The organism is Pseudomonas sp. F01002 (assembly GCF_004402115.1).
GTDB classification, from domain to species: domain Bacteria; phylum Pseudomonadota; class Gammaproteobacteria; order Pseudomonadales; family Pseudomonadaceae; genus Aquipseudomonas; species Aquipseudomonas frigoris.
In genome coordinates, this window is the sequence record NZ_SOPU01000024.1 from 186,718 (window position 1) to 270,567 (window position 83,850).

General features: G+C 58.3%; 75 protein-coding genes, 1 tRNA gene and 4 pseudogenes. 30 read left to right on the forward strand and 50 right to left on the reverse strand.

The window, feature by feature from the left end; genetic code table 11:
* A partial coding sequence (locus E3W21_RS21720; RefSeq protein WP_134421846.1) for a PLP-dependent aminotransferase family protein occupies positions 1-1,308 on the reverse strand: 1,308 nt, incomplete at its 3' end.
* A gap of 92 nt (positions 1,309-1,400) precedes the next feature.
* On the opposite strand from E3W21_RS21720, the gene E3W21_RS21725 reads away from it, so the two are divergent.
* Positions 1,401-2,333, forward strand: coding sequence for a DMT family transporter (locus E3W21_RS21725; RefSeq protein WP_134421792.1), 933 nt, complete (start codon positions 1,401-1,403; stop codon positions 2,331-2,333).
* Positions 2,334-2,450: 117 nt separating this feature from the next.
* Here the strand turns inward: E3W21_RS21725 and prpD are convergent, their stop codons facing one another.
* The 6 genes from prpD to E3W21_RS21760 all read right to left on the reverse strand — a co-directional run bounded on the left by prpD (position 2,451) and on the right by E3W21_RS21760 (position 11,088).
* Positions 2,451-3,935: a 2-methylcitrate dehydratase gene (gene prpD, locus E3W21_RS21730; RefSeq protein WP_134421793.1), complete on the reverse strand. Its 1,485-nt coding sequence runs from the start codon at positions 3,933-3,935 to the stop codon at positions 2,451-2,453.
* 194 nt (positions 3,936-4,129) lie between these two features.
* Positions 4,130-5,332, reverse strand: coding sequence for a 2-methylaconitate cis-trans isomerase PrpF (gene prpF / locus E3W21_RS21735; protein ID WP_134421794.1), 1,203 nt, complete (start codon positions 5,330-5,332; stop codon positions 4,130-4,132).
* Between the two features lie 53 nt (positions 5,333-5,385).
* Entirely contained in the window at positions 5,386-7,980 is a 2,595-nt protein-coding gene (gene acnD / locus E3W21_RS21740) for a Fe/S-dependent 2-methylisocitrate dehydratase AcnD (RefSeq protein ID WP_134421795.1), read from the reverse strand.
* A gap of 206 nt (positions 7,981-8,186) precedes the next feature.
* Positions 8,187-9,314, reverse strand: coding sequence for a 2-methylcitrate synthase (gene prpC, locus E3W21_RS21750; RefSeq protein WP_134421796.1), 1,128 nt, complete (start codon positions 9,312-9,314; stop codon positions 8,187-8,189).
* Between the two features lie 167 nt (positions 9,315-9,481).
* A complete protein-coding gene (gene prpB, locus E3W21_RS21755) occupies positions 9,482-10,372 on the reverse strand; it encodes a methylisocitrate lyase (protein WP_008146328.1) in 891 nt (296 codons plus the stop codon).
* The gene (locus E3W21_RS21760; RefSeq protein WP_177327884.1) at positions 10,369-11,088 is read right to left on the reverse strand and encodes a GntR family transcriptional regulator; all 720 of its coding nucleotides are present in this window, start codon (positions 11,086-11,088) and stop codon (positions 10,369-10,371) included. The genes prpB and E3W21_RS21760 overlap by 4 nt, the downstream gene beginning before the upstream one ends.
* Positions 11,089-11,390: 302 nt before the next feature.
* Here E3W21_RS21760 and E3W21_RS21765 point away from each other — a divergent pair, with 302 nt between their 5' ends.
* From E3W21_RS21765 to pabB, 4 genes are all read left to right on the forward strand, one after another.
* Positions 11,391-11,927, forward strand: coding sequence for an ATP-dependent zinc protease (locus E3W21_RS21765; RefSeq protein ID WP_134421797.1), 537 nt, complete (start codon positions 11,391-11,393; stop codon positions 11,925-11,927).
* Between the two features lie 5 nt (positions 11,928-11,932).
* On the forward strand, positions 11,933-13,468 hold the full coding sequence (locus E3W21_RS21770) for an inactive transglutaminase family protein (protein ID WP_134421798.1): 1,536 nt from the start codon (positions 11,933-11,935) through the stop codon (positions 13,466-13,468).
* Positions 13,468-14,454 carry an alpha-L-glutamate ligase-like protein gene (locus E3W21_RS21775; RefSeq protein WP_129442764.1) on the forward strand — a complete coding sequence of 329 codons (987 nt, stop codon included), beginning with the start codon at positions 13,468-13,470 and terminating at the stop codon, positions 14,452-14,454. The genes E3W21_RS21770 and E3W21_RS21775 overlap by 1 nt, the downstream gene beginning before the upstream one ends.
* Before the next feature lie 113 nt (positions 14,455-14,567).
* Positions 14,568-15,905: an aminodeoxychorismate synthase component I gene (gene pabB, locus E3W21_RS21780; RefSeq protein WP_134421799.1), complete on the forward strand. Its 1,338-nt coding sequence runs from the start codon at positions 14,568-14,570 to the stop codon at positions 15,903-15,905.
* Positions 15,906-16,004: 99 nt separating this feature from the next.
* Here the strand turns inward: pabB and thrH are convergent, their stop codons facing one another.
* Complete coding sequence (thrH, locus tag E3W21_RS21785) at positions 16,005-16,622, reverse strand: bifunctional phosphoserine phosphatase/homoserine phosphotransferase ThrH (protein WP_056744191.1); 618 nt, start codon at positions 16,620-16,622, stop codon at positions 16,005-16,007.
* A gap of 174 nt (positions 16,623-16,796) precedes the next feature.
* Between thrH and E3W21_RS21790 the strand changes: the two genes are divergently transcribed.
* From E3W21_RS21790 to E3W21_RS21805, 3 genes are all read left to right on the forward strand, one after another.
* A complete protein-coding gene (locus E3W21_RS21790; protein ID WP_008042297.1) occupies positions 16,797-17,537 on the forward strand; it encodes a phosphoadenylyl-sulfate reductase in 741 nt (246 codons plus the stop codon).
* Between the two features lie 571 nt (positions 17,538-18,108).
* Positions 18,109-19,650, forward strand: a complete 1,542-nt coding sequence (locus E3W21_RS21800; RefSeq protein ID WP_134421800.1) for an NCS1 family nucleobase:cation symporter-1 — start codon at positions 18,109-18,111, stop codon at positions 19,648-19,650.
* A gap of 56 nt (positions 19,651-19,706) precedes the next feature.
* The gene (locus E3W21_RS21805) at positions 19,707-20,435 is read left to right on the forward strand and encodes an aspartate/glutamate racemase family protein (RefSeq protein WP_134421801.1); all 729 of its coding nucleotides are present in this window, start codon (positions 19,707-19,709) and stop codon (positions 20,433-20,435) included.
* Between the two features lie 119 nt (positions 20,436-20,554).
* Here E3W21_RS21805 and E3W21_RS21810 read toward each other — a convergent pair whose 3' ends face one another.
* The gene (locus tag E3W21_RS21810; protein WP_134421802.1) at positions 20,555-21,478 is read right to left on the reverse strand and encodes a LysR family transcriptional regulator; all 924 of its coding nucleotides are present in this window, start codon (positions 21,476-21,478) and stop codon (positions 20,555-20,557) included.
* Positions 21,479-21,603: 125 nt separating this feature from the next.
* Between E3W21_RS21810 and E3W21_RS21815 the strand changes: the two genes are divergently transcribed.
* Positions 21,604-22,350: a 3-oxoacyl-ACP reductase family protein gene (locus E3W21_RS21815; protein WP_008146002.1), complete on the forward strand. Its 747-nt coding sequence runs from the start codon at positions 21,604-21,606 to the stop codon at positions 22,348-22,350.
* A 125-nt stretch (positions 22,351-22,475) separates the two neighbouring features.
* Here the strand turns inward: E3W21_RS21815 and E3W21_RS21825 are convergent, their stop codons facing one another.
* On the reverse strand, positions 22,476-23,171 hold the full coding sequence (locus E3W21_RS21825; protein WP_134421804.1) for an HAD-IA family hydrolase: 696 nt from the start codon (positions 23,169-23,171) through the stop codon (positions 22,476-22,478).
* A 263-nt stretch (positions 23,172-23,434) separates the two neighbouring features.
* Here E3W21_RS21825 and E3W21_RS21830 point away from each other — a divergent pair, with 263 nt between their 5' ends.
* Together E3W21_RS21830 and E3W21_RS21835 are read left to right on the forward strand one after the other, a co-directional pair.
* Complete coding sequence (locus E3W21_RS21830) at positions 23,435-28,300, forward strand: RHS repeat-associated core domain-containing protein (RefSeq protein ID WP_134421805.1); 4,866 nt, start codon at positions 23,435-23,437, stop codon at positions 28,298-28,300.
* Between the two features lie 3 nt (positions 28,301-28,303).
* Positions 28,304-28,702 carry a hypothetical protein gene (locus E3W21_RS21835; protein ID WP_134421806.1) on the forward strand — a complete coding sequence of 133 codons (399 nt, stop codon included), beginning with the start codon at positions 28,304-28,306 and terminating at the stop codon, positions 28,700-28,702.
* A 534-nt stretch (positions 28,703-29,236) separates the two neighbouring features.
* Here the strand turns inward: E3W21_RS21835 and E3W21_RS21845 are convergent.
* From E3W21_RS21845 to E3W21_RS31225, 9 genes and pseudogenes are all read right to left on the reverse strand, one after another.
* Entirely contained in the window at positions 29,237-29,449 is a 213-nt protein-coding gene (locus E3W21_RS21845) for a hypothetical protein (RefSeq protein ID WP_134421808.1), read from the reverse strand.
* A 108-nt stretch (positions 29,450-29,557) separates the two neighbouring features.
* Positions 29,558-29,746, reverse strand: coding sequence for a hypothetical protein (locus E3W21_RS21850; RefSeq protein WP_129442602.1), 189 nt, complete (start codon positions 29,744-29,746; stop codon positions 29,558-29,560).
* A gap of 128 nt (positions 29,747-29,874) precedes the next feature.
* A complete protein-coding gene (locus E3W21_RS21855; RefSeq protein WP_129442599.1) occupies positions 29,875-30,303 on the reverse strand; it encodes a glycine zipper domain-containing protein in 429 nt (142 codons plus the stop codon).
* A gap of 183 nt (positions 30,304-30,486) precedes the next feature.
* Positions 30,487-30,858, reverse strand: a complete 372-nt coding sequence (locus E3W21_RS21860) for a hypothetical protein (protein ID WP_033055724.1) — start codon at positions 30,856-30,858, stop codon at positions 30,487-30,489.
* 664 nt (positions 30,859-31,522) lie between these two features.
* A complete protein-coding gene (locus E3W21_RS21870; protein ID WP_134421809.1) occupies positions 31,523-31,843 on the reverse strand; it encodes a YbjQ family protein in 321 nt (106 codons plus the stop codon).
* Between the two features lie 34 nt (positions 31,844-31,877).
* Positions 31,878-33,159, reverse strand: a pseudogene (locus E3W21_RS21875) (serine hydrolase domain-containing protein).
* 98 nt (positions 33,160-33,257) lie between these two features.
* Positions 33,258-33,434, reverse strand: coding sequence for a hypothetical protein (locus E3W21_RS31220; protein WP_166793857.1), 177 nt, complete (start codon positions 33,432-33,434; stop codon positions 33,258-33,260).
* A 310-nt stretch (positions 33,435-33,744) separates the two neighbouring features.
* Positions 33,745-33,834, reverse strand: a tRNA-Ser gene (locus tag E3W21_RS21880).
* 93 nt (positions 33,835-33,927) lie between these two features.
* On the reverse strand, positions 33,928-34,077 hold the full coding sequence (locus tag E3W21_RS31225) for a hypothetical protein (protein WP_166793858.1): 150 nt from the start codon (positions 34,075-34,077) through the stop codon (positions 33,928-33,930).
* Positions 34,078-34,141: 64 nt separating this feature from the next.
* On the opposite strand from E3W21_RS31225, the gene E3W21_RS21885 reads away from it, so the two are divergent.
* From E3W21_RS21885 to E3W21_RS21895, 3 genes are all read left to right on the forward strand, one after another.
* Positions 34,142-34,831 (forward strand): crotonase/enoyl-CoA hydratase family protein, encoded by a 690-nt coding sequence (locus tag E3W21_RS21885; RefSeq protein WP_129442561.1) that lies wholly within the window; start codon positions 34,142-34,144, stop codon positions 34,829-34,831.
* A gap of 214 nt (positions 34,832-35,045) precedes the next feature.
* Entirely contained in the window at positions 35,046-35,768 is a 723-nt protein-coding gene (locus E3W21_RS21890) for a 1-acylglycerol-3-phosphate O-acyltransferase (RefSeq protein WP_134421810.1), read from the forward strand.
* Positions 35,769-35,930: 162 nt separating this feature from the next.
* Complete coding sequence (locus tag E3W21_RS21895) at positions 35,931-36,902, forward strand: magnesium and cobalt transport protein CorA (protein WP_134421811.1); 972 nt, start codon at positions 35,931-35,933, stop codon at positions 36,900-36,902.
* A 109-nt stretch (positions 36,903-37,011) separates the two neighbouring features.
* On the opposite strand, the gene E3W21_RS21900 is transcribed toward E3W21_RS21895, so the two are convergent.
* The 3 genes from E3W21_RS21900 to E3W21_RS21910 form a co-directional block, all read right to left on the reverse strand.
* Complete coding sequence (locus E3W21_RS21900; protein WP_134421812.1) at positions 37,012-37,740, reverse strand: amidotransferase; 729 nt, start codon at positions 37,738-37,740, stop codon at positions 37,012-37,014.
* 95 nt (positions 37,741-37,835) lie between these two features.
* Entirely contained in the window at positions 37,836-39,980 is a 2,145-nt protein-coding gene (locus E3W21_RS21905; protein ID WP_134421813.1) for a 3-hydroxyacyl-CoA dehydrogenase NAD-binding domain-containing protein, read from the reverse strand.
* 32 nt (positions 39,981-40,012) lie between these two features.
* Complete coding sequence (locus tag E3W21_RS21910) at positions 40,013-41,218, reverse strand: acetyl-CoA C-acetyltransferase (RefSeq protein ID WP_134421814.1); 1,206 nt, start codon at positions 41,216-41,218, stop codon at positions 40,013-40,015.
* Positions 41,219-41,815: 597 nt separating this feature from the next.
* On the opposite strand from E3W21_RS21910, the gene E3W21_RS21915 reads away from it, so the two are divergent.
* A complete protein-coding gene (locus E3W21_RS21915) occupies positions 41,816-42,637 on the forward strand; it encodes a cytochrome c (protein ID WP_134421815.1) in 822 nt (273 codons plus the stop codon).
* Positions 42,638-42,767: 130 nt separating this feature from the next.
* On the opposite strand, the gene E3W21_RS21920 is transcribed toward E3W21_RS21915, so the two are convergent.
* From E3W21_RS21920 to E3W21_RS21955, 8 genes are all read right to left on the reverse strand, one after another.
* Positions 42,768-43,577, reverse strand: coding sequence for a transglutaminase family protein (locus E3W21_RS21920; RefSeq protein WP_134421816.1), 810 nt, complete (start codon positions 43,575-43,577; stop codon positions 42,768-42,770).
* On the reverse strand, positions 43,574-44,524 hold the full coding sequence (locus E3W21_RS21925; protein WP_008148807.1) for an alpha-E domain-containing protein: 951 nt from the start codon (positions 44,522-44,524) through the stop codon (positions 43,574-43,576). Before E3W21_RS21925 ends, E3W21_RS21920 begins: the two co-directional genes overlap by 4 nt.
* Positions 44,525-44,536: 12 nt before the next feature.
* Entirely contained in the window at positions 44,537-45,946 is a 1,410-nt protein-coding gene (locus E3W21_RS21930) for a circularly permuted type 2 ATP-grasp protein (protein WP_134421817.1), read from the reverse strand.
* Positions 45,947-46,406: 460 nt separating this feature from the next.
* Positions 46,407-46,748: a ribonuclease E inhibitor RraB gene (locus E3W21_RS21935; protein ID WP_008148805.1), complete on the reverse strand. Its 342-nt coding sequence runs from the start codon at positions 46,746-46,748 to the stop codon at positions 46,407-46,409.
* Positions 46,749-46,961: 213 nt separating this feature from the next.
* Entirely contained in the window at positions 46,962-47,195 is a 234-nt protein-coding gene (locus tag E3W21_RS21940) for a hypothetical protein (RefSeq protein ID WP_129442539.1), read from the reverse strand.
* Between the two features lie 164 nt (positions 47,196-47,359).
* Positions 47,360-48,235, reverse strand: a complete 876-nt coding sequence (gene speE / locus E3W21_RS21945; protein WP_129442537.1) for a polyamine aminopropyltransferase — start codon at positions 48,233-48,235, stop codon at positions 47,360-47,362.
* Positions 48,236-48,487: 252 nt separating this feature from the next.
* The gene (locus E3W21_RS21950; RefSeq protein ID WP_134421818.1) at positions 48,488-48,679 is read right to left on the reverse strand and encodes a PLDc N-terminal domain-containing protein; all 192 of its coding nucleotides are present in this window, start codon (positions 48,677-48,679) and stop codon (positions 48,488-48,490) included.
* Between the two features lie 64 nt (positions 48,680-48,743).
* Positions 48,744-49,274 (reverse strand): hypothetical protein, encoded by a 531-nt coding sequence (locus tag E3W21_RS21955; RefSeq protein ID WP_134421819.1) that lies wholly within the window; start codon positions 49,272-49,274, stop codon positions 48,744-48,746.
* Between the two features lie 177 nt (positions 49,275-49,451).
* Between E3W21_RS21955 and E3W21_RS21960 the strand changes: the two genes are divergently transcribed.
* Together E3W21_RS21960 and E3W21_RS21965 are read left to right on the forward strand one after the other, a co-directional pair.
* The gene (locus tag E3W21_RS21960; protein ID WP_134421820.1) at positions 49,452-50,933 is read left to right on the forward strand and encodes a methyl-accepting chemotaxis protein; all 1,482 of its coding nucleotides are present in this window, start codon (positions 49,452-49,454) and stop codon (positions 50,931-50,933) included.
* Between the two features lie 200 nt (positions 50,934-51,133).
* Complete coding sequence (locus E3W21_RS21965) at positions 51,134-51,499, forward strand: Mpo1-like protein (protein ID WP_129442530.1); 366 nt, start codon at positions 51,134-51,136, stop codon at positions 51,497-51,499.
* Here E3W21_RS21965 and E3W21_RS21970 read toward each other — a convergent pair whose 3' ends face one another.
* The 3 genes from E3W21_RS21970 to E3W21_RS21980 all read right to left on the reverse strand — a co-directional run bounded on the left by E3W21_RS21970 (position 51,500) and on the right by E3W21_RS21980 (position 53,663).
* On the reverse strand, positions 51,500-52,297 hold the full coding sequence (locus E3W21_RS21970; RefSeq protein WP_129442528.1) for an acyl-CoA thioesterase II: 798 nt from the start codon (positions 52,295-52,297) through the stop codon (positions 51,500-51,502).
* Positions 52,298-52,571: 274 nt separating this feature from the next.
* Complete coding sequence (locus tag E3W21_RS21975; RefSeq protein ID WP_134421821.1) at positions 52,572-53,339, reverse strand: CHAD domain-containing protein; 768 nt, start codon at positions 53,337-53,339, stop codon at positions 52,572-52,574.
* A gap of 45 nt (positions 53,340-53,384) precedes the next feature.
* Positions 53,385-53,663 carry a hypothetical protein gene (locus E3W21_RS21980; protein WP_129442522.1) on the reverse strand — a complete coding sequence of 93 codons (279 nt, stop codon included), beginning with the start codon at positions 53,661-53,663 and terminating at the stop codon, positions 53,385-53,387.
* Positions 53,664-53,885: 222 nt separating this feature from the next.
* Between E3W21_RS21980 and E3W21_RS21985 the strand changes: the two genes are divergently transcribed.
* Positions 53,886-54,926, forward strand: a complete 1,041-nt coding sequence (locus tag E3W21_RS21985; RefSeq protein WP_129442519.1) for a patatin-like phospholipase family protein — start codon at positions 53,886-53,888, stop codon at positions 54,924-54,926.
* A gap of 114 nt (positions 54,927-55,040) precedes the next feature.
* Here the strand turns inward: E3W21_RS21985 and E3W21_RS21990 are convergent, their stop codons facing one another.
* The 6 genes from E3W21_RS21990 to kdpF form a co-directional block, all read right to left on the reverse strand.
* On the reverse strand, positions 55,041-55,739 hold the full coding sequence (locus E3W21_RS21990; protein ID WP_134421822.1) for a response regulator: 699 nt from the start codon (positions 55,737-55,739) through the stop codon (positions 55,041-55,043).
* Between the two features lie 68 nt (positions 55,740-55,807).
* Complete coding sequence (locus tag E3W21_RS21995) at positions 55,808-58,453, reverse strand: sensor histidine kinase KdpD (protein ID WP_134421823.1); 2,646 nt, start codon at positions 58,451-58,453, stop codon at positions 55,808-55,810.
* 142 nt (positions 58,454-58,595) lie between these two features.
* A complete protein-coding gene (kdpC, locus tag E3W21_RS22000; protein WP_129442509.1) occupies positions 58,596-59,141 on the reverse strand; it encodes a potassium-transporting ATPase subunit KdpC in 546 nt (181 codons plus the stop codon).
* Positions 59,142-59,297: 156 nt separating this feature from the next.
* The gene (gene kdpB / locus E3W21_RS22005) at positions 59,298-61,355 is read right to left on the reverse strand and encodes a potassium-transporting ATPase subunit KdpB (RefSeq protein WP_134421824.1); all 2,058 of its coding nucleotides are present in this window, start codon (positions 61,353-61,355) and stop codon (positions 59,298-59,300) included.
* A 23-nt stretch (positions 61,356-61,378) separates the two neighbouring features.
* On the reverse strand, positions 61,379-63,073 hold the full coding sequence (gene kdpA / locus E3W21_RS22010) for a potassium-transporting ATPase subunit KdpA (protein WP_134421825.1): 1,695 nt from the start codon (positions 63,071-63,073) through the stop codon (positions 61,379-61,381).
* 8 nt (positions 63,074-63,081) lie between these two features.
* A complete protein-coding gene (gene kdpF, locus E3W21_RS22015; RefSeq protein WP_007899818.1) occupies positions 63,082-63,171 on the reverse strand; it encodes a K(+)-transporting ATPase subunit F in 90 nt (29 codons plus the stop codon).
* Between the two features lie 308 nt (positions 63,172-63,479).
* On the opposite strand from kdpF, the gene rfbB reads away from it, so the two are divergent.
* The 5 genes from rfbB to E3W21_RS22040 all read left to right on the forward strand — a co-directional run bounded on the left by rfbB (position 63,480) and on the right by E3W21_RS22040 (position 68,228).
* Positions 63,480-64,562: a dTDP-glucose 4,6-dehydratase gene (gene rfbB / locus E3W21_RS22020; RefSeq protein WP_134421826.1), complete on the forward strand. Its 1,083-nt coding sequence runs from the start codon at positions 63,480-63,482 to the stop codon at positions 64,560-64,562.
* Positions 64,559-65,440 (forward strand): glucose-1-phosphate thymidylyltransferase RfbA, encoded by an 882-nt coding sequence (gene rfbA / locus E3W21_RS22025; RefSeq protein ID WP_134421827.1) that lies wholly within the window; start codon positions 64,559-64,561, stop codon positions 65,438-65,440. Before rfbB ends, rfbA begins: the two co-directional genes overlap by 4 nt.
* Before the next feature lie 64 nt (positions 65,441-65,504).
* A complete protein-coding gene (gene rfbD, locus E3W21_RS22030; RefSeq protein WP_134421828.1) occupies positions 65,505-66,374 on the forward strand; it encodes a dTDP-4-dehydrorhamnose reductase in 870 nt (289 codons plus the stop codon).
* Positions 66,375-66,571: 197 nt separating this feature from the next.
* Entirely contained in the window at positions 66,572-67,936 is a 1,365-nt protein-coding gene (eat, locus tag E3W21_RS22035) for an ethanolamine permease (RefSeq protein ID WP_134421829.1), read from the forward strand.
* A gap of 124 nt (positions 67,937-68,060) precedes the next feature.
* Positions 68,061-68,228 (forward strand): DUF2897 family protein, encoded by a 168-nt coding sequence (locus E3W21_RS22040; protein ID WP_008006000.1) that lies wholly within the window; start codon positions 68,061-68,063, stop codon positions 68,226-68,228.
* Between the two features lie 44 nt (positions 68,229-68,272).
* Here E3W21_RS22040 and E3W21_RS22045 read toward each other — a convergent pair whose 3' ends face one another.
* Together E3W21_RS22045 and E3W21_RS22050 are read right to left on the reverse strand one after the other, a co-directional pair.
* Positions 68,273-69,124 (reverse strand): DUF1989 domain-containing protein, encoded by an 852-nt coding sequence (locus E3W21_RS22045; protein ID WP_134421830.1) that lies wholly within the window; start codon positions 69,122-69,124, stop codon positions 68,273-68,275.
* 15 nt (positions 69,125-69,139) lie between these two features.
* Complete coding sequence (locus E3W21_RS22050) at positions 69,140-69,793, reverse strand: GntR family transcriptional regulator (protein ID WP_134421831.1); 654 nt, start codon at positions 69,791-69,793, stop codon at positions 69,140-69,142.
* Between the two features lie 176 nt (positions 69,794-69,969).
* On the opposite strand from E3W21_RS22050, the gene E3W21_RS22055 reads away from it, so the two are divergent.
* On the forward strand, positions 69,970-70,527 hold the full coding sequence (locus E3W21_RS22055; RefSeq protein ID WP_134421832.1) for a TetR/AcrR family transcriptional regulator: 558 nt from the start codon (positions 69,970-69,972) through the stop codon (positions 70,525-70,527).
* Here E3W21_RS22055 and fabF read toward each other — a convergent pair.
* Entirely contained in the window at positions 70,524-71,798 is a 1,275-nt protein-coding gene (gene fabF, locus E3W21_RS22060) for a beta-ketoacyl-ACP synthase II (protein ID WP_134421833.1), read from the reverse strand. The genes E3W21_RS22055 and fabF overlap by 4 nt on opposite strands.
* 32 nt (positions 71,799-71,830) lie before the next feature.
* Complete coding sequence (locus tag E3W21_RS22065; protein ID WP_134421834.1) at positions 71,831-72,625, reverse strand: SDR family oxidoreductase; 795 nt, start codon at positions 72,623-72,625, stop codon at positions 71,831-71,833.
* A 238-nt stretch (positions 72,626-72,863) separates the two neighbouring features.
* On the opposite strand from E3W21_RS22065, the pseudogene E3W21_RS22070 reads away from it, so the two are divergent.
* Positions 72,864-74,284 (forward strand): annotated as a pseudogene (locus tag E3W21_RS22070) (IS1182 family transposase).
* Positions 74,285-74,464: 180 nt separating this feature from the next.
* Here E3W21_RS22070 and E3W21_RS22075 read toward each other — a convergent pair.
* Positions 74,465-74,800, reverse strand: a complete 336-nt coding sequence (locus E3W21_RS22075; protein ID WP_134421835.1) for a helix-hairpin-helix domain-containing protein — start codon at positions 74,798-74,800, stop codon at positions 74,465-74,467.
* Between the two features lie 351 nt (positions 74,801-75,151).
* Here E3W21_RS22075 and E3W21_RS22080 point away from each other — a divergent pair, with 351 nt between their 5' ends.
* Complete coding sequence (locus tag E3W21_RS22080; RefSeq protein WP_134421836.1) at positions 75,152-76,084, forward strand: NAD-dependent epimerase/dehydratase family protein; 933 nt, start codon at positions 75,152-75,154, stop codon at positions 76,082-76,084.
* A gap of 73 nt (positions 76,085-76,157) precedes the next feature.
* Here the strand turns inward: E3W21_RS22080 and E3W21_RS22085 are convergent, their stop codons facing one another.
* From E3W21_RS22085 to E3W21_RS32420, 4 genes and pseudogenes are all read right to left on the reverse strand, one after another.
* Positions 76,158-76,388 carry a hypothetical protein gene (locus tag E3W21_RS22085; RefSeq protein WP_134421837.1) on the reverse strand — a complete coding sequence of 77 codons (231 nt, stop codon included), beginning with the start codon at positions 76,386-76,388 and terminating at the stop codon, positions 76,158-76,160.
* Between the two features lie 42 nt (positions 76,389-76,430).
* Entirely contained in the window at positions 76,431-76,784 is a 354-nt protein-coding gene (locus tag E3W21_RS22090) for a hypothetical protein (protein WP_218570176.1), read from the reverse strand.
* Positions 76,769-77,020, reverse strand: coding sequence for a transposase domain-containing protein (locus E3W21_RS32415; RefSeq protein WP_371927136.1), 252 nt, complete (start codon positions 77,018-77,020; stop codon positions 76,769-76,771). The genes E3W21_RS22090 and E3W21_RS32415 overlap by 16 nt, the downstream gene beginning before the upstream one ends.
* A 100-nt stretch (positions 77,021-77,120) precedes the next feature.
* A pseudogene (locus tag E3W21_RS32420) lies at positions 77,121-77,755 on the reverse strand (IS66 family transposase).
* Positions 77,756-77,931: 176 nt separating this feature from the next.
* On the opposite strand from E3W21_RS32420, the gene tnpB (E3W21_RS22100) reads away from it, so the two are divergent.
* Both tnpB (E3W21_RS22100) and E3W21_RS22105 read left to right on the forward strand, forming a co-directional pair.
* Complete coding sequence (gene tnpB, locus E3W21_RS22100) at positions 77,932-78,255, forward strand: IS66 family insertion sequence element accessory protein TnpB (RefSeq protein ID WP_256661615.1); 324 nt, start codon at positions 77,932-77,934, stop codon at positions 78,253-78,255.
* A gap of 17 nt (positions 78,256-78,272) precedes the next feature.
* Positions 78,273-79,826, forward strand: coding sequence for an IS66 family transposase (locus E3W21_RS22105; RefSeq protein ID WP_134421838.1), 1,554 nt, complete (start codon positions 78,273-78,275; stop codon positions 79,824-79,826).
* A gap of 99 nt (positions 79,827-79,925) precedes the next feature.
* Here the strand turns inward: E3W21_RS22105 and E3W21_RS22110 are convergent.
* Together E3W21_RS22110 and E3W21_RS22115 are read right to left on the reverse strand one after the other, a co-directional pair.
* Positions 79,926-80,093: pseudogene (locus E3W21_RS22110) on the reverse strand (transposase domain-containing protein); the annotation flags it as partial.
* Between the two features lie 369 nt (positions 80,094-80,462).
* Positions 80,463-81,656, reverse strand: a complete 1,194-nt coding sequence (locus tag E3W21_RS22115) for an acyltransferase (protein WP_134421839.1) — start codon at positions 81,654-81,656, stop codon at positions 80,463-80,465.
* A gap of 163 nt (positions 81,657-81,819) precedes the next feature.
* Here E3W21_RS22115 and tnpB (E3W21_RS22120) point away from each other — a divergent pair, with 163 nt between their 5' ends.
* Together tnpB (E3W21_RS22120) and ltrA are read left to right on the forward strand one after the other, a co-directional pair.
* Positions 81,820-82,125, forward strand: a complete 306-nt coding sequence (gene tnpB, locus E3W21_RS22120; RefSeq protein ID WP_134421840.1) for an IS66 family insertion sequence element accessory protein TnpB — start codon at positions 81,820-81,822, stop codon at positions 82,123-82,125.
* Positions 82,126-82,531: 406 nt separating this feature from the next.
* Positions 82,532-83,737, forward strand: coding sequence for a group II intron reverse transcriptase/maturase (gene ltrA / locus E3W21_RS22125; RefSeq protein ID WP_134421841.1), 1,206 nt, complete (start codon positions 82,532-82,534; stop codon positions 83,735-83,737).
* Positions 83,738-83,850: the final 113 nt, after the last annotated feature.

Genomic DNA, 83,850 nt, shown 5'->3' on the forward strand with positions numbered 1-83,850 from the left:
CACCGCCCCATGCCCGACCGCAAACATCTCGGCAGTAGCCACCAGATAATTTTTTTCCTTAAGCTCCTCAGAAATCTGCGAGGCCCGCCACGGCTCGGGCACTTCGATCCAGAAGTGCGGGCTATGGGAATGAGTTTTGTACACCAAGCCCTCCAGCACACCACTTACCAACGCCTTGCGCCGACCGATCTCGGCAATCTGCTGGCCCAGCAACTGCTCGGCAATGCCGTTTTCTATCCACAGACTCGCCACCTCCAGCGACAACGGGCTGGCCATCCAGCACGTCCCGCGCACTGCTGCGCTCAAGCGTCCGATCAACGGTTGCGGCGCATGCAGGTAACCGACTCGCAAACCCGCCGAAACCGCCTTGCTCAGGCTGCCGATCAGCACTGAGCGCTCCGGGGCGAAATGGCTCAAGGGTAACGGCCGCTGTTGAGCCAATACCGCGTGGGCTTCGTCTTCAAAGATCAACAGATTGTGCTGCCGACAGACCTCTGCAATCGCCTCGCGCCGTGCGACGGACATCACTGCAGCCGTAGGATTCTGGATCGTCGGTGTGCAATACAGCGCCGACACTCGATGGTTGCGGCAAACCTCCGCCAGGGCATCGGGCATCAGTCCTTCATCATCCATCCCGACGCCGATCAGTTTTATCCCGAGCTGGCGTGCGACGCTGATCAACCCCGGGTAGGTCATGTGCTCCGTCACCAACATATCGCCCGCCTTGAGCAATCCCATCAAGGCACACAACAGACCGTGCTGGCCGCCGTTCACGCAAACGATATGCTCGGCGCTCGGGACAAACTCTTTATGCTTGAGCCAGTGCGCGCCCGCCGCACGGTAGCGTACCAATCCAGCCTCGGCGCTGTAGCCCCCGAGGTGTTGCAAGGCCTCAGGATCAAGGGACAACGCTTGCAGGCTCTGACTCAAAAAAAGCGCTTCCTGCCCCGGAATCGGTTGATTGCGGCTCATGTCAAAAAACGCCCGCGGTTCATCGCTGACATTGCGAAAGCCACCATCCCGCGGTCGTTCCATTCCGCGCTGACGTACATACGTGCCGTCGCCCACCCGCGCGATCACCAATCCCACACGTTCGAGTTCACCGTAAGCGCGACTGATGGTGCCGATGGTCACGCCGAGGCTATCCGCCAACAACCGATGAGGCGGCAATTTGCAGCCTGGCTCGATCAGCCCTTCAGCGATGCCTTTTTCAATCGCGTCGGCGAGGCGTTTGTATTTCACCCCCAGACCGTTCGCCAGGCCGTCGCGCAGGATTGACACCATGGCAATACTAGTTTTGACAGTCATTCCAGCCCCGAATAGCGTGCTTTAAACAGGTTCAATCAGGGATAGACCTTTTGCAGATGAAGGTCAACTCCGAACATAAAAGGAGCTCGCTCATGTCCATTGCCGTCAATGCACCTTCATGTACCGCAAAACCCTGGCTCGCCGCCTTGGTCACCAGCGTGCTGTTCCTGATCGTGTGCCTGAGCTGGGGCACCACGTGGCTGGGGATCAAGATTGCCGTTGAAAGCGTGCCGCCACTGACCGCCGCCGGCCTGCGGTTCCTCATCGCCTTCCCGCTATTTCTCGGCTTCGCCCTGATCCGTCGTGAACCGCTGCTGTTTCCCAGAGAAAGTCGCTGGTTCTTTGTCTTCGTCACGTTGACGTATTTCAGCCTGCCGTATTACTTGCTCAACTACGGCGAGATGCACGCTTCGTCCGGCCTGACCGCGCTGCTGTTCAGCTGCATGCCGGTGTTCATCCTGCTGTTTTCCGCGCTGTTTTTGCGGGAGAGAGTCTACCCCTCGCAAATGCTAGGCATCGCCATCGGTTTCGGCAGCCTGTTCATGATCATCCGCAGCCAAGGGCTGCATCTGGACCATGCCGAAATGTTTGGGGTATTGGCGATCCTCTGCGCCGCGGTGATGCATGCGCTGTGTTACGTGGTGACGAAAAAACACGGCACGGCGATCAGCGTGATTACCTACAACACGCTGCCGATTGGCATTGCCGGGGTGATGCTGTTTGTCGCCGGATTGAATGTCGAAGCACCGGTGTTCGATGCCATCACCGCGCGTTCGTGGAGCGCCCTGCTCTATCTGGGGCTGGTGGCGTCGGTGGGCGGGTTTATCGTTTACTTCGTGCTGCTCAAGCGGCTGAGCCCGATCATCCTGTCGTTTGTGTTCATCATTTTTCCAGTGTTCGCGGTGATCATCGGTGCCTGGTACGAGGGGCAAACCTTGTCCCGGGAACTGATGATGTACTCGGCGATTTTGCTGACGGGGTTTGCGATCACCAAATTGCCCATCGAAAAATGGCTCAACGGATAAACACGGGCACGCGTAGGAGCTGCCGAAGGCTGCGATCTCTTGATTCTGCTTTTAAAAGCGAAGATCAAAAGATCGCAGCCTTCGGCAGCTCCTACGGGGGGATTGGTGTTTATCCGATCAAATGACGAACAGGTCGACAAACCGGTTCACCGGTGTCGCCTCAAGCGCAGCCTGATCCTTGCACAACGCAAAAATCTCGGCGCTGCGTTGGGCGTTGAAGCGGGTCGCCAGGTTGGCCTTGAACTTGTCTTCCAGCAACGGAATGCCGTCGGTGCGACGACGGCGATGGCCGATCGGGTACTCCACCAACACGTTCTCGGTGCTGGAGCCGTCCTTGAAGAACACCTGTATCGCATTGGCGATGGAGCGTTTGTCGGCCTCCAGGTACTCGCGGGTGTAGCGTGGGTCTTCGACGATGACCATTTTTTCGCGCAGCACATCGATGATCGGGTGCGCCGCGTGGAAGTCGTCCTCGTACTGTTCGGCCACCAGATTGCCGAACGCCAGCGGCACGGCTGTCATGTACTGAATGCAATGGTCACGGTCCGCAGCGTTGGCCAGCGGGCCGACCTTGGAGATGATACGGATCGCCGATTCGTGGGTGGTGATGACGATTTTGTCGATTTCGTGCAGGCGATTTCTGACTTGCGGATGCAACGTCACGGCCGCTTCGCAGGCCGTTTGCGCGTGGAATTCGGCAGGGAAGCTGATTTTGAACAGCACGTTTTCCATCACGTAGCTGCCGTATGGTCGGGAGAAGCTGAACGCGCGCTTGTCTTCGGGCTTGAGCGCCAGGTCGTTGTTGGTGTGGCTGAACAACACGTCGTAGAAGCCCCACTGTTTGGCGGTCAGTACGCCGGGGATGCCCATCTCGCCACGCATTGCGATGTCCGCCAGACGCACGCCACGGCTGGACGCATCGCCTGCGGCCCAGGATTTTCGTGACCCGGCATTGGGTGCATGACGGTAAGTGCGCAGCGCCTGTCCGTCGGCGAAGGCGTGAGACAACGCGGACAACAGTTGCTCTCGATTGGCGCCCATCAGCTTGGCGGTGACAGCAGTCGAGGCGACTTTCACCAGGATGACGTGATCAAGGCCTACGCGATTGAATGAGTTTTCCAGCGCGATCACGCCCTGGATTTCGTGAGCCATGATCATGGCTTCGAGTACCACGCGAACGGTCAGCGGCGCGTCGCCATTGGCCACGCGTTTTTGCGAAAGATGATCGGCCACCGCGAGAATGCCGCCGAGGTTATCGGACGGATGGCCCCATTCGGCGGCGAGCCAGGTGTCGTTGTAATCGAGCCAGCGAACGATGCAGCCAATGTCCCACGCTGCCTTGACCGGGTCGAGGCGATAACTGGTGCCGGGGACGCGAGCGCCGAACGGGACGACGGTGCCTTCCACCATGGGGCCAAGGTGTTTGGTGCATTCGGGAAAGCGCAGGGCCAGCAGGCCACAGCCCAACGTGTCCATCAGGCAGTTGCGCGCGGTGTCGAGGGCTTCGGCGGATTGGATCTTGAAGTTGAGGACGTAGTCGGCGATGTCCTGCAGGACCGTGTCGTAGTCGGGGCGGTTGTTCAGGTCGACGTTGGCGCTCATGTTCGATTCACTCTTGAAGTGGTTCGTTAATGGGACCTCGGTTCAGGGGGCAATCTCAGTCAGTTACTACTTTCTTATTTTGGCAACGGGATCAAATGTAGGAGCTGCCGAAGGCTGCGATCTTTTGATTTTGCTTTTAATAGGCAAGATCAAAAGATCGCAGCCTTCGGCAGCTCCTACAAGGTATGCATCGGTTAGAAAGAGTCGCCCGGAATACGGACAAAGCCTTCCATCAACACCCGCGCACTGCGGCTCATGATGGCTTTGTTCACGGTCCACTCGCCGTTCACCTGGCTGGCTTCAGCACCCACGCGCAAGGTGCCGGACGGATGCCCAAAGCGCACGGCATTGCGTTCGATACCGCCCGCTGCAAGATTCACCAACGTGCCGGAAATCGCCGCCGCCGTACCGATAGCCACCGCCGCCGTGCCCATCATCGCGTGGTGCAATTTGCCCATGGACAGCGCCCGCACCAGCAGATCGACATCACCCGCCGCAATCGCTTTACCACTCGAAGCAACGTAGTCCGCAGGCTTGGCCACAAAGGCAACCTTAGGCGTGTGCTGACGCTTGGCCGCTTCGTCCAGATCCTTGATAAGGCCCATGCGCAATGCGCCGTAAGCCCGAATGGTTTCAAACATCAGCAGCGCTTTCGGATCACTGTTGATCGCGCCTTGCAGCTCAGTGCCGGTGTAACCGATGTCTTCGGCGCTGACGAAAATCGTCGGAATACCGGCATTGATCATGGTCGCCTTGAAGGTTCCGACGCCGGGCACTTCGAGGTCATCCACCAGGTTGCCGGTAGGGAACATCGAACCACCGCCGCCCTCTTCTTCCGCCGCCGGGTCCATGAATTCGACCTGCACTTCAGCGGCCGGAAAGGTCACGCCGTCGAGTTCGAAATCACCGGTTTCCTGCACTTCACCATTGGTGATCGGCACGTGGGCGATGATGGTCTTGCCGATGTTGGCCTGCCACACGCGAACCACAGCAACGCCGTTGTGCGGGATGCGGCTGGCGTCCACCAAACCATTGCTGATGGCGAACGAACCGACCGCCGCCGACAGGTTGCCGCAGTTGCCGCTCCAGTCGACGAAAGGCTTGTCGATGGACACCTGACCGAACAGGTAATCGACGTCGTGATCGGCCTTGATGCTTTTGGACAGGATCACGGTTTTGCTGGTGCTGGAGGTCGCGCCGCCCATGCCGTCGATTTGCTTGTCATACGGGTCGGGGCTGCCGATCACGCGCAGCAACAAGGCATCGCGAGCAGGCCCTGGAATCTGTGCCGCTTCGGGCAGGTCTTTCAGGCTGAAGAACACGCCTTTACTGGTGCCGCCGCGCATGTAGGTGGCGGCGATTTTAATTTGAGGGGCGATTTGAGGTGCGTGAGCCATGTCATTCCTCTATTGGCCAACAGGGGATTCGAAACCCCCTGTGGCTCTAAGTTTTAAACGGCGACGGCCGATTCCAGGAAGTCCTGAGCGAAGCGTTGCAGCACGCCGCCGGCCTCATAGATCGACACTTCTTCGGCGGTGTCGAGGCGGCAGGTCACCGGCACTTCGATGCGTTCGCCGTTCTTGCGGTTGATCACCAGCGTCAGCTCGGCACGCGGGGTGCGCTCACCGATCACGTCGTAGGTTTCGCTGCCATCGATGCCCAAGGTTTTGCGGTCGGTGCCCGGTTTGAACTCCAGCGGCAGCACACCCATGCCCACCAGGTTGGTGCGGTGAATGCGCTCGAAGCCTTCGGCTGCAATCGCTTCCACACCCGCCAGACGCACACCTTTGGCCGCCCAGTCGCGGGACGAACCCTGACCGTAGTCGGCGCCGGCGATGATGATCAGCGGCTGCTTGCGTTCCATGTAGGTTTCGATGGCTTCCCACATGCGCATAACCTGCCCTTCCGGCTCGACGCGAGCCAGCGAACCCTGTTTGACCTTGCCGTTTTCCTGAACCATTTCGTTGAACAGTTTCGGGTTGGCGAAGGTGGCGCGCTGCGCAGTCAAATGGTCGCCCCTATGAGTTGCGTAAGAGTTGAAGTCCTCTTCCGGCAGGCCCATTTTCGCCAGGTATTCGCCGGCGGCGCTGTCGAGCATGATCGCGTTCGACGGCGACAGGTGATCGGTGGTGATATTGTCCGGCAGCACTGCCAGCGGGCGCATGCCCTTGAGCGGACGTGCACCGGCCAGCGCGCCTTCCCAGTACGGCGGACGGCGGATGTAGGTGCTCATCTCGCGCCAGTCGTACAGCGGCGTCACTTTCGGGCCGGTGTCTTCGTGGATGGCGAACATCGGGATGTAGACCTGACGGAACTGCTCCGGCTTGACCGACGCTTTCACCACCGCGTCGATCTCTTCGTCGCTCGGCCAGATGTCTTTCAGGCGGATTTCTTTGCCGTTTGCATCCAGGCCCAGCACATCTTTTTCGATGTCGAAACGGATGGTGCCGGCGATGGCGTAAGCCACAACCAACGGCGGCGACGCGAGGAACGCGTTCTTGGCGTACGGGTGGATCCGGCCGTCGAAGTTGCGGTTACCGGACAACACGGCAGTGGCGTACAGGTCGCGGTCAATGATCTCTTGCTGAATCATCGGATCCAGCGCGCCGGACATGCCGTTGCAGGTAGTGCAGGCGAAGGCGACGATGCCGAAACCGAGTTGTTCCAGCTCACTGGTCAGGCCGGCTTCGTCCAGGTACAGCGCGACGGTTTTCGAACCCGGCGCCAGGGACGATTTGACCCACGGCTTGCGGGTCAGCCCGAGCTTGTTGGCATTGCGCGCCAGCAGGCCGGCGGCGATGACGTTGCGCGGGTTGCTGGTGTTGGTGCAACTGGTGATGGCGGCGATGATCACTGCGCCGTCCGGCATCTGGCCGGGCACTTCGGTCCACTGACCGGAGATGCCTTGAGCCGCGAGATCCGAGGTGGCAACGCGTGCGTGCGGGTTGCTCGGGCCAGCCATGTTGCGCACCACCGAGGACAGGTTGAAGGTCAACCCGCGCTCGTATTGCGCATTCTTCAAGCTGTCAGCCCAGAGGCCGGTTTGCTTGGCATAGTTCTCGACCAACTGCACCTGTTCGTCTTCACGGCCAGTAAGTTTGAGGTAGTCGATGGTCTGCTGGTCGATGTAGAACATCGCTGCGGTGGCGCCGTATTCCGGGGCCATGTTGGAGATGGTCGCACGGTCGCCGAGGGTCAGCGCGGCTGCGCCTTCGCCGAAGAACTCCAGCCACGCACCGACGACTTTTTGTTGACGCAGGAACTCGGTCAGCGCCAGCACCATGTCGGTGGCGGTGATGCCCGGTTGCAGCTTGCCCGTCAATTCGACGCCGACGCTTTCCGGCAGACGCATCCACGACGCGCGGCCAAGCATCACGCTTTCAGCTTCCAGGCCACCGACGCCGATGGCGATCACGCCCAGCGCATCGACGTGCGGGGTGTGGCTGTCGGTGCCGACGCAGGTGTCGGGGAACGCCACACCGTCACGCACCTGGATCACCGGAGACATTTTCTCCAGGTTGATCTGGTGCATGATCCCGTTGCCCGGCGGGATCACATCAACGTTCTTGAAGGCTTTTTTGGTCCAGTTGATGAAGTGGAAACGGTCTTCGTTGCGACGGTCTTCGATGGCGCGGTTCTTCTCGAACGCCTCCGGATCGAAGCCACCGCGCTCGACGGCCAGGGAGTGATCGACGATCAATTGTGTTGGTACCACCGGGTTCACTTGCGCCGGGTCGCCACCTTGCAGGGCGATGGCGTCACGCAGGCCGGCGAGGTCGACCAGCGCGGTCTGGCCGAGAATGTCGTGGCACACCACGCGGGCCGGGAACCATGGGAAGTCGAGGTCGCGTTTGCGCTCGATGAATTGCTTCAGGGATTCGGTGAGCGTGGCCGGGTCGCAGCGACGCACCAGGTTTTCCGCCAGCACGCGGGAGGTGTACGGCAGGGTGTCGTAGGCGCCGGGCTGGATGGCTTCGACAGCCGCACGGACGTCGAAGTAATCCAGATGGCTGCCGGGCAGCGGTTTACGGAATTCAGTGTTCATCGTCAGGACTCGGTCACGGTAGTTTCAAAAGGTGGGGCCTTTCGCCGACGCTGAAATGAACTCGGTCAAATGTGGGAGCGGGCTTGCTCGCGAATGCGGTGTATCAGTCGACATCAATGTTGAATGTCAGTCCGTCTTCGCGAGCAAGCCCGCTCCCACAATGGTTCCCGGTTCATTCAGCAACCTGCGTGGTCAGCCCCCACCATTCAGCGTTGTTCGATTGGCACGAACTTGCGCTGTTCGACGCCGACGTACTCGGCGCTCGGGCGGATGATGCGGTTGTTGGCGCGTTGTTCGAACACGTGCGCCGCCCAGCCGGTCAGGCGCGAGCAAACGAAAATCGGTGTGAACAACTTGGTCGGGATGCCCATGAAGTGGTACGTCGACGCATGGTAGAAGTCGGCGTTCGGGAACAGCTTCTTCTGTTCCCACATGGTCTTGTCGATGGCTTCGGAAACCGGGAACAACACGGTGTCGCCCACTTCGTCAGCGAGTTTTTTCGACCAGCCCTTGATCACCTCGTTGCGCGGATCGTTGTCCTTATAGATCGCGTGACCGAAGCCCATGATCTTGTCCTTGCGCTCGAGCATGCCGAGGGTGCCTTTGATCGCCTCTTCCGGCGAGCTGAAGCGCTCGATCATTTCCATCGCCGCTTCGTTGGCGCCACCATGCAGCGGACCGCGCAGCGAGCCAATAGCCGCCGTGACGCAGGAATACATGTCCGACAGGGTCGAGGCGCAAACCCGTGCGGTGAACGTCGAGGCGTTGAACTCGTGTTCCGCGTAGAGGATCAGCGAAACGTTCATCACTTTGACGTGCAACTCGCTCGGCTTCTTGTCGTGCAGCAGGTGCAGGAAGTGGCCGCCGATGGATTGTTCGTCGCTCACGCAGCTGATGCGTTTGCCGTCATGGCTGAAGCGATACCAGTAGCACATGATCGCCGGGAACGCGGCCAGCAAACGGTCAGTCACGTCGTGTTGTTCGCAGAAGTCTTGCTCCGGCTCGATGTTGCCCAGGAACGAGCAACCGGTGCGCATCACGTCCATCGGGTGGGCGTCGACGGGGATGCGCTCCAGCACTTCTTTGAGCGCTTGCGGCAGGTCGCGCAGCTTGCTCAGTTTGCTGATGTAAGCGGCGAGTTGTGTTTTGGTCGGCAGTTCGCCGTACAGCAGCAGGTAGGCCACTTCTTCGAATTGTGCGTCAGCCGCCAGTTCGCGAACGTCGTAGCCACGATAGGTCAGGCCTGCGCCCGACTGGCCCACGGTGGACAGTGCGGTTTGCCCGGCAACCTGGCCACGGAGCCCGGCGCCACTGAGTACTTTTGCTTCGGCCATTGCTGTCTCCAATCTTGAATTTGTTAGGGAATCGGCAAGTTGTGATTCATCAGGTCTTTTGGGTGTTGCCGAAAAGATCGCAGCCTTCGGCAGCTCCTACATCGACCGCGTTCGACAACAACCCTGTAGGAGCTGTCGAGTGAAACGAGGCTGCGATCTTTTGATCTTTATTTCTTCGCCGCAAACAACGCATCGAGCTTCTGCTCGAAGGTGTGGTAGTCGATGCGATCGTAAAGCTCCATGCGGGTCTGCATGGTGTCGATGACGTTCTGTTGCGTGCCGTCACGACGGATTGCGGTGTAGACGTTTTCTGCGGCTTTGTTCATCGCGCGGAACGCCGACAGCGGGTACAGCACCAGCGACACATCAGCAGCGGCGAGTTGCTCGGTGGTGTACAGCGGCGTCGCGCCGAATTCGGTGATGTTGGCCAGGATTGGCGCTTTCACGCGGCTGGCGAACAGCTTGTACATGTCCAGTTCGGTGATGGCTTCCGGGAAGATCATGTCGGCGCCAGCCTCGATACACGCGGCGGCGCGATCCAGCGCAGATTCCAGACCTTCCACCGCCAGGGCGTCGGTACGGGCCATGATCACGAAGCTGTCATCGGTGCGCGCATCGACGGCTGCCTTGATCCGATCGACCATTTCCTGCAGGGACACGATCTCTTTATTAGGACGGTGACCGCAGCGCTTGGCGCCGACCTGGTCTTCGATGTGAATCGCCGCCGCGCCGAACTTGATCATCGACTTGACGGTACGCGCGACGTTGAACGCCGAAGAACCGAAACCGGTGTCCACGTCCACCAACAGCGGCAGGTCGCAGACGTCAGTGATGCGGCGCACGTCGGTCAGCACGTCGTCCAGGCCGGTGATGCCCAGGTCCGGCACGCCGAGGGAGCCGGCAGCCACCCCGCCACCCGACAGATAAATAGCCTTGAAACCGGCGCGCTTGGCCAGCAGCGCGTGATTGGCGTTGATCGCGCCGACCACTTGCAGCGGATGTTCGCTGGCGACCGCATCGCGGAATCGCTGGCCTGGAGTGCTCTTGTTGGAACTCATGACTCACCTCGTTCAGTGGCTGTCTGGTTTGCGCCGTCCTGGTAGTGACGAGCGATATTGCGTTTGGAGGCGCCGATGTGGCGGCGCATCAACAACTCGGCCAGTTCACCGTCACGGTCGGCGATGGCGTCGAGAATTCGGTGGTGCTCGGCAAAGGCCTGACGCGGGCGATTGGGCGTGGTGGAAAACTGGATGCGGTACATGCGCACCAGTTGATAGAGCTCGCCGCAGAGCATCTGAGTCAGGGTGCGGTTGCCGCTGCCCTGGATGATTCGGTAATGGAAGTCGAAATCGCCTTCCTGCTGGTAGTAGCCGACTCCGGCCTGAAACGCCGCATCGCGCTCATGGGTTTCGAGAACCCGGCGCAGTTCGTCGATTTCTTCGAGGGTCATGCGCTCGGCCGCCAGACGGCAGGCCATACCTTCGAGAGATTCGCGGATTTCGTAGAGTTCCAGCAGCTCGGCATGGCTCAACGAAACCACCCGCGCGCCGACGTGCGGCACGCGAACCAGCAGGCGCTGGCCTTCCAGACGGTGGATCGCCTCACGCAACGGCCCGCGGCTGATGCCATAGGTGCGCGCCAGTTCCGGCTCGGAGATCTTGCTGCCCGGGGCGATCTCGCCCTTGACGATGGCCGCCTGAATGCGCCGGAAGACGTTCTCGGAAAGTGTCTCTGAATCGTCTTGGGCAATGACCGGGGGATCGAGTTGATCCAACATATTGTCGACACCTTGAAAGCTGATGCCGCAAAAACTAGCGAATACAGACCTTTTAGTCAAAGGATAAATAGGTATTGTCGACAATCGTCTAATAACCGACTGCACCATAACGACGCACCCCCCCTGTTTATAGCCGCCCCCCGGCGCTGGCGCCATAAAACCACCGTGCTAGAATGCCGCCCGCATTTGTTTGTGACATCTGCACTGCTTGTCATAAACAGCTGATAGGCATACGAGGGAGCTTGCGCAGCGATGCCAGGGCCTTGAATCGAAGTACGGACCGCTGCGCACCAGGATTTATGAGACTCAAGCCCTTCCCGACGTTCCTTTACCTTATTTGCCTGCCCGGTTTCGCCGCGGCGGGGGAAAAGACCGTGTACGGCCTCAATGAGTACGCCTCCCTGGACGGTATCAACCTGGAGGTCGCCGCCAAACTCGACACCGGGGCGAAAACCGCGTCCCTGAGCGCCCGAGACATCAAACGCTTCAAACGCAATGGCGAGTCCTGGGTGCGTTTTTACCTGGCCATCGACACCGCTCACTCGCACCCGATCGAACGGCCACTGGCCCGCGTCAGCAAGATCAAGCGCCGGGCCGGCGACTACGACCCGGAAGAAGGCAAGAAATACACCGCCCGTCCGGTGATCGAGCTGAATATCTGCATGGGTTCGGCTTTACGTAGCATCGAAGTGAACTTGACCGACCGCAGCGCCTTCCAATACCCGCTCCTGATCGGCTCCGAAGCGCTGAAACGCTTCGATGCGCTGGTCGACCCCAGTCTTAAATACGCTGCTGGCAAACCCGCCTGCGCCACCGACGCTCATACCGCAGAGTAATTCCAATGCGCTCTCTTACCCTTCACCTGAAATTCCTGATCGCCATCCTGGTGGTGCTGGGTATTTCAGTCACGGCCTATCAGATCTTCGTGCTCGGCATCCCCGTGACCGAAGACGCCACCGACGACTTGTGGAACATCGACGCCAAAGTCGAGTTCGTCGCCAGTGCCAAGGACCCGGTCAAGATCCAGATGTTCGTGCCGCCGCTGAGCCGCGATTACGTCAGCCTCAACGAGAGCTTCATTTCCAATAACTACGGCGTGGCCGTGAACCGTGCCGACGGCAACCGCAAAGTCACCTGGTCGGCGCGTCGGGCCAAGGGCAACCAGACCCTTTATTACCGCCTGGTGCTGACCAAGCGCTACACCGGTGAAAAATCCAAGATCAAAGGGCCAACCTTCCGCGACAGCATCGCCGTCGAAGGCGCGGAAAAAATCGCCGCCGAAGCCCTGCTCGCACCGATCCGCCAGCACTCGGCCGACGTTGAAACCTTCATCGGCGAAGCCATCAAGCGCGTCAACAACCTTAGCGACGACAATGTGAAACTGCTGCTGGGTGGCGATCCATCCGCCGCGAACAAAGCCAAAATCGTCGAGCTGGTACTGTCCATCGCCCACGTGCCGATAGAAAAGGTCCACACCATTCGCCTGGTGGCCGACCAACCGCAAATACCTGAACTCTGGCTGCGCAGCTTCAACGGCACCGACTGGCTGTACTTCAACCCGGAAACCGGTGAACAGGGCCTGCCGACCGACCGCCTGCTGTGGTGGACCGGCGACGAAAACCTGATCACCGTCGATGGTGGCAAGAAGGCCAACGTGACATTTAGCCTGAACAACAGCGAAATGAACGCGATTCGCCTGGCCAAGCTGACCGACGAAAACACCGACGCCAACTTCCTCGAATACTCGCTGTACGGCCTGCCGCTGCAAACCCAGCAGACCTTCATGATCATGGTGATGATCCCGATCGGTGTGCTGGTGATCCTGATCCTGCGCAACCTGATCGGCATTCAGACCCTCGGCACCTTTACTCCGGTGCTGATCGCCCTGGCGTTCCGGGAAACCCAGCTCGGCTTCGGTATCGCGCTGTTTACGATCATCACTGCGTTGGGCCTGTCGCTGCGCTCCTACCTTGAACACTTGAAGCTGCAAATGCTGCCGAGACTGTCGGTGGTACTGACCTTCGTGGTGGTGCTGATCGCGACGATCAGCCTGCTCAGCCATAAACTCGGCCTGGAACGCGGGTTGTCGGTAGCGCTGTTCCCGATGGTAATTCTGACGATGACCATCGAACGCCTGTCGATTACCTGGGAAGAACGCGGTTCCGGCCATGCCATGAAAGTGGCGATCGGTACGCTGTCCGCTGCGTCTCTGGCGCACCTGATCATGACCGTGCCAGAGCTAATTTACTTCGTGTTCACCTTCCCGGCGATCCTGCTGATTCTGGTGGGCTTCATGCTGGCCATGGGTCGCTATCGCGGCTACCGCCTGACCGAACTGGTGCGTTTCAAGGCTTTCCTGAAGAAGGCTGACGCCTGATGTTCGGCTTCTGGAAAACCTGGAAGGCCCTGGAAGCCCGGGGCATCATGGGAATCAATCGGCGTAACGCAGACTACGTGCTCAAGTACAACAAGCGCAGTCTGTACCCGATCGTCGATGACAAGATCATCACCAAGGAACGCGCGATCGCCGCCGGCATTCATGTGCCGGAACTGTATGGCGTGATCTCCACCGAGAAAGAAATCGACAACCTCGACGACATCATCGGCGGGCGCAACGACTTCGTGATCAAACCGGCCCAGGGCGCGGGCGGTGACGGCATCATTGTGGTGGCCGACCGGTTCGAGGGGCGCTATCGCACAGTGTCCGGCAAGATCATCGACCATGAGGAGCTCGAGCACCATATCTCGAGCATCCTCACCGGCCTGTATTCCCTGGGCGGGCACCGCGACCGCGCGCTGATCGAATACCGGGTGATCCCGGACCAGATTTTCAAAAGCATCAGCTATGAAGGCGTGCCGGACATCCGCATCATCGTGCTGTTGGGTTACCCGGTGATGGCCATGCTGCGCTTGCCGACGCGCCAGTCCGGCGGCAAGGCCAACCTGCACCAGGGCGCCATCGGCGTCGGTGTTGACCTCGCGACCGGGCAGACGTTGCGCGGCACCTGGCTGAACAACATCATCAACAAACACCCGGACACCACCAACGCGGTGGACGGCGTGCAACTGCCCTACTGGGACGGTTTCATGAAGCTCGCCGCCGGCTGCTACGAGCTGTGCGGGCTGGGTTATATCGGTGTCGACATGGTGTTGGACCAGGAGAAAGGGCCGCTGATTCTTGAGCTCAACGCCCGGCCTGGGCTGAACATTCAGATTGCCAATGATTGCGGGCTGACGTTGCGCACCCATGCGGTCGAAGCGCGCCTGGAGGAGATGAAGGCTCGCGGGATTACTGAGACGGTGAGGGAGCGAGTGGAGTTTGTTCAGGAGATGTTTGGGCATATTCCGGCCGTTGAGGGCTGACCTGTCTCTCACCCATTGCCCCCAATCTACCAATCCCCGACATCCCCTCTAGGAGCAATTCCCCGAGGGGACTACAATCGCCACCCCGCCTCGATGGCTGATCTGCCCCGCCCATGTTGACCTGTTCCGTACACCCGCTTCCCTATCGCGCCAACCCCGCCGAGTACTTCGCGGCGACTCGTCATGCCCCCGGTGCCGTGCTGCTCGACAGTGGTCGACCAACCGCCGATCGCGGCCGCTACGACTTGCTCAGTGCCTGGCCACTGGAGCAAATAGCGGTACTGCCTGACGAAAGTGGCGGCGATTTCCTGCAACGCCTTCGCGACAATCTGACACGACTCGGTGAAGCGGCTGTTCCTTGCGACTTGCCCTTCGCTGGCGGCCTCATCGGTTACCTGAGCTACGACTTCGGTCGGCATCTGGAGAATCTTCCGAGTCAGGCGCAGGACGATCTGCAATTGCCCGACGCACATTTCGGGCTGTATGACTGGGCGCTGATCAGCGATCACCAACTGAGTACAAGTCAGTTGGTCTTCCACCCGTCGCTGATCGACAGCGAACGTCAGCGTCTGATCACGCTATTCAGTGAGCCGAAGGCTGAAGCAGTCGAGTCTTTCAAGTTGAAAGCCCCGATGAAGGCAGACCTTAGCGCTGACGAGTATCGCCACGCGCTAGAACGCATTCAGCATTACATCCAGGCCGGCGACTGTTACCAGGTCAACTTCGCCCAGCGTTTCCGCGCGCAGTGCCAGGGCGATCCATGGGCCGCGTATTGCGCGCTGCGGGCGGCGTGCCCGACGCCGTTTTCCGGTTTTCAAAGCTTGCCCGACGGCGGTGCGGTGTTGAGCCTGTCGCCAGAACGCTTCGTCAAAGTCAGCGAACGCCATGTGGAAACCCGCCCGATCAAAGGCACCCGCCCTCGCGGACTGACCGCTGCCGAAGATGCGGCAAACGCCGCCGAACTGCTGGCCAGCCCCAAGGACCGCGCGGAAAACCTGATGATCGTTGACCTGCTGCGCAACGACCTCGGCCGTACGTGCCGTATCGGTTCGGTGCGGGTGCCGGAGTTGTTCAGCCTGGAAAGCTACCCGAACGTGCATCACTTGGTGAGCAGTGTCACCGGAGAACTGGCGGATGACCGGGACGCGCTGGACCTGATCGCTGGCAGCTTCCCTGGCGGCTCGATTACCGGCGCACCGAAAATTCGCGCGATGCAGATCATCGACGAGCTGGAGCCGACGCGTCGCGGGTTGTACTGCGGGTCTTTGCTGTATCTGGACGTGCGCGGCGAGATGGACAGCTCCATCGCGATTCGCAGTTTGCTGGTCAAGGATGGGCAGGTGTGTTGCTGGGGCGGTGGCGGGATCGTCGCGGATTCCGAGTGGCAGGCCGAGTATCAGGAATCGATTACCAAGGTAAAAGTACTGCTCGATACCTTGCAGAGCCTTTAAAAGCATCGTCGGAACGCCGCCCGGAGCAAGCTCGCTCCCACAGGTGATCACCGATCCCTGTGGGAGCGAGCTTGCTCGCGATGACGTCCTCCCAGACGACTACAAACTCAACGCCCGATTCGAAGCCTTGATGAATTCCTGCTTCAGCTCTTCAAAACTATGCACCGCCGGGAACTGCGGAAACTCGCGAATCACATTGTCCGGCGCATGGAACAGAATCCCCGCATCTGCCTCACCCAACATCGTGGTGTCGTTGTAGGAATCCCCCGCCGCGATCACCCGGTAGTAAAGGCTCTTGAAGGCCAAAACCGACTGGCGCTTGGGATCTTTCTGACGCAACTGATAGCTCGTCACCCGACCGGAATCGTCAGTAATCAGACGATGGCAGAGCAAGGTCGGGAAGCCCAGTTGACGCATCAACGGCTGGGAGAACTCATAGAATGTGTCCGACAGAATCACCACCTGAAAGCGCTCACGCAGCCAGTTGACGAACTCGATGGCGCCATCCAGCGGCTTGAGCGTGGCGATCACTTCCTGGATGTCGGTGAGTTTCAAGCCGTGCTCGTCGAGAATCCGCAGACGCTGCTTCATTAGCACGTCGTAGTCGGGGATGTCCCGGGTGGTAGCCCTGAGGGACTCGATCCCGGTTTTTTCGGCGAATGCGATCCAGATTTCCGGGACCAGTACACCTTCAAGATCCAGACAGGCAATTTCCACAAGACACTCCCATTTGTATTGATTATTGAGTCGAGCGAGCCAAAAAGACTGCCGAACTCTAGCGACTCAGGCTGACCGGTGCAACGCATAGGGCGCGCCAGTCGCTGCAGGATTTTGTTACCATCAGCCACATATAGAGCGCCCAGCGCCACCGACCTGTAGGAAGCCGCCCTGATGAGCCCATCGTTCGATGTCGTGGAACTCGCCACGACCTATGCCAACAAATCCGCCCAGGACATCCTGAAACTCGCGTTCGCCGAGTTTGGCGATGACCTGTGGATATCTTTCAGCGGCGCCGAAGACGTGGTGCTGGTAGACATGGCCTGGAAGCTGAACAAGAACGTCAAAGTGTTCAGCCTCGATACCGGCCGTTTGCACCCCGAGACCTATCGCTTCATCGATCAGGTGCGTGAGCACTACAAGATCGACATCGAACTGGTGTCGCCGGACTACACCAAGCTCGAACCTTTCGTGAAGGAAAAAGGCCTGTTCAGTTTCTACAAGGACGGCCATGGCGAATGCTGCGGCATCCGCAAGATCGAGCCACTACGTCGCAAGCTCTCGGGTGTGACGGCCTGGGCCACCGGTCAGCGTCGGGATCAGAGTCCTGGAACTCGCAGCGCCGTCGCAGTGCTGGAAATCGACACCGCGTTCTCCACCCCGGAACGCACCCTGTACAAATTCAACCCACTGGCGCAAATGACCAGTGAAGAGATCTGGGGCTACATCCGCATGCTCGAGCTGCCGTACAACAGCCTGCATGAGCGCGGGTTCATCAGCATCGGCTGCGAACCCTGCACCCGTCCGGTGTTGCCGAACCAGCACGAGCGCGAAGGTCGTTGGTGGTGGGAAGAAGCGACGCAGAAAGAATGCGGGCTGCATGCGGGCAACATCATCAGCAAATCCAAGGCGTAATCTTGAGCCTTGTGAGATCCAATGTGGGAGCGGGCTTGCTCGCGAAAGCGGACTGACATCCAACATTGATGTCGACTGACACAACGCTTTCGCGAGCAAGCCCGCTCCCACAGGTTCTATGATCGGCTCCAAAAATGTGTACACACGAATGTCACCATAGGTGCCATTTGTGTGTGCACTTTTAATTTAAGCGCCCCAAAAAGTTACACGCCCCTGCCCTGACTCCCTCAGTCGACCTTTCATACACATCCCTCTGAAAAATAAATACCTGTTCAAACAGTCAATTTATATCGTTTTTATTTCAGTCATTTATCGCGAACAAATAACAAAACGAAATTGGCGGCAGAATTCATAGATCGCTGACTGGCATGGATCTGGCTTAAGTGCATACATGTTTTGTATACAATCACATCAAAACATACACACACTTTAGATCCGCAAGCCTGAAGCGCCCTATCCCGTACAGGCTGCAGATGCCCCGTAACCAATGATGCTGACTGCCCGCGACGAAGATTTGTCGAGCCAACGCTCATGCACAGTCATCGCGACGCCAAGCTCGGAGCCTGCCGGAATGCGTACTAGCCTCTCCAATAACAACATCGCGCTGGATCTGCCCTCCTTCCCACCCACTTCACCCCCTCACGACCAAACGTTTCAAGAACCCGTCGTACTCAGCCCTCGCCTGCACAACAAGGACCTGGCGCCGACCAAGGCCGAAGGTCGACGCTGGGGCCGCTACAGCATCTTCGCCCTGTGGACCAACGACGTTCACAACATCGCCAATTACTCATTCGCCATCGGGCTGTATGCCCTCGGACTGGGCGGCTGGCAAATCCTGCTGTCCCTGGGGATCGGCGCGGCGTTGGTATATTGCTTCATGAACCTCTCCGGCTACATGGGGCAAAAGACCGGCGTGCCGTTTCCTGTCATCAGCCGGATCAGTTTCGGCATTCACGGGGCGCAAATTCCTGCATTGATCCGCGCCGTTATCGCCATCGCCTGGTTCGGAATTCAAACCTACCTGGCCTCGGTGGTCTTTCGCGTATTGCTGACAGCGGTGCATCCCGGCTTCGCCGACTACGACCACAATTCGATCCTCGGTCTATCGAGTCTGGGCTGGGTGTGCTTCGTGGCGATCTGGTTCGTGCAACTGGCGATTCTCGCCTATGGCATGGAAATGGTGCGGCGCTACGAGGCGTTCGCCGGGCCAGTGATTCTGCTGACCGTCGCCGCCCTCGCCGGGTGGATGTACTTTCAGGCCAACGCGACCATCGCCTGGTCGATCCGCGAACCGCTGACCGGCGGCGAGATGTGGCGCAACATCTTTGCCGGTGGTGCGTTGTGGCTGTCGATCTACGGCACGCTGATCCTCAACTTCTGCGACTTCGCCCGTTCTTCGCCGTGCCGCAAGACCATCAAGGTCGGCAATTTCTGGGGCCTGCCGGTGAATATTCTGGTGTTCGCCAGCATCACCGTCCTGCTCTGTGGCGCGCAATTTCAGATCAATGGCCGGATTATCGAAAGCCCGACCGAGATCATCGCCTCGATTCCCAACACCTTCTTTCTGGTGCTCGGTTGCCTGGCGTTCCTGATAGTCACCGTGGCGGTGAACATCATGGCCAACTTCGTCGCCCCGGCCTTCGTGCTGAGCAACCTGGCGCCCAAATACCTGACATTCCGCCGCGCCGGCCTGATCAGCGCGACCATCGCGGTGCTGATCCTGCCGTGGAACCTCTACAACAGCCCGCTGGTGATCGTGTATTTCCTGTCCGGCCTTGGCGCGCTGCTCGGCCCGTTGTACGGGGTGATCATGGTCGACTACTGGCTCGTACGAAAAGGTCAGGTCAACGTGCCGCAGTTGTACAGCGAAGACCCCAGCGGCGCTTATTACTACAGCCGCGGAGTAAATTTACGCGCCGTCGCGGCGTTCATTCCTGCCGCGCTGATCGCCATCGTCCTGGCGCTGGTACCGGGTTTCGACAGCATATCGCCCTTCTCCTGGCTGATTGGTGCCGGGATTGCCGGGATGCTCTACCTGATCATCGCCAAACGGCAGCCTTATTACGCAGACGTCAGCGGTGAAGCTATCGCCGTCGATAACGTCAGCCATTAATCCCCTGGTGGCCCGGCACCGTCGGGCCGCAGAACCACCCGCTATAAGGACTTCCCATGCGAATTCTCGTGGTCAACGTCAACACCACCGAGTCCATCACCCAGGCCATCGCCCGTTCGGCTCAGTCCGTGGCCGCGCCAGGCACGGAAATCATCGGCCTGACGCCCTACTTCGGTGCTGACTCCATCGAAGGCAATTTCGAAAGTTACCTGGCCGCTATCGCGGTGATGGACCGGGTGATGTCCTACGACCAACCCTTCGATGCCGTGATCCAGGCCGGTTACGGTGAACACGGCCGCGAGGGTTTGCAGGAGTTGCTCAACGTGCCGGTGGTGGACATCACCGATGCGGCGGCCAGCACGGCAATGTTCCTCGGCCATGCCTACTCGGTGGTCACCACGCTGGACCGCACCGTCCCACTGATCGAGGATCGCCTCAAACTGTCCGGACTCTGGGACCGTTGCGCGTCTGTGCGGTCCAGTGGCTTGGCGGTGCTGGAACTGGAATCCGATCCTGAGCGTGCGTTGGAGGCAATTATTCGTCAGGCGGAATTGGCCGTGCTTGAAGACAAGGCCGAGGTGATTTGCCTGGGCTGCGGCGGCATGGCCGGGCTGGATGAACAGATTCGTCAGCGCACCGGCGTGCCGGTGGTGGATGGTGTGACGGCGGCGGTGACGATTGCCGAGTCGTTGGTGCGATTGGGCTTGTCGACTTCCAAGGTGCGGACTTATGCGACGCCGCGGCCGAAGAAAATTATCGGCTGGCCGGGGCGGTTTGGGCGATGAGTTCGCACTGAACCGAGTCGCCGCCATCGCGAGCAAGCTCGCTCCCACATTGTTTTGCGTCGTTCACAAATCCCCTGTGGGAGCGAGCTTGCTCGCGATGGCCGCGCCTCGGTTTTGAATCAGAGCGCACTAAACCGCTGCCCCAGCCCCTGCTCCGCAAACTGCTCAATGATGAAATCCACAAACGCCCGGGTCTTGCCGGGCAGCAGTTTGTGCTCCGCGTAATAGATCGAAATGTTGCCATCGTCGACATACCAGTCCGGCAGTACCCGCTGCAAGGTCCCGGCCTCCAGATAGCCCACGGCAAACGGCATGCTCACCAGCGCAATGCCCAATCCTTGGGCGGCCGTGGCGCAGGCCGCCTCCGAATCACTCATGGTCATCCGCGCCTTGAGCGTCAGCGGGCTGTGTTGCTGGGTGCGACTGGTCAATTGCCAGGAACGCACACGACCTGTCTGTGGCGATCGAATCAGGATGCCATCATGATGTTTGAGATCATCGGGCTCGGCAATCACCTCACGCCCTGCAAGATAGTCGGCTGACGCGACCAACACCCGATGCGCCGGCGTCAGCTTGCGCGCCACCACCCCCTGCGGCAGCTCGAATCCCCCACCAATCGCCGCATCGAAACCCTGAGCGATGAGATCGACCTGACGATTATCGAAATGCCAGTCCGGGTTGATCGCCGGAAATCGCCGCAGAAACTCCCCGAGCAACGGTACGACATACAAACGCCCGAACACCGTGCCCATGCTGACCTTCAACGTCCCCGCCGGTCGCCCTTCGGCGCTGGCCAGATTGGCCACGGCATTCTGGATCGTGTGAAGACTGGAACTCACTTCGCCGAGAAACAGATGACCCGCTTCTGTGAGCGTCAAGCTGCGAGTGCTGCGCTGAAACAGCCGCACACCCAGGCGCGCCTCAAGTTTGGCGATGCTCTTGCCCACCGCCGCCGGGGTCAGGCTCAGGCGGCGCGCGGCTTCGGCGAAGCTGCCGACCTCTGCACTGCGCACGAAGCATTCGATACTGCTGAAGGTTTCCATAAGCGCCACTATAAAATTTTGGTTTACACAGACTATCGCAATTACCGTCTACACAGCCGGTAATCCTGAATCGATACTAGGCTCCATCAACCGAGACATCTCGCCTCGGGACTTTGGAGATCGATATGACTACTCAGAACCTCAGCGGCAAAGTGGCTTTGATTCAAGGCGGATCCCGCGGCATCGGTGCCGCCATTGTCAAACGCCTGGCTGCTGAAGGCGCGACAGTCGCCTTCACCTACGTCAGCTCCACGGCCAAAGCCGAAGAATTGCAAAACAGCATCACCGGTAACGGCGGCAAAGCCCTCGCCATCAAGGCTGACAGCGCCGACGCCGAGGCCATCCGCAACGCCGTGACCGCCACCGTAAAAGCCTTTGGTCGTTTGGACATTCTGGTCAACAACGCTGGCGTGCTGGCCGTTGCACCGCTGGAAGATTTCAAACTCGAAGACTTCGACCAGACCCTCGCGATCAACGTGCGCAGCGTATTCATCGCCACTCAGGCCGCCGCCAAACACATGACAGAAGGCGGTCGCATTATCAACATCGGCAGCACCAACGCCGACCGCATGCCCTTTGCCGGTGGTGGCCCCTACGCCATGAGCAAGTCGGCGCTAGTCGGCCTGACCAAAGGCCTGGCGCGCGACCTCGGCCCGCGTGGCATCACCATCAACAACGTGCAGCCGGGCCCGGTCGACACTGACATGAACCCGGCCAGTGGCGACTTCGCCGAAAGCCTGATCCCGTTGATGGCGGTGGGTCGTTACGGCAAAGCGGAAGAAATCGCCAGTTTCGTCGCCTACCTCGTGGGGCCGGAAGCCGGCTACATCACCGGTGCCAGCCTGACCATCGACGGTGGTTTCGGCGCCTGATACGGGTCAGCCAAACGCAAATCAAATGTGGGAGCGGGCTTGCTCGCGAAGAGGGAATATCAGCCAACATTAATGTCGACTGACACAACGCTTTCGCGAGCAAGCCCGCTCCCACATGTCTGTCGTCAAGCCCATTCAAGCGTCGGCAGGCCGAATGCGCTCGGTCTGAACGCCGTCAGCGTACGAAGAATGCCATCGGCGTGTGCGTATTTTTCGTCAGCCATCGCCGCATCCGGGATCGCAATCGCGGTCATTCCTGCCGCTTTCGCCGCCGTGACACCGAACGGCGAATCCTCGAACACCAGGCAATCCTCGGGCGCGACACCCAGGCGCCGCGCCTCCGTGAGGAAAATGTCCGGCGCCGGTTTGGCCGCGCCGACTTCCGGATCATCGGCCGTCACGATGAAATCGAACAGCGCGAACCAGTCGCGGTGCAAGGTGGTTTTCTGACCGAACGACTGACGCGAAGAACTGGTGCCCACCGCGATCGGAATGTTGTTCGCCTTCAGATGCCGAACCAGCTCCTGTGCGCCAGGCATCGCCAGCGCTGTAGGAAAACGCTCGCGCATCAGCGGTTCGCGGATCACCAGGAACTCTTCGGCGGTGATCGGCAGGTCCAGCGCCTCGACCACATAACGCGCCAGATCACCCGCGCCACGGCCGATGATGTTCTGTTTGACGCTCCAGTCGAAGACACGACCGTAACGCGCGGCAATCATCGACGTGACTTCGGTGTAAATGCCCTCGGTGTCCAGCAACAAGCCGTCCATATCGAAAATCACGGCCTTGATCGGGCCGAATTCATTCAGTGGTGCATTCATCGCATCTGATCCGTTTTCTAATGACATCCCAGAGGCGGCTCAGGTACGGCCGGGTCCGCGATCGATTAAAGGATTCAGCAGCATAGCGAGCGCGGCGGGCATAGGGCAACGGGCAATGCCTGAGCGGTGCTAAAACCTGCGCCGAAGTGCTCTCCGTCATTTAGCGATTTCCCCTACACCAAACACTTACTTTCCCGACTTCTTTCCCCGCCGATCCCCCGCAAAGTCTCGCGCTCTGAATTGATCCGCGCGAGGGACTGCGAATGTTCATACCTGACAACCTCCTGGCCTTGAACAACACCATCGGGCTGTTGGTGCTCGCCGCCATGGACCCTGACCAGCCGAATGTCGAAGCGCTGCTGGGTGATTTTCGACTGTGCCTGAACGACTACGACGCCTGGGCTGAAAGTTTCTGGACCGGCAAGGCCCTGGATGTCGAGCAAGTTTTCAAGGTCGGCAACGAAGTCCGTCTAAGCGCGCCGAAGAATTCGACTACGCCTGTCAGTGCGACAGTCGCCGCGTGCCCGGCCAGCGGTCCGTTGACTCTGGTGCATATGTTTGAGGCAGCGCGTTTCGTGCCGATCGGCAATACGCCGGTGATGCTTGAACCTTTGATTTCCGACGTGGCAGGCAAGCAGACATTTGGCAAACCGATCTACGACGAGATCGGCCCCAGCGGCATCCTGGAAATCCCCGATTGCCAGCGCGGCCAGCGTTATCGCATCACCTTTTTTCCCGATGTATCCGCTGATCACGTCAAAGCACTTTACGCCTCCTATCAGGACGTCATCGGCGAGCTGGAAGGTTGGCTGCGCAACGAGTGGACGACCGAGTTCGAACCAGCGTGGGCGGGGTTCTCCCAGGCCGGTTTCATCAAGCGCTACGGCATGCTGCAACAGGCTGACTGGCGCGGCTTCGAGAACTCGCTGAACGGTTTGTGGGATGACGTGAAGCAGATTTACGCCCTGATCGCGGACCTGCAGGCCAACAGCGAAAAACTCCTGGAATACCTGACCCGATCCGAGCTTGAAACACTGCTGAACGCTTCGGCGGAGTCCATCGCGAAGGTGTTGCTGATGCTGAGCGACGAGCCGTTGATGTTCATTCATCTCGCGGCCCTCACCAGTTGGCTGAGGATGCTGCCGCCGCAGTACATCGCCGAGGTCGTGGCGGAAATTCGTACGGAGATGTTGATCAGTTTCTTACTCATGTGCCTTACCGGTCCTGCGGGACTGGAATTGCGTCTGAGTGAGAAGGTGCTGTCCAGGATCAAGTCCCCGCAGTCCCGGCAATGGCTGGCGGCCGCCAGTTTGCGATTGGCTAAGCTCACCGCCAGGTCCGACCTGACAGCCCACGCTGGCGCGCTCAAACCGCTGATGGTCAATGCCCGGAATGCACCGATCAAACCTGCGCCCGCCGTGTCGTTGCAAATCACCGCTGGGGTTGCGCCGCTTCTGTTGGTGAAAAATCCGGTGGCCATTGCTCGCGACAAGTCTGAAGCCATGACCAGGATTGGCAGGCAGGAACATCGCGACGATGCCCCGGATCAGGCGAAAAACCCCAACGGCGACAGCGCCGATTGCGGACCGTTGACCTGTACCAATGGCTGTCCGGTATCGATGGTCACGGGCGAGGAACTGCTCACGCTGACCGACGGTGCGCTGGACGGGATTTTGCCGTTCGACTTCACCCGGCTCTATCGCACCAGTGCGGTGGAGATCGATTGCGGGCTCGGATTCGGCTGGAGTCACTCCCTCGCGCATCACCTGGAAATCGATGGCGACACCGTCATCTGGATCGACCACGAAAACCGTCGTACGACCTTTCCGCTACCGAGTAGCGAGCGCCCGACGATTCACAACAGCCTATCGCGGGCGGCGATTTATCTCGGCGATGAACCCGAAGAATTGATCCTCGCCCTGGCTGGCGAAAAAGCGCGTTTTTTCCACTTTTGTGCTGGACGTCTGACGGCCATTAGCGATGCCTACGGCAATCGGCTGACGGTGCAGCGGGACTTTTCTGACAGGATCAAGCGCCTCGATAACGGCGCAGGGCGCTCCCTTCTGTTGCGCTATGAGCGCCGGCACATGGTCGCCGTCGAGTATCAGCGTTTTCATCCGGCCGACACCCTGGAAGACGCCTGGCGTACTGAGCAAACACTGGTTGCCTACCGCTACGACGCTCGTCATCGCTTGATCGAAGCGACCAATGCCGCCGGCGAAAGCGAACGCTACGACTACGACGATCAGCACGTGATTCTGCAGCGGCAGTTAGCCGGGGGGGCGAGTTTCTACTGGGAGTGGGAGCGTGCCGGCAAAGCGGCCCGGTGCGTGCGGCATTGGGCGACTTTTTCGCAGATGGACACGCGATATGTCTGGGACAACAACGGCAATGTGCTGGTTAAGAACGCCGACGGTAGCGAAGAGATTTACGAGCACGACGACCGGGCGCGGCTGGTGCGCAAGGTCGAGCTGGACGGCGGCGAACACCTCAAGGTCTACGACGATCAAGGCCGGCTGATTGCCGAGCAGGATCCGCTCGGCGCCGTCACCGAATACCGTTACGACGAGGTCGGACGCCTGGTTGCGCTGATTCCGCCGGAAGACGAACCGACGACCTACGAGTATCGCAACGGTTTCCTGCACGCGCGGTACCGCGGCAAAGTCGTGTGGAAGTATCAGCGCAATGCCCATGGTGACATCACCGAAGCGACCGATCCTGACGGTCATGTCACCCACTATCACTACGACGAAAAAGGTCAGCTGCTGTCGATCCGTTACCCGGACACCAGCCGGCATGTGTTCGTCTGGAACGCCTTGGGGCAATTGCTCGAAGAGACCTTGCCGGACGGTGGTCAACGGCGGTTTTCCTACGATGCGTTGGGGCGGCAGATTACCCGTCAGGACGAACACGGCGCCGTTGCCCAGTACCAATGGGATGGCGTTGGCCGACTGATCCAGACGACGCTTCCCACAGGCGCCAGCCGCGCGTTCAGCTACAACGCCTACGGCAAAATCACCGCCGAACGCGATGAACTGGGCCGCGTCACCCGTTACGAATACGTCGACGACCTGCACCTGGTCAGCCGCAGCCTCAATGCCGACGGCACCCAGCTGAAGTACCGCTACGACAACGCCCAGCTGTTGCTCACCGAGATCGAAAACGAATCCGGCGAAAAATATCTCCTGGACTACACGCCCAATGGCTTGATCCGACAGGAAACCGGATTCGACGGCCAACGCACGGCGTACGCCTACGACCTCAACGGCCAGTTACTGGAGAAAACCGAGTTCGGCGAGGATGGCTCGCAGTTGGTGACGGCTTATCAGCGGGATTCGGCCGGACGCCTGCTGGTCAAAACCCTGCCCGACGGCATCAAAGTTGAATACCGCTACGACAGCCTCGGCCGCCTGGTCAGCGTCGACGACGGCCACGATCATCCGCTGGAGTTCGAGTACGACCAGCAGGACCGGCTGATCTGCGAACACCAAGGCTGGGGCACGTTACGTTATGGCTACGACGCCTGCGGTCAGCTGAATCGCCTGCGCCTGCCGGACAACAGCAAGCTCGATTACCACCACGCCAAGGGCGGTGCGCTGACGGCCATCGACCTCAACGGCACCCGATTGACGTCGCATACATTCTTCGCCGGGCGCGAACAAAACCGCCAACAAGGCCTGTTGCTCAGTGACTATCAATATGACGACCGAGGCCGTCTGAAAGCCCACGCCGTCAGCCAACACCTCCAACCGCTGTATCGCCGCGACTATGCCTACAGCGCCAACGACAACCTCGACTACATTGCCGACACGCGACACGGCCAACGCAGCTACCAATACGATCCACTCGACCGTCTGATTCGCGTCCGACACTCCCGCGATCAACAACCGGAAAGCTTCGCCCACGATCCGGCGGGCAACCTGCTGATGCAGGATCGTCCTGGCCCGGCCACCGTCAAAGGCAACCGCCTGCTCATGCAAGGCGACCGCCATTACGACTACGACGCCTTTGGCAACCTGATTCGCGAGCGCCGCGGCACCGGGCAAAAACTGATCACCGAGTACCGCTACGACTGCCAACATCGGCTGATCGGAGCCACCCTGCCCAACGGCAGCCAGGCGACCTACCGCTACGACGCCTTCGGCCGCCGCATCAGCAAAACCGTCGACGGCAAAACCATCGAGTTCTTCTGGCAGGGCGACCACCTCATCGCCGAAAGCAACCGCGAGCATTACCGCAGCTACGTCTACGAACCGGGCAGCTTCCGCCCGCTGGCCATGCTCGACGGCAAAGGCCCACACCAGGCCTGCCCGTTCTACTACCAACTCGACCACCTCGGCACACCGCAAGAACTCACCGACTACAGCGGCGACATCATCTGGGCCGCCCGATACACAGCCTATGGCCGCCTGACTCGCCTCAACCGTGACACCCACCAGGTACTTGATCAACCGTTAAGGTTTCAGGGGCAGTATTTCGATGCGGAAACGGGCCTGCATTACAACCGGCATCGTTACTACAATCCGGATGTTGGACGGTATTTGACGCCGGATCCGAGCAAGTTGGCGGGCGGGTTAAACGGGTATCAGTACACGCGGAATCCGACGGGGTGGGTTGATCCGTTGGGGTTGAGTGAGTGTCCTGGGGGGGACGGGTGTAAGCGGCCGGCGTTTGGGGATGAGGATCCGACTGAGAAGATTAAGGTTGATGAGGGGGAAGCTCAACTCCCATCATATCCAGAGGAATTGTATTTATATCGTGGAGACGGTCGTCACCCAGATGAGATATTTGAACAAGGATTTAAAACCAAGGGCGACAGCAATGACTTGCTGCTCCATTCCCTAGATAGCAACAAGCCTCCGAGCAATTTTGTAAGCACTACCCCAGTTAGAGAGGTTGGCATCGATTTCGCGACAAAATTCAACATGAGAAGCGGTTTTTTGTACACCATACGGATGATCCCTGGGCGAGATCTGACTTCGGAACTTGGGAAAAAATATAAGTTTGGTAGCGAGCGAGAGTTAGCAATTCAAGGCGGAGTCAAAAGAGAAGATATTTTAGGCGTAACCCCTATTGGTGCTAATGGTCGCCCATCTGGTCACACCACCTTAAATCCGAACAGGAAATAGAACGTGGACAGCGTAAAGATTTTCATAATCAAAAATGGCAAGCGTCAATCCGCTGAGCTTCTCTGTGACTCCGAAAATCTAAGCATTACTTTTGTTATGGAAGATGGTTATCGAAATTCATACTCTGGCGACGACTTTTACAAATGCCTGGGTCATGCCAGGGAAGACCATCGTGACGTAACTTTTTTGTGTAAAGGAGCAAAAATAAACGTACACCCCTCTAGTATGTCCTCACAGATGTCGTTAGGCGTAAAAGCATATGAACTGACACTGGGAAAACAAGCATTAAGAAGTGATTTAGTGAGTATCTTTGATTACGAGGAAAACAATCTGACAAACGATTCTGAGGTTCAGGAAGAGTTTTTCATGCGATGGGTTGAGTCTGACATCTCCGACGAGTAGCTAGCGCAAAGATACCGTATCCGGAAAAAGCCCAGTTAAAACTGGGCTCATCTTCCGGTAAGAACTCGGACTTAACCACCCGAACCACTCGTACCACCACCAGCACCACCCGTTCCTCCTCCAGCGCGCCCCGAACTACCGGATCCTCCAGACCCACTCCCAGAACCACTCCCCATCGAACCGCCACCACTCATCGCCCCACTTCCCGTCTCCGGGCTGGTGCTACTTCCGTTTGCATCACCACCATTCCCACCCTTAATAGTGCCAGGCGGCAACGCCTTCTCGTCCGCTGAGCCCGCATTCATTTCAGAATATGGCGGCATCCCGCCCTTATCCACAGGTGCATCGTTGCCGGAGGACTGAGCAAACGCCGACATTGAGCCGGCCAACAACACGCCGATCACCGTCAGGGTCGTCAATTTGGACCTGATCATGGTGTATCTCCTTTAACAAGGTGCGTACCTGAATTCTGGCAGCGATCGCTTTTTAAAGGTGCCTCACAATCGACGAGCGACGCTGCGCCACAGCGTATGTTCAGCTCGGTTCGTTTGAGCCGTCTTCACCGGCAATGTCCGGGTCGTCAGGGTGAGCTTCAACATCCCCGCGCTTCACTTCATCAGACGGCAACTGTTCTACAGCGGTGTCGTCATCAGGCGGACGTTGATCGCGACTCAGGGAATCGGTCGGTGAAGGCAATGGATATTCAGGGGTATCGTCGATGTCGGCGTCTTTCGGATCAGCGTTCATAAAGCACCTCTCGAGAGGCCTGAAAAGCAGGCCCTGAAATTTCGAGGATTGCGCCCTGCATTGCGTTCGATCAGAAAGACGATCGGTCGAGTCCGTCGCACAGCAGGGTCAATCTTCTTCGTCCTCTTCCTCCTCGTCTTCGAACTCAATATTTCCGACATCGCCCGCATCATCAGAATCATTGAGCGGCACCGTTGCGTCATCCATCAACGAGCCTGGGTCTTCGTTTCCTGGATCGTTAATGAACGGAAGCCCGCTCGGGCCTTTTTCTTCCTTGCCTTCGGTTTCAGGAGTCATGGCATGCCTCACAACATTCTGGGGTGTATGAAGTTCGAGGCGGCCCACGACCAAACGTTCCAGAGTCCTACTCCAGAAACGAAAAAACCCGGCGCTGGGCCGGGTTTCTGCTGTGACTCAATGACGAATCAGTGATGTTTGTTCCTGTGCTTGTTTTTATGCTTATGATTGTGGCCGCTACCGGAGTGCGAACTGCCGCTGTCGCTGCCCAGGTTGTTGCCTACCGCCCCACCCGCCGCGCCGCCCAGGCCTGCGCCAATGGTCGAACCGGTAGAACCGCCGAGGCTATTGCCGATCACCGAGCCACCAGCCGACCCCAAACCACCACCAATCGCCGCTTCTGTGCGACTGCCTTTCTTCGCGCCGACCGCGCTACCTGCCGCGCCGCCTACACCGGCGCCAATCGCGGCTCCCGTGCTGCCGCCCATTTGCTGGCCGACCACGTTACCTAGCGCACCGCCAATACCACCGCCAACTGCAGCGGTGCCGTCACCGGCTGCCATTGCACCTTGAGCGACCAAAAGTCCCAGAACCAACGTGGACAATGTCAAACGCATGATATGAACCTCTAAATTCCGTATCGGGGGTAAGAGAACGCGTTACGGATGGCGTGAGTCTAGCTTTTTCATCACGCCAGCGCTGATCGTTGGACAGCTGTAAATTCGAAGAGCGTGAAGAAGAAATTTCCAGATACAAAAAGCCCGGCATCAAGCCGGGCTTTTTGAGCTGATCGATCAGGATCAGTGACGCTTGTGACCTTTGGCCAGGTTGCTGCCCACGCCGCCGCCCAATGCGCCGCCCAAGCCTGCGCCGATGGTGGAACCGGTCCTGCCGCCCAAGCTGTTGCCGATGATCGAACCGCCGGCCGCGCCGACACCACCACCAATGGCTGCTTTAGTGCGGCTGCCTTTGCGTGCGGCAACAGCACTGCCGGCCGCGCCCGCTACACCAGCACCAATCGCTGCACCGGTGCTGCCGCCCATGCTCTGGCCGACCACATTACCCAGCGCGCCACCCAAACCACCACCGATCGCGGCAGTGCCATCACCCGCAGCCATCGCACCTTGAGCAACCAAAAGCCCCAGAACCAAAGCAGGCAGTGTTAAACGCATGACAAGAACCTCAAAAAAAGGGGTAACGAAAGGGGCGAGATTGAATGCTTTTGAGGAGACAAAGTCCAGACACGCACGGGTACAACCTCGCAATAGGCGACGGTTGGACAGCGTTTTTAGAAAAGGTTTTATGACAGGCAAAAAAAAGCCCGCTGGGGAACGGGCCAGGTACTGCTTTCTAACGGATGAGTTGAGCCTACGTAGGTGGGTGTGAAAAGTTTGTGAAAGAAATCGCTAACAGCGGGCTGTGTATCTGTAGTCCAAATCCCGACAGCCGACCTTGTGAAAATGAAAACCCCGCTCAATGGCGGGGGCTGTCCGGTTGACGGTTACTTCCTGGAAGGCGGCATCCTCTTGGGCAAGAAATTCGCCTTTTCGGTCCGGGGCAACTTGGATTTCAATTTGGCGACCTGGACCCGGTTTTCACCAAAGCCCGGCATATACTCCGCTTGACCACACTGCACGCAATTGTTGATCGAAAACTCAGATCCGTCGTCTTCGATATACGAATCAGCCATACCTTTCCCCTCTCAAAAAAGGGTCGACACCGGCAAGCCCTATTTGCCTGAAAAATATCGACCTTCAACGCTTTTGAGACTAGTCAGTCATTACCGGACTTGTAGTTCAGATTATTGCGTCCCCGACGAACGGCCTCGTAACACATTCACCTCAACTTGACCGCCGTCCCGGTCACAAACACCACCACCATCCCGCCCTTCCCGGCCGGCATACTGATCTCATAATCAAGCCCCACCACCGCATCAGCTTGAAGTGCCCGCGCCCGTGATTTCAACTCGTCGGTTGCCTGAATCCGTGCTTCCTTCAACGCCCGCTCCAATGTCTGAGAGCGCCCACCGAAAAAATCCCGCATCCCGGCGAACATATCGCGGATCACGTTGACACCCTGCACCGACTCGGCACTGACGATGTCCAGATAGGCGGTGATTTGTCGGCCTTCGATCGTGTGGGTTGTGGTGGTGATCATTAAATTTCCTTCTGCATGGCCCGGGGATAATTACTCAAGGCAACCTGGACAGATGTTGAGCCAACGCATCAAACGCCGGCAAGGTGACCGGATCATTAGCCGAGTTACTGGCGACCGGATGGGAGGCGTAGCGAACAATCACCATCTCGGCTTTCGGGTCGACATAGATGCGTTGCCCATGGACCCCGCGCGCCATGAAGTCTCCGCCCTCTTTGTTGGTCACCCACCACATTGAACGGTACTCCAACCCTTCAACAAATCGTAACCCGCCTGGGCGAATGCCTGCTTGTCGCCGCCGCGACGGAGGTCGTCAACCACCGCTTTGGGCACGATTTGCTGACCGTTGAACTGACCGTCATTACGCAACATCTCGCCAAATCGTGCCAGGTCACGCAAACCGGTGTTCAAGTCGCCGCCAGCAAACGGGGTGCCAATGGAGTCCACCGTGAAATAGGCGTCCTGTTCAGCCCCCAAACGGCTCCAGATCCGCTCCGACAACAACTGTGCGACGTTGCGACCGGTCGCTCGAGCGATGATCCAACCCAGTACATCGGTATTGACGGTCTTGTAGCCGAACGCGCTACCGTGTTCGCCTTGCGGTTGAACCGTCTGCAAAAACTCGTAGTAACTTCGCGGACCGCTGTAGTCCCTTGGCTTGGGCAGAGGGCTGCCAGCTTTTGCATGAGCCCAGACCTCGGCGTTCGGGTCGGTGTAGTCCTCGCTGTATTTGAGGCCGGTCGTCATATCGAGGACCTGACGCACCGTAGCGCCGCCAAACGCCGAAGCCGCCAGTTCGGGGACGTATTCGGCGACGTGCTTGTTCGCATCGATTCGCCCTTCTGCCACCAACATCGCCCCTTAATGTGCCGACCACAGACTTGGTCACCGACATTGCCGCGTGCTGGCCTTCAGGCTTCAGCACGCCAAAGTAACGCTCGTAGACAACTTTCCCGCGATGCATCACCACAATCCCGTCGGTGTAGGTGGCCGCGAGGGATTGCTCCCAGGTCATCGGAGCCTTCGCGCCCAGCGGGACGAAGCTGATCGCATCAATGTCTTTGCGCAGCGCAGATACCAATGGAACCGGCGCACTGAGCCCCCCGTGAAACGTTGATCGTAGGCATCAGTTGACGGAAGTTCGAGACACTCCAGCGCATCGCCGGGAACTGGAAATAGCTGCCGTCTTCGAAGCGCACGGTGCGATCTGCAGGTGGTGGTGAGCCGACCATCCAGCCTAGTTTTGCGGGGTCGCTGGCTATGGCGTCGGGGAAAGTCTTAGTCGTGGACGCAGTGGCGAATAAGGAGACGGTACTCATCAACACGGCGGAGAGGGAAATAGCTATGCGGCGGGAAGCGGCGCGAGGGTGAGACATAGTGTCGATTCCATTCGAGGGGCCTAGGGCAGTCCAACAGGTTAGAGCAGCTTGACCAACACAGTTGTGACAGTGGCCACCGTGCCAATCAACCCTGTCGCTACAGCCACCGGATACCAAAAAGTTTCACGGGTCATCTTTCCGGCCTCGGCGTTCAGCTTGCGCTGCTCAGCCATCAGCTTGACGATCTCCACGTGGACCTTTTCCAGTTCCTGCATAACGTGCGTGCGTCCAGATAATGGGCCGCGTCATGTGCCTTGCCCGTTGATTAATTTTGCCCCCTAAAGGCGCAAAGCGAATACCCCTCACGAAACGGCTCGTGTCAGGTGCTGAAACCTATGAAAGCACCCAACTACCTGGCTTCCCAGCATTACTTCCCACATGCCTATCAGCCGTCCTACATGAATTTCGGAAGCGTCTTCGCCGATGGGCTTGGGTCAATAACCTTGCCATCCACAAAATCCAGACGCCAGAAACCACAAAACCCCTGACTTCTCTCGAAATCAGGGGTTTTGGTTACATCGAATTTGGCGGTGAAGGAGAGATTCGAACTCTCGATACAATTTCTTGTATACACACTTTCCAGGCGTGCTCCTTAAGCCACTCGGACACTTCACCGTATCTCGTCAAACATGTTCTGTCTGTCGAGGCGCGCTAATGTAGTCGAAAGCTTTTCCGATGGCAAATTTTTTTTTCAGAATTTTCATGCGCTTAGCGTTTTAGTCGTTCGAGCAGGTTCCAGTCCATGGCAAACCCGCCAATCTCCGGCTTCGCGCCCTCTTCTATATAGAGGGGAGTGCGCGGTTGGCGTGGCGGGCGACGCTTGCCGGGCGGGGAAAGGGTGACTGGGCGGTCAGTCACGGCGCTTTACCTGGCCTGCGGCGGTGAGTAACGTCTGCCCTACTTTATTGAAAGGAATAGCGTCATGAGTGAGTTGATTTCCTACCATCTCGAAGACGGTATCGCGACCCTGACCTTGAGCAATGGCAAGGTCAATGCCATCTCTCCGGACGTGATTGCTGCGTTTAACGCCGCGCTGGATCAGGCGGTGACTGATCGTGCGGTGGTGATCATTACCGGTACGCCTGGGATTCTGTCAGGCGGTTATGACTTGAAGGTGATGACCTCAGGTCCTAAAGAAGCCGTGGCGCTGGTGACTGCCGGTTCGACCCTGGCTCGTCGTCTGTTGGCGCACCCGTTCCCGGTGATCGTGGCATGCCCTGGGCATGCGGTGGCCAAGGGCGCGTTCCTGCTGTTGTCGGTGGATTACCGAATTGGTGTCGACGGCCCGTTCAGCATTGGTTTGAACGAGGTGCAGATCGGCATGACCATGCACCACGCCGGTATCGAACTGGCCCGTGATCGTCTGCGCAAGTCGGCGTTCCACCGCTCTGTGATCAACGCTGAGATGTTTAATCCGCAGAGCGCCATGGATGCCGGGTTCCTCGACCTGGTGGTGTCGGCCGAAGAGCTGCAAGGCGCGGCGCTGGCGGCGGCTCGTCAGTTGAAGAAGATCAACATGACCGCTCACAAGAACACCAAGCTCAAAGTGCGCAAAGCGCTGCTGGAGAGGCTGGACAACGCGATCATCGAGGATCAGGATTTTTTGGTTTAAACCCAAACGTGCCACACCGAAAAGCCCGACCGTCGTGTCGGGCTTTTTCTTACACGCTCCGTTGAATAGCCTACAACCGCTCTAGATCGCATCTGACCCATAAGTCGGAAACATGCGCTCAAACATCGCCTATCTCCCACCTCTATAGCGGCAATTGCCGAAAACAGTGCACATCCGTACACTGCGCCACCTTTTGTCCCGGTGGGGCCTGTAAATGCTGTTTGTGTTTCGTATGTTATTGATGGGCCTGCACTTTATTCTGGCCGGTGTGCTCGGGGTGATTCTCGGCCTGTGCCGACCGTTCAATCCGGACAACAGCCGTTTGTGCGCGCGTCTTTATGCATGGCCGGCGATGTGCATTTTGCGTCTGCGGGTGAAGGCTGACGTCGGACCGCTGATGGATAAACCCGACAGCTGCGTGATCATCGCCAACCACCAGTCCAACTACGATCTGTTTGTGTTCGGTAACGTGGTGCCCCGCCGTACTGTGTGTATCGGCAAGAAGAGTCTGAAGTGGGTGCCGCTGTTTGGTCAGTTGTTCTGGTTGGCGGGCAATGTGCTGATCGATCGCGGCAATGCGCAGAAAGCGCGTCAGTCGATGCTGACCACTACCCACACGCTGCAGAATGAAGACACTTCGATCTGGGTCTTCCCGGAAGGCACACGCAACCTGGGCGAAGAGTTGCTGCCGTTCAAGAAAGGCGCCTTTCAAATGGCCATTTCCGCCGGGGTGCCGATTGTTCCAGTGTGTGTCAGCAGTTACGTTAAACACATGCGATTGAACCGTTGGGGCAGTGGGAAGATTCTGATCCGCTCGTTACCGGCGATTCCTACGGCTGGATTGAGCCTGGATGACATGCCGCTGCTGATTGCCCAGTGCCGCGAGCAGATGCGCGAGTGCATCGCTTCGATGGATCGGCAACTGCAAGCCGCGTAAAAGAAACCCGCCTTGTGCGGGTTTTCTTTTGCCTGCGAGCTTTTGCCTACGAACTCAACAGATTTCACTGACTCTCAAGCAGCAGACAGGGCTAAGCTGGAGACTGCCTGCCACTGCCATCTTTGCTAATAGAAAGCTGCCAATAAGAAGTGAATCACTATCATGGGTAGAGTTGTTGCTGCTGCGGTTTATAGCGCCGGTAAGAAAGTCACCAATATCACTCTCGACGAAGGCGCTGCCTGGGCTGCAAAGCCTGACCACTTTGTCTGGATCGGCCTCGAAGAGCCGAACGCACAGGAGCTGGCCAACCTGCAACGCCAGTTCAATCTGCACGAACTGGCGATCGAAGACGCCCTGGAAAAGCATAGCCGACCGAAGCTCGAAACCTTCGGCGACGCACTGTTCATCGTCACGTATTCGCCGATCCGGAATGAAGGCAAACTGGAGTTCATCGAGACTCACATCTTTGCCGGCAACGGCTACATCATTACCGCACGCAATGGTCATTCAGCGTCCTACGCCTATGTCCGACAGCGTTGTGAGGCGCGTCCGCTGTTGCTGGAGCACGGGGAAGATTTCGTACTCTATGCCATCCTCGATTTCGTGATTGAAAACTACCAGCCCGTGGGTGAAGCGATCCATGCCGAGATCGATGAGCTGGAGAGCAACGTAATGTGTGGGCACCTAAATGAACACGACATCCAGAAGCTCCACAGCCTGCGCCGCGATGTATTGCGCTTGCGTCGGTATGCGGCGCCGATGGTGGAGATCGGTGAGGAATTGCAGAAGCTGAGTTTTCCGTTCATCGACAAGAACATGCGCCCGTACTTTCGCGATGTGCAGATTCATGTGACACGGCAGATGGAAGACCTGACGACCCTGGCGGACATTGCCAGTCAGACCATTGAGGTTGGGGTGTTGCTGGAGGCGTCACGCCAAAGCGTGGTGCAGCGCAAGTTTGCAGCGTGGGCGGCGATTCTGGCGTTCCCGACGGCGGTGGCGGGGATTTACGGGATGAACTTCCAGAACATGCCGGAGTTGTCGTGGCATTACGGGTATTTCGGGGTGTTGGGGTTTATTGCGGTTGGTTGCGTCGGTTTGTGGGCGAGTTTCAAGAAGTCTGGGTGGTTGTAGCCATTACCGCGGCGTCTGTGAGATTCGCGAGCAAGCCCGCTCCCACAATGATCTCTGCAACACCGGAGATCCACTGTGGGAGCGGGCTTGCTCGCGAAGCTTTTATCTTTTAAACCGCCCCAGATTCTGGTTTGTGCGCCACAAACCGCATCATCCACTCCGCGACGGTAGTGCCGTGATGCTCGTGCTCAAGGCTCGCCATACCTTTCGAATAAATCTGCTCGCCCAGCGCTTCCTGACGAATATCCAACAACGCCCGCGAGTAATCGTGAATGAATTCCGGATGCCCCTGGAAGCACAGCACCTGATCGTTGATGTGGTACGCGGCGAACGGGCAGAAATCGCTGGAAGCGATGACCGTGGCGTTTTCCGGGAGCGCGGTGACCTGATCCTGGTGGCTGATCAGCAAGGTCAGCTCTTCCCTCACCGGGCTCATCCACGGCGCCTTGGCGGCGAGTTTGTACTTGTGGGTGCCGACGCCCCAGCCTTGGGTCGCACGTTCGCTCTTGCCGCCCAGCAGCAGCGCCAACAGTTGATGGCCGAAGCACACGCCCAGCAGTTTGGCGCCACGCTCGTAGCGGGTCAGCAGGTAAGCCCTGAGGGTTTCAATCCACGGGTCGGTGCCGAAGGAATCGGCCTTGCTGCCAGTGACCAGATAGGCGTCGAAGGTCAGCTCATCGCCGGGATATTCGCCCTGCATCACGTTGTACACGGTGAACTCGGCAGCGATGGGTTGCTGCGAAAACAGACGCTGGAACATCTGCCCGTAACCCTGATATTGATCGACCAGTTCCGGACGCAGGATGTCGGTTTCCAGAATGCAGATGCGTAACGACATAAAAAATACCTGACACGTGATGGGAATAATGTACACCTCAGAGCCTGCCTTGAAACACAGTGGCAAGGCAAGCCCCGGAATGCGTCATCCGTCCCCTAGAACGCCTCCCCTTTAGCCGCTTTCTCCAGCAATAGCGCAGGGGGTGCGAATCGCTCGCCATACTGCTCCGCCAGGTACTGGGCGCGGGCGACGAAATCTTTCACGCCGTACTGATTGATGAATTGCAGCGCGCCACCGGTCCAGGCGGCGAAGCCGATGCCGAAGATCGAGCCGACGTTGGCGTCCGCCGTCGAGGTCAACACCCCCTCCTCCACACAGCGCACCGTTTCGATGGCTTGCACGAACAACAGTCGATCACGCACGTCCTTCGGCGAAATCTGCCCGTCAGCCTTCTCGAAACGGCTTTTCAGCTCTGGCCACAGATGCTTCTGCCCACGGGCCGGATAATCGTAGAAACCACCCCCTCCAGCCTTGCCCGGACGCTTGTATTCGTTGAGCAACAAGTCAATCACGGCGAACGCCGGGTGCTCAATCAGCGGTTTCCCTTCTGCTTGCAGGTCTTTGGCGGTCTGCTGGCGGATATGGCTCATCAGGCTGAGGGAAACTTCGTCGGAGATCGCCAGAGGTCCGATCGGCATGCCGGCCTTGCGCGCTTCAGTCTCGATCATCGGCGCGCTCACGCCTTCGCCCAGCATGGCAATGCCTTCGTTGGTGAACGTGCCGAACACCCGCGAGGTGAAGAAACCGCGACTGTCGTTGACCACAATCGGCGTTTTCTTGATTTGCAGGACGAAATCAAACCCGCGAGCCAGGGTTTCGTTGCTGGTGTGGGCGCCTTTGATGATTTCCACCAAGGGCATTTTCTCCACGGGGCTGAAGAAATGCAGACCGATGAACTTGCTCTGATCCGGCACGGCGGTCGCGAGGCCGCTGATTGGCAAGGTCGACGTATTGGAAGCAATCACGGCATCCGGGCCAACGACTTTTTGCGCCGCCGAAGAGACCTTGGCTTTCAGATCGCGATCTTCAAACACCGCTTCAATGATCAGATCACAACCGGCCAGATCGGCGTCGCTTTCAGTGGGGTGAATTCGCGCCAGCGTTGCATCGCGCTGATCGACACTCAATTGGCCACGCGCAACCTTCTTGTCCAGCAGCACCGCCGAATGAGCCTTGCCCTTCTGCGCGGCCGCAAGATTGATGTCCTTGAGCACCACGTCGATGCCGGCCGACGCGCTGACAAAGGCGATTCCGGCGCCCATCATGCCTGCGCCCAGCACGCCCACGCGACGCGTCACGTAAGGTGCAAAGCCCTGGGGCCGCGAGCTGCCGGCATTGATTTCGTTGAGCTGGAACCAGAACGTACCAATCAGGTTTTTCGACACCTGGCCGGTGGTCAATTCGGTGAAGTAGCGGGTTTCGATCAAGTGCGCGGTGTCAAAATCCACCTGAGCACCTTCCACCGCGGCGCAGAGGATTTTCTCTGGCGCGGGCAGGCAGCCCTGGGTTTTGCTGCGCAGGATAGACGGCGCGATGGCCAGCATTTGCGCGACTTTCGGGTTCGACGGCGTACCACCGGGAATTTGGTAACCCTTCACGTCCCAGCGTTGCACAGCTGAAGGATGGGCGATAATCCAGGCGCGCGCCTTGGCCAGCAGTTCATCACGATCCGCCGCCAACTCATCAATCAAACCTGCCCGCAACGCCTGCTGCGGCCGGACTTTTTTGCCTTCGAGCAGATAGGGCAAGGCTTTTTCAATACCGAGCATCCGCACCATGCGCACCACCCCGCCGCCGCCCGGCAGCAGGCCAAGGGTCACTTCCGGCAGGCCGAGTTGCACCGAAGAATCGTCCAGCGCCACCCGGTGATGGCACGCCAGGCAGATTTCCCAACCGCCGCCCAACGCGGTGCCGTTGATCGCGGCGACCACCGGTTTGCCGAGGGTTTCCAGAGTTCGCAGCTGCCCTTTGAGTGTCAGCACCATGTCGTAAAAGGCTTTGGCTTCGGGCTTGCCGACCTTGATCAGTTCATTGAGGTCGCCGCCGGCGAAGAAGGTTTTCTTGGCCGAGGTGATGATCACGCCGGCGATGGTGTCTTTGTCGGCAACGAGTCTGGCAACACAGGCAGCCATGGCTTCGCGGTAAACCGCGTTCATGGTGTTGGCGCTCTGGCCCGGCATGTCGATGGTCAGGACGACGATCTGGTCCTGACCTTTTTCGTAACGAATGGCTTCAGTCATGATGAAAGTGCTTCCTTGAAGTCGGTCGGGGCTCAGAGGCGATCGATGATGGTGGCGATGCCCATGCCGCCGCCGACACACAGCGTCGCGAGGCCATAGCGCAGGCGCCGGGTTTCCAGTTCGTCGAGCAGCGTGCCGAGGATCGCGCAGCCGGTGGCACCCAGCGGGTGGCCCATGGCGATGGAGCCGCCGTTGACGTTGACCTTGTCCGGGTCGATCGCCATGTCCTTGATGAATTTCAGCACCACCGAGGCGAAAGCTTCGTTGACCTCGAACAAGTCGATGTCTTCAACCCGCAGCCCGGCTTTGGCCAGTGCCTTGCGGGTGGCCGGCGCGGGACCGGTGAGCATGATGGTCGGATCGGTGCTGGTGACCGCCGTGGCGACGATCCGCGCCCGTGGTTGCAAGCCCAGCGCCCGGCCCTTGGCTTCGGAGCCGATCAGCATCAGCGCCGCGCCATCGACGATCCCGGAACTGTTACCCGCCGTGTGCACGTGGTTAATCCGCTCAACATGGCTGAAGACCCGAAGCGCGGTGGCATCAAAGCCCATTTGCCCGATCATCTCGAAGCTCGGCTTGAGCTGGCCCAAGCCTTCCATGGTTGATCCGGCGCGGATGAATTCATCGTGATCGAGCAGGATAATGCCGTTCTGGTCCTGCACCGGCACCAGCGATTTGTTGAACGAACCGTCGGCCCTTGCCCGCGCAGCCTTTTGCTGGGAGTGCAGCGCATAGGCATCGACGTCTTGACGGCTGAAGCCTTCCACCGTGGCGATCAGGTCAGCGCCCACGCCTTGAGGGGCGAAATGGCTGTGAAAACTGGTTTCCGGGTCCTGCGCCCAGGCGCCGCCATCGCTGCCCATCGGCACGCGGGACATGGACTCGACGCCGCCGACCACCACCAGGTCTTCGAAGCCGGAACGCACTTTCATCGCGCCGAGGTTCACCGCCTCCAACCCCGAGGCGCAGAAGCGGTTGATCTGCAAACCCGCCACGCTGACGTCCCAATCCGCCACCTGGGTCGCGGTTTTGGCGATGTCGGAACCCTGGTCGCCGATGGGCGTCACGCAGCCAAGTACCACATCGTCGACCTGACTGGTGTCGAGAGACGTGCGCTGTTGCAGCGCCGTGAGCAGCCCGGCTACCAGGTTCACCGGTTTGACGCTGTGCAAGGCGCCATTGGCCTTGCCTTTGCCGCGGGGCGTGCGTAACGCGTCGAAAATAAAAGCTTGGGTCATGACGTTCTCGAACCTGGGCAGGGGAGTAAATTCAGAGTTCCCACCTTAGGCCGAGCAGCCCTGGATTCAATGACCGCAGTGCTCACAGACGTTGACGGTCACGCTCAGACGGACGGTAGGCAACGACCGAATTAACCGATTCAGGACACCAAGCTGTCTAGCAAACGGGCGCCCAAGAAGCTGGCAATAGGCCTCATGCCTTTTTAAGAGCAATTTATGTGAAGTCCATACGAAATGGATCTAAACCAAGCGTGACGCGGGCTCTAAGGTGAACTTGTACGAAGTTGTCGTCGGGTTTTGCCGAGGCGCTCGTCAAACAGGAAGTGCAACGCTCTGCCGTCATGGAGAAATGCAGGCAGGCATCAGGAAATAACAATAAAGGCGGTCAAGCCATGTTCAAACAATCGAAAGTACGTCAAGCCGGGCTCATTCTTTTCGCCACTACGCTGTTGTTGATTTTGCCGAACCTGACCAAGGTGATCGGCTAGTCGGTCATTAAAAAATACGGCGCCAGGTTTTATATCGCCCTCTAAAAATGTGACTGGCTCGCTACCCGGGCCAGCGTGGGTGTGCCAACCTTTACGGCACTTCCACGACATGGACGGCGATCACTTGAAAACGCTCATTTTGTTCGGGGCCTTGCTGCTCAGCACGCCTCTGTCTGCCGCACAGCTGAACCTTGAGTTGGGCGCGAGCAGTCGCACCTGGCAAACCGAGGAATTGCTCAAGCATCCTCAGGTTCAGACCATCACCATTAGCAACGACGTTTCCTACAAACGGGACATGAGCTATCGCGCTGTTCCGTTGGCTGCGTTGTTGACGGGCATCAAGCCTGAAGACCATTTACAGGCGGTAGCCCTGGATGGTTTTGCCGCAGAACTGTCAGCCGCGCCCTTGCTCAATACCCAGGGTGCGCGCGCATGGTTGGCGATTGAAGAACCCGCCAAGCCGTGGCCACCGCTGTCGGAAGGCAAACCCGGCGCCGGGCCGTTCTATCTGGTCTGGACCGATCCTCAGGCGAGCGATATCAGCCCCGAGCAATGGCCCTTTCAAGTGGCGAGCATCAAGCGCTTGGCACCGGTGGCCGAGCGCTTCCCTGCCCTGCTGCCCGATCCGGCGTTGAAGGCTGACGATCCGGTGAACAAGGGTTTTGCGCTGTTTCAGAAGAATTGCCTGGCGTGTCATCGATTGAACGGCGCCGGGGATGCGCAGTTCGGGCCAGACCTGAATATTCCGTTTAACCCGACCGAGTACTTCGGCGCGGATTTCCTCAAGCGCTACATTCGTGATCCGCAGAGCTTGCGCCAGTGGCCTCAGGCGAAGATGCCCGGGTTTTCGGTGACGGTGCTGCCGGACGGGGATCTGGAGAGGTTGGTGGGGTATTTGAAGCACATGGCTGGGCGAAAAGTTAAGCCCTAGCCTTTTGTTGCCTGGACTGGCCTCTTCGCGAGCAAGCCCGCTCCCACATTTGATCTGCGCCAAACGCAAATTCTGTGATCAATAAAGATCCAATGTGGGAGCGGGCTTGCTCGCGAAGCGGTATCCCCGATTATTGCTGTTGCACAGAAATAACCGGTAATGGTGTTGGCGAAACAAACACTTTCGCATGCATCTGCTCGCAACCACCGCCACGCCGCATGCCACGTACCGGGCAGGCATCCAGGTAATCCAGGCCCACCGCCAGTTTCAGATGACGCTCAGGCCGCGCCAATTCATTGGTCACGTCAAAGCTGTACCAGGCGTCGTCGAGCCAGGCTTCCGCCCAAGCGTGACTGGCCAGGTGTTCGCTGTTCTCGCTGTACAAATAGCCCGACACATAACGCGACGGAATGCCCAGGCTGCGAGCGCAGGCGAGAAACGCGTGGGTGTGGTCCTGACAGACGCCGGAACGCCCGGCGAAGGCCTGGGCGGCGCTGGTGTCCACTTCGGTGGAGCCCGGCGTGTAGGTCATGTGCTGGTTGAGGCCATGCATCAAGTCGATCAACGCCGTGCGATCCCGGCGTTGCTTGCACTCCTTCTCGGCGAACGCACGCAGGGCTTCATCGGCTTCGGTCAGGCGCGTGAAACGCAGGAACGGCAGCGCCGACTGGCTTTCATGCTCCGCCTCACGCAATTCGTCGATGTCCACCTGACCCCGGGCGCCGATGATGATCGCCTCGTGAGGCTCGTCCAGGGTCAGCACGTGCAGGATGTTGCCGAACGGATCGAGTTGCGCGCGCACCGGGCGCGGCAAGTCGAGCTGCCAGCTGAGCACATGCTGGCGCTCGCTGTCGTGGGGTGTCAGTCGCAGATACTGGATGCTCGCCCGCACCTGATCTTCGTAGTGATAGGTGGTCTCGTGGCTAATGGAAAGTCTCATGCAGCCTCCAAGTAGGAACTGTGTATGGCATTACCCAACTGGCGCACCAGCGGAATGAACTCGGTCAGCCAGGCGTGCAGGCCTTCATCGAGAATTTCGGTGATGCCGGTGTAGCGCAGGCGTGCATCCATTTCCGCTGCCAGGCGTTGCGCGGGACGGCCATTGGCCCCCGGCAATTGGGCAAGGATCTGGTCGATTTCTTCTGTGCAGGCTCGCAATGAACGCGGAACGTCAGCACGCAGCAACAGCAACTCGGCCACATGCCGGGCGCCGGGCGCATCGCGGTAGATCTCGGTGTAGGCCTCGAACGAGGACAACGCCCGCAGCAAAGCACTCCACTGGTAATACGCGTGAGCGGTGCCGTCGCTGACCGCCTCGGCCTGATCGCCGGCCATTTCGTAGCGGGCATCCAGCAGGCGCAACGTGTTGTCCGCCCTTTCGATAAACGTCCCCAGACGAATAAAGCGGAACGCATCGTTGCGCATGATCGTGCCGTAGGACGCGCCCCGGAACAGGTGGGAACGTTCCTTGATCCACTCGCAGAAACGGCTCATGCCGTAGCGACTCAAGCCTTGATCAGCTATCCCGCGAATTTCCAGCCAGGTGGCATTGATGTTTTCCCACATGTCGGCGGTGATTCGCCCACGTACCGCATGGGCACTGGCCCGCGCGGCGCCGAGGCAGCTGTAGATGCTCGCCGGGTTGGCCGCGTCCAGAGCGAAGAAATGCAGCAGCCGTTCAGCGTGCAATTCGCCGTGGCGCTCCAGGTAATCGTCCAGGGTGCCGGTGATCAGCAACGGCATGGCGAGTTCATGCAGGCCGTCACCACGGCCATCCTGTGGCATCAGCGACAGCGAATAACTGATGTCGAGCATCCGTGCGAGGTTTTCCGCCCGCTCCAGGTAACGCGACATCCAATACAAATCCGAGGCAGTTCTACTTAACATGGCAGGCTTCCTTCAATCCTCGACCACCCAGGTGTCCTTGGTTCCGCCGCCCTGGGATGAATTCACCACCAGAGAGCCTTCGCGCAGGGCAACACGGGTCAAACCGCCAGGCACAACCCGGGTTTCGCGGCCAGACAATACAAACGGACGCAGGTCGATGTGGCGTGGAGCGATGCCGTTTTCGACAAAGGTCGGACAGGTCGACAGGGACAACGTCGGTTGCGCGATGTACGCATGGGGCTTGGCTTTGATCCGCGCGCGGAAAGACTCGATTTCCGCCGCCGTCGCCGCCGGCCCGACCAGCATTCCGTAACCGCCGGAGCCCTGGGTTTCCTTGACCACCAGTTCCGGAAGATTGGCCAGTACGTGGGACAGTTCGGAGGGATTACGACACTGCCACGTCGGCACATTCTTCAGAATCGGCGCTTCATCCAGGTAGAAACGGATCATGTCCGTGACGAATGGATACACCGACTTGTCGTCCGCGACCCCGGTGCCTATGGCATTTGCCAGCACGACATTGCCGGAGCGGTATGACGACAGCAGCCCTGGAACGCCAAGCATCGAGTCCGGGTTGAACGCCAGCGGATCGAGGAACGCATCGTCGAGGCGACGGTAGATCACATCGACGGCTTTCGGCCCGTCCGTGGTGCGCATGAACACCTTGTCATCCCGCACGAACAGGTCCGCGCCTTCCACCAGCTCAACGCCCATTTCCCGCGCCAGAAACGCATGTTCAAAGAACGCGCTGTTGAAACGACCCGGCGTCAGTACCACCACGCTCGGGTTATCAATCGGGCTGGAGCTTTTCAGGGTGTCGAGCAACAGGTTCGGATAGTGGTCGATAGGGGCAATGCGCTGGGCCGCGAACAACTCGGGGAACAGCCGCATCATCATCTTGCGGTCTTCCAGCATGTAGCTGACGCCGCTCGGTGTACGAAGATTGTCTTCAAGCACGTAGTACGTGCCGTCGCCATCGCGCACCAGATCGACACCGGAGATGTGGGAATAGATATCGCGGTGCAAATCCAGCCCTTGCATCGCCAACTGGTATTGCTCGTTGGCCAGCACCTGCTCGGCCGGAATGATGCCTGCCCTGATTATGCGCTGCTCGTGATAGAGGTCGGCGAGGAACATGTTCAACGCCTTGACCCGCTGAATGCAGCCGCGCTCGACAACTCGCCATTCACTGGCGGGGATGCTGCGGGGGATGGTGTCGAAGGGAATCAGGCGCTCTGTCCCTTGCTCATCACCATAGAGCGTGAACGTAATCCCGGCGCGATGAAATAACAGATCGGCCTCGCGTCGCCGTTGTGCCAAAAGCTCGTCAGGCGTTTCGGCCAGCCAACGGGCAAACTCCCGATAATGCGGGCGGACCTGACCGCCGGCATCGTACATCTCATCAAAATAGGTGCGGATCATGCCGTACTCCTTGTCACCCGGACATCTGGGCTTCGCAAAGCCCGTGCCATCGGCATAAACGCTTTTATATCAATCAGTTGGATAATCGCACTGCACGCACCGCACCAATCCTGTGCGGTAAATGCCCCCAGCTGATCGCCCCCGCTTCATTGCGAAGCAATGTTGTCGCCTCTCACCAGCATAGCCAGAGTTGATTTCACTGCCCGGGAGTGGATGCGGATAATCCGCGCATTCGCTGGAAAACTTGATGAACTTCCCTTTAGCCGCCTGTTCAGGCGGCTTTTTTTTGCGTTTTTGAAACGTTATGAATCAAAAACACGATCAAGAGATCGCAGCCTCGTTTCACTCGACAGCTCCTACAGGTGAAACGAGGCTGCGATCTTTTAACTTTTCAAACCGTGAAAACGAAAACGGCCAACCCTGAGGTCAGCCGTTGCTGAGTATTGTCACTGTTCATAAGTTATGCGAGTCGCCCTCGTACCTCCTGCTTGACGCCCCATCCTTCGATGATGCCGCCCAAAGGCTCGACCACCGCCTCGAAATCCTGCTCAAAGTCGCCGATGCCGTCATAGGTGGCGTACATCACTTTGCTCAGTTCCAGGTACCACGCGCCGTCGTCGCGCACGCTGATTTGTGCATTTAAGGATTCACCGCAGTAATGCCCTGCCGCCCTGCGCGCCCGCTCCTCGTCCGGGAAAATGGCGTAGAACTCGATGGGATGGAATCGTGAAAAGTCGAAGCCGCCTTCTTTCATGCGGCGCAAGACGCTGGTGCTGATGTCTTCTTGATAGGCTGTGCTCATGAAACGTCCCCCTCAGACTGATGGATAGACTTTCCGTATTCCCGGCACTCGCAACCGAATGGGGCGAGCGATGCGGCAACAACGTTGCCGGTGGGAAGCAAGCATGTAGCTGACAAGACCAGACCTTAGCGATCCGTTCGCTGATCTCGATTGCAGAGTAGCCTCAAGATAGAGCCGCTGCCAAGGCCTGGTTAGGAATGTGACAGGAGATGTTCAGATTGGCGTGATGCTGAGGATTTCAATGCTGTACTGGGTCTTCAGACTTTTGACAGTCGGATCATCGGTGCGCCCTTCCAGATCGTTGAGGTCCAGTTCGGCAGCCACAGGCAGACACCGGGCGCGAATGAGCTTCGCGGCTTGTTCATTGTTCGGGCATTCATCGCTTTCGAACACCTCGTCAACTTGTTCACCGTGATCATCAACGAAAGTGACTTTCCACTTTTGCATCAGGTGCCTCCTCGATAAAACCCATGGATGGGCTTACATGTATCTCGACATTCTTCCCCGGCCAATCGTTCAACCGGACCTTCTATAAGTGAAGCATGAAAAAAGGGCCATCTGCGGTGTGTTTTCACACAACCTGAGAGGGCCCTTTTCTGGCTTGCTCGATATCAGTCGTTGCTAGGCTTGTTCACAGCCTGCAGGACGTATTGCGGCAAGGCGAACGCGCCGATGTGGATTTCCGGATTGTAGTAGCGGGTGATGATGCCGCTGCCGGCGAAGCGCTGCTGCAGGGTTTCGCGGGACAATTTGCGATAGGCGGTATTGGTCGCGCCCCAGGCGAAGGTCATGGCGCCACCGATGTAGGTCGGCACGGCCGCCTGATAGAAGTGCCAGTCCGGGAACAGGCTGCGCAGGCGCCCGGCGGTGGTTTTGACTTCTTCGATTTGCATGAACGGCGTGCCGTTCTGGGTCACCAGGATGCCGCCTTCGTTCAGGCAGCGACGGCAGGCCTGGTAGAAGTTTTCCGAGAACAGCACTTCGCCCGGGCCGATCGGGTCGGTGGAATCGGAAATGATCACGTCGAATTTTTCGGTGGTGGTGGCGACGAAACGCATGCCGTCGTCGATCACCAGGTTCAGGCGTGGATCGTCGAACGCACCCTTGGAGTGGTTCGGCAGGTATTCCTTGCACATGTCGACCACGGTGCCGTCGATCTCGACCATGGTGATGTGCTCGATGCTGCGGTGCTTGGCCACTTCACGCAGCATGCCTCCGTCACCGCCACCGATGATCAGCACGCGCTTGGCGGTGCCATGCGCCAGGATCGGCACGTGGGTCAACATCTCGTGGTAGATGAATTCGTCGGCCTCAGTGGTCTGGATCACGCCGTCCAGCGCCATGACGCGGCCCATGCGCGGGTTTTCGAAAATCACCAGGTGTTGGTGTTCGGTGCGCACTTCGTGCAGCAGTTTTTCCATGCGAAAACGCTGGCCGTAGCCTTCGTAGAGGGTTTCCAGGTACTCGCTGGTCGGGGTGTTGCTCATGGGAAGTGCTCCGATGAATGCGGGTGGCAACGGACGGTTACCCGACCATGATGGCCAATCGATCAGCTCGATTGCCCCGGGAAAGGCGAGAATTCTACGTTGCGGAACATGACAGGTCGAATGTGGGAGCGGCGGTGCGGCGATCCGACTTGCTCGCGAAAGCGGTATGTCAGTCACATATATATTGGATGTGACGCAGCCTTCGCGAGCAAGCCCGCTCCCACAGGTTCGGTGTTGTTTCCGGGAAACCGGTCAGACTCGGACGTTGCCCCGTGGCCCGGCAATGGCCCAGATGATCAGGCCCAGCACCGGCAGCAGCAGGATCAGCAGCACCCAGATGAGTTTCATCCCTGTGTCGGCACCACTTTTGAGCACGTTGATGATCGCCCAGATATCCAGGGCAAGAATAATCAGGCCAATCAGACCGTTGAACGTGGAACCCATGGTGTCGCTCCCTAAGAGTGGTTTGCACTCTTAGGATAGCCGGGCCTTGCGAGGGTTCCGTTTTTTAAACGTGGACGGCGATTTTGAGGGCTTCCAGCGAGGGTGCGGCAGCGATGCCGACTTTGGCGCACAACTCGAGCACGCGCGGCACGTCGTTGCCGTAGACCAGCACCACTTGCAGTTCGTCGTCGAGCAACTGACTGAAGTTCATCAGCGTGTAACCCCCGTTTTCCTTGTTCATGCTGCTCATCTGCACCTGAATGCGATTGAGCGCGGTCAGGGCTTCTGTCTTGGCCAGTTGCTTGGGCTTGATATTGAAATCAACGCCGGGCCCGAACGAGGCGACGATCTGGGCGAACAGGTCCACATAGGTGTCGGCCTGGAACAGCACGGTCTCCGGCAAACTGCCGACGACGACCCACTCGCCCAGCGGAATCGGGAACGTGTCGTCGTAGTTGATATCCGGATTGGCCGTCAGAAAAGCCTCGGGATCGGCGTAGGCCTGGGTCGCTTCGTCAGCGACTTTCAGGATTTCGTCATCGCTCATGCACCCGGAGCTGATTTTGCTGATGAGTTCGACGAGTGCGGCTTTCATGGTGCGGAATCCTGTAGCGAGGGAAATTTGAAGGCGCGAAGGATAGCGCATTACGCCCCGCAATTCCTGTGCGCGAGCATGCCGGGAACGTTGACCCACATCAAGATCCAGCCCCCTGAGTAGCGGCACAATAATGGCACCTTGCCGAAACTGTTTCCGCTATCAGAGAAGACCTCCATGGGTGCCTGGCTTAGCAATATCTCGCTGAAATACAAATTCTGGGCGGTCAACGCCGTCGCCTTCGTCACGACCTTGCTGCTGGTGTTGTACGCCGTACAGCTCGAACAACAGGCCCGCAGCCATGCTTATCAGGCATCGGCACAAGCCCAGGCGCGACTGCTCAGCGCCTGGCCCGCCGGGCAGCCGCTACCCAACGCCGATAACGTGCTGACTTTCAGTCTCGGGCAGTCACCGTTGCTGAACGGGCAGCCGGTACTGGAACTGGTCGATACCAATGGCTGGGTCGAAATCAATGCCATGCCGCTGTTCGGCAACAACCCGTTGATGGGTGCTGAAGTGTTTACGCGCACGGACGGCAATCAGGTCGCGGTGATTGCCCATGGCCCGAGCCTGACCCAGGTATTTGGCGAGCGTTTTCCCAACTATGCCGTGGCGGTGGCAATCCTGATGCTGGCGATGCTCGGCGCATCGCAATTGCTGATCCGCTTCCTGCTCAGCCAGCTCAATACGCTGAAAGACGTGATGCTTCACGTCGAGAAAACCGGTGACCTGTCGGCCCGTGTGCCGCTGGCCTGCACTGACGAAGTCGGGCAGATGGCCAATGCCTTCAACGCCATGCAGGCCGGTTACCAGCGGGTGGTCAACACCGTCGCCAGCACCGCCCGGCAACTGGATGTCGGCGCGGCACGGTTGGCGTCGAGCATGAACGAGGTGCGTCACGGCATGCTCGGCCAGCAAAGCGAAACCGATCAGGCCGCCACGGCGATCAACGAAATGACCGCCACGGTCTATCACATTGCCCAGCACGCCGGCGCCACCCGCGACCTCTCGCAAACCGCCGACACCCTGGCCGGCAGCGGACAGGAAGTGGTCAGTCGGGTGCAGAAGTCGATTGCCGGCCTGTCCAGCGGGGTGCAACAGACTGCCGAGATGATTCAACGTCTGGCCGAGGACAGTCAGAAAATCAACGGCGTGGTCAGTGTGATTCACAGCATCGCCGAGCAGACCAATCTGCTGGCGCTGAACGCAGCGATTGAAGCGGCCCGTGCCGGTGAAATGGGTCGCGGTTTTGCGGTGGTTGCCGATGAAGTGCGCAACCTGGCCAAACGTGTCCAGACCTCCACTGACGAGATCACGATCATGGTTTCCGCGTTGCAGGCAGGGACTCGGGACGCGGTGGATTTCATGCAGGAAAGCTCGTTCAAGGCCGACGATTGCGTGCAGCAGGCTCAGGAGGCCGGCGTAGCGTTGGCAGAAATCACCAGCGCCGTGGCACAGATGCGTGAAAGCAATACGCAGATCGCGGTGGCGGCCGAGCAGCAGAGCCACGTGGCGGAAGAGATGAATCGGGCGGTGGTGAGCATTCGGGATGTAACCGAGAACACCGTGCAGCAGACCGTGGATTCGGCGACCACCAGCAATGAGCTGGCGGCATTGGCCGGGGAGTTGAGCAAGGCTATCGGGCAGCTCAAACTGTAAGGCCCCCATCGCGAGCAAGCTCGCTCCCACATTTGATCGCATTCCAATGTGGGAGCGAGCTTGCTCGCGATGGCGTCAGCTCAATCAACATCAATTCCGAACATGACACCTATCACTCCGATAGCCAGCCTTGATTCGCCGACTGGCTTGCCCCGGCCTATTCTTTGTTCAAGAGCCTCAACGAACCAAGGATTACCATCATGGGCAAACGTCACCCCAACCTTCCCGCCTGGCAATGGCGAGCGTACCCGAACAATCACCAGCACCCGACCAATCTGGTGCTGCACCTGATTGCCGTGCCGCTGTTCATCGTGGCGTTTCTGCTGATTGTCTCGGGAGTGTTCAGTCTGAGTTTCGCGAATGTCGCGATTGGCGTCATTGGCCTGCTCGCCGCCCTCGGCCTGCAACGCCACGGTCACAGGCTGGAGGCACAAGCCTCCGAGCCATTCAGTGATCGCAAAGATGCCGTGTCGCGCTTGCTGGTCGAGCAGTTTCTGACCTTCCCACGGTTCTTCCTGAGCGGCGGCTGGTGGCGCGCCTGGCGTGAGCGCCACCGTCGTCACTGATCAGGCGAAAATCGTCACCGTTTGCCGGCTCATGGCAATCAACTGACCGTCCGCGTTCCACAATTTCGCGGCCGCATGACCGTAGCCGTCAGCGGCATGCTCGATCTCGACGAGGTATTTGCACCAGTCCAGCGTGCTCAGTTCAAGCAACGGCTGGACGAATTCGATGGTCCAGGTCAGCGTGCTGCCCATCGCCGGTTTTTTCAGGTGCGGCAACAGCGCCGGAGGCCAGGCGTCGACCAGCGCCAGGATATGTGCCTCGCTGACCGCTTCTTCCTTCACGTCGCCACGCAAGCGCACCCAGCCGCCCATCTCGCGGGATTTGTTGCCGGTGAACGGCAGACCGCCGACGCTCCAGCGCATCGCCAGATGGCGCATGAATTCCGGGGTCACGCCTTTGATGTAAGGCAATTCCTGACAGTCGTCCCAGTGTTTCATCTCGGGCGCCGGTTCGGCGATCACCGCCACCTCCGACGGTCGCGAGGCGCCGAAGCTGCCCTGGACCAACGTCACCACCTGGCCTTTCTGCATTGCCCGACCCAGCACCTGGCTGACCGCTTTGCCTTCGCGTAACACATCGACTTCAAAGCTGACCGGCACTTCTGGCTCGACCGGACCGACAAAGGTGATCGCCAGCGAACGCACCGGACGATCCGCCGGGACTTTTGCGCGCATGGCTTCGTACTGCAAGGCGGCCACCAGGCCACCGAAGCTGGCACGCCCCTGAGCCCATTCGGCCGGGATAGACAGCTCCAGCGGCTGGCTGCGGACAGCGTCGAGCAGATCGGAAAAGCGCATGGAAACCTCGGTGCGGGAAAAGGATGAAGGGATCTTAACCAGCCTGCGGGGGTGGCACAGCGCTTATTCCGGCCAAAGAAGCTGACAGATAGGCCGTGTGCCGGACATCGATTCAAAATTCAACAGTGATCAAATGTGGGAGCGGGCTTGCTCGCGAAGACGGCGGCACATCCAAAACAGATGTGACTGACAGACCGCTTTCGCGAGCAAGCCCGCTCCCACATTGGCTCAGTGTGGCCCCCCCTAGGGTGATCAGGCCCGATTTGTGGTGGTTTCAGGATTTGAAACAGGCTGCGCTGAGTTTGTCGAGGACGCGGTCGGCGCGGCCTTCGGCCTTGGCCATGGCGGTTTTCCAGGCCGCGACGCAGGGCTGCAAATCGGTTTCCTGCTCGGCCATGGCCAGCCATTGCAAGCAATCGTGCCAATCGCCCAAGGCACCTTGCGCGGACTTCAAGCGCGGCATCGCCGCTTTCGGCAGTCGATCCAGTTCGGGATAGGCTTCGATGCCGTAACGCACACGCTTGATCAGCAGGCGCAAACGGTGGCGATCATGCACCGGATCGTGCAGGGCTGTGTCGAGTTTTTTCCACTGCTTGGCCAAACGTTTTTCGATGCGCCGGCGCAAGCCCTTGAGCAAGCCCTGACGTTGGGAGGCCCGCAGAAAACGCGGAAAGGCGTCGAGGATCATCAGCAACTGCGCCACTTCAGGACTCGTCGCGACCGCTGGGTAAGCCTCAGCCATCTGCGCCATGCGCCGATGGGCAGCCTCGGGTTGATCATGCTCGAGCAAGTACGCCGCCAACACTTCGCGATCGCGCAACGGCGTAGTCAAGTCGCCGACCCGGGACGCCGCCGCTTCCAGCTGTTCGACCCCGGGTAAGCCGCGCAATGGCCGCAGCAGACTGCGCAAACGGCGAACCGTGGTGCGCAGATCGTGCAGCGCTTCAGGGTCAGTGCGCGCACTCAAGCGTGCCTGACAGGCCAGCAAACGGACTTCCAGGCCCAGGACATGAGCCACCAACCGATCAACCAAGGCAGACATCACTTGCTCCCTGAATCGAATTGCCCCTAATGCCTACATCATGCCTCAACGGCCGGCGCGCGACTCACGAATATAGAAACGCGCCTTCTCGGCCTTCTTGGCGCAGCCTTCGAACGCTTCGAATTGCTGCTGGGTCTTGGCACCGGTCAACAGCGACAGCGCCTTGGAGTAACTGACATTCCCGGCGAAACCTTCAGCCTTGGCCAGGTCCAGCTCATGCCACGCCGCATCGATCCCGTTGGCGCAGCTGTCACGATAAGCGGTTTTGCCGGCGCAACCGGCGAGTGCCAGGGCAATCAAGGGCACACAGATCCAGGCTTTCATTATTCACACCTCAAAGATAGATAAACAGTCGTGCAGTTAAGACGGTCTGGCGCGTGAAAAGTGCCTTGGTCCCGCCGCGGAAACTCTAGCGCTCGCGAGAATACCCATCTGCCGCCAAAGAGTGTCGAAAAAACGACGCCCTCGCCTCGCTGAACGACCTTATCGATTGAAGCGCGCCCCTCGATGGGTGCATTGTTGAACCTTGTCAGACGAGGGCGATTCATGAAAAAGCGTGTCGCGCTGGTGCTGGGCTCAGGTGGGGCCCGGGGCTACGCCCATATCGGGGTCATTGAAGAGATCGAACGGCGTGGCTACGACATTGCCTGCATTGCCGGATGTTCCATGGGCGCGGTGGTCGGCGGGATCTATGCCGCTGGTAAACTCGACGAATATCGCAACTGGATCGAAAGCCTTGATTACCTCGACGTCTTGCGTCTGGTGGACGTCAGTTTTCGTCTGGGTGCGATTCGCGGGGAGAAGGTTTTCGGGCAGATCCGCAAGATCGTCGGCGAGATCAATATTGAAGACTTGCGCATCCCTTACACGGCGGTAGCCACCGACCTGACCAATCAGCAGGAAATCTGGTTTCAGGAAGGATGCCTGCACCAGGCCATGCGCGCTTCGGCGGCGATTCCCAGCCTGTTCACCCCGGTGATGCAGGGCAACCGCATGCTGGTGGACGGCGGCATCCTCAACCCGTTACCGATCGTGCCGGTGGTGTCGAGTCATTGCGACCTGATCATCGCGGTCAACCTCAACTCCACCAACCAGCGCCATTATCAACTGCCGGTGATCCAGCGCCCGGCGGCGTTCAAGACCCGTTTCGACAGCCTGATCAACTCGCTCGGTTCAAAATTGCCCTTCCGCCGCAAACAGGCGGAGCAATTGCTGCTGCTGGAAAAGGAAGCGTTGATGGCAGAAGCGGCCGAGATCAACCCGTGGATCGAATCCGCCGCACCCGAAGCCCAGCAACCGGCAGCCGCCCCTGAACGCGACGGCGCGCCGAAGTCCGCCACCGGCTCGTTCATCATCGACAACGTCGGCCCGGCCTCTTTGCTGGATCTGATCAACCAGAGTTTCGAGGTGATGCAAACCTCATTGGCGCAATACAAGATCGCCGGTTATCCGCCGGATATTTTGATCAACGTGCCGAAACGGGTGTGCCGGTTTTTCGAGTTTTATAAAGCGCCGGAATTGATCGCGCTGGGGCGGGAGATTGCGCGGGATACGCTGGATCGGTATGAGAGTGAGCGGGATTCCTGAACTTCTCGAGTGAATGATAAGGCCCCTTCGCGAGCAAGCCCGCTCCCACATTTGATCGCATTCCAATGTGGGAGCGGGCTTGCTCGCGAAGACGCCAGATCAGACGACACAAGACTAAAGGCTGTCCTCACTCAACAACCGATACCCAACTCCGGCTTCGGTGACGATGAACCGCGGCTGCGTCGGGTCATCCGCCAGTTTCTGCCGCAGGTGCCCGACCACAATCCGCAAATAGTGAGTGTCCTCGGTATGGGTCGGCCCCCAAATATCCTTGAGCAGTTGTTGCTGGGTGATGACCCGCCCCGGATGCCGCGCCAGTTGCGCCAGCACCGCGTATTCCTTGCGGGTCAGCGCGACTTCGGTGCCGTCGAGTAATACCCGGCGATAAGCCAGGTCGACGGTCAACGGGCCGAACGTCAGCGCCGCGGGTTGCGCTTCTCCCGCCGGCGCCTGACGCAACAAGGCACGCACCCGCGCAAGAAACTCCTGAATGCCAAACGGTTTGGTCACGTAGTCGTTGGCGCCGCCGTCCAGTGCTTCGACTTTCTGCCCTTCACTGGCGCGCACCGAGAGCACCAGCACCGGCACTGTCGACCACTCGCGAAACTCGCGCAGCACTTGCTGGCCGTCCATGTCCGGCAGGCCGAGGTCGAGTACCAGCAGGTCCGGTTTATTCAGGGCAGCCTGGGCCAGGCCCTCGGTGCCGGTGCCGGCCTCCAGCACTTTGTAGCCCTGGGAAACAAGGCTGATACGCAGAAATTTACGGATCTGCGGTTCGTCGTCGATGACCAAAATGGTCGCGGTCTGGCTCATGAATTCACATCAACACAAAGAAGTGGCAAGAGAGTAGCGCAAGCGCAATCAGGCTTCACTTTCGGCTCTTAATTTTCAAAGGCCGGCTGAGCCTGTAACGGCAGGTGCAAGGTGATGCAGGTGCCGCGCCCCTCGATGCCATCGGCAACGCTGATTCGCCCGCCATGGGCACCGACCATGCCCTGACAGATCGCCAGCCCCAGCCCGGTCCCCTGCCCGCCACGATCACCGCGCGCCGCGGTGTAAAACATGTCGAAAATCTTTGCCCGCTCTTCCTGCGGAATCCCCGGCCCCTCATCGCTCACCGAAAAAAACAGCTCGCGCTCATCGGCTCCGGCGCGCAATTGCAGGCGACCGTGAGACGGTGAAAACCGCGCGGCGTTTTCCAGCACGTTGACCAGCGCCTGTTCGATCAGCGCGGCGTGGACGTAAAGCAGCGGCAACTCCGGCGGCACTTCGGTGGTCACCTGCAACGGCGCCAGCACGGCGCGCAGACGATTGAGCGAACTGCCGACGATGTCGGCCGGCGACACCCAATCTCGCGCCAGCTTCAGAGCCCCATGGCCGAGGCGGGTCATGTCCAGCAGGTTCTGGATGTAGCGATCGAGGCGCTCGGCTTCATCGCGAGTGCCTTCGAGCAGTTCGCGGCGATCCTCCAGCGGGATCGCCTCACCGAGGGCCAAGAGGCTGTCGATGCTGCCGCGCATGGAGGTCAGCGGCGTGCGCAAATCATGGGACACCGAGGCCAGCAAGGCACTGCGCAATTGCTCGGTTTCGCCGTGCAACCGGGCGGCTTCCAGGTCTTCGGCCAATTGCGCACGCGCCAGCGCCTGAGCCAGCGGCTGGCTCAGCGCGGTCAACAAACGCCGACGCTGACCGCTCAAGGTCTGGCCCTCTTTGGCACACACTCCGAGCAATGCCAGCGGCCCGTCTTCCACCGACAACGGCCACCACCACCAACGCCCGAACGGCAGCGTGCCGGTGCCCGCGCCGGCCGGTTGATCGTGTTGCCAGGCCCAATCGGCGGCAGCGCGCTCGGCTTCGGAAAACTCCAGCGGGCCACCAGTTTCGACTTTCCAGCCGCCCTGCCCGTCTTGATTGAGCAGGCACAACTGCAGATCACTCCAGCCATCGAGGTGCTGGGCGGCGGCGCTGACCACGGCCTGACGGTCGGTGGCGGCCGTGAGTTTGCGTGACAGGTCGAGCAGTTCGGTGGTCTCTTCCTGAGTGTCGCGCAGCGCCTGCAATTGCCGCCGTTGCCGGGCCGCGAGGTTACCGGTGAGCGCCGCCATCAGCAGGAAGAACAGCAAGGTCAGCACATCTTCTTCGCGTTGGATGGCGAACGAGAAATTCGGCGGGATGAACAGAAAGTCATAGGTCAGAAACGACAGCGCCGCACAGGCCAACGCGGGGCCGAGGCTACTGCGCACCGCCACCAGCAACACCGCGGCGAGGAACACCAGCGAGATATTGGGCAGCGGCAAGACACTTGCCACCGCCCAGGCCAACGCACTGGCGAGCACCGTCGCCACCAGCGCCAGCGCGTAGTCGAACCACACCAGTGACTGCGCCGAACGCTGACGCGGCTGATGCTGTTCGTGATCGCTGTCGAGGACGTTGATTTCCAGCCCGCGCGCATCGCGCAGTAAACGTGACGCCAGACCGCCGCCGAACAACCGTCGACGCAAACGCTGCCGGGACTGACCGACCAACACCAGACTCGCGCGGCGTTCGGCGGCGTGCTGAATCAAGGTTTTTGCCACCTCACCGGCCCGCAACAACACCACTTCGCCGCCGAGGCGTTCGGCCAATTGCTGGGCACTTTGCAGACGCAGCCGCGACTGCTCGTCACGCACACTGCCGTTGTCCACATGCACCAGGCTCCAAGGCAAATGCCGACGCTGGGCGACGCGACTGGCGTGACGCACCAGACGCTCAGCCTGTGCATCGCCATCGACGCCGACCAACAGGCGACCGCGTACCGCTGGCGCCGCTTGGCCGAGCTGGCGATAGCCCTGGGCCAAATCATCATCGACCTGAGCGGCGGCGGTTTGCATCGCCAGTTCCCGCAGGGCCGTGAGGTTGGTCTGGGTGAAAAAGGCGTCGATCGCCGCCCTCGCCTGCTCCGGTACGTAAACCTTGCCATCGCGCAGACGCTCGAGCAGCTCGCGTGGCGGCAGGTCAATCAGCAGCAGTTCATAGGCTTCTTGCAGCACCCAGTCCGGCAGGGTTTCGCGGACCTGCACACCCGTGATGCCGCGCACTTTGTCGTTAAGACTTTCCAGGTGCTGGACGTTGACCGTGGTGTACACGTCGATGCCTGCCGCGAGCAGTTCCTGAATGTCTTGCCAGCGTTTGGTGTGGCGACTGCCGGGCGCGTTGCTGTGGGCCAGTTCGTCCACCAGCACCAGTTTCGGTTTGGCAGCGAGCAGGCCGTCGAGGTCCATTTCTTCGAGCATCACGCCACGGTATTCCGAGCGCACCAACGGCTGCTGCGGCAAGCCGCCGAGCAGCGCTTCGGTCTCGGCGCGACCGTGGGTTTCGACCACGCCGGCAATCACTTTCACGCCTTGGCGCAATTGCGTGTGGGCCGCTTGCAGCATGGCGTAGGTCTTTCCGACACCGGGCGCGGCGCCGAGAAAAACCTTGAGCCGGCCACGGCCGTCGCGGGGCAGGTCTGCTAACAGCGCGTCGGCGCGGCCGGAGTCACTCATGCTTGAAGCTCTCTTTTTTTTGATGTTGATGTAGTGATTGTTCAGCCGCCTTCGCGAGCAAGCCCGCTCCCACATTTGATCTTCAGTGTTACGCAGATCCAGTGTGGGAGCGGGCTTGCTCGCGAATGGCGCCACCACCGTTCTACAGGCTTTCCAGCGCCATGTTCAGCGCCAACACGTTCACCACCGGCGGCCCCACCAATGGCTGCTCGATATGCGCATCCATCAACTGCTGAAGCGTAGACACCGGCAAATTGCGCGCTGCCGCAACACGCGCCAGTTGATAGGCAATCGCGGCCGGTGGCAAGTGTGGATCGAGGCCGCTGCCGGAGGTGGTGACCATTGCCAATGGCACCGGACCCTGGCCCGGCACCAGCAGCTTGTTGGCATCGTCGATCACCCGAGTAGCCAGGGCCGGGTTGCTCGGCGAGAGGTTGCTGGCACTGCTCGACACGGTAGCAAAGGCACCGGCCGATGGCCGTGGATGGAACCAGGCGTCACCGACGAAATCCTGCGCGATCAGTGAGGAACCGCGGACCTTGCCATCGGCGTCGTGTACGAGGCTGCCGTTGGCCTGGTCCGGGAATGCGACCTGGGCGACACCGGTGACCACCAGTGGATAGGCGACGCCGGTGATCAGGGTCATCAGGACGAGCAGGCTCAGGGCCGGACGTATCATTGTGGACATTTCAGAATCCTCGAAATCAGTGAACAAGTGCAGCGTTCAGTCAGGTGAACCGTGTCGTGTTTTTCGCGAGCAAGCCCGCTCCCACATTTGAAACGCATTCCCCTGTGGGAGCGGGCTTGCTCGCGAAGGCGGTGTGCCTGGCACACCGCGCCAGGGTCAAACCAGATGCAATGCGGTCAACAACATGTCGATCGCCTTGATCCCCACAAACGGCACCACAATCCCGCCCAATCCATAGATCAACAGATTGCGTCGCAGCAACGCCGCCGCACTCGCCGCCTGCACGCGCACACCGCGCAATGCCAGCGGAATCAGCACCACAATGATCAAGGCGTTGAACACGATCGCCGAGAGAATCGCGCTCTGCGGACTGCTCAGGTGCATGACGTTGAGAACGCCCAGTTGCGGATAAATTGAGGCGAACAGCGCCGGCAAAATCGCGAAGTATTTGGCCACGTCGTTGGCGATGGAAAACGTCGTCAGCGCACCGCGGGTCACCAGCAATTCCTTGCCAATCTGCACCACGTCCAACAGCTTGGTCGGATCGCTGTCGAGGTCGACCATGTTCGCCGCTTCGCGCGCCGCTTGCGTCCCATCGTTCATCGCCATGCCCACGTCTGCCTGGGCCAGGGCCGGGGCGTCGTTGGCGCCGTCGCCGCACATGGCGACCAGGCGACCGTCGTTCTGCTCGTGGCGAATGCGCGCCAGTTTTTTCTCTGGAGTGGCTTCGGCCAGCACGTCATCGACGCCCGCCTCGGCGGCAATCGCCGCGGCGGTCAGCGGGTTGTCACCGGTCACCATGACGGTGCGAATCCCCAATTTGCGCAGCTCGGCAAAACGCTCGCGGATGCCAGGCTTGACCACGTCTTTGAGGTGGATCACGCCCAGCAATTTACCGTCGGCACAGACCAGCAGCGGGGTGCCGCCGCTCTGGGCGATCTTGTCGATTTCACGGGACAACGGTGCGGCCAGATCGGCGCGTTTCAGGTCAACGAAGGCCAGCAATGAATCCACGGCGCCCTTGCGATACACGCGGCCCTGATAGTCGACACCGGACAGACGAGTTTCGGCGCTGAACGGTACGGCAGTCAGCAACTCGGCGCTTGGCTCAGGCTGCGGATGCAGACCGCGCAGGTACTCAACGATGGATTTGCCTTCGGCCGTGTCATCGGCCAGCGAGGCGAACAATGCCCCCTCGGCCAGCTCCTTGGCGGTGACGCCAGGTGCCGCGTAAACCGCCGTGCAGCGACGGTTACCGAAGGTGATGGTGCCAGTCTTGTCCAGCAGCAGGACGTGCACGTCCCCCGCTGCTTCCACGGCGCGACCGGATTTTGCGATCACATTCAGACGCACCAGACGGTCCATCCCGGCGATACCGATGGCCGACAACAGACCGCCAATGGTGGTCGGAATCAGCGTGACCAATAACGCCACCAGGAACACCAGCGGCAGGCTGCCGTTGGCGAAGTGGGCGAACGGTTGCAGGGTGACGACCACCAACAGGAAGATCAGGGTCAGGCCGATCAGCAGGATGTCGAGCGCCACTTCGTTCGGGGTTTTCTGGCGTTTGGCGCCTTCGACCAAAGCGATCATGCGATCGAGTGTCGACTCGCCCGGGTTGGCGGTGATGCGCACCAGTAGCCAGTCGGACACCAGTCGGGTGTTGCCGGTGACGGCCGAACGGTCGCCGCCGGACTCGCGAATCACCGGCGCGGATTCACCGGTAATCGCCGCTTCGTTGACCGCTGCGATACCTTCGATCACCTCGCCGTCACCGGGGATCATTTCCCCCGCTTCAACGCGGACCACATCCCCCTTGCGCAGGCTGGTGGCCGGCACCACTTGAAAGGCGTCGTTGCTGGTTTTGCGCCGGGCACTCAGGCCTTCGCTACCGGCCTTGAGGCTGTCGGCGCGGGCCTTGCCGCGACCTTCGGCCAGTGCTTCGGCGAAGTTGGCAAACAGCACGGTGAACCACAACCACAAGGCGATTTGCGCGGCGACAAAAGTCGGCACGCTGCTGTCGGGAATGAAGCACAGCACGGTGGTCAGGATCGCGGTCAGTTCGACCACCAGCATCACCGGCGCACGCTGCAATTGTCGTGGGTCGAGCTTGACGAAGGCTTGCACCAGCGCCGGACGCCAGAGGGCCGAGATCGCGGTTTTCGGTTGTTCCGGCGCCTTGACGGCAGCGGCTTTAGTTGCGGGCATATTCATCATCGTGCTCCTAAAAAAGCGGCTCAGAAGCCCATGCTCAGATGTTCGGCAATCGGACCCAGCGCCAATGTCGGCAGGAAGGTCAAACCACCCACCAGCAAAATGGTCACGGTCAGCAAGGTCACGAACAGCGGGCCGTGAGTCGGGAAGCTGTTCTGGCCGATCGGTGCGGTTTTCTTCATCGCCAGGCTACCGGCCAGAGCCAGTACCGGAAGGATGTAACCGAAGCGACCGATCAACATGCCAAGGCCCAGCATCAGGTTGTGGAACGCTGTGTTCGCCCCAAATCCAGCAAACGCCGAACCGTTGTTCGCACTGGCCGAGGTGTAGGCATAAAGCAACTGACTGAAACCGTGAGGACCGGGGTTGCTCACCGCCGCGACCGGGCCTGGCAGGCTGGCGGCAATCGCGCCGAGCACCAGCACACCGACCGGCATCACCAGCAAGGTCACCACCAGCAATTGGACTTCCTTGGCTTGCAGTTTCTTACCAAGGTATTCCGGGGTGCGGCCGATCATCAGGCCGGCGAGAAACACCGCAATCAACACGTTCAGCAACATCCCATAGAGCCCGGCACCGACACCGCCGAAGATCACTTCGCCGACCATCATGTTGACCAGCGCGACCATGCCGCTCAGCGGGTTGAGGCTGTCGTGCATACCGTTGACCGAACCGTTGGACGCCGCGGTGGTGGTCACCGACCACAGCACCGTGGCCGTGGTGCCGAAGCGTGCTTCCTTGCCTTCCAGCGGCGCGGTCTGTTCGACGGCGACATTGTTCAGGGTCGGGTTCGGCTGGTATTCAGCCCACAGCGACGTCGCGCCGCCGATCAGGAACAGCGCCAGCATGCAGGCGATGATCGCGCGGCTCTGACGCAGGTCTTTCACGTAGTGGCCGAAGGTGAACACCAGCGCCACCGGGATCAGAATGATCGAGCCGACTTCAAACAGGTTGCTCCACGCCGTCGGGTTCTCAAACGGATGCGCCGAGTTGACGCCGAAGAAGCCACCACCGTTGGTGCCCAGTTGCTTGATCGCAATCTGACTAGCAGCCGGGCCCAGCGGGATCACCTGATCGACGCCTTGCATCGTCACCGCATTCACGTAGTGCGCGAAGGTTTGCGGCACGCCCTGCCAGACCAGATACAGCGCCAACAGCAAGCACAGCGGCAGCAAGCCATAGAGGGTGGCGCGGGTCATGTCGACCCAGAAGTTGCCGAGGGTTTTGCTCGACTTGCGGCCGATCCCGCGACACAGGGCTACCAACACGGCGAGGCCGGTGGCGGCGCTGACGAAGTTTTGCACGGTGAGGCCGACCATCTGACTCAGGTAGCTCAGGGTCGCTTCGCCGCTGTAGGACTGCCAGTTGGTATTGGTCATGAAGCTGACGGCAGTATTGAACGCTTGCGTCCACTCCTGACCCGGCAGGTTTTGCGGGTTCAGCGGCAAGTAATCCTGAAACAGCAGGATCGCGAACAACAGCAAAAAGCCAGCGAGGTTGAAGGCGAGCAAGGCCAGGGTGTATTTCTGCCAGCTCTGTTCGGCCTGCGGATCAACGCCGGCCACCCGATAACATCCACGCTCTACCGGGCCGAGGATCGGTGTCAGCCAGGTGCGCTGGCCTTCCATCACCTTGTAATAGAAGCGCCCCAGAAACGGTGCCGGAATCAGCACCAGGGCGAAGAAGGCGAGGATCAGCCAATAGTCATAACTGTGCATAGCCGCTCCTAGTTCCGGTCCGCGCGCAACAGCGCAACCAACAGATAAATGAACAGCCCCACTGCCAGTAGCAGTGACACCCCGTCCAGAACGCTCATGGAAGTTCTCCGTGTTACGGCGTATTGCCGCGTGTGGAGTCATTGTCGGAAGGAAGGCTGTAAAGGAACGAGATCGAGGGGTGTGGCGGGGTATAAAGAAAGCGTAAAGAGTGGGTTTACGCTAGGGTTACGGTGATGTCTGGGGGCATACAACACCTTTCGGGTTTTATCAGGCGTCTCTATCGTCCTGCATCGATGGATAAGACCCCACAAAACCAAAGTAGGATGAACAACCTATTGCACCACCCTGCTCCTGCCGACAAGATATGACCGTTTGCGTTTTCGACTACTGAAAAAGGCTGGCCAACATGCGTATCCTCATCACCGGCGGTGCCGGTTTCATTGGCTCTGCCTTGATTCGCGAGCTGATCCGGCACACCGAGCATGAAGTGCTCAACCTGGACAAGCTGACCTACGCCGGCAATCTCGAATCGCTGACCGGCATTGCCAACGACACTCGCTACGAGTTCGTTCAAGCCGATATCGTTGATCAGGCGACCGTCAGCGCCGTGCTGACACGTTTCCAGCCGCAGGCGATCATGCACCTGGCAGCGGAATCCCACGTCGACCGTTCCATAGACGGACCTTCGGATTTCATCCAGACCAACATCGTCGGCACCTACAGCTTGCTGGAGGCCACCCGCGCCTATTGGCAAACCCTCGCCGAGCCGGAAAAAAGCGCCTTCCGCTTCCATCACATCTCCACTGACGAGGTCTATGGCGACCTGCATGGCGCCGATGATCTGTTTACGGAAACGACGCCCTACGCCCCGAGTTCGCCGTACTCCGCCAGCAAAGCGGCGTCCGACCACCTGGTCCGTGCGTGGCAGCGCACCTATGGCCTGCCAGTGCTGTTGACCAACTGCTCGAACAATTACGGGCCGTTCCACTTCCCCGAAAAATTGATTCCGCTGGTCATCCTCAATGCCTTGGCCGGCAAGCCGCTGCCGGTGTACGGCGATGGCCTGCAAATCCGCGACTGGCTGTTCGTCGAAGATCACGCCCGGGCGCTGCTAAAAGTGGTGACCACCGGTATCGTCGGCGAGACCTACAATATCGGCGGGCACAACGAACAAAAGAATATCGACGTGGTGCGTGGCCTCTGCGCCCTGCTTGAAGAACTGGCACCGCACAAGCCCGAGGGTGTCGCGCACTACGCCGACTTGATCACGTTCGTCCAGGACCGTCCTGGCCATGACCTGCGCTACGCGATCGATGCCAGCAAGATCGAACACGAACTGGGCTGGGTACCCGAAGAGACCTTCGAAACCGGCCTTCGCAAAACCGTTCAGTGGTACTTGAACAACCTTGAGTGGTGCCGTCGCGTTCAGGATGGCAGCTACCAGGGTGAACGCCTTGGTGCCATCAATCCCCAGGAGCTTCATGCATGATGAAAGGTATCGTTTTGGCAGGCGGCTCGGGCACACGCCTGCATCCGATCACGCTCGGAGTGTCCAAACAGCTGTTGCCGGTCTACGACAAACCGATGATCTATTACCCGATTTCGGTCCTGATGCTGGCCGGCATCAAAGACATTTTAGTGATCTCTACTCCCCAGGATCTGCCCCAGTACCGCAATCTGCTGGGTGATGGCAGTCAATTCGGGGTGAATTTCAGCTATGCCGAGCAGCCGTCACCGGATGGTCTGGCCCAGGCTTTTCTGATTGGCGAAAGCTTCATTGGCAATGATCCTGTGTGCCTGATCCTCGGCGACAACATTTTTCATGGTCAACACTTTGGCGAGCAGTTGCAGAACGCTGCAAAACGCACTTCTGGCGCTACCGTGTTCGGCTATTGGGTCAAAGACCCGGAGCGCTTCGGTGTGATTGATTTCGACAGCCAGGGCCGTGCCCTGTCGATCGAAGAAAAGCCGAAAATACCGAAATCCAGCTATGCCGTCACCGGCCTGTATTTCTACGACAACGATGTAATCAGGATCGCCAAGGCGGTAAAGCCTTCGCCTCGCGGCGAGCTGGAAATCACCGACGTCAACAATGCGTATCTCAAACGGGGAGACCTGCAGGTCGAGCGCTTCGGCCGTGGTTTCGCCTGGCTCGACACCGGCACTCATGACAGCTTGCTCGATGCCTCTCAGTACGTGCAGACCATCGAACATCGACAAGGCTTGAAAGTCGCCTGCCTCGAAGAGATCGCTTACGAAAAGAACTGGATCAACCGCGAACAGCTGCTGGAGCGTGCCCGCTACTTCGGCAAGACCGGGTATGGCCAGTACCTGGCCAAGCTCGCCGGGGATGAACAATGGATGTGAATGAAACCGATCTGCGCGGCGTAGTGATCATCGGTAAAAGCCTGCAAGAGGTTGATCTGCTCCCATGAGAGTTCTCATCAGCGGCCAGCATGGTCAGGTCTCACGCGAACTGCAGCGTCGACTGGGGGGTGTCGGCGAGTTGATCGTGCTGGGTCGCGATCAACTCGATCTGGCACAACCCGAGCAGATTCGCCAACAGGTACAAAAGGTTCGTCCGGATCTGATCATCAACGCGGCGGCCCACACAGCGGTCGATCTGGCGGAAAGCGAGCCGGAAACAGCCTTTGCCATCAACGCCGTGGCCCCTGGCATCTTTGCCGAAGAAGCACTGAAGCTTGGCATCCCGCTGATTCACTACTCCACCGATTATGTATTCGACGGCATGAAGGTCGGGCCTTACACCGAAGACGACACGCCAAACCCGCTCGGGGTTTACGGCAGGAGCAAACTGGCCGGTGAACGGGCGATCACTGATGTGCAAGGCAAACATCTTATCCTGCGTACCAGCTGGGTCTATTCGGCCCATGGCCGCAATTTCCTGCTGACGATGCAACGCCTGCTGCAAGAGCGACCGGAAGTACGCATTGTCGCCGATCAGATCGGCGCACCTACCTGGGCAGGCAGTATTGCCAATAGCACCCTTGCCCTGATCGAACGCTGGCAGGCAGGTGAGGCCGTTACCTGGGGGACATATCATCTGACCGCACAGGGGAAAACCTCCTGGTTCGGTTTCGCCCAGGCCATTGGCGAAGCGTTACGGCAACAAGGAAAGCCCTGCGCAAACCTGCTGCCGATTCCCTCCAGCGACTACCCGACACCGGCGGCCCGACCGCTCAACTCATGTCTTGATTGCAGTCTCCTGCAACGTGAATGGAGCGTCAGTCAACCTGACTGGCAAATTGCGCTGCGCGAGTGTCTTGCCGAGCAAGGTTAAACCTACAAACAGGACTTGCTCACGAAGACAGCAAAACCGCTACCAGCGCCTCCAACTGGAGCACCCATTTGCGCACATCGAGGTGCAAACATCCTCGATACGACGTCTTTTGACGCTTTACGACCGCCATCACAACACTGGCACGCCCACTGCAAACGCCCTCCCCCGAGCTTTCCAATCCGTTCAGGGAGCAACGCATGAACACACAACTCAAACCCACGCTGGGCGCGCTGCACCTGTGGGGCATTGCGGTCGGCCTGGTGATTTCCGGTGAATACTTCGGCTGGAGTTACGGCTGGGGCGTGGCGGGCACACTCGGTTTTCTGGTGACGTCCTTCATGGTCGCCACCATGTACACCTGCTTCATCTTCAGTTTCACCGAGCTGACCACCGCGATTCCTCACGCTGGTGGTCCCTTTGCCTACAGCCGCCGCGCCTTTGGCGAGAAAGGCGGATTGATCGCGGGGCTGGCGACACTGATTGAATTTGTCTTCGCCCCGCCGGCCATTGCCTTGGCCATCGGTGCCTACCTCAACGTGCAATTCCCCGCACTCGACCCAAAACACGCAGCGGTCGGTGCCTACATCGTGTTCATGGGCCTGAACATCCTCGGGGTGAAACTGGCGGCGACCTTCGAATTGGTGGTCTGCGTACTCGCAGTGGCCGAACTGCTGGTGTTCATGGGCGTGGTCGCCCCGGCGTTCAGCTTCAGCAATTTCGCACTGAATGGCTGGGCCGGTTCCGATGTGTTCGGCGCGCCGGCGATTGCCGGGATGTTCGCGGCGATTCCCTTCGCCATCTGGTTTTTCCTGGCCATCGAAGGCGCCGCCATGGCCGCCGAAGAAGCCAAGGATCCGAAACGCACCATTCCGAAGGCCTACATCAGCGGCATTCTGACGCTGGTTTTGCTGGCGATGGGCGTGATGTTCTTTGCCGGCGGCGTCGGTGACTGGCGCACCCTGTCGAACATCAACGATCCGCTGCCGCAAGCCATGAAGACCGTGGTGGGCGAAAGTTCGGGCTGGTTGCACATGCTGGTGTGGATCGGCCTGTTCGGCCTGGTGGCGAGTTTCCACGGAATCATCCTCGGCTATTCGCGGCAGTTCTTCGCCCTTGCCCGGGCCGGTTACCTGCCGGCGTCCCTGGCCAAGTTGTCACGTTTTCAGACCCCGCACCGGGCAATCATCGCCGGCGGCGTGATCGGAATTGCCGCGATATATAGCGATGGTTTGATCAACCTCGGCGGCATGACGCTGACGGCGGCGATGATCACGATGGCGGTCTTCGGGGCGATCGTGATGTACATCATGAGCATGCTCAGCCTGTTCAAACTGCGCAAAACCGAACCGAATCTGGAGCGCACCTTTCGCGCGCCGTGCTATCCGTTGGTGCCGTTCATTGCTCTGGTGCTGGCGGTGGTCTGCCTGGTGGCAATGGCCTGGTTCAACACGTTGATCGGGGTGATCTTCCTGGGCTTTATGGCGGTGGGGTTCGTGTACTTCATGCTCACGGCGCAATTGCGTGCAGATGCGCCGGCGGACGCGATGCTGACCGGGCTGTAAACAGGCGAAGTGCGGCTGTCATATCAGGCATAGAATGGAACCACTGCGAAAATTAATCGCTCAAAGTGGTATGCACGATCGATTGGCGAAACCCGCCAATCGGCCTGCCCTCAAGGAGAGCCCTATGCCCTGGTATGCCTGGTTGATTCTGATCGTTGCAATCGGCTCGATCGTTGGCGGTTTGATGATGTTGCGTGACACCGCCAACAAGGTCGAACTGACCGAGGAGCAACGCAAACGCGTCGCTGAACGCAACGCGGAAGCGGATGCCAAGGATGCGCAGGACCGCTAAAACAAAACCCTGTCATTCTCATTGAATGACAGGGTTTTGCGTTTCTACTTCTCCCAATCGGCCTTGGCAATGTGCAGGCCGTGCAGCCCTTTGTATGCCGCGCGTTCCGGCTGGCTCCAGCCCACAAGCAACGAATCCTCCAACCGATAAATCTCCACCCCGAGCGGGCGACATACGCTTAGCGGGTCCTGTGCATCCGGCCCCCACATGGCCAGCGACAGATCACCGCCCGGGCAGGTCGAGAGTGCACACAGCAGATCGATTTCGGCAAAAAACTCCAGGTAATCACCCTTCTGCGCCGGACAGGCTTTCATGAAATACATGTCATCGTGGTTCAGGCCCGTGCACTGGAAAATGTTCAGTACGTCATGCACGTCGAACTCGGTCAGCCCATGAGGTAGCACTGCGCGGGTCAGGTTCGAATGGCAGTGATGATGGAAGTCTTCGCCGGTGAGCATTTTGTTCACATAAGGATCGCAGCGGGTGCCCAGCAAGTCGTGCAGGCGACCGCCATGTTCGTCGATCCCGTAACCGGCCAAGCTGTCATCGGTGATGGTCACCAGCGGCCGCAGAAAAGGCAGGTTCGACCAGAGCCGATCATGGGTGCTCACGTGTGCGCCCTGTAATTGCCGGGTCCGTGCCGCCCACAAACGCTCCCGGGGATCGTTGGCATTCCAGACGTTGAAATCCCCGACTTGCGGCCCGACGGGTGTGGTCACCCGGAACACATGCCCGGCCGGTACTTTCCAGGCGCGACCGGTGCGGATCGGCACCTCGAATGCCTCGATCAGCGTGCGCCCTTCCTTCTTGTCGCGGATCCGTTCGTAGAAGGCTTTGTCCACCTGCAAGGCTGAGCCTTTGCTGACTTGATAGGCCGCCGGATAGTCTTTGTACATGGCACGAATCCTCGATCAGTGATGGGAAATTGGGGCAAGCATCTGCAGCAGGAGGTGTTCGGAATCGTCGAGATACAGACTCATGGCATCCCCGGCCGCGCGTTTGTCACCCTCGGCCAACAACTCATGGATCTGCCGATCGCGCGCCAGCCAGGGCGCCTGAAAACGTGATTCATCGGGAGCGGTGCAGAACACCAGGCGCAATTGCGCGACGACGTTGGTGAAGAACTCATCAAACAGTAGACTGCGCAGCAATCCGACGATGTGTTGATGAAAGGCCAGGCTGTGGGTGCCGACGGCGCGCCAGTCTTCGCGCTCCCGGGCAAGTTCGGTGGCTTCCAGGGCTTCGAGCATCCGGTCGGATTGATAGTCGCGTAGCGGCTGACTCGCGCTGATGGCCTGCAGCTCCAGGGTGCGCCTGACCTTGAACAGATCCCGCACGCCCTCGACGTCCAGCCTGCGCACCATCACGCCCTTGTTGCGCACATAACGGGTCAGACCTTCCTGCCCCAGGCGATGCAGCGCTTCGCGAATGGTGTTGCGGGATGCGTTGTAGGCAGACACCAGATCGTTTTCCACCAACGCCATGCCGGGCAGCAAACGGCCGCCAATGATGTCGGCGCGCAACTCAAGTGTGATGTGGTCGGCCAGGGACAGTCCGCTGTTCATACTCATTGCCTCGTGATTGTTCAACAATCGTCAGTTAATGAGTAATCATTATTCGTGCCAATTCATTCTAGACAGCAGGACGGAGTTGGACGCATCTGCATGCTTTTTAGAAGTAGAAGTACAATCACCATCCCATTTTCATTGGTTAATATGGCGCATTGTTGCGGAGATCCCCGATGCGTTACTCGCAGGACCATAAAGCCCAGACCCACCAACGCATCATAAAGGAAGCGTCAGCGCGCTTTCGCCGCGATGGCATTGGCGCGACAGGTCTGCAACCGCTGATGAAAGCACTTGGCCTGACTCACGGTGGTTTCTACTCGCATTTCAAGTCCAAAGACGAACTGGTGGAAAAGGCTTTGCAAGCCGCAGGCGAGCAGGTCGATGTGATTTGCGCCGAGCTCTTCGCTCAGGATCGCCCGCTGGAAGCGTTCATCGACACCTATTTGTCCGAATGGCACCAGACCTCGCCCGATGAAGGTTGCCCGCTGCCGACCATGTCATCGGAACTCGGCCTGCGCGGGCAGCAAAGCCCGACCACTGACGTGGTGCTCAACGCACGGCTCGAACAAGTGCAAGGCACTCTTGAAGACGAGGACGCCGCCGACCAAAGCATCGTCATCATGTCGACACTGGTCGGGGCTTTACTGCTGTCACGCAGTGTCGAGAATCCCGAGCTGGCTCAGCGGATTCTCGACGTGACTCGCGCCTATCTCAAACAGCCCCGGGACTAACCCTCCCAACGCTTGAACAGCACGCTGGCATTCACCCCACCAAACCCGAAGCCGTTGGACAGCGCGTATTCGATAGCCATCGGCCGCGCCTGACCGTGGACGATGTCCACGCCTTGGGCGGCGGGATCCGGGCTATCGAAGTTGAGGGTAGCCGGCACGACCTGATCGCGAATCGCCAACAACGTGAAGATCGCCTCGATACCGCCCGCTGCACCGAGCAAATGCCCGGTGGCCGATTTGGTCGATGTCACGGCGATTTTGTTATCCGTGCCGAACAACGCCTTGATGGCCGCCAACTCTCCCAAGTCCCCGACCGGGGTCGAGGTTGCGTGAGCATTGAGATGCTGCACCTGCGCCGGCGAAATGCCCGCCTGGGCCAATGCCAGCGACATCGCCCGTTGCGCACCGCTGCCATCCTCGGGACCCGCCGTCAGGTGATAGGCATCGGCACTGGTGCCATAACCGACCAATTCCGCCAGCGGTTTAGCACCGCGAGCCAAGGCATGCTCCAGCGACTCAATCACCAGAAGGCCTGCACCCTCCCCCATGACAAAGCCATCGCGGCCACTGTCGAACGGCCGCGAGGCACGCTCCGGGGTGTCGTTGTAACCACTGGACAAGGCGCGAGCAGCGGCAAACCCGGCGAGACTGACGCGATCAATCGCCGCTTCAGCGCCGCCACATACCGCGATGTCTGCCTCGCCACAACGAATCAACCGCGCCGCATCACCAATCGCCTGGACCCCGGCCGCGCAAGCCGTCACCGGAGCACCTAATGGGCCCTTGAAACCGTGCTGGATCGATACATGACCCGCGGCGAGGTTGACCAGAAATGAAGGAATGGTGAACGGCGACAGGCGTCGCGGCCCACGGCTGTCCGTGGTGCGCACCGCATCGGCTATCGCACCGAAACCACCCACGCCGGAACCGATAATGGTAGCCGTACGCTCCTGGGCATTGGCGTCCGCCGCTTGCCAACCGGCCTGCTCCAGCGCCTGACGCGCCGCTTCCATGGCGAACATAATGAAACGGTCCATCTTCTTCTGCTCTTTGGGCGCCGTCGCCCGGTCCGGGTTAAAACCCGCCTCGGGATCGTCAGCCAGCGTCGGCACTGCGCCACCGACCTTGGCTGGCAAATCGGCAACCACCTCGTCTGGCAAATTGCGCAACCCGGAACGCCCGGCCAACAGTCGCGCCCAAGCGGCTTCGACGCCAGAACCCAATGGAGACACCAGGCCCATGCCCGTTACAACTACTCGACGATCGCTCATACCGCAAATACCTCAAGCCGATTCATGACGCCTCACGTGTAACGCGCGGCGGCCTTACTTTTGGAAAGATTCGGCGCCATTACATGACGCGCCGCAACGAAGGCATCCCAGTCGGCCGCATCCGGCAACGAAGGAATGGTGATCAACTCACCCTGATCCAGACCCGACAACGCCGCATCAACCATATCCCCGGCTTCCATGACCATATCTGCCGGAATCTGGGTAGCGTCGATACCGGAGCGCTCCCAGATTTCGGTGCGTGTTACGCCTGGCAACACGGCCTGGACCTTGACCCCGGTGCCATCCAATTCAGCGTTCAACGACTGAGTCAGACTTAACACATATGCCTTGCTGGCGGTGTAAGTTGCGTTGAAGCGCTCTGGGAACAACGCAACCACTGATGCGATGTTGATAATCGTACCGCGGCCCGCCTTGGCAAAACTGGCGGCCGCTGCCGAGGCCAACCGCGTGACCGTCGTAACGTTCAGTTGAATCAAACGTTCCAGCTGATCCATGTCGGCATTGGCCAACAAACCATCCGCTGCAACACCGGCGTTGTTCAGCAGCAGGCTGATACTCGAATCGCTGCGAAGTCGCTGCTCAAGCTTCAGCACATCATCCTTTTGCGTCAGATCCGCCTTGAGCACCTCGACCTGAACGCCATGCGCGGCGCGCAACTTGCTCGCCGCTGCTTCCAGCCGCTCTTGATCACGGGCGACCAACAACAAATCAAAACCACGCGCCGCCAACCGCTCGGCATAAATCGCACCGATACCGGAAGAAGCACCGGTGACGAGGGCCGTACCTTGGGACTGGACAGAGTTCATGACTGTGCTCCTGGGAGATGCCTAAGGGAAAGACAAGCGCCTGAGGCTCAGAACGCTTTGGCGGAAAGCCAATTTATTACAGGCATAATCTTAGCTGTATATGATAGCCGTAATTTTTATCATATCGACGGAAGGTCCGCCTTTGTAGGAGCTGCCGAAGCAGACTGTGTGAAAACCTGGCAATTTACTCAACGGTCTAAGAAAATGCCCCGTATTGAAAAATAGCGGCGTTTTTTCTGTGGCGTACATCCAAGGTGAACCACGAAACCAGAGCAGCCTATTCCCGGTTTCTCTGGAAGATTTGATACCTGAAGATCATCTCGTTCGCGTGATCGACGCCTATGTCGCCAGGCTGGATCTCGTGCTGCTGGGCTTCGATAAAGCAATCCCCAAAGGCATCGGGCGTCCCTCTTACGACCTGCCGATCAGCTCAAACTGTACCTCTACGGCTATTTCCAGCGGATTCGCTCCTCGCGCCGACTGGAAGCCGAGTGCCAGCGCAACATCGAAGTCATGTGGTTGATCAATCGACTCAAGCCGGACTTCAAAACCATTGCCGACTTTCGCAAGGATAACAAACCCGCGTTCATTGCAACGTGCCGGGCCTTTGTCCAGTTCTGCCGTACCGTTGGTTTGATTGCGGGCGATCTGGTTGCCATCGATGGCAGTAAATTTCAGGCGGTCGCGTCTTCACGCAGGCACCTGAATCTCAAGCAACTCAAGCGCCAGGAGGAAAAACTGGACAAGCGCATTGCCCAGTACCTGGCGGAGCTGGATGAGGCGGACAAGGCCGACGCGGGTGAAACGGTTGATCGCAGTGCGGTCAAAACAGCGCTGGCGCGACTTGAAGACAAGCGGTCGAATAACCGGACCTGCCAGGCGCTGATGAACGCCCTGGAAATCGAGCAGTTCAACTCTCACGAAAGCGATGCTCGAATGATGCGCACGGCCAAAGGTCCGCGGGTTGCTTACAACGTGCAAACCGCTGTGGACGCCGAGCATTGCCTGATTTTGCATCATGAAGTCACTCAGGACGGCGACGATAGACGCCAGCTGGAACCGATGGCCAAGGAGGCCAAAGAATAGTTGCAGCAAGAAGAACTGACGGTGACCGCTGATGCGGGTTACTCAAACGGCAAGCAATTCCAGGCCTGCGAAGACGCCAACATCACGGCTTATGTGCCGCCCAGTCGATCGGCGAACTCCAGCCGCAAGGGCAAAGAGTTCTTCGACCGAAAAAACTTTATTTACGATGCACAGCAAGATCACTACCAATGCCCTGCCGGCCAGCTGTTGACGCTCAAGCAATTGCACAACGGTGATCGTGTCTACCAGGCCGTCAACGACTGCACGTCCTGTGCGTTAAAAGGTCAATGCACCGACGCTGCGCGTCGGTATGTCTCGCGCCATGCTCACGAAGATGCCTTTGAGCGAATGGAGCAGCGGATGCAGGCGCATCCAGAAATGATGGTCAGTCGAAGATCCATCGTTGAGCATCCCTTCGGGAACCTCAAACAATGGTTGTTTGGTAACGGTCGTTTCCTGTTGCGACACCTGGAGGGCGCGAGAGCGGAAATGGCCTTGGCAATAAACGCATACAACCTCAAAAGAGCGATTAACGTACTCGGGATCCGTCAAATGATGGCGTTGATGGGCTGAAAGCCTTTTTTCGTCTGCTATGAACACAAAAGCAAACGCCCCGAACAAGTCGGGGCGTTCGCTTGAGTCGCCTTCAGCGCGTTTTCACACGGTCTGGAAGGCTGCGATCTTTTGATCCACTCCCGCCAGAATGCAAAAAAGGCCGGTCAATGACCGGCCTCTTGGCGTTGATCTACAAGCTTAGTTCACCTCAAGCTTCTCGAGATTCTTATCCAGAATCGCTTTACCGATTCCCTTCACTTCGAGCAATTCGTCCACGGACGCAAATGGCCCATTACTCTCACGATAAGCAACAATCGCCTTGGCCTTGGCTTCACCCACACCGGCCAACTCGCGCTGAAGGGTAGGCGCATCGGCCTGATTCAGATCGACCTTGCCAGACTGTGCCTTGGGAGAAACTTCCAGCACCAAGGGTGCGTTGCCAGCCTGGGGCCTGACCGTTGGCGCAGCAATGGCAGCAATAGAGGCGCTGGTGAGGAGGGCAAAAACCAGAGAGTAGAAATAGCCAGTACGCATAAATGAAGCTCCATGACATCGATTGAGAAAGCAGCTTTTCCGAAGCTGCCTTCCAAAAGTAGGCGATGGGTGGAGACTGTCAAAAAGGCGTTTGTTGCAGAATGTGAAATAATTGACGTGAAATAGAGCCGTGACTGATCGTCTCGAATGATACCTTTCTGCAAATTCCCATTGTTCGTCGTAGATCAGGTCTCTTTCGATGCTTTGACTCGATTAGGTCACTATGATGTGGGACAATTCGTCCATTGAATTACACCAATAACGCTCTGCACCGCGAACACTCCAAGCCCCCAAGCAAATGGACTTGGAAATATAATCATGACGCTCCATATCACTTCGTAGGTTTTCGCAATGGCTAACGACCCTATTCTAATTACTGGCGGCGCCGGATTTATTGGCTCGCACCTCACAGACGCATTGCTCGCAAAAGGATACAGCGTACGAGTATTCGACAACTTGTCCACCGGAAAGCGCATTAACCTCCCCCTGGACAATCCTCATGTCGAACTGATCGAAGGTGATGTCGCCGACTCTGCGGCATTAACACAAGCAATGCGCGGGTGTAAGGCGGTTGCTCATTTAGCAGCAGTAGCTTCAGTTCAAGCCTCTGTTGAAGATCCTGTTCGTACGCACCAAAGCAACTTTATTGGCTCTTTGAACATTTGCGAAGCAATGTACCAAGCCAAAATTAAACGCGTGGTATTTGCATCGAGCGCCGCAGTATACGGCAGTAATGGGGAGGGTAAAGCTATCTGCGAACAAACGCCAAAAGCACCGTTAACTCCGTATGCTTCGGACAAGCTAGCGAGCGAGTACTATTTTGATTTCTATCGGCGTCAACATGCTTTAGAGCCTGTAATTTTTCGCTTTTTTAATATCTTTGGCCCACGTCAGGACCCAGCATCGCCGTACTCTGGCGTAATTAGTATTTTCAGCGAGAGGCTGCAAAAAAATCTACCAATAACGATTTTCGGTGATGGTGAACAAACTCGTGATTTTGTTTATGTCGAAGATCTTGTGAATATATTAGTTCAGGCGTTAGAAGCACCCCACATCCAAGTCGGTGCTATCAATGTTGGCACTAATGAATCTATCACTCTAAATCAAATGATCGACAACTTGAGACAGGTCACAGGAATAACTCCTACTGTTATTTATGCGCCGCCGCGCCTGGGAGACATTCGTCACTCCCGGGCTAACAACCAAAGACTGCTCGAGCAGTACCAATTTTATCAGACCCCAATGAACATCGGCTTAGCAAAATTGCTGGCAAATCATCAATGATAGCAGTTTAAATAACGGCCTCCAGCTTCTGAGCTCTTCTCCTCCCAATGCATGGCAATAATTTTAAATAAATTTAAATTTTCGACCAACCTCTTTGCCCGAACGACACCATGCATTTTTTACCAGCCAATACAATACTGAGCAGTTCATCCAACAAGCTAATATTTCGTAACCGCTCCACGAACCCCATATTCAAAGCCGAGATTTGATGCCTGATACTGTGCTCCCGAACTCTTTCAGAAGCCAGCGGCCATGATGCGTCCTGATGCCAAAGTTGAAAAAGTGTACCGCGTAACTGATCCATACCCACCAATCCAGGCAGACGGCGCGTGAGATGGGGGCGAAATCAAATCATGCTGGCGGTTCGTGGCACAGTTACTTCATTTTTTGTGGCCTGATATCCACCACCATTCCCGCCTGTACGTTTTTGATCGGTGAAAGCAAGTGCGGCGAAATATTCCAGCGCTGGCCGTTGTCGGTTACCACAGTGACGGTCTTGCGATTGAACTTCATGACTGCCAGACAGGCGCTCACCACTAGGTGAGTCGAAGCTTCCCCGTGCTCCTGGATGGAATTGCATCACCGATTTATGAGCTTCCAACGACTCCAGCCTCTTCAGCCGTTCGATAATGTGATGATTCAACGTCACTAACTCATCGACACTCAGATAATCAATATTGATACTCAGGATGCCCTCCAATTCCAGGGTAGTAGCGCCTCAAAGTCTTCAACCAACACAGCCTGCGGTAATCGCTCCAGCACCGTATAGGGCTCCTGGCCGTTTGCCTTGGCCGTCTCGACCAAACTGTAGATCTGAGCACTGGCGGTGGCGCCCTTGGGCGCGTCACTGAATAACCATGCCTTGCGACCGATAACAAACGGCTTGATTGCTCTTTCGGCGGCATTGTAGTCGATCGGTAAAAAGCCGGCCTCAATGTAACGCTACAGCCGGCTCCAGTTGCTGGCCAAATAACCCACGGCCTTGCCCAAGGCACTTTGCGATGTGACCTGGGGATGAGTTTTCTCCAGCCAGCTTTCAGTTGGGCGAGCACTGGTAAGTCTTTTCCTGGCGACCGACAAAACGCTGATCATCCGTGACCTCTTTGAGTTCACGCTCGATGCCATACAGCTTGTTAATCATGGTCAGCGCGATATCGGCACGGCCCGTCTTACCTTTGGGCTGCACTTTTTGCGCATCAACGAACTTACGCCGGGCATGCGCCCAGCAACCTAGGCACTTGACACCCAGCTGCGCGCTGAGGGCGTTATAGCCGGCGTAATCGTCGGTCATCAGGTAGCCGCGATAATCGGCGAGCAAACGCAATGGCACCTCCTGCGCTCGGCGGTGTAGTCAAAAAGGATAACTGGCCGCTCAGGCGTGCCGCTGGCTTGGACCCACATCCAGGATTGGCTGGTCGGGTCTCGATCCGGTTCCTTGAGCACTTGTGCCCGCGTTTCATCACAGTGGATCACCGGACTTTCCAGCAAACGGTCGCTCATCAGATTCAGCAGCGGCTGAAAGTGTTCGCAGCACTGGATCACCCAACGCGCCAGGGTTTGGCGTGGGATGTCGACGCCGTGTCGGCCAAGGACTTTTTCGAATCGATACAGCGGCAGACCGTCGACGTATTTGGTGGTCAGTAGCATCGCCAAGACGCTGGGGCTGGCCATGCTTTTTTCGATCAATTGGGCCAGTTTGTCGGCGGTGATTTGCGCAGCTTCACATCCGCGGCAGCCGTAGACCTTGCGGATGTGTTTAATCAGTATCCGCTCCACGAACCCCACATTCCAAGCCGATAGCTGACAGCTGATGCTGTGCTCCCGATTTCCCTCAGGAGCCCATCACCATGATGCGTCCCAACGCCAGCGTTGAAAAAGTGTACCTCTACCCGAAACCGGTGGTCTTTCGAAAGTCCATCGACGGCTTGGCTGCCCTGGTCGAACTGGATATCAAAGTTGCGGTGTTCGATCCCGTACTCTTCGTTTTTCTGAATCGTCACCGCAACCGGGTCAAAGTGTTGTACNTGGAGTCCGAGCGTTTCAAAACTTCACCCGATGAGCTGGACGAGGTCATCGTGCTGACCGTGCAGGAGCTGAACTGGCTGCTGGATGGCTTTGACCTCTGGCGCAACCGCCCGCACAAGGTTTTGACTCCAAGGTTTGTGGCCTGACGGGTATAATCCAGGGCATGCGATCATTGCCCGACAACCTTCCAGACGACCCCGTAATTCTCAAACAGATGCTGCTTGAGGCCTACGAAGCACGCTCGCGCGAGCAGGAAGTCAAAGAAGCTTACGCCACCCACATCGTTGATCTGAAAGAACAGATCAAGCTGTTGCGTGACCGTATCTTCGGCCGCAAATCAGAACAGACCGTTGAGCCCAACACGCCGCAACTGGCCCTGTTCAATGAGCCGGAAAGCGAGCCGATGCCTTCAATCGGCGACGCTGACGAAGAAGTTGTTGCTCCAGCGCCACGTCGTGGCAAGCGCAAGCCACTGTCGGCCGATCTGCCGCGCATCGAAGTCATCCACGAACTGCCTGAACACGAACTGACCTGTGCCTGCGGCTGCCGCAAGCATGTGATCAGTGAAGAAACCAGCGAGCAGCTGGACATCGTGCCGATGCAAATCCGGGTCATCAAACACATCCGAAAAGTCTACGGTTGCCGCGGTTGTGAAACAGCCCCGGTCACCGCTGACAAACCAGCGCAACTGATCGAAAAGAGCATGGCCAGTCCGAGCGTCCTGGCGATGCTGCTGGCCACCAAGTATGTCGATGGCTTGCCGCTGCATCGTTTTGAAACGGTGCTGAGTCGACATGGCATAGAAATCCCTCGTCAGACGCTTGCCCGCTGGATCATCCAGTGCGGCGAGCATCTGCAACCGCTGTTGAATCTGATGCGCGACCGGTTGCTGGAAAGCCCTGTCATCCACTGCGATGAAACTCGCGTCCAGGTACTCAAGGAACCGGATCGAGACCCGACCAGCCAATCCTGGATGTGGGTGCAAGCCAGCGGCCCGCCAGAGCGAAAAGTCGTGCTGTTCGATTACACCTCCAGCCGTGCGCAGGACGTACCTTTGCGCTTGCTGGAAAGTTACCGTGGTTATGTCATGACCGACGATTACGCCGGGTACAACGCGTTGGCGTTGCAACCGGGCGTGGAACGTCTGGCGTGCATGGCTCATGCACGGCGCAAGTTCGTGGAAGCACAAAAGGTGCAGCCCAAAGGCAAGACCGGACGAGCCGATATCGCGCTGGCGATGATTAACAAGCTGTATGGCATCGAGCGTGAGCTCAAGGATGTCAGTGACGAGCAGCGATTTATCGGTCGTCAGGAAAAGAGCCTGCCGATCCTGGGGCAGTTGAAAAGCTGGCTGGATAAAACCCAGTCGCAGGTCACGCCGCAAAGTGTGCTGGGCAAGGCCGTTAATTATCTGGCCAGCAACTGGAGCCGGCTGGAGCGCTATGTAGAAGCTGGTTTTTTACCGATCGACAACAATCCGGCGGAGCGCGCGATAAAGCCGTTCGTAATCGGACGCAAAGCCTGGCTGTTCAGCGATACGCCCAAAGGGGCCACTGCCAGTGCGCAAATCTATAGTTTGGTCGAGACCGCCAAGGTCAACGGTCAAGAGCCCTATACGTGGCTGCGCCACGTACTGGAGCGGTTGCCAGATGCCTCATTGCTAGAAGACTACGAAGCGTTGTTGCCGTGGAACTGCTCACCGGAAACGCCACGGTAAACCAAGGCCTCACTTTGTGGTAGGTGGGGTTCATGGATCGCATATGAAAAAGTCGTATCCGATCCACGAAGTACACCTATCACCAGGTGCGCTTCCCGTTTACCGTGGCATTTCCGGTGAGCAGTTCCACGGCAACAACGCTTCGTAGTCGGCCACCGACTTTGCATGTGGCAGGCGCTCTAGTACGTGGCGCAGCCATGTATAGGGCTCTTGGCCGTTGACCTTGGCGGTCTCGACCAAACTGTAGATCTGGGCACTGGCCGTTGCACGTTACAAGCTTATTGGTCGGATCGTAATCGCACTCAAAATGAATTTTCTTGAATGTGCCTTGCCCATGTTGAAAGTCGACTCGGCCACTCGCATCAACAAATTTACCGATATCCATCAGAGTTTAAAATTATCACCTTTAATGGTGATAGTTGAATCATTGTAGTTGAGCCATTCAGTGATAGGTTCTGATTGTTCGCTATCCCATATATATGCATGTTCTGCCATGCCTTGAACAGATAGCTTGCACGATTTTATGTATTTGGACTTATTTAAATTTAGCAAAATCGTGAACTTCATACCTGTTCCGTGAATATTGGTGTTATCTAAATGTTTCTGGCAATTTCGCTTGGTTGTTCGTCGCTGACTTCAATTTACTACCTGATGAGTGGGTGAGCTAATCAGAACCACTTTTTCTCGACCATTAAGATTGAAATAACTTAGTATCTTGATTCTGATAAAGTCGCTGAGGCGAACCTCTAAATACTTGTGCGAAAGCGCTGCGAAAAAGATAGAAAAGCAGATTACAACCAAGGAAAAGCTTGGGTCCCGAATCTGAGCTCTAAAACTAGTCTCCCAAAGAACATCAAAAACAGGTTTTACAAAAAATGGATGGATCAAATATAAGGAGTAAGAGATGTTGCCAAGCCATATCAGCCACTCTGGAATCTTGAAGGAAACAGTTTTGCTTGAAATGGTGAACGCAAAAAACATCAGGATCAATGACCATCCCCATCCATTAATACCCATTCCCCAAGAAATCTTAGAAAGATTGACCCAAATAGCAAGGGAAACGCTCGCGGCGCAGAGGAATAGGGCGAAAGATTTGCTGTTGATTTTCAATGGTGAGAAATATATCAACCCAATTATGACGCCGGCTGCGAACTCCCAGATCAGCGGGGAGGTGACAAGCGCAAGGTATGATCTCCAGCCGTAATTAACATAGGCGTCCAGAGTAGGGGTAGCGCCGTTCAATAGTGGTAGCCCGATAAGCGTCAAGGTAATAAAGGAAAAGAAGACAGGCCACCGTAGTTTTCCGAAGATCATGCAGACAGCAAACAATGTGTAAAAGTATAGTTCGTAGTTCAATGACCAGCCCGGAAATAGAACACTTCCGCCAAGTAATGGGGCTAGCGATGAATCATTTTTTAATGGTATGAATAAAACTGATTTAAAAATGTCTGAGACGGAGTATGGAAAATGCGCCCCGAGAAAATTGTCAATGACCGTTACAGTGATCCAGAAGATAATAGTCAAGATCGCATAGGTGGGCCAGACTCTTGAAAGTCGTTTTATGAGAAAGGTAAGTGAATTGCGAAATGAAGGCTCTATTCCTTTTGTTGAGTAGGCCATGATGAATCCGCTGATGACGAAAAATAGAGGTACGCCAGCACCACCGCCAGAAAATAACCAATAATAAAAACTAGAATCGATTGGTATGTTTTGTTGTTGTAAAATATGCAGCATCACAACCATTAGAGCAGCTATGCCACGCATGGCTTGGATGAATTCCAGCTTGCCATCGTGATGTTTTTTGTTGTGATTAGAATTGACAGCAGTCATAACGAGTCGTCCGAGAAACGTTGATTTTAGTTAAGTTGTAGGCCTAAGACTCGAGTGTATCTGGCCAAAAGCCGCTATATTCGTTCTTTTTTTTAAAAATTGATAGAGTCAAAGGAGATTCGCCATTCCTGTGCTCCCGATTCCCATCAGGAATCACACCCAGATGCGTCCCGACGCCAAAGTCGAAAAAGTCTATCTCTACCCCAAGCCTGTCGACTTCCGAAAATCCATCGACGGCCTCGCTGCTTTGGTCGAGTTGGATATCAAAGTGACGGTGTTCGACCCTGTGCTTTTTGTTTTTCTGAATCGCCCCCGTAATCGGGTGAAAATCCTCTATTGGGGTGTGTCACGAACGCTGGCGTCAGCCAGCGATGCTGTATCAAAGATGGGAGTAGGCCTCCCGGAGTCTGCTTGCAGGAGCTGGCTTCAAACCGCCCGGTGCTGCTGCGTTCAAAAGGCGTGGTGGTGAGCGACCGTTGGAAAAGGCGCCGATAACGGCGTCAGGTACGTATTGAGAAGATGAGCGAAAGCAAACCGTCCGAAGACGCATCGTTAAGGATTCAAGCGCTGTCAAAACCGAGGTCGCCCAGTAGCCTCGGGATTAGTCTGGAAGATACCTGTCTACTGTCCAGATGACAGCCGGTGTATAGGCGGCATGAGCTCAATACAGGCTTTGATATGGAACGTGAGAACCTCGCCTTTGATGCCAAGGGAAATGACAAGCGGCTACCACCGCAAGGAAGAATACCGATGCAAAGGCCGAGGGGCGGAGCCATTCGTAGTAGTGATGAAGTTCTTGTAATGAGAGTGGAGCGAAGGGATGGCGTTGCCCAGCTCGCTTATGTCGTCAACCGGCTTCGGCGGGGAAGAGCGGCATGAGCGCAGCAAAGTCGAACAGCATTTCCAAGCTGACAGTTTGGGAGGCCTTCCAGCGAGTGAAAGCCAATCGAGGAGCCGCTGGGATAGATGAACAATCTATTGCCCAGTTCGAGCAGAAGCTGCAACGGAACCTGTACAAGGTTTGGAACCGCATGTCGTCGGGTTCCTATTTTCCGCCACCGGTTCGGCAGGTGGAAATTCCGAAGCAATCAGGAGGCAAACGCAAGCTGGGTATTCCAACAGTAGCCGATCGGGTGGCTCAGACCGCCATCAAGTTGCTTATAGAGCCGAGTCTGGACTGTCTGTTCCATCCGGATTCCTATGGATACCGGCCGGGAAAGTCAGCCAAACAGGCAGTGGAGATCACTCGTAGGCGTTGCTGGAATATCAATTGGGTGGTGGAGTTCGATATCAAGGGAGCCTTTGATCACATTGATCATGAGCTGCTGCTCAAAGCGGTCAGGCATCACATAAAGGATGAATGGATTCTGTTGTATATCGAACGGTGGCTTAAAGCGCCGTTTGAGACTGCTGACGGCGTTCAGGTTCCGCGTGAAAGCGGTACACCCCAAGGTGGGGTTGTCAGTCCCTTATTGATGAATCTGTTTATGCACTATGCGTTCGATGCCTGGATGCAACGGACTTTTCCAGGTTGTCCATTTGCACGCTACGCCGACGATGCGGTGGTTCACTGCCGTAGCGAAAAGCAGGCGTGTGAGGTCATGGCGGCAATCAAGGCACGGTTGGAAGTATGTCTGCTGACCATGCACCCGGAAAAGTCGAAGATTGTGTATTGCAAAGACAGTAACCGCAAAGCAGCGTACCCAACGACGCAGTTCACGTTTCTGGGGTTCACCTTCCGGCCACGGGAGGCATGGGGCAATAATGGACGCCGGTTTACCAGCTTCCTGCCCGGGGCCAGTAATGAGGCGTTAAAAAGAATGCGTCAACGAACTCGCAGCTGGAATATCCAGCGGCAAACACCGGTCAGCCTTCTTGAGTTGTCACAACAGTACAACGCTACCCTGCGCGGGTGGTGGAACTACTATGGGGCTTTCTACAAAATGGTCATGCGCAAGGTCTTCAATCACTTTGACTTGAAGCTGCAACGCTGGGCCCGTCAGAAGTACAAACCACTGGCGGGGCACAAGCGCCGCAGTGTTGATTGGCTCAACCGGATGAAGAAAGCCTGTCCATCGTAACCGATCCACGAACTACACCTACCTCAAGATGAGGCAGTCGTTTACCGTGGCATCTCTGGCGAGCAGTTCCATGGCAGCAAGGCTTCGTAGTCCCCAACCGATTGTGCCTGCGG

Bases quoted from the DNA above. Each gene is read 5' to 3' on its own strand.
- E3W21_RS21725 (WP_134421792.1), top strand. From the start codon at position 1,401: ATGTCCATTGCCGTCAATGCACCTTCATGTACCGCAAAACCCTGGCTC.
- prpD (WP_134421793.1), bottom strand. From the start codon at position 3,935: ATGAGCGCCAACGTCGACCTGAACAACCGCCCCGACTACGACACGGTC.
- prpF (WP_134421794.1), bottom strand. From the start codon at position 5,332: ATGGCTCACGCACCTCAAATCGCCCCTCAAATTAAAATCGCCGCCACC.
- acnD (WP_134421795.1), bottom strand. From the start codon at position 7,980: ATGAACACTGAATTCCGTAAACCGCTGCCCGGCAGCCATCTGGATTAC.
- prpC (WP_134421796.1), bottom strand. From the start codon at position 9,314: ATGGCCGAAGCAAAAGTACTCAGTGGCGCCGGGCTCCGTGGCCAGGTT.
- prpB (WP_008146328.1), bottom strand. From the start codon at position 10,372: ATGAGTTCCAACAAGAGCACTCCAGGCCAGCGATTCCGCGATGCGGTC.
- E3W21_RS21765 (WP_134421797.1), top strand. From the start codon at position 11,391: ATGAGACTCAAGCCCTTCCCGACGTTCCTTTACCTTATTTGCCTGCCC.
- E3W21_RS21770 (WP_134421798.1), top strand. From the start codon at position 11,933: ATGCGCTCTCTTACCCTTCACCTGAAATTCCTGATCGCCATCCTGGTG.
- E3W21_RS21775 (WP_129442764.1), top strand. From the start codon at position 13,468: ATGTTCGGCTTCTGGAAAACCTGGAAGGCCCTGGAAGCCCGGGGCATC.
- pabB (WP_134421799.1), top strand. From the start codon at position 14,568: ATGTTGACCTGTTCCGTACACCCGCTTCCCTATCGCGCCAACCCCGCC.
- E3W21_RS21790 (WP_008042297.1), top strand. From the start codon at position 16,797: ATGAGCCCATCGTTCGATGTCGTGGAACTCGCCACGACCTATGCCAAC.
- E3W21_RS21800 (WP_134421800.1), top strand. From the start codon at position 18,109: ATGCGTACTAGCCTCTCCAATAACAACATCGCGCTGGATCTGCCCTCC.
- E3W21_RS21805 (WP_134421801.1), top strand. From the start codon at position 19,707: ATGCGAATTCTCGTGGTCAACGTCAACACCACCGAGTCCATCACCCAG.
- E3W21_RS21810 (WP_134421802.1), bottom strand. From the start codon at position 21,478: ATGGAAACCTTCAGCAGTATCGAATGCTTCGTGCGCAGTGCAGAGGTC.
- E3W21_RS21815 (WP_008146002.1), top strand. From the start codon at position 21,604: ATGACTACTCAGAACCTCAGCGGCAAAGTGGCTTTGATTCAAGGCGGA.
- E3W21_RS21825 (WP_134421804.1), bottom strand. From the start codon at position 23,171: ATGAATGCACCACTGAATGAATTCGGCCCGATCAAGGCCGTGATTTTC.
- E3W21_RS21830 (WP_134421805.1), top strand. From the start codon at position 23,435: ATGTTCATACCTGACAACCTCCTGGCCTTGAACAACACCATCGGGCTG.
- E3W21_RS21845 (WP_134421808.1), bottom strand. From the start codon at position 29,449: ATGAACGCTGATCCGAAAGACGCCGACATCGACGATACCCCTGAATAT.
- E3W21_RS21850 (WP_129442602.1), bottom strand. From the start codon at position 29,746: ATGACTCCTGAAACCGAAGGCAAGGAAGAAAAAGGCCCGAGCGGGCTT.
- E3W21_RS21855 (WP_129442599.1), bottom strand. From the start codon at position 30,303: ATGCGTTTGACATTGTCCACGTTGGTTCTGGGACTTTTGGTCGCTCAA.
- E3W21_RS21860 (WP_033055724.1), bottom strand. From the start codon at position 30,858: ATGCGTTTAACACTGCCTGCTTTGGTTCTGGGGCTTTTGGTTGCTCAA.
- E3W21_RS21870 (WP_134421809.1), bottom strand. From the start codon at position 31,843: ATGATCACCACCACAACCCACACGATCGAAGGCCGACAAATCACCGCC.
- E3W21_RS31220 (WP_166793857.1), bottom strand. From the start codon at position 33,434: ATGCAGGAACTGGAAAAGGTCCACGTGGAGATCGTCAAGCTGATGGCT.
- E3W21_RS21885 (WP_129442561.1), top strand. From the start codon at position 34,142: ATGAGTGAGTTGATTTCCTACCATCTCGAAGACGGTATCGCGACCCTG.
- E3W21_RS21890 (WP_134421810.1), top strand. From the start codon at position 35,046: ATGCTGTTTGTGTTTCGTATGTTATTGATGGGCCTGCACTTTATTCTG.
- E3W21_RS21895 (WP_134421811.1), top strand. From the start codon at position 35,931: ATGGGTAGAGTTGTTGCTGCTGCGGTTTATAGCGCCGGTAAGAAAGTC.
- E3W21_RS21900 (WP_134421812.1), bottom strand. From the start codon at position 37,740: ATGTCGTTACGCATCTGCATTCTGGAAACCGACATCCTGCGTCCGGAA.
- E3W21_RS21905 (WP_134421813.1), bottom strand. From the start codon at position 39,980: ATGACTGAAGCCATTCGTTACGAAAAAGGTCAGGACCAGATCGTCGTC.
- E3W21_RS21910 (WP_134421814.1), bottom strand. From the start codon at position 41,218: ATGACCCAAGCTTTTATTTTCGACGCGTTACGCACGCCCCGCGGCAAA.
- E3W21_RS21915 (WP_134421815.1), top strand. From the start codon at position 41,816: ATGGACGGCGATCACTTGAAAACGCTCATTTTGTTCGGGGCCTTGCTG.
- E3W21_RS21920 (WP_134421816.1), bottom strand. From the start codon at position 43,577: ATGAGACTTTCCATTAGCCACGAGACCACCTATCACTACGAAGATCAG.
- E3W21_RS21925 (WP_008148807.1), bottom strand. From the start codon at position 44,524: ATGTTAAGTAGAACTGCCTCGGATTTGTATTGGATGTCGCGTTACCTG.
- E3W21_RS21930 (WP_134421817.1), bottom strand. From the start codon at position 45,946: ATGATCCGCACCTATTTTGATGAGATGTACGATGCCGGCGGTCAGGTC.
- E3W21_RS21935 (WP_008148805.1), bottom strand. From the start codon at position 46,748: ATGAGCACAGCCTATCAAGAAGACATCAGCACCAGCGTCTTGCGCCGC.
- E3W21_RS21940 (WP_129442539.1), bottom strand. From the start codon at position 47,195: ATGCAAAAGTGGAAAGTCACTTTCGTTGATGATCACGGTGAACAAGTT.
- speE (WP_129442537.1), bottom strand. From the start codon at position 48,235: ATGAGCAACACCCCGACCAGCGAGTACCTGGAAACCCTCTACGAAGGC.
- E3W21_RS21950 (WP_134421818.1), bottom strand. From the start codon at position 48,679: ATGGGTTCCACGTTCAACGGTCTGATTGGCCTGATTATTCTTGCCCTG.
- E3W21_RS21955 (WP_134421819.1), bottom strand. From the start codon at position 49,274: ATGAAAGCCGCACTCGTCGAACTCATCAGCAAAATCAGCTCCGGGTGC.
- E3W21_RS21960 (WP_134421820.1), top strand. From the start codon at position 49,452: ATGGGTGCCTGGCTTAGCAATATCTCGCTGAAATACAAATTCTGGGCG.
- E3W21_RS21965 (WP_129442530.1), top strand. From the start codon at position 51,134: ATGGGCAAACGTCACCCCAACCTTCCCGCCTGGCAATGGCGAGCGTAC.
- E3W21_RS21970 (WP_129442528.1), bottom strand. From the start codon at position 52,297: ATGCGCTTTTCCGATCTGCTCGACGCTGTCCGCAGCCAGCCGCTGGAG.
- E3W21_RS21975 (WP_134421821.1), bottom strand. From the start codon at position 53,339: ATGTCTGCCTTGGTTGATCGGTTGGTGGCTCATGTCCTGGGCCTGGAA.
- E3W21_RS21980 (WP_129442522.1), bottom strand. From the start codon at position 53,663: ATGAAAGCCTGGATCTGTGTGCCCTTGATTGCCCTGGCACTCGCCGGT.
- E3W21_RS21985 (WP_129442519.1), top strand. From the start codon at position 53,886: ATGAAAAAGCGTGTCGCGCTGGTGCTGGGCTCAGGTGGGGCCCGGGGC.
- E3W21_RS21990 (WP_134421822.1), bottom strand. From the start codon at position 55,739: ATGAGCCAGACCGCGACCATTTTGGTCATCGACGACGAACCGCAGATC.
- E3W21_RS21995 (WP_134421823.1), bottom strand. From the start codon at position 58,453: ATGAGTGACTCCGGCCGCGCCGACGCGCTGTTAGCAGACCTGCCCCGC.
- kdpC (WP_129442509.1), bottom strand. From the start codon at position 59,141: ATGTCCACAATGATACGTCCGGCCCTGAGCCTGCTCGTCCTGATGACC.
- kdpB (WP_134421824.1), bottom strand. From the start codon at position 61,355: ATGAATATGCCCGCAACTAAAGCCGCTGCCGTCAAGGCGCCGGAACAA.
- kdpA (WP_134421825.1), bottom strand. From the start codon at position 63,073: ATGCACAGTTATGACTATTGGCTGATCCTCGCCTTCTTCGCCCTGGTG.
- kdpF (WP_007899818.1), bottom strand. From the start codon at position 63,171: ATGAGCGTTCTGGACGGGGTGTCACTGCTACTGGCAGTGGGGCTGTTC.
- rfbB (WP_134421826.1), top strand. From the start codon at position 63,480: ATGCGTATCCTCATCACCGGCGGTGCCGGTTTCATTGGCTCTGCCTTG.
- rfbA (WP_134421827.1), top strand. From the start codon at position 64,559: ATGATGAAAGGTATCGTTTTGGCAGGCGGCTCGGGCACACGCCTGCAT.
- rfbD (WP_134421828.1), top strand. From the start codon at position 65,505: ATGAGAGTTCTCATCAGCGGCCAGCATGGTCAGGTCTCACGCGAACTG.
- eat (WP_134421829.1), top strand. From the start codon at position 66,572: ATGAACACACAACTCAAACCCACGCTGGGCGCGCTGCACCTGTGGGGC.
- E3W21_RS22040 (WP_008006000.1), top strand. From the start codon at position 68,061: ATGCCCTGGTATGCCTGGTTGATTCTGATCGTTGCAATCGGCTCGATC.
- E3W21_RS22045 (WP_134421830.1), bottom strand. From the start codon at position 69,124: ATGTACAAAGACTATCCGGCGGCCTATCAAGTCAGCAAAGGCTCAGCC.
- E3W21_RS22050 (WP_134421831.1), bottom strand. From the start codon at position 69,793: ATGAACAGCGGACTGTCCCTGGCCGACCACATCACACTTGAGTTGCGC.
- E3W21_RS22055 (WP_134421832.1), top strand. From the start codon at position 69,970: ATGCGTTACTCGCAGGACCATAAAGCCCAGACCCACCAACGCATCATA.
- fabF (WP_134421833.1), bottom strand. From the start codon at position 71,798: ATGAGCGATCGTCGAGTAGTTGTAACGGGCATGGGCCTGGTGTCTCCA.
- E3W21_RS22065 (WP_134421834.1), bottom strand. From the start codon at position 72,625: ATGAACTCTGTCCAGTCCCAAGGTACGGCCCTCGTCACCGGTGCTTCT.
- E3W21_RS22075 (WP_134421835.1), bottom strand. From the start codon at position 74,800: ATGCGTACTGGCTATTTCTACTCTCTGGTTTTTGCCCTCCTCACCAGC.
- E3W21_RS22080 (WP_134421836.1), top strand. From the start codon at position 75,152: ATGGCTAACGACCCTATTCTAATTACTGGCGGCGCCGGATTTATTGGC.
- E3W21_RS22085 (WP_134421837.1), bottom strand. From the start codon at position 76,388: ATGGATCAGTTACGCGGTACACTTTTTCAACTTTGGCATCAGGACGCA.
- E3W21_RS22105 (WP_134421838.1), top strand. From the start codon at position 78,273: ATGCGATCATTGCCCGACAACCTTCCAGACGACCCCGTAATTCTCAAA.
- E3W21_RS22115 (WP_134421839.1), bottom strand. From the start codon at position 81,656: ATGACTGCTGTCAATTCTAATCACAACAAAAAACATCACGATGGCAAG.
- tnpB (WP_134421840.1), top strand. From the start codon at position 81,820: ATGCGTCCCGACGCCAAAGTCGAAAAAGTCTATCTCTACCCCAAGCCT.
- ltrA (WP_134421841.1), top strand. From the start codon at position 82,532: ATGAGCGCAGCAAAGTCGAACAGCATTTCCAAGCTGACAGTTTGGGAG.